This is a genomic window from Micromonospora sp. B006, assembly GCF_003408515.1.
Taxonomy (GTDB): Bacteria; Actinomycetota; Actinomycetes; order Mycobacteriales; family Micromonosporaceae; genus Micromonospora; species Micromonospora echinospora_A.
In genome coordinates, this window is record NZ_CP030865.1 from 3,918,991 (window position 1) to 4,032,868 (window position 113,878).

Genomic DNA, 113,878 nt, shown 5'->3' on the forward strand with positions numbered 1-113,878 from the left:
GACCGGCCGCGGCGAGCGTACGGGCGGGCGGGGCCACCACGCGCAGCCGGCGCGACGGCGCGGCGGACGGTGCGCCGAGCCCGGCCGAGCGGGGGATCACCCGGGTCAGCTCGTCGCCGGGCAGCCACACCTTGATCTCCTTGGGGCGGGCGGCGGCGCCTCGCCCACGGGCCGAGACGGTCACCTCGCGGCGGCGCAGCCGCCCGCGACCCGGGCCGAGCCCCTGCCAGACGCCCCGGACCACCTGAAGCGTCACGTCCGCGCCGTCCCACCGGCCGTACGGAACCAGCACGCTTCCGCGCTGCCGGGCACGGGCGGCCAGCCGGGTGGCGACCGAGCCGGCGACAGTGGCCGGCACGGCGGTGACCACCACGTCGACCCCGTCGATGAGCGCGGCGACCACAGTGGGCCACTCCGGCCCGGGATCGGGCACCAGGGCCAGCCGGTCCAGGGCGATGCCCGCCTCGGCCGCCGCGCCGGCCCCGAAGGTGGGTACGCCGACCACGGCGCACCACGAGCCGGCCCGGGACGCCTCGGCGAGCAGCGCGAGGATCAGCGAGGTGGCGCCGCTGCGCCGGGGCTGGCCGGCGCCGATCGCGACGGTGCTGCCGCGGCGCAGGCCACGGTTGGGCAGCAGCCCGGTCAGCTCGGCCCGGACGGGAAGCACCCGGTGGCCGCCGGCCGGGTCGGGCGCGCTCGCCGGCCGGACCAGCTCGGCCAGGGCGGCGGAGCCGACCACCATGCGGCCCGCCATCGGACCAACCCCCCGTCGTGTTTCGCCACGGGTCCCGCCCGTGGATGGTGCTGTGGATCGTGTGCTGTGGATCGTGTCGGTGCTGCGGCACGCGGTGCCGTTGGTGCGGCGCCCGGCCACCCGGGGTCCCGCCGGTGGTGGCCGGGCGCCACGAATCAGGCGGCTGCCGCTCCGGGCCGCGACGGCGGGGAGTCGGAGGCGCCGCGCCGCAGGGGCCGGGGCAGGCCGTCGAGCGCCGGCTGGTGCGCCAGGCCGAGCGCGGTCTCCACCACTGTCACGAACTCCTCGGCGGCGCGCAGCAGGTCGTCGGCCTCCCGGGCGGTGACCACGCGGGGGATGCCGGCCTCGGCGGCGGCCCGCTTGCTCGCGCCGGCCGCGAAGTAGACGGCCCACTCGTCCAGCTCGGGGGCGACGGTGGCGAGCAGCACCCAGACGCTGGTGATCCGGTTCCGCCGGGTGGGCGCGGGACGGGCCCGGGCGGCGAGCACGGCGGCGGCGGCGCGCAGCGCCGCCAGGTGGGCGGCGGCGTACCGGAGGCCGTCGGGACGGGTGCGGGCGGCCTCGGCCAGCCCGTCGCGGGCCACCGCGAGCAACTGGGCGGGGGTGCGGTGCGGCAGCACGTGCGCGGGCACCGTGGGCGCCTGGGCCGGACTGGTCGGCATGGGTCTCTCCTCCGCGTGTGGCCGGGGCGGGCGGTCGAGCGACGGAAACCGTCGCCCGGTCGCCCGGAGCGGTCGGTGCGGAGGAAGACGCACCTTGAGGTGGCGGGCCGGCCGGGTGTGGACGCTTCCCCACACCCACCCCCGGCCGGCGTACCGGCGGGTCCGTCGCCCGCCGCCCGGGGGTCGTGGGCGGCGGGCGACGACCTGCCTGACGGGCCCGGACTCGCGACTGTCCGAACCCGGTGCGGCCCGCGGTGCCGCACCTCCCGGAAACCGGTGCCGCGAAACACCGTCTCCGGAGCGTTCGACGGGTGCGCGACCGGCTCGAACCGGGGCCGGTCAGCCGGGGAGCTGAGCCGATGCCGTTCGGACTGGGCCGAACTTCGAACCGGAATCGAACACTCGTTCTAACTACCCTGACAGTACACCTCCCCCCCGACGAAAACGCAACGTGTGACGCGCCGGGGACACACGGGAGGACCACGGCCCCCGGCGGGGCCGTACCGGGGTGAGGGAAGAATGGGGTCATGCAGCCACACCCGAACGTGCAGGCGGTGCAGCGCGCGCTCGACGAGGCGGGCGCGCGGGTCGGATCGGGCGAGGCCAGCCTCGTCCGACTGCTGCCCGACGCGGTGCACACCGCCGCCGCCGCGGCCGAGGCGCTCGGCGTCGCCGTCGGCGCCATCGCCAACTCGCTGATCTTCGACGCGGACGGCGCGCCGCTGCTGGTGCTCACCTCCGGCGCGCACCGGGTGGACACCGCGGGGCTCGCCGCCACGCTGGGCGTGACCCGGCTGCGCCGGGCCACCCCGGAATTCGTCAAGCGGCACACCGGGCAGGTGATCGGCGGCGTCGCCCCGGTCGGCCACCCCGCGCCGCTGCGCACCGTCGTCGACACCGCCCTGACCGGGTACGACGAGGTGTGGGCCGCAGGCGGCGTACCCCGGGCGGTGTTCCCCACCACGTACGCGGAACTGCTGCGGATCACCGCCGGCGCTCCGGCCGAGGTGGCGTGAACCCCGAACTCGTCACGCTGCACGTGTGGCGTGTGCCCCGGCGGGCCGTACCCGGTGTGCTGGCCCGGATGGCCACCCACCCGGCGCGGCTGCGCCGCCTGCCCGGCGTCCGCTTCGCCAAGCTGCTCGGCACCGGGACCGGCACCGGATTCGGCCCCGGCGACGCCGACCTGACCCGGTGGGCCGCGCTCGTGGTCTGGGACTCCCCCGCCGACGCGGCCGGCTTCGACGCCTCCCCTGTCGCCCGGTCCTGGGCCCGGATCGCCCGCGCCGCGGTGCGGGTGGACCTGCGCCCGCTGACCAGCCGCGGCCGGTGGTCCGGCCGGGAGCCGTTCGGCGCGCCGTCGGGCGGACGGGTCACCGGGCCGGTGCTGGCGCTGACCCGGGCCCGGCTGCGGACCCGCCGGGCGGCCACGTTCTGGCGGGCGATCCCCCCGGTCGCCGCCGAGCTGCACACCGCGCCCGGCCTGCTCGCCCGCTTCGGCGTCGGCGAGGCGCCGCTGGGCTGGCAGGGCACGGTGAGCGTGTGGCGCGACCCGGCGGACCTGGTCGCGTTCGCGTACCGTTCCCCCGAGCACCGCGCCGCGATCACCCGCACCCCCACCGAGGGCTGGTACGCGGAGGAACTGTTCGCGCGGTTCGCGGTGGGCGACGTGGCCGGCGACCGCACGGTGCTCGGCTGGGCCGCCGAGGACGACCCGGAAACAGCGAGAGGGTACGCATGAGGCTGGTGCGGTGGACGCCGGACGACCTGGTCCGGCGGCTGGACGACGTGGTGGCCGTCTACGGCGAGGCGATGGGCTACCGGCCCGACCTGCTGGAGGCCCGCCGCGGCTACATCGCCACCCACGTACGCCGGCCCGGCTTCCGCGCCGTCGCCAGCCTGACCAGCGAGGGACACCTGGCCGGCTTCGGGTACGGCTACCGGGGCGCCACCGGGCAGTGGTGGCACGACCAGGTGCACCGGGCGCTGAACGCGCAGGCCCGGCAGCGCTGGCTGACCCACCCGTTCGAGGTGGTCGAGCTGCACGTCCGCCCGCCCGCGCAGGGGCACGGCCTGGGCGCCCGCCAGTTGCGCGCGCTGCTCGCCGTGGCCGAGGGCGACACCACGCTGCTGTCCACCCCGGAGGCCGACGAGGAGAAGTCCCGGGCCTGGCGGCTGTACCGCCGGTTCGGTTTCGTCGACGTCCTGCGGCACTTCCACTTCCCCGGCGACGAGCGGCCGTTCGGCGTGCTCGGCCGGGACCTGCCGCTGCCCCCGCCGGACGAGTCATGAAAGCCCGGTTGCCCTGGGCGCTGCTGGCCGCGCTGATCCTCGCCCAGATCTGCTACCCGCTCACCGGCGGCTCCACCCGGGCCGGGCTGACAGTGGCCACCGTGGTGCTCGGCTGGCTGCTCTCGGTCGGCCACGCGCTGCTCACCCGCGGCGCCCGTACCGCCGTCGCGCTGGTCGCGGTCGTCACCGGCGGCGGGTTCGCGGTGGAGGCGATCGGCGTGGCCACCGGCTTCCCGTTCGGCACCTACGACTACTCCGGCGAGCTGGGCCCGAAGCTGGCCGGGGTGCCGCTGATCATCCCGCTGGCCTGGACCTGGATGGCCTGGCCGGCGTGGCTCACCGCGGTCCGGCTCGTCCGCTCCCGCCTCGCCCGGATCGCGCTCTCGGCGGTGGGGCTGGCCGCCTGGGACCTGTTCCTCGACCCGCAGATGGTGGCCGAGGGCTACTGGACCTGGCGCGACGCCACCCCGGCTCTGCCCGGGCTACCCGGCATCCCGGTCAGCAACTATCTGGGCTGGCTGGGCTTCGCGGTGCTGCTGGCGGTCGCGCTGCGCCCGCTCGCCGGGCCGTCGGTGGACCGGGTCGGCGGCCGGGACGCGCCGATGTTCGCGCTCTACCTCTGGACGTACGCCTCCAGCGTGCTGGCGCACGCGGTGTTCCTGCGGCTGCCGGCGTCGGCGCTGTGGGGCGCGGCCGGGATGGCGGTGGCGGCGGTGCCGCTGGCGGTGACGCTGTGGCGGGCCCGCCGGGACCGGGCCGCCGAGCCGGAGCCGGCGCCGCGCGTCGACGCCCCGGCATGATCGCCGCCCTCGCGCTGGCCGCGGCGGTCGCCGCGCTCACCGGGCACACGCTCGTCAACGCGTACGCCTGGCTGCGCCGCCCCACCGCCGGCCCGGCCGAGGTGACCGAGCCGGTGGCGGTGCTGCTGCCGCTGCGCGACGAGGCCGAGCGGGTCAACCCGTGCCTGCGCGCGCTGCTGGCCCAGCGCGGCGTGCCGGGCCTGCGGATCGTGGTGCTCGACGACGGATCGACCGACGGCACCGCCGACGTGGTCCGCGCGGTGGCCGGCGACGATCCCCGCCTCACGCTGCTCACCGGCGTCGCCACGCCGCCCGGCTGGCTGGGCAAGCCGCACGCCTGCTGGCAGCTCGCCACCCGTACCGCCCCGGAGCCGACGGTGCTGGCCTTCGTCGACGCGGACGTGGTGCTCACCCCGTACGCGGTGGCGGCGGCGGTGACCGAGTTGCGCGCGGCCGATGCGGCGCTGCTGTCGCCGTACCCCCGGATCGTGGTGCGGACGGCGGCCGACCGGCTGGTGCAGCCGCTGCTGCAGTGGTTGTGGCTGACGTTCCTGCCGCTGCGCGCGATGGAGCGCTCGCGGCGGCCCTCCCTCGCGGCGGCGGGCGGGCAGTTCCTGGTCGTGGACCGGGCCGGCTACCTGCGGGCCGGCGGGCACGCGGCGGTGGCCGACAAAGTGCTGGAGGACATCGAGCTGGCCCGGGCGGTGAAACGAGCAGGCGGGCGGATCGCGCTCGCCGACGGGTCCCGGCTGGCGTCCTGCCGGATGTACGACACCTGGCCGCAGCTGCGCGACGGCTACACCAAGTCGCTGTGGGCGACGTTCGGGCACCCCACCGCCGCGGCGGCCGTGCTGGCGCTGCTGGTCGCGCTCTACGTCGCGCCGCCGCTGCTGGCCCTCGGCGCGTTGCTGGCCGGCGCGCCGGCGGTGGCCGCGGTGGCGTTCCTGGCCTACCTGGCCGGGGTCGCCGGGCGGGTGGTCAGCGCCCGCGCCACCGGCGGGCGGGCGTGGCCCGACGCGCTGGCACACCCCGTGTCGGTCGTGGTCCTCGGTTGGCTGACCGTCCGGTCGTACCATCTGCGGAAGCGACGCCGGCTCACCTGGCGGGGTCGCCCGGTCACCTAGGAGGGGCACGCCATGGCGCGCATCGTGGTCATCGGCGCCGGCGTGGGCGGGCTCGCCGCCGCCGCCCGGCTCGCGGTCACCGGGCACGAGGTCACCGTCCTCGAACGGGCCGGCACGGTCGGAGGCAAGCTCGGCCGGTACGCCCACCACACCCCGGAGGGGGTGTGGCACTTCGACACCGGGCCGAGCCTGTTCACCCTGCCGCAGGTCTTCCACGACCTGTTCGAGGCGACCGGCGCGAAGCTCGACGAATACCTCGACGTGGTCCCGCTGGACCCGATCGTGCGGCACGTCTTCCCCGGCGGCGGGCCCGCGCTCGACTCCTGCGCCGACCCGGACGAGTTCGCCGCCCGGATCGGCGCCGCGTTCGGCGACCGGTCCGCCGCCGACTGGCGCGGGCTGCGGCGGCGCGCCGGCCGGGTGTGGGCGGCCTCGCACCGGGACATCCTGCGCCGTACCGTCGACTCGCCCCGCGACCTGGCCGCGCTGGCCTGGCGGCTGGGCGACCTGGCCGCCATCGGCCCCGGCCGTACGCTGCGCGGGCTGGGCCGCCGTCACCTGTCCGACCCGCGGCTGCGGATGCTGCTGGACCGGTACGCCACGTACACCGGCGCCGACCCGCGCCGCGCCCCGGCCGCGCTCGTCGCCGTCCCCTACGCCGAACTGGCGTACGGCGGCTGGTACCTGCGCGGCGGGCTGGGCACGCTCGCCGACGCGCTGCTGTCCCGCTGCCTGGACCTCGGCGTGGTGGTACGCACCGACGCCACGGTCACCCGGATCGACGCCGCGGGCGGCCGGGTGCACGGGGTACGCGTGGCCGGGTCCGCCGCGCCGGTGCCGGCCGACGTGGTGGTCGCCAACGTGGACGCGCTCACCGTCTACCGGAACCTGCTGCCCGACCCGCGCCGGCTGGCCGCGCTCACCGACCGCAGCCTGGCCGGGTTCGTGCTGCTGCTGGGCGTACGCGGCGACTCCGGGCTGGCCCACCACAACGTCTTCTTCCCCCGCGACTACGACGCCGAGTTCGACGCCGTCTTCGGCGACCCGGGTCGCGGGGTGCGGGCCCGCCCGGCGCCGGACCCGACCGTGTTCGTCACCGCGGCCGACGACCCGGCGGTCCGCCCGGACGGCCACGAGGCGTGGTTCGTGCTCGTCAACGCGCCCCGGCACGGCACCGCCGCGAGCGCTGTGGACTGGCGGCGGCCCGGCCTGGCCGAGGCGTACGCGGACCGGATCCTCGACGTGCTGGCCGAACGCGGCGCCGACGTGCGCGACCGGCTGGTGTTCCGGGAGATCCGCACCCCGGCCGACCTGGACGCGGCCACCGGCGCGCCGGGCGGGGCGATCTACGGCACCGCGGGCGGGCTGCTGCGCCCGGCCAACCGGGGCCCGGTCGCCGGGCTCTGGCTGGTCGGCGGCTCCAGCCACCCCGGCGGCGGCCTGCCCATGGTGACGCTGTCCGCGGAGATCGTCGCCGAGGCGGTCGGCCCGGCCTGGTGAGGTGTAAGGAAGGGCCCCTTCTTAACGCCTCCGGTAGAGGAAGGGCCCCTTCTTAACGCGGGCAGCCCGCCGCGCGGCGGACAGCGCGGGCAGCGCGGGCGGCGCGGGCACGGACGGTCAGCCGGCGTCGACCAGGGCGCGGCGGACGGCGGAGAGCAACTGGCCGAGGCCGAACCCGGCGAGCAGCACCCAGACCGTGGTGGCCATGGTGATGGTGCCGGCGGTCAGGTCGGCGTCGATCAGGCCGGTGAGCCCGGCGACCAGCAGCCCGACCAGAGCGACGCTGACCCGGGTCGGCCGCTCGCCCACCGTCACCGCGCCGATCTCCCGCATCCCGGCCGACACCGCGCGCGCCCGCACGTACTCGTGCAGCCAGGACAGGCCACCGGCCGCCGCGACCAGCGCGCCCGGCGCGCCGAGCAGCCAGAACGCGATCAGCCAGGCCACCTCGCCGAGCCGGTCGGCGACCGAGTCGTAGACGTAGCCCAGGCGGGTGGTGCGGCCGGTGGCGACCGCCACCGCGCCGTCGACGCTGTCGGCCACCGCGGCCAGCAGCACGAACAACGCGCCCAGGAACGGCCCGTCGCCGGGCCGCTCCACGAACAGGGGTACGCAGAAGCAGAGCAGCACCCCGAACACGGTCACCGGGGTGGGACCGACGCGCAGCCGGCCCAGCACGTAGCCCACGTGGTAGGCGAAGCGCAGCCAGGCACGCACCACCGGCGCGGCGGTACGCGGATCGAAGCCGCCGTGCAGCCGCGCCCACGCCGTCGCGTACTGGTCCCAGTTCAGCTGTGTGCCCACCACGGATCAACCGTAGAAGCACGGCGCGGGTGTCGTGTGGCGGGTGGTCACACCCGTGCGGCCGCGCGCAGTCGCTGCCACACCTCGCGGGTCGCGGTGGACCGGTTGAGCGTGATGAAGTGGATCCCGGGCACGCCCTCGTCGAGGAGCTTCTCGCACATCTCGCTCGCCTGCTCGACGCCGAGGCGGCGCACCGCCTCGGGGTCGTCGGCCACCCGCTCGAACCGCTCGGCGAGCGCCGGCGGGAACGGCGCGCCGGACAGATGCACCGAGCGTTCGATGGTGCCGATCTGGGTCACCGGCATCACCCCGGCCAGGATCGGCGTGTCGCAGCCCGCGGCGGCCACCCGGTCGCGCAGCCGCAGGTAGTCGTCGGCGTCGAAGAACATCTGGGTGACGGCGAACTCCGCGCCCGCCCGGCACTTGCGGACGAAGTACGCGGTGTCGCTGGCCACGTCCGGCGACCGCGGGTGCTTGTACGGGAAGGCGGCAACCCCGACGCTGAAGTCACCGCTGTCCCGTACCAGCCGGACCAGGTCCTCGGCGTACCGGACGCCTTCGGGGTGGGCGATCCACTCGCCGCCCGGGTCGCCCGGCGGGTCGCCCCGCACGGCCAGCACGTTGCGCACCCCGACCGAGGCCAGCCGGCCGATCACGTGCCGCAGCTCGGCCACCGAGTGGTTCACGGCGGTGAGGTGCGCCATCGGCAGCAGCGTGGTCTCGGTGGCGATCCGCTCGGTCACCGCCACCGTGGTGTCGCGGGTCGAGCCGCCCGCGCCGTAGGTGATCGAGACGAACGAGGGGCGCAGCGACTCGAGCTCCCGGATGGCCTGCCAGAGCAGTTTCTCCCCGGCCTGCGTCTTCGGCGGGAAGAACTCGAAGGAGAACGTCGGGCGGCCGTCACGGATCAGCTCCCCGATGGCCGGCTGGGGATTGGGGAGGACCGAGGGAAGACCGAGCGCCACGGACCGACTGTAGCCGGGAGCGCCCGGCTTACCGAGCGTCTTCCCAGCCCGCGAACACTCCGCGGCGCGACGTCGTACCCCGGGGGTAGAAAGACCACAGCGCGGTGGGGCGGCCGACGGCCGTCCCGGGGGCCCGCGCGGGGGTCGCCACGACTGTGACGCGCCGGCGCCGGCCGGGCGTCCGCGTCGCCATCCGCGCCGTCGCCCCGGAGGTCACCATGATCCCGTCCTCGCCGCCCGGCCCGCGCCTGCTCGGGCCGCTCCTGGCCGAGCTGCGGGCCGCCCGCGGCTGGAGCCAGCAGCGGCTCGCCGCCGAACTCTGCGCCGCCTCCGGCGTGCCCACCCTGACCCGGCACGAGGTGTCCCGCTGGGAGCGCCAGCTCCGGCTCCCCGGCGACTTCTGGTCCGCCTGGCTGGCGACGGTCCTGGGCGTGCCGGGCGAGCTGCTCGCCGGGGCCGCCGCCAGCAGCCGCCGGCTCGGCGCGACGCCCGTCGCCGTCGACCCGGCCGGGTCCCGCGCCCGGCTGGCGCTGCTCACCCTGGCGCACCGCTGGGCCGCCGACCCGGGTGGCGGCACGCTGGCCGGCCCGTTCACCGGCCCGGCGACGCCGCCGGTCGCCGGCCCGGCCACCGGCGACGGGTACGGGCCGCCCGCCGCCGACGACAGCGCCGGCTCCGGTCGGCGGCACCCGGCGGACGGGGCGTCGCTGGCCACGCTGCGGCGCTGGGACGACCTGCTCGGCGGCGGCGACCTCGCCGGGCTCGGCACGCGCCGGCTGCGCCGCTCGGTCCGCGGCTACCGGCGCGCCGGGCCCGCCGGCCGGCGGCGGATGCTGCCGTCGCTGGCCGAGTCGGCGCAGCTCGCCGGGTGGCTGGCCGCCGACGCCGGCGACCTCACCGGCGGCCTGGTCGCCTACCGGCTGGCGCTGCGGGCCGCGATGGCCGCCGGGGAGCCGCCGCTGGCCGGGCACGTGCTCGGGTCGGCCAGCCACCTGCTGGCCGACGCCGGCGACCCGGCCGGCGCGCTGGCCCTGGCCCGGATCGGGTACGCGGCCAGCCGCGCCGCCGCCTCCCCCGGGCTGCAGGCGCTGCTGCTGCACCGGGTCGCGCTCGCCGCCGCGCTCGGCGGGCGGCGTCGCGCCGCCGGCCAGGCGCTGGCCGGCGCCGACCGGGCCGGGCCTCCGGAGCCCGGCCGGGAGCCGCCCTGGCTGTACTGGCTGGACGCGGCCGAGCTGGCCGCGATGACCGGGCGCACGCTCGTCGCGCTGGGTCGTCCCGCCGCGGCCGTGCCGCTGCTGACGCCCGTGGTGACTGCGCTGGGCCGCCCGCGCCGCTCAGCGGTGTACGGCGGCTGGCTGGCCCGCGGGCACCTGGGGCTCGGCGCGGAGCCCGAGGCGTGCGCGGTGGCCGGCGAGGCGCTGCTCAACGCGGTCCGCTCCGGCTCGCCCCGGGCCGTGGGCCAGCTCACCGAGTTCCGCCGCGGGCTGACCCGCCGTCCGCCCGGACCGGCGACCCGGGGGTACGCGCGGCTGCTCGCGGCGGCCCGTCCGTACCTGCCGTCGCGGCACCGATGGCGACCGTCACCGCCGGTGAGCTGCGAGGCACGCCGGGACGGTGGCACGACGGGAGCGGGCCCGAACCGCTAGCGTCGTGGCGTGACCCACGCTGCTCCTGTTTCCCCCGTCGACCGTGCCGGCCTGCGTCAGCGGATCGACAAGGCGCTCACCGAGTTCCTGGCCGGCCAGCGCGGCTGGCTGACCGCCGTCGACGACGGCCTGCTGCCCGTCGCCGAGGCGATCGAGGCGTTCGTGCTGGGCGGCGGCAAGCGGCTGCGCCCGGCCTTCGGCTACTGGGGCTACCGGGGTGCCGGCGGGGTCGACTCCGACCAGGTCGTCGCCGCCCTGGCCGCGCTGGAGTTCGTGCAGGCCAGCGCGCTGATTCACGACGACCTGATGGACCGGTCGGACACCCGGCGGGGCGAGCCTGCGGTGCACCGCAGGTTCGCCGCCCGGCACCGGGCGGCCGGCTGGGGCGGCGACGCGGACGCCTTCGGCGACTCGGCCGCGATCCTGCTGGGCGACCTGTGCCTGGTCTGGTCCGACGAGCTGCTGCACTCCTCCGGCCTGGCGCCGGCGACGGTGGCCCGGGCCCGGCCGATCTTCGACGAGATGCGCACCGAGGTGACCGTCGGGCAGTACCTGGACGTGCTGACCCAGGCGACCGCGGACACCTCGCTCGACCGGGCGGCCAAGGTGGCCCGGTACAAGTCGGCGAAGTACACGGTCGAACGGCCGCTGCTGCTGGGCGCCGCGCTGGCCGGCGCCCAGCCCGAGGTGCACGCCGCCTACTCCGCGTACGGGCTGCCGCTGGGTGAGGCGTTCCAGCTTCGCGACGACGTGCTGGGCGTGTTCGGCGACCCGGAGCTCACCGGCAAGCCGGCCGGTGACGACCTGCGCGAGGGCAAGCGGACGTACCTGGTGGCGGCGGCCCTGGAGACGCTCGACCAGGCCGGCCGGGAGGCGCTGCTGGCCGGGCTCGGCGTACCGGACCTGGACGCGGCCGGGGTGGACCGGCTGCGCGAGCTGATCACCACAAGCGGCGCGCTGGAGCGCGCCGAACAGCACATCGCCGCACTCACCGAGAGCGCGCTCGCCGCGCTCACCGCCGTCGACCTGGACACCGAGGCCCGCCAGGCGCTGGTGGACCTGGCCATAGCCGCCACCCGCCGCCCCGCCTGACGGCCCCTGCCCACGCCCACTCTCCCCCGCCACGCCCGCCTCCGAAGCGGTCGATCATGAAGTTGGCGGCACTTTTGGAGATCGACTTCGCCGCCAACTTCATGATCAACGAGGACGGGAGGGCCGGGGCCCGGGTGGGTGAAGGGTGGGGCTAGAAGCCCACGGCCTGGGCTCGGCGTTTGACCTCGCGGGCCAGGTCGCCGCCGAGCGCGACGGCCGGGGTGCCGGGAAGCGACGGGTCCTCCCGGTAGAGCCAGCGCAGCGCCTCCTCGTCGTCGTACCCGGCGTCGTCGAGCAGGTTGAGCACGCCGGGCAGGTGCTTGAGCACGGTGTGGTTGGCCACCAGGTCGGCCGGGACGCGGCGGACGCCGTCACGGCGCACCGCGAGCAGTTCGCGGTCGCGGATCATCTGGTGCACCTTGCTGATCGACAGGTCCAGGCGCTCGGCCACGTCGGGCAGCGTCAGCCAGCCGGCCGGGTCGGCCGGTCCGGCCAGGTCGGCGCCGGTCTCGGCGGGTACGGAATCGGTCACCCGACCACCCTGCCACGTGCCCGCCGGATCCGGTGCACGGCACCCCCGGACCGGCCCGCGAGCGCGCCGGGCCACCGGTGTCCCAACCCGGCGGTAGCATCCTGTTCTACGTTCACCCTTCCGACACATAGACTGCCTGCCGATGGACACACAGGTCGCCGACACGTTGCTGGGCTCGCTGATCGAGGGGCGCTACCGCATTCGCGGGCGCGTCGCCCGTGGTGGCATGGCGACCGTGTACACCGCCACCGACGAGCGCCTGGAGCGCACCGTGGCGGTCAAGATCATTCACCCGACCCAGGCGCCACAGGCCCGGGCCCGGATGGCCGGCTTCGTCGAGCGGTTCACCGACGAGGCGAAGACGATCGCCCGGCTCACCCACCCGAACGTGGTGGCGGTCTACGACCAGGGCATCCACGCCGGCCTGCCGTACCTGGTGATGGAGTACGTGCGCGGCCGCACGCTGCGTGACGTGCTCGCCGAGCGCCGCCGGCTGAATCCGGACGAGGCGCTCGCGATCACCGAGCAGGTGCTCGCCGCGCTCGCCGCCGCGCACCGGGCCGGCCTGGTGCACCGGGACGTCAAACCGGAGAACGTCCTGGTCGCCGAGGTGCCCGCCGGCGGCAGCCGCGACCTGGTCGACAGCGTGGTCAAGGTGGCCGACTTCGGGCTGGCCCGGGCCGTCGAGGCGAGCGCGGAGGACGAGAACGGCAACCAGCTCATGGCGACAGTGGCGTACGTGGCGCCGGAGCTGGTCACCCAGGGCCACGCCGACCCGCGCACCGACGTCTACTCGGCCGGCATCGTGCTGTTCGAGATGCTCACCGGCCGGGTGCCCTACGACGGCGACCGCCCGGTGGAGGTCGCCTGGCAGCACGTCGACCGGGACGTGCCTCCCCCGTCGACGCTGGTTCCGGCGCTGCCGCCGGCTGTCGACGCGCTCGTCGCCCGGGCCACCCGGCGGGACCCGGCCGCCCGTCCGGCCGACGCCGCGGCGCTGCTGACCGAGGTGCAGGCGGCCCGCGAGGAGTTGGGCAACCCGCACGCGCACACCGCCGTGCTGCGCCAGCTCAGCGACGACACGGCGGTGCTGAGCCAGCCGACGCAGGTGGTGGCCGCGCTGCAGCCGATCGAGCGCCCGGCGTGGGCCCGGCTGCCCGAGGGCGCCGCCACGCAGCGCCCGCACCGCCGCCGCGCCGCCGACCCGGAGGGGATGGGCGCCCGCTTCGCCGCCCTGCGTACCCGGATCATGGGCTCGCCGCGCGGCCGGCTGGCCGTCGCCGCGGCGGTCGTGGTGCTCGGCCTGGTCGCCGCCGTCGGCGGCTGGTGGTTCGGGGTGGGCCGCTACACGGTCGCGCCGCAGATGGTGAGCCTCACGAAGGCCGAGGCCGAGGCGCAGGCCCAGCGCGGTGGTTTCACGCTGCGCTACGCCGACCCCCGGTACGACGAGAACGTCCCGAAGGACACCGTGCTCGGCCAGGCGCCGGGCTCGGCCGCCCGGATCGTCAAGGGCGGCACGATCACGCTGACCCTGTCGCTCGGCCCGGAGCGCCTGCCGGTGCCGGACGTGGTGGGTAAGGACTTCGCGCTGGCCCAGGTCGAGCTGGAGGGTCTCAACCTGGTCGCGGCCAAGGGCAGCTCCCGCTACGACGACGCGCTGCCGGCGGGTGTCGTGCTGGCGACCGACCCGAAGGTGGGGACGGTGGTCAAGCCCGGGGCCAAGGTGACGCTGATCCTCAGCAAGGGCCGCGCCCCGGTGAGCGTGCCCGACCTGGTCGGCAAGAGCCTCACCGAGGCGCGCGCCATCCTCGCGCGGCTCGGGCTCAAGCCGGTGGAGAACGTCAAGGACTCCGACAAGCCGAAGGACGAGATCCTCGGCCAGAGTCCGGCGGACGGCACCGGCGTGGAGAAGGGCGCCCAGGTCAAGCTGGAGATCAGCAAGGGCCCGCCGCAGGTGGCCGTCCCCCGGGTGATCGACATGCCCTGCCAGCAGGCCAAGCAGACGCTGGAGAGCCAGGGCTTCCCGGTCAACGTGCAGCTCAACCCGAACGGCATCGTCCGGATCCAGAACCCGGCCGAGAACACGCCGGTGCCGCCGGGCACGACGGTCACTGTGACGTGCCTGTGAGCGCCGCGAACGGGTGCCGGCCGGTGGGGTCGCACACCCCCACCTCCGGTGGCCTGGCGCGGGCGGCCCTGCCGTACGCGGAGGCGGCCGAGTCCGAGGTGGTGCAGGTCTACGTCTCGAACTCGCGTGGCTGGGCGCTGCCGGCCGGTGACCCGGCGCAGGACGCGCTGTTCCGCGACGGCTGCGGCGAGCGTGGCCTGCCCGTGTTCATCCACGCGTCGCTGCTGGTCAACCTCGGCTCCCCCACCCCGGCGACGGTGACCCGGTCGGCGGAGACGCTCGCGCACGCGCTGAAGCGGGGCCGGGCGATCGGCGCCGAGGGCGTGGTGTTCCACGCCGGCAGCTCGGTGGACGCCGGGCACGCCGAGGCGGCCCTGCGGCAGGTCCGGGAGTCGCTGCTCCCGCTGCTCGACGAGGCCGCGGCCACCGGCGGACCGATGCTGCTGGTCGAGCCGAGCGCCGGTGGCGGCCGGTCACTGGCGTCCCGGGTCGAGCACCTCGGCCCCTACCTGGACGCGGTCGACCGGCACCCGATGCTGGGGGTCTGCTTCGACACCTGTCACGCCTGGGCGGCCGGGCACGACCTGGCCGCCGAGGGCGGCATGACCGCCACGCTCGACACGCTGGTCGCCACCGTGGGCGCCGGCCGGCTGCGGCTGGTGCACGCGAACGACTCGAAGGACCTGTGCGGCTCCACCCGGGACCGGCACGAGAACATCGGCAAGGGCACCATCGGCGAGCCGGCGTTCGCCGAGCTGATGCGCCATCCGGCGACGGCCGGCGTGCCGGTGCTGGTGGAGACCCCCACGGAGAAGCACGTCGGCCACGCCGCCGACATCGCCACCCTCAAACGCCTCCGCCCCTGACGGGTCCCCCCTCACCCCACCGCCGGCCCCGGCCGCCCCGGTGATCAAGGAGTTTGTGTCCGGTTCCGGCGCGGAACAGGACGCCAACTCCTTGATCACCGCCGGCGAAGGCGGGGCCGGTCAGGCGCGCAGGGTGGTGTTCAGGATGGTGGCGGCGCTGTCGATCTGCTCGTCGGTGACGTCCAGGTGGGTCACCAGCCGGGCGGTACGCGGGCCGAGCACCGAGATCAGCAGGCCGGCTGCCCGCGCGGCGGCGGCCAGCGCGTGCGCGTCCAGCGGGTGCTTGGTCAGGTCCAGCGGCACGATGTTGGTGCGCGCCACCGACGCGAGCACCCCGTGCGGGGCGACCGCCTCGGCCAGCCGGGCCGCCTTGGCGTGGTCCTCGGCGAGGCGCTCGACGTGGTGCGCCAGCGCGTACCGGCCGGCGGCGGCGAGGATGCCCACCTGCCGCATGCCACCGCCCATCCGCTTGCGCAGGACCCGCGCGCGGGCGATCTTCTCCGCGCTGCCCACCACCAGCGAGCCGACAGGCGCGCCGAGGCCCTTGGAGAGGCAGACCGACAGCGTGTCGAACAGCACGCCGTACTCGGCCAGCGGCACCCCGTCCGCGACGTGCGCGTGCCAGATCCGGGCGCCGTCGCAGTGCAGCGCCACCCCGTGCTCGTCGGCGACCTCGCGCAGGCGACGCAGCGTCGGCAGCGGGATCACCCCGCCGCCGCCCCGGTTGTGGGTCTGCTCCACGGCGATCGCGCGGGTGGGCACCGCGAAGTAGCCGTCGGGCCGGATCATCCCGGCGACCACGTCGGGGTCCAGCTCCGCGCCCACCGCCGGCCACGTCCGCGAGGAGATCCCACCGTACGCGGCGGCGGCCCCCACCTCGTACGTGACCACGTGCGCGTCGGCGTCGCAGAGCAACTCGTCGCCGGGCGGCACGTGCAACTGGAGCGCGAGCTGGTTGGCCATCGACCCGCTCGGGGCGAACAGCGCCGCCTCGTGGCCGAACAACGCGGCCACCTCCGCCTCCAGGGCGGCGACCGTGGGGTCCTCGCCGTAGACGTCGTCGCCCACCTCGGCGGCGGCCATCGCCTCCCGCATCCCCGGCGTCGGCCGGGTCACGGTGTCCGTCCGCAGATCGATCAGATTCCTCGCGTCAGCCACGGAGCATCTCCGCCACGAGGAACGCCAACTCCAGCGACTGCTGGGTGTTGAGCCGCGGGTCGCAGGCGGTCTCGTACCGGTCGGGCAGGTCGAGGTCCTCGATGCCCTGGGCGCCGCCGAGGCACTCGGTGACGTCCTCGCCGGTCAGCTCGACGTGCAGGCCGCCCGGGTGGGTGTCCAGGCCGCGGTGCACCTCGAAGTAGCCGAGCACCTCGTCGACGATCCGGTCGAAGTGCCGGGTCTTGTAGCCGTTCGAGGACTCGTGCGTGTTGCCGTGCATCGGGTCGCACTGCCAGACGACCTTCGCGCCGGCGGCGGTGACCTTCGCCACGATCGGCGGCAGCGCGTCGCGTACCCGGTGGTTGCCCATCCGGCTGATCAGCGTGAGCCGGCCGGGGATGTTGTCCGGGTTGAGCTTCTCGCAGAGCTCGATCGCCTCGTCCGGGGTCGTGGTGGGGCCGAGCTTGACCCCGATCGGGTTGGCGATGCGGGAGATGAAGTCGATGTGCGCGCCGTCGATCTGCCGGGTCCGCTCGCCGATCCAGAGGAAGTGCCCGGACAGGCCGTACGCCTTGTGGTCGGAGATCCGGGTCAGCGCCCGGTCGTACTCCAGCGCCAGCGCCTCGTGCGAGCAGTAGAGCGTGACGGTGCGCAGCGCCTCGTCGTCTGTCATCCCGCAGGCCCGGATGAGGGCCAGCGCCCGGTCGATCTCGCGGGCGATCGCGTCGTAGCGCTCCCCGGCCGGGGACTGCCGGACGAAGTCCTTGTTCCAGTCGTGCACGGCGTGCAGGTCGGCCAGGCCGCCGGCCAGGTACGCGCGGAGCATGTTCATGGCGGCGGCCGAGTTGGCGTACGCGCGGATCATGCGCTGCGGGTCGGCGACCCGCGCCTCCGGCGTGGCCTCCAGCGAGTTGATCATGTCGCCGCGGTAGGCGGGCAGACCCCGGGCGTCGGTCGGCAGCGACCGGGGCTTGGTGTACTGGCCGGCCACCCGGGCCACCTTGACCACCGGCAGCGACGCGCCGTACGTGAGCACGATGGCCATCTGGAGCAGCGTGCGGGCGTTGGCGAGCAGGTGGCTCTCGGTGTTGTCGACGAACGTCTCGGCGCAGTCACCGCCCTGGAGCAGGAACGCCTTGCCCTCGCAGACCAGGGCCAGCCGCTGCCGCAGCTGGTCGACCTCGTAGGGCGCGACCACCGAGGGAACCGTGTCCAGCACACGGCAGACCTCGGCGACCTGGGCCTGGTCGTCCCACGGCGGGGTCTGCGCACGCGGCAGCTCCCGCCATCGGTCGAGGCCGAGGGCTGCGTCCTCGGCGGAGTCGGCGGTCGGGCGGCTGGTCTGCAGGCCAGGGCTGCCCACGGCGGGGTGACTCAGCTGATGCCACTCATGGCGCATGGAGGAAAGCGTACGGCGACCGTCGCGATCACTCGCCGCCGAGGGGCATGGTTCCGGTCACTGGGAGGACACCGGGGAGGGCGCCATCGCCGGCGGCGCCGGCTCCGCCGGGTCGGCGGTCGGCTCGACCGCGCGCTCGCCGGGCACCTCGCCGGAGATGCACCAGTCCGCACCGTTACGGGTCACCGTGAACAGCAGCGCCCGGGTGGCCTTGCGCGAACCGGCGGCCACCGTGACGGAGGCGCTGACCTCCTGCCCGTTCGGGCCGGAGCGGACGTCGGTGATCGTCGCGTCGGGCACCGTGAAGTGGTCGGCGAAGTCGCCGTTCGGGCCGGTGGCGGCAGCGTCGAAGGCGGCGTGCATGGGCGCGCAGAGCTGGCTGCGGCCGGCGTCGGCGTCGCGGGCGGTGAGCGCGTCGAGGTACGCCTGCACGCGCTCCCGGCTCTTGGCCGCCGCCTCCTCGGCGGGCGCCCGGCCGCTGGGCGCGGTGGCGGCGCCGTCTGGGCCGGAACCGCAGGCGGCCAGCGCCGGCGTGAGCGCGAAGGCGAGCGCGAGCGCGGCGAACCGGCCTCGGTGGCTGCGATCCATCGGTCCTCCCGTCGCGTGGACTCGTCGAGCGGCGAGTGTGTCACACCCGGCCCGCGCGGCCGGGTGACTCCCCATCCTGACCCGGATCGGCGCGCGCGGCCAGGGCGGCACGCGGGCGGGGAGGGGCCGGTACGGCCCCTCCCCGCCGGGTGGGTGGTGCGTCGGCCCTCGGCTAGCCGAGACCGCCCTTGATGGCGCCGATCAGCTCACCGTTGCTGGTGTCACCGGAGAGCTCCCAGAAGAACGCGCCACCGAGGCCCTGGCTGTTGGCGTAGCTCATCTTCCCGCCGATGGTCGCCGGGGTGTCGTAGCTCCACCAGTTGCTGCCGCACTTGGCGTACGCGGTGCCGCCGACCGTGCCGGTGGCCGGGCAGCTGTTCTTGAGCACCTTGTAGTCCTCGATGCCGGCCTCGTAGGTGCCCGGCGCCGCGCCGGTGGCGCTGCCGCCGGGCGCGGCCTGGGTCACGCCGGTCCAGCCGCGTCCGTAGAAGCCGACGCCGAGCAGCAGCTTGCTGGACGGTACGCCCTTGGACTTCAGCTTCTGGATCGCCGCGTCCGACCAGAAGCCCTGCTGCGGGATGCCCGAGTACGAGTAGAGCGGCGAGTGCGGCGCGGTCGGCCCCTGGGCGTTGAAGGCGCCGAAGTAGTCGTACGTCATCGGCATCAGCCAGTTGAGGTTCGTCGCGGCGCCCGCGTAGTCGGTGGCGTCGATCTTGCCGCCGTTGCTGCCGTCGGCGGTGATCGCCGCGGTGACCAGGAAGCTGGAGCCGAACTTGCTCCGCAGCGCCGAGACCACGTTCTTGAAGGCGTTCGGGCCGCTGCTGTCGCACTGGAGGCCGCAGGCGTTCGGGTACTCCCAGTCGACGTCGATGCCGTCGAAGACGTCCGCCCAGCGCGGGTCCTTGACCAGTGAGTAGCAGGAGTCGGCGAACGCGGCCGGGTTCTGCGCCGCCTGGGTGAAGCCGCCGGACCAGGTCCAGCCGCCGAAGGACCAGAGCACCTTCAGGTTCGGGTACATCTTCTTCAGCTTGCGCAGCTGGTTGAAGCTGCCGCGCAGCGGCTGGTCCCAGGTGTCGGCCACGCCGTCGACGCTGTCCGCCGCGGTGTACGCCTTCTCGTAGTCGGCGTAGCTGTCCCCGATACTGCACCGGCCGCCGGTGGTGTTGCCGAAGGCGTACAGGATGTGGGTGAGCTTCGCGGCCGAGCCGCTGGTGTGGATGTTCTTGACGTGGTAGTTGCGGGCGTAGACGCCCCACTCGGCGAAGTAGCCGACGACCTTCTTGCCGCCGGGCGGCGGCGTGGTGGGCGGCTGCGTGGTCGGCGGGGCGGTCGTCGGCGGCGCGGTGGTGGGCGGCGCGGTCGTGGGCGGCGCCGTGGTCGGCGCGGTGGTCGTCGGCGTGCCGCCGCCGGTGCAGGAGCCGCCGTTGATCGTGCAGCTCACCGGCGCCTTGTACGCGCCGGTGCCGTTGTAGCCCCAGCTGAAGCTGGCGCCGGGGGCGAGCGTCGAGGCCCAGCTCTTGTTGACCGCCACGTAGCGGTCACCGCTGCGGGTGATGTCGGCGTCCCAGGAGCTGCTGATCGAGGTGCCGGAGGGCAGCGTGAACTCGATGCGCCAGCCGTTGACGGTGGAGCTGGTGCCGTTGGTGACTGTCACCCGGCCCTCGTGGCCGGTCCCCCAGTCCTGCACCTTGGCGAACGTGGCGGTGACGCTGCCGGCGGCCGACGCGGTGGTCATGGGCACCGCGGCGACCGCGAGCGCGACCACGGCGCCGGTGGCCCACAGGGCCCGGCGGAGCGATCTCTTCATACGGCGTCCCTCCAATAGTTAGGAAAGTTTCCAAATTGATTGCTGAGACGCTACTCACGCCGTCACCACTTCGTCAAGATGTAGATGCGTCGATTTCACGGGTGGCGCGGGACGGTCCGGGCGACGGCCCGTAGCCTCGTCACATGACCGTTTTCGACGTCCAGATCGACGCCCTCACCGGCGGACCGGCCGATCTCGGCCGCTACCGTGGCCGTGCCCTGCTCGTGGTCAATGTGGCCTCCCGCTGCGGCCTCACCCCGCAGTACGCGGGCCTTCAGGAACTCGCCGACACGTACGCCGGGCGCGGGCTCACGGTGCTCGGGGTGCCGTGCAACCAGTTCGCCGGCCAGGAGCCGGGCAGCGCCGCCGAGATCGAGGAGTTCTGCCAGGTCAACTACGGCGTGACGTTCCCGCTGACGGAGAAGGTGGACGTCAACGGGCCGGACCGGCACCCGCTCTACGCCGAGCTGGTGTCCACGCCGGACGCCGAGGGGCACACCGGCGACGTGCGCTGGAACTTCGAGAAGTTCCTCGTCGCTCCGGACGGCACGGTGGCCGCCCGGTTCGCCCCGCAGGTCACGCCCGCGGACCCCGAGCTGCGCGCGGCGATCGAGAAGGTCCTGCCGGCCTGACGAATGCGCGCCGGGACGGTGCCGGGTCCCGGCGCGCATTCCGCGCGTTCACGAACAGACATCGGCAACTCCCCGCGTACCCAGGGAAAGAATTCGCCCGCGCGAATCGAAACCGTTGTCGCAACAACACCGCCGAATCGTGGCGGCGACCCGACTGTGTCCTGTTCGGTCGCAACTCCGTCCGGCCGTACGAGTGGACCGGCCCGTCGACCCGGGCGAGCGGTACCTACGGCCACTTTCCGGAGACCGGCCTGACCTCATAACGTGGCTGACCCCGGCACATCGTCATCGATTGGTGGTCACGTGACGAGCACGGTCGACGGTCCCAGGAACGCCACAGAATCGGCAACTTTCCTCACGCATGATGCGCCACGCGAGCGACAACCGTTAATTGCGTGGCGCGGCCTACCGCGGTGAACGATTCGCCGACGGACCTGTCACCGAATTGGTCGCCGACGGCCGCCGGAGCGTGGCCCCGAAAGTCGAGTACGACCCGGAGTACGGCCCGGGTGAACGTCCTCAACGGCCAGGGGTCCGCAGCCGCCGGCCCTGGAGCAACGGCGCCGCGCAACGACAGCGGCGGCAAGCGAGAGGAGAAGAGCAGTGACGTACGACGGTAACCACGGTGTGGTGATCCAGTGCTCGTCCAGCGGACCGGTGGCGGCCGGACCAAAGGCCACTGCGGATCAGGTCGACCACATGGGCGAGGCGTCACTGCGGGAGATCTTGGAGCAGTTGCGCGCGACCCGGCAGCGGATCGAGGAGAACCGGTCTCAGTTGGTCGAACCGGAGCTGGCGCTGGAGGAGGTCGACGACATCGTGGACCTGATCCAGCAGGAGCGGCCGGACCGCAGGCGGGTCATGGTCAAGGTGGACCGGCTGGTCACCCGGCTCAGCGGGGTGGGCGGCATCGCCAGGAATGCCTGGGGCCTGAGCCAGTTGATCAACCAGTTCGCGCGCTGACCGATTCGGCGACGGCCGCGCCCCGGCCTCGTGTGGGGCCGGGGCGCGGCCGGTCGGGCCGAGGTCAGCCGGCGGCGGACCGGAAGACCGGGTAGTAGCCGCCGGACTGCCCGGCCGCCGTCGGGTGGTACGACTTGCTCAGGCTCAGAACGTTGAGCGCGTGCAGCCACTTGGTGCCGTAGCTGCACAGTTGGTGGCCGACGAAGATCGAGCGGACGTCGGCGAAGGTGAAGCCCGCCGAGACGGCGGCCGTGCGGGTGATGTCGTCGAGCAGGTTGATGCCCTCGTTGATCTTCGCCCGGGACGTGGCGCTGAGTCCGACGCAGGTGGTGCCGAGCTGGTAGAAGACCGGGTAGCCGACCACCACCACGCGGGCCGAGGGCGAGCGGGACTTGATGCCGTTGTAGACGTTGGCGAGCCGGCCGGGCATCGAGGTGCGGGCCACGTTCATGGCGGACTGCACGGCCGCCACGCACTGGGTCTCCCCCTGGAGCACGCAGGTGCTCATGATGTTGGCGAAGCCGACGTCGTTGCCGCCCACAGTCACGCTGACCAGCGTGGTGGTCGAGGAGAGCGCGGAGAGCTGGCTGTTGATGACGTCGGCGGTGGTGGCGCCGGAACAGGCGACCGATCGGTACGACGCGGGTTTGATGTTGGCGTTGTAGAGCGCCGGATAGGCGTTCGTGCTGCGTAGACAGTTACCGCTCTCGGAGGTGTAGCTGTCGGCGCCGACGCCGGAGGCGTACGAGTCGCCGAGCGCGACGTAGCGGTCGGACGGGGCCGCCTGGGCGGGGGCGGCCAGGGACAGAGTGACCCCGACCGAGGCGGCCAGGGTCAAGGCGAGGGTGGCAAGACGGGATCTCCGCACGTCGCACTCCTGGGGGCGTGAAGTGGTGGTGAGAGATAGATATCAATAAGATTACAGTGCATGGAAGATCACCGATTTACGGTTCGGTGCGCATAGCGACTACTCGCTACAAATCGCTGCCGGTCTCCCGCGGCGGGATGAAGGATTCTGCCGGGAGGGTCAGCCGCATCGCCGGGTCGGCGGCCTCCCGGAAGCCCAGGGCACGGTAGAGCGGACGGCCGGCCGCCGAGGCCCGCAGATCGACCCGGCGCACGCCCCGGTCCCGGAACCAGACCAGCAGCGCGCTCACGCAGGCCCGGCTGTGGCCGCGCCGCCGGTACGCCGGATCGGTACTGACGTTGAATACGTACCCGACCAGGCCGCTCGGATCGTCCGGCCCGCCGAGCCGCCGCTCCACGGTGCCCACCGCGCAGGCCGCAAGCGACCCGCCGTCCGGCGCGTCGACCACGAAGGCGGCCAGCCACGGGTCCGGCTCCGCCAGCCAGGTCCGCAGGTTGTCCCGGGCGATGTCCTGCCAGCGGCCCGGCGGCGTCGGCGCGCCGCTCATGCCGGCGAGCATCAGACCACGCAGCCGGACCAGCTCCTCGGCGTCGGACGGAGTCGCCGGGCGAGCGTCACCCACGGGGCGGCGTCAGACCGGGCGGCGGCCGGCGAAACCGCACTCGACCCGGTGGTACCACCTGATGTCGGTGTCCCCCTCCAGCCAGCACCAGAGCACCGCCCGGCCGTCGCGCTCACCGGGGAAGTCGAGCAGCACCGGGGCGATCCCCTTGACCGCGATGTCGTGCTGGTGGAACTCGTCCACCACGAGATGCAGGCGCGCCTCCAGGGCCTTCACCTCGGCGAGCCCGCCGAGCGCGCTGACACCGTGGTCGGCCAGGTCGACCCGCAGCTCGGCCAGGTCAGCCCGCAGCCGGATCAGTTCGTCGACGCGCGGCCGCAGCGTGGCCACCAGGTGTCGCGCCTGGGCGAGAGTGAACACCGGGCCAGTATGCGGCACGACCGGTTACACGGACGGGTCCCAGGCCGCGAGCTGGTCGAAGATGCGACTGTCGCCTTCGAACTGCAGGGAATCCAGCGGTATGCGGCCGTAGAAGAACAGGACCAGGTCACTGGCCGTGCCACGGGCGGAGACGTCGGCAGTGTCCGCGGCCTCGCCGGCAGCGGGCGTGAGGTGGGCGACCTGCGCCCCGTCGGCGGACAGCCGGAGGCGCCAGGAGCGGCCCTCGGTGGCGTGGTAGTCGACGACGGCGGGCTGGTGCGGCCAGGCGACAGTTGTCGCGCAGAGGGTGAACTGGCAGTCGTCGAAACCGTCGAGGGCGACCTCCTCCGGCAGCGGCTGCGGGGCGCCCACCGTGAGCTGGACGTCGTAGGTGTGTACCGCGATCTCGGGAACCTGGCGCCGCGCCCAGGCACCGGCGGTCTGCGGTGACGGTGAGTCGTCCCACCACGTCCAGCAACCCCGATCCGGACCGGCCGCACGCAGCGTGCTCGTCAGCCGCTCGACGGACTCGGTCCACCAGGCAAGCAGAGCTTCGCGTTCCCGGGGCGCACCCACTCCGTCCTCCCAGGCCGACTTCTCCGGCGGCCCGTCCGCAGGCCCCGCGGCGACGATCGCGGCTGTCTTGCGGCGGCCCGTGCCCACGTGTTGGACGAGATCGAACAGCGTCCGCTCCGGATGGGTCGGAACCTTCATGTCGAGGCTGGGCGCCGCGGCGACAGCGGTGCGGAAGGCGGTCGACCGTTCGTCGATGAGCCGCAGATGATCGGAGAACGTCAACGTCTTGTGCACGTCGGCTTTCTACCAGTGCACCCGGCGACCGGACAGCGGTTTTCGCAGCCGGCTGTCAGGACTGGACGCGCTCCGCCTCCTGCACGAACGTGTCGGTCCGGCGCGCGCCCATCCGGTCCAGTTCGTCCAGCACCGCGCCCACCCCGTCCGCGCCGACCAGCACCGTGACCCGCAATCGGGCGGCGAGGGGCTGGTCCTGCCAGTAGCCGCGCGGCAGCAGGCTCGCCTGCGGCGTGGTCGTCGCCACGGCGGCGTCGCTGACGATCACCGAGATCGCGCCGGCGGCAAGCAGGGCGTCGCGCAGGTCGGCGCTGTTGGCCGCCGGATCCGGTTCCAGCAGCGCGGTGACCACCCGTACCCGCTGGCCTGGTGGCACGGCCGGTTCGCCGGCCGGCGCCGCTCCGGTACGGCGGCGGGGCGCGCCCGGCGCGGTCAGGCTGGTGACCCCGCCCAGGTGGTACGCGTCGGCGCCCTGTTGCGCCTGGTCGAGGCGTTCCTGGTCGGCGAGCGGTACGCGCAGGCCGATGAGCGCCTGCACTCCGGCGGCGATCAGCCAGGTCAGGACGAAGGAGAACGCGACCACGCTCACCACGCCGACGAACTGACGCCACAGCAGGCCGCCTCCGCCGCCGAGGAACAGCCCGTCGGCGCCGAGCGGGTTGACCCCGCGGTTGCCGAACAGGCCGAGCAGGAGCGTGCCGAGCATGCCGCCGACGAAGTGCACGGCGAGCACGTCGAGCGCGTCGTCGAGGCGCAGCAGGTACTTCAGTTTCAGCGCGAAGTGGCAGACCAGGCCGGCCAGCGCGCCGATCGCGACGGCCGACGCCGCGTTGACGTACCCGGCGGTCGGGGTGACAGTCGCAAGGCCCGCCACCGCGCCGGAGACCGCGCCCACGACGGTGCTGTGTCCGTCGGTGACGCGTTCCAGCGCCAGCCAGACGAGCATCGCCGCGGCGGCGGCGAGGTGCGTGTTGAGGACGGCCTGCGCGGCGAGGCCGTTGGCCTGGAGGCCGTCGCCGCCGTTGAAGCCGAACCAGCCGAACCAGAGGATGCCCGCGCCGACGATGGTCAGCGGGATCGAGTTGGGTGGCGCGGCGGTGTGCGGCCAGTTCCGGCGGCGGCCGACGACGAGCAGGACGGCGAGGACGGCGGCGCCGGCGCTGGCGTGCACGACGAGCCCGCCGGCCCAGTCCTGGGTGCCGAACTTCGCCAGCCATCCGCCGGGGTGCCAGAGCCAGTGCGCGATCGGCGCGTAGACCACCACCGACCAGACCGCGAGGAACAGCACCCAGCCGCCGAAGCGCAGCCGGCCCGCTGTGGCGCCGGTGACGAGCGCCGGTGTGATCACCGCGAACATCATCTGGAACAGCACGAACGCCAGCGTCGGAATGGTGATCCGGCCGTCGACCACGTGCAGGTTCGGTGCGGGCGGCACCTTCAGGTCGGTGAGCCCGAACAGTTCCAGGTTGCCGAACAGCCCGCTGCCGGCGTCGTCGCCGAAGGCGATGGTGTAGCCGACGAGTACCCAGGTCAGGCTGACCACGCCCAGCGCGATCATGTTCTGTTGCAGCATCGCCAGCACGTTGCGGGTGCGGACCATGCCGCCGTAGAACGCGGCGAGCCCCGGCGTCATGAACAGGACGAGCCCGGCGCAGACAAGCACCCAGGCGGTGTCACCCGCGTTCGGAGCGGACACGGTTTCCCTCCTTCTCTCGCAGGTGGACGGAGTCGCGCACGGTGTGCAGGACGCTGTCCTTGACCCGTTCGTGGTTGGGCAGCGGCGCGAAGTGCCGGTCCGGCAGCAGCAACAGCCAGGTGGCGATGTTGAACGGCCCGGTCAGCACCGGGATGCCCAGCGGCGTGAGCATGGTGGTCAGCGCCATCTGCACGAACAGCGTCAGCGCGATGCCGAACAGCGTGTAGACGGTGACCAGCGCGCCGGGGCGGTGCGCGACAGCGCCCACCACGATCGCGGTCAGGACCGCGTTGAAGGCGAACAGCCCCTTGTCCAGGGACGCGCCGTCGGCGCCGAACCAGAGCGCCAGCAGCGTCGCGCCGACGGCGCCGATCACCGCGAACAGCGCCGACCACCGGGAGTTGATCAGCAGGGCGACGAGGATGAGCAGGCCGGTGACCCAGCTCTCGATCAGGTAGACCTGGGACACGCCCTTGAAGAACGTCGGGATGAGACCCCAGTCGAACGTGCCGCCGGTCGACGATCCCTCACCGGGGAACTTCGGGGTCAGCTTGGTGAGCACTGTGAACCTGTCGAACTGGTACGCCGCCATCAGCAGGAACCAGGTCGTGAGCACGAACGGGAACGTGTAGGCGGTCAGGTTCCAGCGTTTGAACACGGCGTTGAGGGCGAGCGTGACCACCACCGTGCCGATCGCGCCGAGCACGAGGTAGAGCCACATCAGCGGGCGCTGGTCGAGGAACGTGGGCACCGCGAGCCCGGTCAGCAGCGGGCTGAAGCCGAACAGGCCCTTGCGCCAACTGGACATGTCGACCCGCAGCGCCAGCGCGGTGGCGGTGCCCACGACCAGGCCGAGCACGCCGCCGCCGAACACCCGGGGCGTCCCGTTCTCGAACGCGCCCCAGGCGAGCGCGATCAGGATGAGCAGGCCACTGAGCGGATTGTTCTGGAGCACCACCTGCGCGGCGCCGCGCAGGCAGGCGTCGACGAACCCGACCGCCGGGTTCCGGTCGGCCAGCCGGTGCCAGCCACGTCCGATGTCGGCCATCTCGCTGTCCTCCAGGTCAACGCCAGCTGAAGACCGGCGGGAAGGTGCAGCCGGTCACCTCTTCGCGGGCGGCGACGCAGAACTCGCGTACCGCTGCGCGGACCGGTTCGGTCTCCTGCCCGAGCACCTTGAACACCAGACCGGCGTCGTTGGGCAGCCGGCTCACCGCGGTGGCCAGCGGTGTCGCCTCGTCCCACACCGGCGTCGCGGTCCGCTCGAAGACCCTTGCCGCCCGGTCCGGGTCGGTGAGCAGCACGACGTTGCCGAAGACGTGGAAGCGGTCCATCATCCCGATCCGCGACACCGGGAACCGGCCCGGCGTGATGACGAACTTCTCCACGAACAGCGGGCGTCCGTCGGGCCGTTGCGCCCGCAGCGTGGTGGAGAACAGGTCGTACGCGAAGATCTCGCCGTCGCGGTAGTACTTACGGCCGGGCTGGAGCACCTCGGCGTACAGCATTGTCGCGGTCTCCGGGAGCCGGACCACCGTGTCGGAGACGAACCGGCTGCGCCGGAACGGGATCACCGGCTCCGGCAGGAACTCCAGGTAGGCATCCTCGGCCAGGGTGAAGCTCTGGGTCTGGGTGCCGTAGTTGGCGTCCATCTCCTGGATCTTGGTGGCGGCCTGGGTGACCAGGTGCGCCTGCGCTCCAGGCCCCAGGTCGACGTCCATCCGCAGCCGGTCGCCCTGGAGCACGCCGCCGGAGGTGGTGAGGATCATGACGCAGGGCAGACCCGGCATCTCCTCGTCCCAGTACAGCGCGCGCTGCACCAGCAGCGGCGACTGCCGGAAGACGTCGCGCAGGATGGTGCGGTCCTGGTCCGCGCGCCGCTCGAACCCCAGCCGGAGGATGCCCACCTTGCCGTTCGCGGCAGCCGGCAGCTGCGCCGGCTGGTCCTGGTACGGCGCGAGTTCCCGGACGGAGTCCAGAGTGGTCATGCCAGCACTTCGGCGTCGAAGAGCGCGTTGCGGCGGACCAGGTCCACGAGGTCGTCGATGCCCTCGCCGGTCTTGCAGTTGGTGAAGACGAACGGCTTGCCGCCGCGCATCAGCTCGGCGTCGCGGGCCATCACGTCCAGGTCGGCGTCGACGTACGGGGCCAGGTCGGTCTTGTTGATCACGAGGATGTCGGACTTGGAGATGCCGGGGCCGTTCTTGCGCGGGATCTTGTCGCCGGCCGCCACGTCGATCACGTAGATGAAGTAGTCGACGAGTGCGGGGCTGAACGTGAGCGTCAGGTTGTCCCCGCCGCTCTCGATGAGCACGACGTCGCTGTCCGGGAACCGCGCCTCCATGTCCTCCACGGCGGCGAGGTTCATGCTCGGGTCCTCGCGTACGGCGGTGTGCGGGCAGGCGCCGGTCTCCACACCGACGATGCGTTCCTCCACCAGCACGCCGGTCAGCGCGCGGCGGACGTGCTTGGCGTCCTCGGTGGTGACCACGTCGTTGGTGATGACCAGGATGCGCAGGCCCTGCTCGACCAGGCGGGGCACGACGGCCTCGATGATGGCCGTCTTGCCGCTGCCCACCGGGCCGCCGACACCGATCCGACTCGCTGATTTCATCTTGGGAAAAGCCCTTCAGGTGGTGAGCGGGAGCGCTCAGCTCATGAACATCCGTACGTGTGCGTGCTGGTGCGCGCCGGCCAGCACGTCGAGGTGCGGCGCGAAGTTCTGCATGTCGTCGAGCCCGGCGGTGCGCACCTCCTCGTAGTCCTCGCCGACCCGCTCGTTGACCGCGAAGAGGATCGACTGGGTGTCGAGGTGGTCCACCCGCATCAGCCGGACCGCCGCGCCGAGCACCATGGAGGCCGCGCCGTACTGGTGGGCGGCGAACGCGTCCGCCTCGCCCACGCCGAGTTCGGCGAAGAGCACGCCGAGCGCGACCGGGTAGGTGACCGGGACTCCGCCGCCGCTCTCCGCGACGCGCTTGCGCAGCAGGGACTCCCCCACCACCCGTTCGGCGGCCTCAGCCAGCTTGCGCCCCATGCGGACGGTCATCGTCCGCGTCTCCTCATTGATCTTGCGCAGGTGTACGGCCTCGTCGGCCGCCCGGATCCGGTCGAGGTCCCCGGCGCCGACGGCGCGGTGCGCCACGAGCAGCGCGACGCCGTCACCGGTGGCGGCGGCACGGGTGACCGTCCGCACGAACTCCTGCAACGTTGTCCGGTCGTGCACCGCGCCCTGCTCGACAGCCGTCTCCAGCCCGTTGGAGAAGGAGAACGCGCCGACCGGGAAGACCGAGTCGCCGAACTGGAGCAGCTTCAGGGCCTCGGTCACCGTGGACACCCCGGCCCCTCAGTTCAGATCGGCGGGCAGGTGCGTGTGCGGGGTCGAGTCGGCCCCGCCGAACAGCCGCCGCGACTCATGCGGGGCCAGGTACGCGATGATCTCGGTGCCGGGGATGAACTCGTGGGTGAGGCCGGTGAACGCGTGTGTCCGCATCACCGAGTCCATGACCTTGCGGTCCACCGTCAGCGGGACGTACATCTTGGTGCCCTTCACGACCGCCGGCCAGTGCTGGTTGCCGATCGCGTGGCCGAGTTCGACGGCGGAGCGGATCACCATGTCCAGCGACTCGCCGTGCAGCGTGTCGAGGTGCACGACCATCACCTCGCCGAGCGCGATCCGGGCCACCACAGCGGTCGCCGTGGCGTCGTCCCAGGCGAGCACGTCGCCGTCGCGCAGCCGTACGCCGCGGGACAGGGACAGCGCCAGTTCGGTGCCGAGGCTCGTGGTCCGCCGCAGCCGGCTCTTCTGGGCGTCCCACTGGTCGAGGACCAGGTCGTCGACCTTGGCCTCCCGGAGCCGCTCGGTCCAGGCCGGCTCGTTCACGTTGCCGAGTACCGTTTCGACGAGCATGTGTTCTCCTTTCACGCGGCCCGCCGCCGGCCCGGCCGGGGCGGGCGCCGGGTCAGCTGAAGAAGTAGAGCTGGCTGAGGGGAAGGTTCTTGGCCGCCGGCACTGTCGCGTGCACGCCGTCCATCTTCACGGCGAAGGTCTCCGGGTCGACCTCGAGCTTCGGCGTACGGTCGTTGCGCACCATGTCGCGCTTGGTCAGGTTGCGGCAGCCGTAGACCGGCATGACCTGCCGTTGCAGGCCGAGCTTCTCGGCGACGCCCGCCTCGTGCGCGGCCCGGGACACGAACGTCACGCAGTTCTTGGCGACCTGGGTGCCGGTGGCGCCGAACATGGGCCGGTAGTAGACCGGCTGCGGGGTGGGCAGCGAGGCGTTCGGGTCGCCCATGATGGACCAGGCGATCATGCCCCCCTTGAGCACCATCTTCGGCTTCGTGCCGAAGAACGCGGGCTCCCAGAGGACGAGGTCGGCGAGCTTGCCCGGGCTGACCGAGCCGATGACGTGCGATACGCCCTGGGTGATCGCCGGGTTGATGGTCATCTTGGCGACGTAGCGCAGCACGCGGAAGTTGTCGTTGGCGTCGGAGTCCTCGGCCAGCTTGCCGCGGACGTTCTTCATCTGCCCGGCGAGCTGGACGGTGCGCAGCCAGGTCTCCCCCACCCGGCCCATGGCCTGCGAGTCGCTCTGCATCATCGAGATGACGCCCTCGTCGAGGAGCACGTCCTCGGCGGCGATGGTCTCGGTGCGGATCCGGCTCTCCACGAACGCGACGTCCGAGGGCACCTTCGGGTTGAAGTTGTGACAGACCATGATCATGTCGTACAGCTCGGACTGGCTGTTGATGCCGTACGGCACGGTGGGCGTGGTCGAGGCGGGCAGCACGTTCATCTGGCCGGCGACCTTGATGATGTCCGGCGCGTGCCCGCCGCCCGCGCCCTCGGTGTGGAAGGTGTGGATGGTGCGGCCCTCGAAGGCGGCGATGCTGTCCTCGATGTAGCCGCTCTCGTTGAGCGTGTCGGTGTGGATGCTGATCTGGACGTCGTACTCGTCGGCGACGGCCAGGCAGGACCGGATCACCGCGGGCGGCGCGCCCCAGTCCTCGTGGATCTTGAAGCTGGGCACTCCGGCCATGATCTGCTCGACGAGGGGCGCCCGGCCGCTGCTGTTGCCCTTGCCCAGCAGGCCGATGTTGATCGGCAGGTCCTCGAAGGCCCGCATCATGTTCTGGATGTTCCACGGGCCGGGCGTGATGGTGACGCCGTTGGTGCTGTCGGTGGGCCCGGTGCCGCCGCCCCAGAGGGTGGTGACGCCGTTGCTGAGCGCCGCCCACACCTGCTGCGGGGTGACCAGGTGGACGTGCGCGTCGATGCCGCCGGCGGTCAGGAGCAGGTGCTCACCGGAGATCGCGTCGGTGCCCGGTCCGGTCACCAGGCCCGGGGTCACCCCGTCCATGATGTTGGGGTTACCGGCCTTGCCGATCCCGGCGATCCTTCCGTCCTTGATCCCCACGTCCGCCTTGACCACGCCGAGCAGCGCGTCGACGATTGTCACGTTGGTGATCACCAGGTCCACCACGCCCTCGGCGCTGGTGGCCTGGCTGGCGCTGCCCATGCCGTCGCGCAGGGTCTTGCCGCCGCCGTACATGACCTCGTCACCGAGGACCCGCAGGTCCTTCTCGATCTCGATGTAGAGGTCGGTGTCAGCCAGCCGGATCTGGTCGCCCGTGGTCGGGCCGTACATTCCGGCATATTCCTGCCGTGAGATCTGACTCATGCGTTCTCGCTCCAGCTCTGGCGCGTCGAAGGATTGCCGGGCTACTTGTCGCCCTTGCCGCTCTTGTCCTGGCCCTTGCCCTTGCCCTTGGCCTGGTCGTTGGCCTGACCCTGGTCCTGCTGCTGCGACGTGGTCTTGAAGCCGCGCGTCTGGGCCTGGTGGAGCGCCTCGGCCCGGTCCGGCCGGTACCCGGGGATCGGCCCGTCGCCGGTCCAGCCCTGGACCAGGCCGTTGAAGCCGTACACCCGCTGGGAGCCGCCGTACGGGACGAGCTGGACGGTCTTGCGGTCGCCGGGCTCGAACCGGATCGAGGTCGTGGCCGGGATGTTCAGCCGTTTGCCGAACGCCGACGGGCGGTCGAACTCCAGGAAGCGGTTGGCCTCGAAGAAGTGGAAGTGGGAGCCGACCTGGATGGGCCGGTCACCGGTGTTGTGCACGACCACCTCGGTCACCGGCCGCCCGGCGTTGAGTTCCAGAGGTTGGTCGCTGAGCTTGTAGCCGCCGATGGGCCGAAGGTGCTTGGAGTTCGGTCCCGGGTGTTGCTTCGCCATGTCGCCCCCGCTCTGCCGGAGACCGTGGCCTCCGGTCGCTGATCTACTGGATGGGTGAGTGGACGGTGATCAGCCGTGACCCGTCGGTGAAGACCGCCTCGACCTGGAGCATCGGGATCATGTCCGCCACGCCGGGGATCACGTCGTCCGCCGTGAGCACGTGGCTGGCGTCGTTCATGACCTCCTCGACGGTCTTGCCCTCGCGCGCGCCTTCGAGCGCCGCCGCGCAGATCACCGCCACGGCCTCGGGGTGGTTGAGCTTGACCCCGCGGGACTTGCGGGCGTTGGCGACCATCGCCAACGAGTGGATCGTCAGCTTGTCGAATTCCTTCGGCGTGAGATGCACTTCGCGACCCCTTCGTCCGCACCTTTTGTACGGTTTGAGCTATTCCGTCACGGTAGGAGCGCTTCGGTCGCGCCGCAGGCTTTCAGGGAGATTTCAGGAACCGGTGCGCGCCCGCCTGCGCCGGTCGTAGTCGGCGACCCACATCTGCTGGATCTGCTCCAGCGTCCGGCCCCTGGTCTCCGGCAGATAGCGCCGGACGAACAGGAAGCCGACCACGCACAGGCCGGCGAACAGCGCGAAGACGCCCGACCGGCCGAGCGCGTCGAGCAGACTCAGGAAGAACTGCGTGATCAGGTACTCGGTGCCCCAGTGGGTGGCGGAGGCGATCGCCACGCACCGCCCGCGGATCGGACCGGGATAGATCTCGTTGATCACGGTCCACGCGGCCGGGCCGATCGACACGGCGTAGAAGGCGACGAAGAAGACCACGCCGACCAGCAGGAACAGGCCCGCTGTGGTGATCCGGCCGACGCGGTCCAGCAGGCCCACCGCGACGAGCGCGAACGCCGCGTCCACCGCGCCGATGGCCCAGGTGGTCGCGGAGAGCTGCGCCTCCGGGGTACGGAATCCGGCCGCCGCGAAGATCGAGTCGGCGTAGTAGATGATGCCGTTGATCCCGGTCGTCTGCTGGAACAGCGCCAGCCCCACGCCCAGCGCGAGCGGACGCCGCCACTGCGGCGACAGCAGCTCCCGCCAGCTCGCCTTACGGCCGTGCAGGCTCTTCTCGACCTCGTCGAGACGCTGGTCCACCCGGTGCTCGGGGACGGTCCGGCACAGCGACTGCCGGGCGCGGCGGCGGTCGCCGCGCTTGAGGTACCAGACCGCCGAGTCCGGCACCACCACGGTGACCAGGATCAGCGCCACGCCCAGCACGACAGCGGCGCCGAGCAGGTACCGCCACGACTCGCCGCCGGTGAACAACTCGTCCGCGAGGTAACCGATGAAGATCGCGAAGGTGGTCGAGAACTGGTAGACCGCGAGCAGGCCACCACGGATGCGTTCCGGCGCGGTCTCGGCCGCGAACATCGGCCCGGCGACCGAGGCGACGCCGATGCCCACGCCGAGCAGCAGCCGCGCGCCGAGCAGCGCGCCGATGGTCTGGGCCGCGGCCTGCACGATCGTGCCGACGACGTACGCCCCGGCGGCGACCCAGAGCGCGCCCCGCCGGCCGATCCGGTCGGCGAGGTGACCACCGGCGAGCGCGCCGGCCAGCGCGCCCAGCGTCACCCAGCTCGCCGCCACCTCCACCTCGAAGGTGTCCACGTCGAACGTGTGCCGGATGTCGTGCAGGGCGCCGCTGATGACGCCCTGGTTGTAGCCGAAGAACGCGCCGGAGAGCACGACGATCGACACGATCGACACGAGGTTGTGGCGGGGCGGCCGGCCGGTCGCGCGTCCGCTCGCCGCCATGTCACCCCGTCCGCCGGTGGCCGCCTCGCGAAGCGCCCTAACCCCTACATATGCGACATATAGTAGGTTCGCCGCGGCAGCCCGACAGCGAAACTTCCGGACGCTGCCGGGGCTGCTCCTGCACACGGACGGGGGACGGGTGAACCGGTCGGCGCCGTACGGCCCCGCGGACTCCTACCGCGAGTTCCGGTACCCGCTCGCGGCGCTGGTCCTCGCCGTCGTCACCGCCGGCGCGCTGGACGCCTTCGCGTTCCTGCGGTACGGCGCGTTCGTCGCCAACCAGTCCGGAAACGCCATCTTCCTCGGCATGGGACCGGCCGGCGGACACCCCACGTGGCCCGTCTCCGCGGCGTCGATCGTCGCGTTCGCCACCGCCGCCGGGCTGGTCAGCCTGCTCCGCGGCCGCACCGGGTCGACAACGGCGCCGCTGGTGGACATCGCCGTCACCGAGATCACCATGGTGGTCTGGACAGTGCTCAACCTGGCGCTCGCGTACGGCCGGGACGGCACGGCAGTACGAGTGCTGCTCGCCGCCGCCGGAGCCGCTGCCATGGGCAGCCTGACCACGGTGGCGAGCCGTACCGCGGGGATCGCGACGCCGATCACCTACCAGTCGGACACCACGACGAAGACCGGCGAGCGGGCCGCCCGCTGGCTGCTCGGCCCCACCGCCGGGCGGGGCCGGGCCCGGCGGGGCACCCTGCTCGGGCTGCTCGCCCTGGTCAGCTACAGCGTCGGCGGCGCGGTCGGCACGCTCGCCCAGCACCGGCCCCGCTGGGTGCCGCTGTGGGGGACGCTCGCCCTGGCCCTGCTGGTGCTGCTGCTCCGGCGGCACCCGGGACCGGCATCGCGTCCCGGCTGAGCGTCAGTCGGCCTGGGCGGCGAGCTCCCGGGCCCGGTCCCGGGCCGCCTCCAGCGCCGCCAGCATTGCCGCGCGTACGCCGTGGTTCTCCAGCTCGCGGATCGCCGAGATGGTGGTGCCGGCCGGCGAGGTCACCGCCTCGCGCAGCTTCACCGGGTGCTCGCCGGAGTCGCGCAACATCACCGCCGAGCCGATAGCGGTCTGCACGATCAGCTCGTGCGCCACCTGGCGCGGCAGGCCGAGCAGGATGCCGGCGTCGATCATGGCTTCGACCAGCAGGTAGAAGTAGGCGGGACCGGAGCCGGAGAGCGCGGTGACCGCGTCCTGCTGCGACTCGGGCACCCGCACGGTCGAGCCGAGCGGGGAGAACATCTCCTCGGCCAGGGCCAGGTGCTCGCCGGTGGCGTACGCGCCCGCCGAGATGGCGCTCATCGCCTGGTCGACCAGCGCCGGGGTGTTGGTCATCACCCGGACCACCGGGGTGCCCTCGGGCAGCCGGCGGTTGAAGAACGCGGTCGGCAGGCCGGCGCAGAGCGAGATGACCAGCTTGTCGGCCGGCACCTTCGGGCCGATCTCGTCCAGCAGCGCCGCGGCGTCCTGCGGCTTGACCGACACCGCGAGCACCTCGGCCTCGGTCACCGCCGTGAGGTTGTCCACCACCCGCACGCCGTAGCGGTCGGCCAGCTCCTGCGCCCGGGCGGGGCGCCGCGCGGTGGCGAGCAGCCGCTCCACCGGCCAGCCGGAGCGCAACAGCCCGGAGAGCATCAGCTCACCGATCTTGCCGGCGCCGATCACCGCGACCGTGTGCACCTCGCGTGCCATCAGCCGTACCCCTTCCCGGGTCGCGTGGGCGTGGCGTGGCGGGCCGGATCACCGGCCCGCCACGCCGTACGCCGTCGGTCAGCTGCCGAAGAAGACCTCGGCCTCGGCGTACCGCTCCAGCGGCACGGTCTTCAGCTCACGGGTGGCGTCGGCCAGCGGGACGCGGACGATGTCCGTGCTCTGCATCGCGACCATCTTGCCCCAGTCGCCCTCGTGCACCGCGTCGATGGCCTGCAGGCCGAGCCGGGTGGCGAGCACCCGGTCGAACGCGGTCGGGGTGCCGCCGCGCTGGATGTGGCCGAGCACCACGGTGCGGGCCTCCTTGCCGGTCTTGGCCTCCAGCTGCTCGGCGAGCCACTGGCCGATGCCGCCCAGGCGGACGTGGCCGAACGCGTCCAGCTCCTGGTTGTGCAGCACCATCTGGCCGTCCAGCGGCTGGGCGCCCTCGGCGACCACGACGATCGGGGCGTACTGGTGCTGGAAGCGCTTCTCGACGTAGCCGGCGACCTGCTCGACGTCGAACTGCCGCTCCGGCAGCAGGATCACGTTGGCGCCGCCGGCGAGGCCGGCGTGCAGCGCGATCCAGCCGGCGTGCCGGCCCATGACCTCGACCACGAGCGTGCGGTGGTGGCTCTCCGCGGTGGTGTGCAGCCGGTCGATCGCCTCCATCGCGATGTTCACGGCGGTGTCGAAGCCGAACGTGTAGTCGGTGGCGCCCAGGTCGTTGTCGATCGTCTTGGGCACGCCGATGACGTGGACGCCCAGCTCGTGCAGCTTCGTGGCGACGCCGAGGGTGTCCTCGCCGCCGATCGCGATCAGCGCGTCCACGCCCTGGGCGGCCAGGTTCTCCTTGATCCGCTCCACGCCGTTCTCGATCTTGAACGGGTTGGTGCGGGACGAGCCGAGGATGGTGCCGCCGCGGGGCAGGATGCCGCGCACCTCGGGGATGCCCAGGGGCTTGGTCAGGCCCTCGAGCGGGCCCTTCCAGCCGTCCCGGAAGCCCACGAACTCGTGACCGTAGGTGGCGACGCCCTTGCGGACCACCGCCCGAATCACCGCGTTGAGACCTGGGCAGTCGCCGCCGCCGGTGAGCACGCCGATACGCATGATCTGCTCATCCTCCTGGAGCATCAGGTGAAGCCCGGATAAGCCCCAGGATATGTGTCAGATCAGACCATCGGCGCCGTTGCCGGCCCGGGGCGGGCCGTCACTGCGCACTGTAGTCGCCACACGTGTACGCCGACACCGCACCCCGGGCCGTTCCGGACGACGGACGGCCCTACCCGTCAGTAGCTGACCTCGCGGTTCTCCCCCGCCTTCGGCGGCTTGCCGGTCACCGCCGCCTTGGCGAAGCCGAGCAGGTTGACCACGGTGCTGCCGGGCGAGTCCCAGTACTCCGCCGAACCGGCGTGCACCTTGATCAACGTGATCCCCGGCGTCTCCAGGCCGTCCGGGAACCACACCTTGAGCAGCGGGTTCCACAACTCCTTCGCCCGGCCGGCGTCCCACTCCTCGGTGGCGGTGCCGGCCACCGACACCCAGGCGTGGTGGCGCTGGTCGGAGAAACCGACGTTGACCTGGGGGTTGACCCGGATCTGCCGGATCTTGGCGGAGTCGGCGTACGCGAAGAACCACAGATCCCCGTCGAACTCCGCCTCCTGCAGCCCCATCGGCCGGCTGACCAGCCGCCCGTCCACGCCGGTGGTGGTGAGCAGGCAGATCCGGGCGTCCCGGATCAGCTCGGTGACCCGGCGGCGGGCGTCCGCTGCGGTGGTCGGCTCGTTGCTCATGGGCACTCCTGTCTCCGATCGGCGTGATGCCGCTGCGGTGCCCGGGGCGGAACGGGTCAAACCTCCCGCGCGGTCATCGCCCGCCACCGAGCCAGGTTGTGCCTCGCGTCGACGAGCGCGTCGTGCCGGTCGGCCTCGGCGTCCGGCAGCCGGGGACGGCCCTTGTCGTCCCAGAGCTGGCGCAGCTCCTTGGTGAACCGGGGGATCTCCCGGGGCAGAGCCGGCATCGCGCCCCAGAGCTGGGCCAGCACGACATGGTCGTACGCGGCGTACCAGGCCCACAGCTCCAGCTGCTCGCCCGGCCGGTCCCGCACCGGCTCCAGCAGGAAGTCGTACAGGTCGTCGCGGATGCGCTCGCGCGAGCGCCAGGCCCGGTCGGCCGGCGAGGGGAGCTTGTCCAGCACGTTGCGCCGCACCCAGGGCACCGCCCGGGAGTCGTCGAACTCGGTGGAGACCGCGTAGAACTCGCGGCCGTACTCGTCGACGACGCCGATCGACACCAGGTCGACGATGCGGCCGTCCTCGATGAATTCGCAGTCGTAGAAATAGCGGTAAACCATCGCCCTCATCCTCGCCCATCACCGGCACGGGCCGGTCGCCGGGGCGTCCACCGAGGTCGGCGGCGGTGCCGGCGGCGGCCGGGCATGGTCACGGAAGTGTTTCCGGGGGTGTACAGCACGCGACGAGAGCGTCATGATCTGATGTGTACCGCCGTCGGGCGCCGAACCGGTTGAGCTGCTTCGTACCGGGACTGACAGCTTCACCCGGTGTGCGAGTTGTGACTTCTGACCGGGGAGGGGTTGGGCCGTGGAGTCTCGCCTGCCGGAGCCAGGTGACGCGCTCACGGGCGTGGAGATGTTCGCCGGGCTGGAGCCGGAGGTGCGGCAGCGGGTCATCGCCGCGGCCGTGCCGCGCACCTACCGCAAGGGCCAGCTGCTCTTCGTCGAGAACGACCCCGGCGAGTCGCTGATCGTGCTGCGCCGCGGCGCGGTGGCGGTGTTCCGCACCGCGCCGACCGGTGAGCGCGCGGTGCTGTCGGTGATCCGACCCCCGGACGTGCTCGGCGAGGTGTCCCTGTTGGACGCCTCCACCCGCTCGGCGTCGGCCGAGGCGATCGAGGACTGCGCCGCGCTGGCGCTGTCCCGGCCCGCCTTCATGGAGCTGGTGCACTCCAACCCGCGCATCCTGGACGCGGTGATGCGCTCGCTCGGCCAGTTGATCCGGCGGCTCACCGAGCAGAACGCCGACCACGTCTTCCTCGACCTGCCGGGCCGGGTGGCCAAGACGCTGGTCCGGCTGGCCGGCGAGAGCCAGGCCCCGATGATCACGATCGAGCTGAACCAGAGCCAGCTCGCCGAGATGGCCGGCGGCTCGCGGCAGAGCGTCAACCAGGCCATCGGCTCCTTCGCCAGCCGCGGCTGGCTGCGTACCGAGGGACGCCGGATCGTGGTCACCGACGTGGCCGCGCTGCGCCGCCGGGCCGGCATGAACGACCGCTGACGCGACGACGGCGGGGGCCGGCGGTCGTCCCGCCGGCCCCCGCCGCGTTCGTCGTACGCCCGGTCAGTCGTTGTCGGTGTCGGCCGGCGGCGCGCTCGGGCCCGGGCCGATCTTCGACGGGTCGGTCTTCTTCGGCGGGGTCGTCGTGGTGGTCGTGGTCTCGGTCGATCCGCTGCCCGCGGGCTGCTCCACCATGCCTTTTTCCTCCAGTTCGGCGAGGGTTACGGCGTCCACGTCGACCGTGTCACCGACGGCCCACACCGTCCCCCGTGGATCGGTCCATGAGGCGGACAGCCGGACGTGCACGGCAATCTCCCTGTCGACGGGACTTCCTGCTAGGGGAGACTAGACCCGGCCGAACAGCCGTGACGTCCCGCCGACACGTCGGGTACCCGACTGCGACGGCCACGCGGGACACTGGGGACCTCACGCGTACGGAGCCGGACATCGACCTCACCTGTGGACACTGCGCCCGGACCGCCGGGCCGGACGACCGTTTCTGCGGTGGGTGCGGCCGTCCGCTGGCTGCGGCCTGCCCATCCTGCGGCCACGCCAACGACACCGGCGCCAACTTCTGCACCAACTGCGGCCAGCCGCTGCGCGACCACGCGGTCGCGGTGCAGGAGGACCGCCGCCAGGTGAGCGTGCTCTTCATCGACATCGTCGACTTCACGACATACGCCGAACGGGCCGACCCGGAGCAGGCTCGCGGCCTGCAACAGGCCTACTTCGCCACGGTGCGCCGGCTGGTGCACCAGTACGGCGGCGTGGTGGAGAAGTACATCGGCGACGCCGTCATGGCGCTGTTCGGCGCGCCGGTGGCCACCGACAACGACGCGCTGCGCTGCGTACGCGCCGGACTGGAGCTGCAACGCAGCCTGGCCCGGCAGCCGGCCGGACCGCATCCACCGCTCGGATTCCGGGTCGGCATCGCCACCGGCGAGGCCCTCGTCGACCTGGCCGCGGCGCGCGACGGCGGCCAGGCGTTCGTCACCGGCGACGTGGTGAACACCGCCAGCCGGTTGCAGGGGCTCGCCCCGGTCGGCGGCGTGGTGGTGGACGAGAGCACCTGGGCGGCCACCCGGCGCGAGATGGAGTACGACGACCAGCCGCCGGTGACGTTGCGCGGCCGGTCCACTGTGAGCCGGATCTGGCTGGCCGTACGGGCACGGCCCCGGCGCGACGGGCAGACCGCCGAGCTGACCCCGATGGTCGACCGGGACCACGAGCGGGGCCTGCTGGTCAGCGCGTTGCACCGCACGCTGACCGAGCGCACCTCGCAGCTGCTCACCGTCTTCGGCCCGGCCGGGGTCGGCAAGAGCCGGCTGCTGCGTGAGCTGGCCCGGCACGCCGCCAGCCTGCCCGGCACCCGGGTCACCTGGCTGACCGGCCAGTGCCCGCCGTTCGGCGAGAACGTCACCTACGCCGCGCTGGCCGACATCGTCCGGAGCTGGACCGGACTGACCGGCGCCGACGACCCGGCCACCATCCGGGACCGGCTGCGCGAGCGGCTGGGCCGCCTCGCCGACCCGCACGCGGTACGGCTGGCCGAGGCGCTGGGCCCGCTCGTCGGCGTCTCCGGCGAACGGCTCACCTCGGCCGAGACCGAGGCGGCGTGGCGGCGCTTCCTGCTCGCCCTGGCCGCGACCGGTCCCACGGTGCTCGTCTTCGAGGACATGCACTGGGCCGACGAGGCGATGCTGTCCTTCGTCGAGCAGCTCGGCGCGGCCGCCCGCAACGTGCCGCTGCTCGTCGTCGCGACCGCCCGGCCGGAGCTGCGCGAGCAGCACCCGGCCTGGACCGGCACGATCAGCGGGGCGATGTCCATCTCGGTGCCGCCGATGCACGACGGCGACATCGACACGCTCTACTCGCTGCTGCTCGGCCAGGCCACGCTGCCGCAGGACGCGCGGGCGCCGCTGATCGAGTTCGCCGACGGCAACCCGCTCTACGCCCAGGAGTACGCGCGGATGCTGCTCGACGGCGGGCTGGCCGAGCGGACCGCCGCGCTCGCGCTCGTCGACCCGGTCGGGGGCGCCGGGATGCCGCGCACCGTGCAGGCGGTCATCGCCAACCGGCTGGACCTGCTCGACCCGGCCGACCGCGCGGTGCTCCAGGCCGCCTCGGTGGTCGGCGTGCAGTTCTGGGCGGCGCCGGTGGCGCTGGCGCTCGGCCGTCCGGCGGAGTGGGTCGAACGGGCGCTGCACCACCTCCAGCGCCGCGACCTCGTCTACGAGCTGCCCGTCTCGACGATGCCCGGCCAGGCGGAGTACCGGTTCCGGCACGTGCTGGTCCGCGACGTCTGCTATCAGCGGCTGCCCCGGGCCGAGCGGGTCGCCCGGCACCAGCGCACCGCCGACTGGCTGGAGCAGCTCGCCGACGGCCGGCAGCACGACCGGGCCGAGGTGCTGGCCAACCACAGGTGGGCGGCGCACGAGATCGCCCGTACGGTCGGCCTGGACCAGGCCCCGCACGCCGCCGCGACCCGGTCCGCGCTGCACCGGGCCGCACGCCGGGCGTACGACCTGCACGCGCTGGAGACCGCTGCCACGCTGGTGGACCGCGCGTTGAGCGTGGAGTGCGGTCCGGACCCGGCGCTCGAGCTGTTCCAGGCCGAGCTGGCGTTCTACCGGGACCGCGACGGCTTCCTCGACGGCGGCGGGACGGCGCTGCTCACCACGCTGGCCGGCCGGCTGGCCGACGCCGGTGACCGGCCCGGCGCGGCGAAGGCGTGGCGGCTGCTGGCCACGGCGGCCTTCGCCCGGGCCGACCGCTCGGAGCTGATGCGCTGCCTCGACCAGGCGATCGGGCTGCACGCCACGCTGCCGGACAGCGAGGACAAGGTGGGCGTGCTGCTGGAGCTGGCCCGCGCGCACATGCTCGACGCGGAGACCGAGCCGGCGTGCGTGGCCGCCCGCACCGCCGCCGAGCTGGCCGAGCGGCTGGGGCTGCGCGAGGCGCGGGCGAACGCGCGCATCACGCTCGCCGTGGTCCGCTACCAGTCCGGCGCCGAGGAGGCGTACGCCGAGCTGGCCGAGGTGACCGAGGAGTGCCGGGTGGAGCGGCTGACCAGCCGCCGCCGCGCGGTGCACAACCTGGCCTGGGTGCTGCAGGAGGAGGGCGACCTGGCCGGCTCGGCCCGGCTGATCGACGAGCAGCGCTCGCTGGACCTGGCCGGCGAGCACGCGCTGACGGTGAGCTTCAGCGACCAGTGGGCCCGGTCCTACTACAGCGGGGACTGGACGGCGGCGCTGCGGATGGCCGAGGGGTCGACGCGGCGCCCGACCGACGAGTGGGACCTGCACATCGTGGCCGTGTCCGGCTGGATCCGGGCGCTCGGCGACGACCCGGCCGGCCCGGGCGGCGGCGAGGACCTGGTGGACCAGGCGCTCGTCGCGGCCCGGCGCAGCGGCTTCCAGCGCGTGCTGCGCTCCACGCTGGCGCACGCCGCGCTCTGCCGCGCCGTGCAGGGCCGCCGGGACGAGGCGGTGGCGCTGCTGACCGAGCTGGACGAGGACTGGCGCCAGACCCGGATGATCCCGTTCGCCGAGTGGGTGCCGGCGATCGGCCACGTCGCGGCGCTGCTCGGCGGCGACGCCGCGGTGCTGGTGCGCGACCTGCTGGCCCACGCGCCCCGGGTGACCCGCTGGGCGCGGGCGGCCGGGCGGTCGGCCGAGGCGGCGCTGGCCCGGGGCGACGGGGACGCCGCGCGGGCGGGCCGGCTGCTCACCGGCGCGGCCGAGGGGTACGCGGAGATGACCGACGTCACCGACCAGATGATCGCGTCCGCGCTGGCTGTCGTGCCGCTGACCGAGGCGGACCCACCGGCCGCGGCGGCGACTCTGGCCCGGGTACGCGCGTTCGCCGACCGGCACTCCGCCGCCGGGCTGCTGCGGATCGCCGGGGCGGGCTGAGGGTCAGGCCGGGAGCGGCTGCCGTGCCGCGACGCCCTTGGCCTTCTGGGCGTACGTGTCGACGTACTCGCGGCCGGACAACTCCATCAGCTCGTACATGATCTCGTCGGTGACCGCCCGCTCGACGAACCGGTCGCCGGCCATCCCGGCGTAGCGGGAGAAGTCCAGCGGCGGCCCGAAGCGGATCCGCACCCGGCCCAGGTTGGGGATGATCTGGCCGGTCGGCTGGATGGCGTCGGAGTTGAGCATGGCCATCGGGACCACCGGGGCACCGCTCTCCAGCGCCAGCCGCGCCACCCCGGTCTTGCCCCGGTAGAGCCGGCCGTCCGGCGACCGGGTGCCCTCGGGGTAGATGCCGGCGATGCCACCGGCCCGCAGCACCGAGAGCTGGGTGTCGAGGGCGGCCCGGGCGGCGCGGCCGCCGGAGCGGTCGACCGGGATGGTGCCGGAGCCGACGAAGAACATCCTGGTGAGCCAGCCCTTGAGGCCCCTACCCGTGAAGTATTCGGCTTTGGCGATGAATGTGACTTTTCGCTTGACGATCAGCGGAGTGAAGATCGAATCCGAGAAGGAGAGGTGATTGCTGGCGAGGATCACCGGCCCGGTCTCCGGCACGTGCTCCAGTCCCTCGACCTGCGGGCGGAAGATCAGCCTCAGCAACGGGCCGAGGATGACGTACTTCAGCAGCCAGTACAGCACCGGCGTCCTTCCCGTTCGGTGGCGGCGGGCGGGCCGCCGCGTGGCCCCGCAGGCGCCGGCGGCGCCCGGAGGAGTCCGGGAAGAGGGTACGAACGACGAGCGGCACGCCACAACGCACTCCCGGAACCGGGTGCCGACGTGTCACGATTCAGGGCACGGGCAGGGAACGGCGAAGGGGGTGTCCGGTGTCAGGGGGCGGGCCCCGTCGGGGACGGCGGGACAACGGGCTCGACGCGGCCGAGTACGCGGTCGCGGGCGACGTCGATCCACGCGTCGGCGAGCACCTGCAGGACGTGCTCGCCGCCGGTGGCATCGCGGCCTACCTCCAGCCCTCGGCCGACCTGAACCCGGTGACCCGCACCACCACCGTCCCGGCGCGCCCGGTCGACCGGCTCTACGTCGACAGGTCGCACCTGACCACCGCCCGGGACTACCTCACCCAGCTCGCCGACGAGGGCGGCGGCGACCAGCCGCGCGCCGACGAGCCGGACATCGAGGCCGAGTGGGCGAAGATCGTGGCCGGGTTCCACACCGCGCCGAGCGCCGGCAGCCACCCCTGGCCCGCGGCCGAGGACGTGGACGACCCGCCCGCGCCGGGCGCCGCCGCCGGCAGCCGCGCCGAGGAGCCGGCCGGCCCGACCGCCACCGACGTGCGCCGGCTGCCGTACGCGGCCGACATCTCCGGCGTCTCGCTGAGCCGGGACCGGCACGACGAGCCCTCGCTGCTGGACGGCCTGGACACGTTCGGCAACAACCTGCCCGACGAGGCGTCGGACGAGGAGCACTACACCCCGCCCCCGCCGCCCCCGCTGCCCCGCTTCTCCAAGTACGCGGTGCTCGGCGTCGCCTGCATCGTGCTCGGCTTCCTGCTGTTCCTGTCCCCCACCGTGGTGTCGCTCGTCGACCCGTCGGTGGTCACGCTGCTCGGCTTCTCCGGCATCCTGGCCGGTTTCGTGATGCTGATCTGGCGGCTGCGCCCGGGCGACCGGGACGACCACGACCCGGACGACGGCGCTGTCGTCTGACGCCGCTCCGCCCGGATGGCGGGACGCCGCTCGCCCTGGGCCCGGGCGTAACAAGCGTGTAACTTACAGTCAGTAGGAATAGGCTGAACGTCACGTCCCGCACCGGCTGTCCGGCTTGCGTCTCTTCCGGGTCGCCGGTCCCCTGCTGAGCGGAATGCCCGATGCGACAGAGCCCTCTCGTGGTGGTGGCCAACCGCCTCCCCATCGACGACAGTGTGGCGCCCGACGGCGCCTTCGAGTGGCGCCGCAGCCCCGGCGGCCTGGTGAGCGCCCTGCACCCGCTGCTGCGGCAGACGCCCGCCACCTGGGTCGGCTGGGCCGGCGGCACCGGACCCGCCCCCGCGCTGCCGGACGTGGACGGCGTCCGCATGCACACCGTGCCGCTGAGCGCCGAGGACTTCCGCGACCACTACGAGGGCTTCGCTAACGCCACCCTCTGGCCGCTCTACCACGACGCCGTCGAGCAGCCGGAGTACCACCGCCGGTGGTGGGAGGCGTACCAGCGGGTCAACCAGCGCTTCGCCGAGGCCGCGGCCGAGACGGCCGAGCCCGGCGGCCTGGTCTGGGTGCAGGACTACCACCTCCAGCTGGTGCCCGGCCTGCTCCGCGACCTGCGGCCGGACCTGCGGATCGGCTTCTTCCTGCACGTGCCGTTCCCGCCGCCGGAGCTGTTCATGCAGTTGCCGCGCCGGGCCGAGCTGCTGCGCGGCATGCTCGGCGCCGACCTGATCGGCTTCCAGCGGGCCCAGGCCGCGCACAACTTCGCCCAGCTCGCCACCAAGGTGCTCGGCCTGCCCGCGACCGACCGGCGGATCGGCGTCGACGGCCGGGTCGTGCGCATCGGCGCCTTCCCGGTCGCCATCGACACCGCCGAGATGTCCGCGCTCGCGGCGCGCCCGGAGGTCGCCGAACGGGCCCGCCGGCTCCGGCAGGACCTCGGCCAGCCGGAACAGGTGATCCTCAGCGTCGACCGGATGGACTACACGAAGGGCATCGAGCAGCGGCTCAAGGCGTACCGCGAACTGCTCGCCAGCGGCGACATCAAGGTCCGCGACACCGTGCTGGTCCAGGTGGCCGTGCCCAGCCGCGACCGGGTGGCGCAGTACCAGATCCTGCGGGACCGGGTGGAGCACCAGGTCGGGCGGATCAACGGCGAGTTCGGCCGGGTCGGCGAGCCGCCGATCCACTACCTCTCCCAGCCGTTCGACCGGGCCGAGCTGGTCGCGCTCTACCGCGTCGCGGACGTGATGGCGGTGACGCCGCTGCGCGACGGGATGAACCTGGTGGCGAAGGAGTACGTGGCGGCCCGGGTCGACGGCACCGGCGCGCTGCTGCTCAGCGAGTTCGCCGGCGCCGCCTCCGAGCTGGAGCAGGCGTACCTGGTCAACCCGCACGACCTCGACGGCCTCAAGCAGGGGCTGCTGGCCGCGCTGCGCGCCGGCCCGGAGGACGTGGCGGCCCGGATGGGCGCCATGCGCGAACACCTGGCGCGCAACGACATCCACGCCTGGGCGGCGTCCTACCTGAGCGCGCTGGAGGAGAGCGGCTCGCTCGCCGGCCGCCGCGCCGCCACCCGCTGAGCCGGCGCCCCGGCGCTCATCCCGCCGTGGACGCCGGGTCCTTGTCCAGCCAGTCCAGGATCGCGTCGATCGGCTCCCGCCAGCGGGCGTCGAGCATCAGGTCGTGTCCCATGCCGGGGAAGAGCAGCGGCGCGGAGGCGTACCGCTGGGCGGCCCGGACCAGCGCGGACGCCGGCACGACCCGGTCGTCCGGGCTGCCGAGCACCAGCACCGGCGGCCGGCCCACCGCGGGCTCCGGACCCCGGCCGGTCAGCAGCTGCCACTGCGCCCGCCGACCGGCGCGGCCCAGCCGGGCCAGGTGCCGCCGGGCGTCGGTGTCGGGCAACTCCCGGCTGAACAGCTGCCGCCGGTTGAGCCGCAGCCCGGCACCGAAGACCGCCGGCACGGTCCCGGCCGGATTGCGCCGCAACGCCGTGCCGAACGTCGACCAGCCGCCGAGCACCGGCGCCACCAGCACCGCCGCCCGCGCCGGGTAGCGGGCCAGCGCGTGCGCCACGACCCGGGCGCCGGCGCCGTGCCCCACCAGCACCGCCTGCCGCGGCAGGCTCGCCGCCACCTGCGTCACGTCATGGGTGTACGAACGCAGCGTCGCCTCCGGCGCCGGCTCGCTGCCGCCGTGCCCGCGCAGGCTCAGCGCGTACGCCGGGAAGCCGCGACCGGCGGCGTGCCCCAGCCAGTGCTCGGCGAACGCCCACGCGCCGTGGCCGAACCCGGGCACGAACAGCAGCGGCGGTTTCGCCTCCTCCCGCTCCGGCACCGCGGCGAGGACCTCGCGGCGGGCGGGCCGCTCCGGCCGGGCCCACTCCCAGGACCGGACCACCCGCATCCGCTCGGCCGTCACAGTGCCTGCCTTTCGTTCGCGACTGCGGGACTCCGCTGCGCTGCGTTCCTCGCGCTCACCGTGTGCCCTCCAGCTCGTGCAGCGCCCGCTGGAGCGCGCGCAGGTAGTCGGCGTGCCCGACCTCGAACCAGTGCCGGGTGCTGTCCTTGACCTTGGCCGAGTACCGCTCGCCGAGGCCCGCGCGGACCTTGCGGTCGAACGCGGCGGCCCGCTCCGGCCGGGTGGCGCGCAGCGTGAGCAGCCGGGCGAACAGCACGCTCTGCCAGTGCGAGATGGGGAAGATGCCGGAGTCCGGCTGCACCAGGCCGACCACGGCGAGCGTGGGATGCCCGGCGGTGAACGCGTTGAGCCACAGCCGGGGCCGCCCGGAGTCGTCCTCGTCGCCGAGCACCTGTCCCTTGAGGAACTCGAAGCGCGGCAGGTATCCGGTGGCGAAGACGACCAGCTCGGGGTCGATGCGCCGGCCGTCGGTCAGCTCCACCGCGCGGTCGTCGAACCGGGCCACGTCCGGCACCGGCGTGACCTCGCCGTGCCCGACGTAGTAGACGAGCTGGCTGTTGGCGATCGGGTGCGTCTCGTAGACGCGGTGGTCCGGCTTGGGCATGCCGAACCGGGTCAGGTCGCCGACGGTCAGCCGCAGCGTCCAGTGGTAGAGCCACTGCCGTACCCGCAGCGGCACCCGCAGCGCCAGCAGCGTGTCGTTCACCTGGTCGGCGGGGCGGCCGAGGACGTACTTCGGGGCGTACCAGTAGCCGCGCCGGGTGGAGTGCCAGCAGTGCGACGCCTGCTGGGCCGCCTCGACCGCGATGTCGCAGCCGGTGTTGCCGGCGCCCACCACCAGCACCCGCTTGCCGCGCAACTGCGCCGGGTCCTTGTAGGACGAGGCGTGCATGACCTCGCCGCGGAACTGCTCCAGCCCCTCGTAGCGGGGCAGCTTCGGCGACCAGTTGTGCCCGTTGGCGAGCACCACCGCGGCGTACCGGGAGGTGCGCTCGGGACCGTAGCCGCCGGTGCTGCGCGTGGTGACGTCCCACCGGTCCCCCCCGACCGGCTCGACCCGGACCACCTCGGTGCCGAACCAGACGTGCTGGCGCAGGTCGAAGTGGTCGGCGTACCGCTCGAAGTAGGACAGGAGCTGGCTGTGGTGCGGGTAGTCCGGCCAGTCGTCCGGCATCGGGAAGTCGGGGAACTGGGTGAACGGCCGGGACGAGATCAGGTGCGTGCTGGCGTACACCGGACTGCGGTCGTGCCGCCAGTTCCAGGCGCCGCCGACGCCTGTCTCCCGCTCGTAGCAGTCCACGCCGAAGCCGGCCTCGCGGAGGTTCTTGACGGCGGTCAGGCCGCTGGCGCCGGCGCCGATGACGCAGACCGTGTCACCCCGGTCGGAGACCGGGCGTTCGGCACGGCTCGGTACGGCCGTCTGGTCCGGATCGGGGTGGCCGAGCTCGGTGGAGGAGGACACCGCGAAATCCTGCCGAGAATGCCAGCCGTTGTCCAGCCACCGATTCCGGGGACGGTCAGGCGGTCGGCAGCAGCAGGTCGACCAGCACCGGGAAGTGGTCGCTGGCGCGGCGGGTCAGCGGCGTGTCCACCACGTCGTAGTCGACCACCGTGATCCGGGGATCGACGAAGAGCGCGTCGATGCGGCGGCGCGGGTCGGCGCAGGAGAACGTGTGCCGGTCGGCCCGGTCGGCGGCCAGCGCCGCGTCGGTGAGCCCCTCGGCGACCGTCTGCCAGGCCGGCCCGTCCGGGCCCTCGTTGAGGTCCGCGCCGGCCACCACGGGCAGCGTGGACGCGGCCAGCTCCCGCTTGAACGCCGCCGCCTGCGCCGGCCGCTCGGCCGGGTCGGTGGACAGGTGCGAGCCGGCCAGCAGCAGGTCGACGCCGCCGACCCGGCACCGCGCGTACGCGGCGCCGCGCATGTGCCGCCCCGGGGTCAGCGGATACCGCTGGCAGCTGGTTTCGGTGACCCGCACCCGCAGGGTGGTCAGCAGCACGTTGCCCAGCGACGGCAGGCCACCGGCCGCCACCACCATGCCGAACGACTCGGCGAGCGCGGCGCACTTCTGCCGCCACCGGAACCGGCGCGGTCCCTCCTGGACGATCACCACGTCCGGGGCCGCGCCCCGGACCACCTCGGCCAGCGCGGCGGTGTCGTCCCGCTGTCCGTGGACGTTGTACGACACCACCCGCAGCGGCACACCCGAGTCCGTCATGTCAGATCCGCCGGGCCAGGTCGGCGGCGCCGATCACGCCGGCGGTGTTGCCCAGCTCGGCCGGGCGCACCTCGGCGACGGGCAGGCGGCTGCGCTGGGCCAGCGCCTCGGCGAACGACCGGCGGGTCGGGCCGAGCAGCAGGTCACCGGCGTCGATCACGCCACCGCCCACCACGAGCACCTGCGGGTCGAGGATCTGCGCCATGTCGGCGAGGCTGGTGCCGAGCCAGCGGCCGACCTGGGCGAACGCCTCGGTGGAGACCGGGTCGCCGCCCTTGGCCGCGGCGGTCACCATCGGGCCGGTGATCGACTCGGCCTCGCCGTCGGCCAACTCCAGCAGCGCCGCGGCCCGGTGCGGCTCCTGGCGGGCGGCGGCGCGGGCGAAGCGGACCAGGGCGCTGCCGCTGGCGTACTGCTCGATGCAGCCCAGCCGGCCGCAGCCGCACTGGTGGCCGTCCGGCACGGTGAGCATGTGCCCCAGCTCGGCGGCGATGCCGTTGGCGCCGCGGACCAGGTCGCCGCCGAGCACGATGCCGCCGCCGACGCCGGTGCCGATGGTGAACATGACCATCGAGTCGTCGGCGTCACGGGCCGCGCCGTAACGGAACTCCGCCCACGCGGCCACGTTCCCGTCGTTCTCCACGATCACCGGAAGGCCGGTGGCGTCCCCGACGTACGTGCGCAGCGGCTCGTCCCGCCAGGCCAGGTTCGGGGCGAACAGCACGGTGGAGCGGGAGGCGTCGATCCAGCCGGCGGCGCCGATGCCGACCGCCTCGACGGCGTGACCGGCGGCCAGCTCGGTGACGACCTCGATGATGACGTCGCGGGTCTTGGCCACGTCGTCGGCGGGGGTGTCCCGTCGCGTCTGCACGAGTACCGCGCCGGCGTCGTCCACGACACCGCCGGCCACCTTCGTGCCACCGACGTCGACTCCGATGGTCAGCGTCACCGCTGCCACTCCCCTCTGCTGTGCTGCCCGGGAACCGGCCGAACCGGCCGTACGGTCCCGGGATGTCCGGTGGTCAGGCCCCGTCGCCTGGTGCGTCCGCGCCCACCTCGCCGGACGCCCGCGAGGCGGGCACCACGGGACGGCCGGCCGGTGGCCGGCTCGTCGCCGGTTCCTGCGGCCCGGCGGCGTCGGCGGCACCCGCATCGGCCGCGCCCTCCCCCCGGGTGGCGGCGGACCACACGTCCTGCTCGGGTGCCGGCTGAGAATCATGCCCGGTACGGGTCGCCTCGCGCCACACGTGGTCCCCCGATCCGCCCGGCGCGGCGCCGCCGGTGTCGGCCGGCTGCTCCGGCTCGGCCGGGGTGAACGCCCGGAGCATGCTGGCGACACCGGCCGCCAGGTCCCCGGCGCCGGTGGCGAGCCGCTCGGCGAACTCGGGACTCGGGTCCCGCAACGCGGCGATACCGCGACAGACGGGGCAGACACAGCATTCCGGGGAGCCGGTGGCGAAACCGGCGGGGCCGGACGCCCGCGGACCGGAACCGGGGTCCGAGCCGCTGTGACCGAGGACACCGGAGAGGATCCCACCGAGCGGACCCCAGGGGCCGGAGCCCGGTGTGGCGGCGGCCAGCTTCGCGGTGGCCAGCAGTGTGGCGACGAGGCGCTCGGCCTCTTCCCGGGCCGAACCCGGATCAGTGGTGCCCATGGTTCGGCTCCTCCAGCGTGACTACCGGGACGACGGTCGGTTCTCCTGCGCCGCACCGGGTGCTTCTACCCGGCGCTTGAGCTGCTTCAACGCCGTATCCATGATCATTTTCTCGGCCTTGCGGCGGAACATGCCGAGCATCGCCACGGACAGCTCCACCTCCAGGGTGTAGGTCACCGTGGTCGTCCCGTCCGGGTTACCCACCAGGTCGTACGACCCGCGCTGGGACCGCTGCATCTTCGACGGGGCGACCAGGTGCCACTCGATCCGGGAGATGTCCTCGGCGTACTCGTAGGCCAGCACGTACTCGTCGGCCAGCACGCCCGCGTCGAGCGTGAATCGGACCTGGCTGGCGTAGCCGTCCTCGTACTCCTCGATCACCTCGGCCTCGCGGACCGCCTCGGTCCACTCGGGGTAACTGGGGAAGTCGCAGATGACGGCCGCCACCCGATCCGGTGACGCGCCGATGATGATCGACTGGGTGGAGGAGTCCGCCATGGGGGGAGGCTACCCGGCCGCGTCCCGGCCGGCGCCGCTCCACCCGCCGACGGCGTCCCACCAGCCGGTCGGGCAACCTCCCTGGCCGACCCCCCGGGGTGTGCGGGTAGGTTTCGACAGAGCCGACCAGGCCGGCCCCCGCCGGTAGAGCACGAGGGAGTGCAGGTGCGCGAGTTCTCCGTCCCGCCGATCGTCACCGTCGGCGACGCGGCCAACCTGACCGACCCGGTCTGGGAAAACGCCGAAGTCGCCCCGGACACCGTGCAGTTCGTCCGTCCCGGCGCGGGGACGGCGGCGCGCGAGGAGGTGACCTGCCGGCAGTTCCGCGACGAGGTGGTCGCGGTGGCCCGCGGCCTGATCGCGGCCGGCGTCTCCCCCGGCGACCGGGTCGGCCTGATGAGCCGCACCCGCTACGAGTGGACCCTGTTCGACTACGCGATCTGGGCCGCCGGCGCGGTCACCGTGCCGATCTACGAGACCTCCAGCGCCGAGCAGGCCGCCTGGATCCTCGGCGACTCCGGCGCCGTCGCCGTGGTGGTGGAGAGCACCGCGCACGCCACCCTGGTCGCCGGTGTCCGGGACCGGCTGCCCGAGCTGCGCGAGGTCTGGCAGATCGACCTGGGCGTGGTGGACGAGCTGGTCGCCGCCGGCGAGGCGGTGGACCCGGCCGAGGTCGACACGCGCCGCTCCATGCTCAAGGCCGGCGACGTCGCCACGATCCTCTACACCAGCGGCACCACCGGCCGGCCGAAGGGCTGCGTGCTGACCCACCGCAACATCTACACCGACATCGCCAACGCGGTGCCGGTGCTGCCGAACCTGTTCCGCCCGGGCGCCTCGACGCTGCTGTTCCTGCCGCTCGCGCACGCCTTCGCCCGGCTCATCCAGGTCGGCGTGGTGCACGCCCGGGCTACCATGGCGCACTGCGCGGACACCACGAACCTGGTCGCCGAGCTGCAGGACTTCAAGCCGACGTTCGTGCTCTCCGTACCCCGGGTGTTCGAGAAGGTCTACAACGGCGCGCGGCAGAAGGCCGAGGCCGAGGGCAAGGGCAAGATCTTCGACCGGGCGGAGAAGGTCGCCATCGCGTGGAGCGAGGCGCAGGAACTGCCGGGCGGTCCGGGCCTGGCGCTGCGCGCGCAGCACACCCTCTTCGACAAGCTGGTCTACCGCAAGCTGCGGGCGGCGATGGGCGGCCGGTGCCGCGACGCCATCTCCGGCGGCGCGCCGCTGGGCGCGCGGCTCGGGCACTTCTTCCGCGGCGTCGGGGTGACCATCTGCGAGGGGTACGGCCTGACCGAGACCTCCCCGGCCGCCGCCGCCAACCTGCCCACCGGCACCCGGATCGGCACCGTCGGCCGCCCCCTGCCCGGCGTCACCATCCGCATCGACGACGACGGCGAGGTCCTCATCGCCGGCGACATCGTCTTCCAGGGCTACTGGCACAACGAGGCGGCCACCGCCGAGGCGATCAGCGCCGACGGCTGGTTCCGCACCGGCGACCTCGGGCACCTCGACGACGACGGCTACCTGAGCATCACCGGCCGCAAGAAGGAGATCATCGTGACCGCCGGCGGCAAGAACGTCGCCCCGGCGGTGCTGGAGGACCAGGTCCGGGCGCACCCGCTGATCAGCCAGTGCGTGGTGGTCGGCGACCGGCAGCCGTTCATCGCCGCGCTCGTCACCATCGACGAGGAGGCGCTGCCGAAGTGGCTGGCCGGGCAGGGCCGCCCGGAGACCACGAGCATCGCCGAGCTGCGCGAGGACGCGGCGCTGCGCGCCGAGGTCCAGGGCGCGATCGACCAGGCCAACCAGGCGGTCTCCAAGGCCGAGGCGATCAAGGTGTTCCGGATCCTGCCGCAGGACTTCACCGAGACCACCGGTGAGCTGACCCCGTCGCTGAAGGTCAAGCGGCAGGTCGTGCACAAGACGTACGCCTCGGAGATCGCGGAGATCTACCAACGCTGACTACGATCCGTCACGTGCCCGCCTCCACATCCGGCCAGCCGCAGACGCAGCCCCTCGCGGTAGCGGCCCGCGCGGTTCTCCCCGCGCTGGTCGCCGCCCTGACCCTGTTCGCCACCCGCGACCCCGCCCAGCTCTGGTGGATCGCCCTGCTGGGCGTCGCGGGGCTGCCCGCCGTGCTCGCCCCGCAGCACCGGCTGCTCACCTCGATCAGCCGGTTCGCCGAGGTGGTGGTGCTCGGGCTGGCCGCCAGCCAGGTCGCCGCCGACACCCATCTCACCGGTGTCACCGGCGGGGTGGGCGCCTCGGCGGTGCTGCCGTACCTCGCCGTGCCGGTCACCGTGACCGCGCTGAGCCGCCGGTTCCGCGAGGGCGCCGCGCTGCTCGTGGTGGCGGCGGCGACGCTCGTGGCCAGCGCCGCGTTCACCCAGGTCGACGGTGGTGCGCAGCTCGGTCAGGTCGGCTACCTGGCGGTCTGCGCCCAGTGGCTGATCCTGGCCGGTCTCGGCCTCTACACCGCCGGCACGCTCCAGCGCGTGATGCGGGTCCGCGGCGAGGGCAAACCCCAGCCGTACGCCGAGGCGACCCGGCTGCTCACCCAGCTGCGTACGGTCGCCCGGCAGCTGCCCGGCGCCACGCTGGACCCGGGCGGCATCTCCGAGCACCTGCTGGAGGAGCTGCGGGTGGTGGCGAAGACCGACCGGGGCGCGGTGCTCTCCGCCAGCGGCGGCGGCCGGCTGGTCGTGCTGGCCCAGATCGGCGCGGACCGGGTCGACTGGGAGACCACGCTCGACGCCGACTCGGCCATCGCCGACGCCTGGGCCAGCCAGCAGCCGACCGTCTCGTCCCGCTCGCAGGGCCGCTCCCGGCGCTCCGGGGAGGTCTCCGCGCTGATCGTGCCGCTGGTGGCCGGCGTGCGCACGGTCGGCCTGGTGGTGATCGAGGCGGACACCGCCGCCGCGTACCCGCCGCCGGTGGTGTCCCGGGTGACGGCCCTGACCGGCCCGGCGGCGCTGCGGCTGGAGGCGGCGCTGCTCTTCGACGAGGTGCGCTCGCTGGCCACGAACGAGGAGCGGCAGCGGCTGGCCCGGGAGATCCACGACGGGGTCGCCCAGGAACTGGTCATGGTCGGGTACGGCATCGACAACGCCCTGGCCACCGTGCACGAGGACGCGGAGGAGACCGCCGACTCGCTGCGCACGCTGCGCCAGGAGGTGACCCGGGTGATCACCGAGCTGCGGCTGAGCCTGTTCGAGCTGCGCAGCGAGGTGGACCGGCACGGCGGCCTGGCCGCCGCCATCGCCGAGTACGCCCGTACCGTCGGCGCCTCCGGCGGCCTGCGGGTGCACCTGTCGCTCGACGAGTCCACCGCCCGGCTGCCGGCCGCGACCGAGGCCGAGTTGCTGCGCATCGCGCAGGAGGCGGTGACGAACGCCCGCAAGCACGCCGGCGCCTCGAACCTCTGGGTCACGTGCGAGGTGGATCCCCCGTACACCCGAATTGAAGTGTCGGATGACGGTCACGGCATCGGTGACCAGCGCCCGGACGGGCACTATGGCCTTGCGATCATGGCGGAGAGGGCGGAACGTATCCGAGGCCGGTTGGAGATCAGGCCACGTCAACCCAGTGGGACGACAGTGGCCGTGGTGCTCGGTTCGTCGCCCCGGCGCGATAAGGTGCGCGGCAGCGCCGCAGCAGCAGAAGGGGAGTAACCCGAGGATGACCAGCAGTCCGACACCGGCCACCCGTACCAAGGTTCTCCTAGTCGACGACCACGACCTCATCCGTAAGGGTCTTCGTCACGCGTTCGAGCGTGACCGTCAGTTCGAGGTCGTGGGCGAGGCCGCCACCGCCGCGGAGGGCGTGCGCCAGGCCGGCGCGCTCCAGCCCGACGTGGTGATCATGGATCTTCGCCTGCCCGACGGCAGCGGCCTGGAGGCCACCCGCGCCCTGCGCAAGTCCAGCGCGTCGATGGGCATCGTCGTGCTGACCATGTACGCCGGCGACGACCAGCTCTTCGGCGCCCTGGAGGCCGGCGCGAGCGCGTTCGTGCCGAAGACCGCGCCGGCCGACGAGGTGGTGGCCGCCGCCCGGCACGCCGCCTCCTCCCCCAGCGCGTTCACCGCCGCCGACCTGGCCGAGGCGATGAAGCGCCGGCTGGCGCCGTCCGGCCCGCAGCTGTCCCCCCGCGAGGGCCAGGTGCTGCGGCTGCTCGCCGACGGCATGAGCGTGGCCGGCATCGCCAAGCAGCTGTTCGTCAGCGAGTCGACCGCCAAGACCCACATCTCCAAGCTCTACGAGAAGCTGGGCGCGGCCAACCGGGCCCAGGCGCTGATGACCGCGCTGCGGCTGGGCCTGCTCGAGGCCCCGGACGCGCCCAAGTTCTGAGGCACACCGCCGGAAGAGGCCCCGTCCGCCACGGACGCGGGCCTCTTCGGCGTCACGGGTGCGGCTGACCGCGCACGGTGAACGGCCGGACGCATAGCGACGACGGTCTTTGCACCACGACGGCGGAGGGGCAGAATACCCGGGGTGATCCGCGCGGCGGTGACGGCCGCGCGTCGTCGACACCCGAGGGGCAGGACATGCAGCGGCCGGACTGGGCACCCGAGACGATCGACATCGAACGCCCCAGCGTCGCCCGCATGTACGACTACTATCTCGGCGGCTCGCACAACTTCGCCGCCGACCGGGCCGCCGCGCGGGCGATGGTGGAGGCGGTGCCGGAGGCCCCGCTGATGGCCCAGGCCAACCGCGCGTTCCTGCGCCGGGCGGTGCAGTACCTCGCCGGGACCGGCGTCCGCCAGTTCCTGGACATCGGCTCCGGCATCCCCACCGTCGGCAACGTGCACGAGATCGCCCAGGGCATCGATCCGGAGTCGCGCGTGGTCTACGTCGACGTGGACCCGGTGGCGGTGGCGCACAGCCAGGAGATCCTGGCCGGCAACGAGCGCGCCACGGTGCTCCGGGAGGACCTGCGCAACCCGGAGGCGATCCTGGCCCACCCGGAGGTCACCCGGCTGCTGGACTTCACACAGCCGGTCGCGGTGATGGTCGTGGCGGTGCTGCACTTCATCCCGGACACCGACCGCCCCGAGGAGATCCTGCGGACGCTGCGCGCGGCGCTGGCGCCCGGCAGCCACCTGGTGCTCTCCCAGGCCAGCGAGGACGGCCGCGCCGGCACCGGCGAACGGGCCGAGGCGGAGCGGGTCTACCGGCGCACCGACAGCCAGCTCTGGATCCGCAGCCGGGCCGAGCTGACCGCGCTCTTCGACGGCTTCGAGCTGGTCGACCCGGGCGTCGTATGGGTGCCGCAGTGGCGGCCGGACTCCCCCGACCAGGCCGAGAACGCCGAGCGGGCGGTCTTCATGGGCGGCGTCGGGCGGCTCGGTGGGTGACGACGCGACCCGCTGCCGGCCCGGCGTGTTCGCCCGGGCCTGGGCGAAGGCCGTCTCCGGGACCAGCTACCTGCCGATGACGCAGACGCAGCTGGAGGAGATGCTGCAGCGGCTCACCGAACGGCTGGCCCAGGCGCTGCGGGCCGAGCCGTTCGACATGCGGATCGGCCAGCAGGTCGGCGCGGAACTGGTGCAGGCGCACATCGCCTCCGCCGAAGGGCTGGGCCGCACCGTCGAGGTGATCCAGCTGCGCCTGGTCCGCGACCTCGACCTGGTCGTCGACGACGTCGAGGACCGGATGGCGCGGTTGCTCGCCACCGTCGCCACCGGCTACGCCCGCGCGCTGCGCGACCGCACGCTCGACGAGCAGGAGTCCATCCGCCGCGCCGCCATGATCGCCCGGGCGCACGCGGAACGGGCGCTGCGCGACAGCGAGGCCCGGTTCCGGCACCAGGCCACCCACGACCCGCTCACCGGCCTGCCCAACCGCACGCTGTTCACCGAGCGGCTGGCCGCCGCGATCACCAGGGGCGCCGACCGGGTCGGCGTCTGCTTCCTCGACCTGGACCGGTTCAAGGTCGTCAACGACTCCCTCGGCCACCAGGTCGGCGACTCGTTGCTGGTGGCGGTGGCGCAGCGGCTGCACGAGGCGCTCGGCGAGCATCTGGTGGCCCGGCTCGGTGGCGACGAGTTCGTGATCCTGATCGAGCGCACGACCGGCACCGACGACGCGGCGAAGGTCGCCGAGGCGGCGCTCGCAGCGGTTCGCGAGCCGGCGCTCGTCGACGGCCACGAACTGACCGTCTCGGCGAGCATCGGCATCGTGGAGCGCCCGGTCGCGGGCACCTCCCCGATGGAGCTGATGCGCGCGGCCGACAGCACGCTGCACTGGGCCAAGGCCGCGGGCGGGGCCCGCTGGTCGCTGTTCGACGCCGACCGCAACCGCCGCGACCTGGCCCGGTACGCGCTGTCCGCGGCGATCCCGGCCGCGCTGGACCGGGGCGAGTTCTACCTCGACTACCAGCCGCTGACGTCCCTGCGCGACGGGCGGGTGCTCGGCATGGAGGCGCTGGTGCGCTGGCGCCACCCCGAGCTGGGTGTGCTGCGGCCGGACAGCTTCATCCCGCTGGCCGAGGAGACCGGGCTGATCGTCCCGCTCGGCAGCTGGGTGCTGGCCGAGGCGTGCCGCGAGGCGGGCACCTGGCCGGCGGTCGACGGCGACGCGCCGTTCGTCAGCGTCAACCTGGCCGTACGCCAGCTGCACCGGGCCGACCTGGTGCCCGAGGTACGCGGCGTGCTCGGCCGCACCGGCCTGCCGCCGCGCCGGCTGCAACTGGAGATCACCGAGAGCACCATGATGAGCACAGTGGTCGAGCCGGTACGGGCGCTGCGGGTGCTCGGTGACCTGGGCGTCCGGGTCGCCATCGACGACTTCGGCACCGGCTACTCCAACCTCGCGTACCTGCGGGACCTGCCGGTCGACGAGCTGAAGGTGGCCGGCGAGTTCGTCACCGGCCTGCGCGCGCCGGACAGCGGCACCGACGAGCGGATCCTCGCCTCGCTCGTCTCGCTGGCGCACGCGCTGGACCTGACCGTCACCGCCGAGGGCGTGGAGACGGCCGACCAGGCGGACCGGCTGCGCGCGATCGGCTGCGACGCCGGGCAGGGCTGGCACTTCGGCCGCCCCGGCCCGGCCGCGCCGCACCTGGGCCGGGTGCCCGTGCACGTCGAAGCCGTCTCCTGAGGCGGACCGGCCGCCGTGCCGGAGCCGCTGTCCGGGGCGGCGGTCAGCCGGCCAGCAGCGCGGCCATCCGCTGCGCCTGCGTCTCCCAGCGCCACTCCCGCTCCACCCAGGCCCGGCCGGCCGCGCCGAACTGCCGGGCCAGGTCCCGGTCGGCGAGCAGCGTGGCCACCCGGTCGGCGAGCTGGGCCACGTCCCGGCCGGAAACCACGAACCCGGTCTCGCCGTCGCGGACCGCGTCCGGCGCGCCCCCGGAGTCGCCGGCCACCACCGGCAGCCCGGTGGCACCCGCCTCCAGGTAGACGATCCCGAGGCCCTCCACGTCCAGGCCGCGGTTACGGGTGCGGCAGGGCATCGCGTAGACGTCACCGGCCGCGTAGTGGGCGGGCAGCGCGTCCGACGGCACGGAGCCGGTGAACACCACGTCGTGTTCCAGCCCGGCCTGCCGGGCCAGCTTCTCCAGCGTCGAGCGGTACGGCCCGCCGCCGACCACCAGCAGCGCGGCGCCGGGCACCCGGCGGCGGATCTCGGGCAGCGCGCGGATCAGCATGTCCTGGCCCTTGCGGGGCACCAGCCGCGACACGCACACCACCACCGGCCGGTCGGCCAGCCCGAGCCGCTTGCGGACCTCCGTGCCGTCGACGTCCGGGTGGTAGGTCTCCACGTCCACGCCGGGCGCGAGCCGGCGCAGCTCGGTCAGCCCGTCCAGCACGCGTGCCAGCCGCGTCCGGGTGTACTCGCCGAGGTAGGTGGTCACGTCCACGCCCCGGCCGATGCGGCGCAGCGCCGAGCGGGCGCCGGGCAGCGCCGCCCAGCCGACCTCGTGCCCGTGGGTCAGCGCCACCGCCCGGCGGATCCCGGCCCGCCGCCGCAGGCCCGTCGCGAGCAGCCCCAGCGGGGCCGCCGCGCCGAACCAGACCGTGTCGCAGTCGTACGCGCGGGCCAGCCGCGCCGCCCGCCGGGCGATCAGCGGCGTGGGCAGCAACACCCGGGTACGTTCCCGGACCACCTCGAACGGCTGGTCGGCGTCGAACTTCTCCGCCCCGCGCCAGCTCGACGCGTAGACCACCACCGAGCCGGGCGGCTGGCGTACCGCGAGGTTGTGCACGAACGACTGGATGCCGCCGGGGCGCGGCGGGAAGTCGTTGGTGATCAGCAAGGTGCGGCTCATCGGCCGGACTCCCTGGCGTAGGCGCGGGCGGCGGCCATCCGCTCCACGGTGGACGGGTGGGTCGCCGACCAGAGGTGCTCCCAGCGCGGCGGGTCGGGGTCGGCCAGGTTGACCCCGGCCAGCCGGCGCTGCATCGCCTCGAACGTCACGGGGTCGCCGGTGAGCGCCAGCGCGTGGGCGTCGGCGCGGGCCTCGATCCGCCGGGAGACGAGCGCCTGCACCGGTGTGGTGAGCAGGCCGGCCACCGTGACCAGCGCGATCAGCAGCGGGAACGCCCGCGGCTGGGCGATCGAGTCGACGCCGGCGAGCCGCAGCAGCGGTGTCCAGGAGCCGATCAGGTAGAGCGCCACCACCGCGGCGGCGGCGCCGAGCGCGCCGAGCAGCGTGCCGGTCCACACGTCGCGGTCCTTGGCGTGCCCCAGCTCGTGGGCGACGACGCTCGTCACCTCCGCCGGCTCCGCCTCGCGCAGCAGCGTGTCGTAGACCACCACCCGCCGCGTCGGCCCGAGCCCGGAGACGTACGCGTTCACCGCCCTGGTCCGCCGGGACGCGTCGGCGACGAGCACGTCACGCACCGGTACGCCGTCCCGGGCCGCCATCGCGGTCAGCTCGCTGCGCAGCGGGCCCGGCTCCATCGGGGTGAACCGGTTGAACACCGGCTCGACGAGCACCGGCAGCACGAACGACAGCACCACCACCAGGGCCGCCGCGCCGGCCGCGCCGAACGCCCACCACCAGCGCGGGGCCAGCCGGATCACCGTGTAGAAGCCGAGCAGCACCAGCGCGCCGATCACCGCGCTCACCGCGTACGACTTGAGCAGGTCGACCGTCCAGCCGCCCCAGCTCTGGGTGCTCAGCCCGTAGCGGACCAGCACTGTGCGCCGCCAGGCCGCGAAGGGCAGGGTGAGCAGGTCGGCGAGGAACATGACGGCCAGCCCGCCGAGCACTGCCTGCGCGATCCAGTGCCCGCCGAAGGGCCGGCCGGCCAGTTCGACCAGGCGCCCGCCCAGCGGGGTGAGGCCGAGCAGCAGCGCCACCACCAGCCCGACCGCCAGCGCCGACCAGCCCGCCGGGCGCAGCGCGCCGTGAAACGCACGGCCCCGGGTCACCTGCTCGGCCGGTAGCTCCCGCAGCGCCGCGAGCTGGTCGGCTCGCGGCGCGGGCGGCCGGCTCCACGGCACCAGCAGCACCACCGCCACGAGCACCGCCACCGCCAGGCCGGCCAGGGTCAGCAGGGCCCACCCGCGCGGGGTCACCGCTCCACCTCGCCGTCGTGCCCGGTCCGCGTCATGCCGCTCCCCTCCCGCCGTGACCGCTCATCCTATTGCCCGGCCACGCGAGCGGGACCGCCGTGCCCGCCACGCGGTCCCGACCGCCCGGCCCCGCCCCGCCCCACCCCGCCCGGTCCCGCCCCGCCCTGCGCGCGCCGATCTTGGAGTTGTGGCACCTCACAAGGCTCACCAAAGCGGCATCCAGGGCGCCACTACTCCAAGATCGATGGCCCTTGCCCGGGGGCCGGGGACGAGAAGGAGGGTCAGGTGTCACCACCCGGGGCGGCGCTCCAGCGGCAGGCGGAAGCCGGCGGGCGGCGTCAGGCAACCCGGCGACGACGGCCGGGGCGGCGGGGCATCGGCGCCGGCGCCTCGGCACGCGCCGACGGCAGCACGTCCACCTCGAACCCGGCCCGCGCGAACACCTCGATCGCCCGGTGCTCGGCCGGGCCGAGGTCGGCCGGGTCGGAGTCGAACAAGGCGGTCACCAGGCAGCCGGAGCAGCCAGCGCCACGGTTGCCGCAGGTGTCGCAGTCGATGAGCATCAACGCCTCCTGACGGGTCGCCGGTGGCGCTCGGGGAAGAAACCACCACCGTCGGTCACCAGAACGCTAACGCCCGGGTACGACAGAACCGGACAACGAGGCAGCACCCGCCGCGAACCCCAACCAGTACGCCGAAGTGGCGCGATCAGCACGCCCCCGACCCCGCCACTCCCCCGATCTGGAGTCGATCAAGCAGGGATGGCGGTGCGGTCAGGACGGGGACGGCGGTGCGGTCAGGAGCGGGCCAGGCGCCGCAGCAGCGAGTCGGCGCCCAGCGGGTACGCGCCGTGCCGGCGTACCCCGTCGGCGACCTCGCGGTCGGAGGAGACCACCACCACCGGCCGCCCGGCCGGCTCGGCGCGGACCAGCCGGCGGATCAGCTCGTCCGCGGTCTCGCCCTTGCGGGAGAACAGCACCCGCACGCCGCGCGGCGCGGGCGGCAGCCCGTGGATCCGCTCGGCGCCGTCGAAGACCACGGTGACCTCGTCCCCGGTCTGCGCGGCGATCCCGCCCAGCCCGGTGATCAGCCGCTTGCGCTGCTGCTCCAGCGACATCTCGCCGAAGCCGCGCTTGGTGACGTTGTAGCCGTCCACCACCAGGTGCGCCCGGGGCAGCGCGAGGAGCTGGTCGAGGCGGGCCGGGTCGTCGGTGTCGCGGGCCCGGGTCGCCGGGCCGGCCGCCGCGCCGCCCGGCTGGTCGGCGAACGCGTCGGCGACGAAGTCGGCGGGCAGCTTGTCCACCGGGTCGAGCGCCAGCTCGCGGCGCAGCCCGACGGCCGCCTGGCCGATCGTCTCCAGCAGCAGCCACAGCCGGGCGTCGTCGACCGAACGAGCCTCCTTGGCGCTGGCCCGGGCCACGCCGGCGGCGGCCTCCGCCTCGGCCAGCCGGGCCCGGGCGCGGCGCAGCTCGGCGTCCGCGTCGGCCGCCGCGCGGGCCGCCCGGCCGCGCTCGGTGGCGAGCAGTTCGGTGGCCTTGCGCTCGCGGCCCTGGGTCTCCCGCAGGGTACGGGCCAGCTGGCGCGCCTCCTCGCGGAGCTGACCCAGCTCCTCCCGGACCCGGGCCAGCTCGTCGCGCAGCTTCTCCGCCTCCACCCGGGCCACCGCCCGGTCGTGCTCGGCACGGGCGGCCCGCTGCTCGGCCTCGCGTACCAGTTCGGCCACGACCGCGCTGTCGGCCTCGGCGCGTACCGCCTCGCCGCTGGCCTCGATCAGTTCCCGCCAGCCGCGCGGCCGGGCCAGGTAGGCCAGGGCGGCCACCTCGACCGGGTCGGCGGCGGCCGGGGCGGTGCCCTCCACCACCGCCGCGCCGAGGTCGCCGGCGTCGGCCAGCACCCGGGCGGTGATCCGCTGCCGGAACAGCGGGTCGGCGGTGAGCTGGGCGGCGATCACGGGCGCGCCGAGGCGGGCGCGGCGGTTCGGGGCGAACTTGGCTACCCGCCGCAGCGGCACCGGCACCTCGTCGGCGGGCAGGCCAGGCAGCACGGCGGCGGTGAGCGTCACGATCCGCTGCCGGACCGGCTCGGGCAGGGTGGGCTCGGGCTCGACCGGGATCGGCGCGTCCTCACCGGCACCGGGCACGCCGACCGCCGGCTCCTCCGCGGAGGAGTGGTCGTCGTGCGGCTCGGTGAGGGGCATGAGGCAAGTCTCCCACCCCGAACGGGCCCACCGCCCGGTGAGTGAGCCGATCTCTCATCGTACCCCCGTGGTATCTCCTGGGGCCGCAGTGACGCGAGTGTCGGACCGTGCCGCTAGCGTCCCGCGGGTGACACGAGCGGAGTACGTCCAGGAGTCGCTGGCCGGCCTGGACACTGCGGCGGGCAGCGCCGTGGACCCGGCGCTGCCGCTCTACGCGACCACCTTCGTGGTGGTCGACCTGGAGACCACGGGCGGCGCGCCCGACGGCGGCGGGATCACCGAGATCGGCGCGGTGAAGGTGCGCGGCGGCGAGGAGCTGGGCGTGCTCGCCACGCTGGTCAACCCGGGCGTGCCGATCCCGCCGTTCATCACCGTGCTGACCGGCATCACGCAGGCCATGCTGCTGCCCGCCCCGCCGATCGAGCAGGTGCTGCCGAGCTTCCTGGAGTTCATCAGCGACGCCGTGCTGGTCGCCCACAACGCGCCGTACGACGTGGGGTTCCTCAAGGCCGCCTGCGCGAAGCACGGCTACCGCTGGCCCAACCCCCGGGTGCTGGACACGGCCGCGCTGGCCCGGCGGGTGCTCACCCGCGACGAGGTGCCCAACCGCAAGCTGGGCACGCTGGCCGCCTACTTCCGCACCGCGACCCAGCCCACCCACCGGGCGCTGGACGACGCCAAGGCCACCGTCGACGTGCTGCACGGGCTGATCGGGCGGCTCGGCGGGCACCGGGTCGACACCGTCGGCGACGCGATCGAGTTCGCCCGCGCGGTCACCCCCACCCAGCGCCGCAAGCGGCACCTCGCCGACGGGCTGCCCAAGGTGCCGGGCGTCTACATCTTCCGGGCCGCCGACGACCGGCCGCTCTACGTCGGCACCTCCGGCGACGTCGCCACCCGGGTACGCAGCTACTTCACCGCAGCGGAGAAGCGGGCCCGGATCTCCGAGATGCTCGCCGCCGCCGAGCGCGTGGAGGCGATCGAGTGCGCCCACTCGCTGGAGGCGGAGGTCCGCGAGCTGCGGCTGATCGCGGCGCACGCGCCGCCGTACAACCGCCGGTCGAAGTATCCGGAGCGCCAGGTGTGGCTGAAGCTCACCGACGAGGCGTACCCCCGGTTGTCGATCGTGCGCGACATCGCGCCGACCGACACGGCCTACCTGGGGCCGTTCCGGTCCCGGCAGGCGGCCGAGCTGGCCGCCGCCGGTTTCCACGACGCGGTGCCGCTGCGCCAGTGCACCCACCGGCTGTCCCGGCGCACGACCATGCCGGCCTGCGCGCTGGCCGAGCTGGGTCGCTGCCCGGCGCCCTGCGAGCACCGGATCACCCCCGAGGAGTACGACGACGCAGCGGCGACCCCGTTCCGCACCGCCACCAGCGACGACCCCGGTGTGGTGGTGGACGCGCTGCTCGACCGCATCGAGGTGCTGTCGGCCGCCCAGCGCTACGAGGAGGCGGCTGTGGTACGCGGCCGACTCGTGGCGGTGCTGCGCGCGGCGGTCCGGATGCAGCGGCTGGCCGCGCTGACCGGCATCGCCGAGCTGGCCGCCGCCCGCCCGGCGGCCCGGGGCGGCTGGGAGCTGGCGCTGGTCCGGCACGGCCGGCTGGCGGGGGCCGGGGTGTCCCCGCCGGGTGTCCACCCGCGACCGACGATCGCCGCGATCCGGGCCACCGCCGAGACGGTCCTGCCGGGGCACGGGCCGGTGCCGTCCGCGACCGCCGAGGAGACCGAACGGATCCTGTCCTGGTTGGAGCGACCGGAGACCCGCCTGGTCGAGGCGAGCGCCGGATGGGCCTCGCCGGTGGCCGGGGCGGGGCGTTTCCGTGACCTGCTGGCGAAGGCGGAGAGCGGCGGATCGCACAAAGTCTCGACCGAACGCTCATGACCAACTGACCGATCGGACTACCTCGGCTCCCTTAGTCTGTTAAAGGAGTGCAGACCTGCCCGATTCGCGGGCTCTGCTCCCGGCCGCCGGTTCCCGGCGGCCGAGGGCCGGGGTGAGGAGGTGTCCCAGGTGGACGTCGACGCCGGACACGGCGCCGCCCTGGGTGGCGCGCTTCCAGCCCAGGGCGAACTACCGCTCACCCGCCGCCTGCGTTCCCTGCTCACCTGGCCGACCGCCGACGGCGACCCGGTCACCACACTGGTCCGCGCCCACCGGGGCATCCACGCGAGCGCCGACTCCTCGGTGCTGCGCCGCGCCTACACGATCGCCGAGAACATGCACCGCGGTCAGTTCCGCAAGAGCGGCGAGCCGTACATCACCCACCCGCTGGCGGTGGCGCAGATCTGCGCCGACCTCGGCATGGACACCATCACGCTGGTCGCCGCGCTGCTGCACGACACGGTGGAGGACACCCGCTACACGCTCCAGGCGCTCCAGGAGGACTTCGGCCGCGAGGTCGCCCACCTGGTCGACGGCGTGACGAAGTTCGACAAGGCGTTCTACGGCAAGGCCGCCGAGGCGGAGACCGTCCGCAAGATGATCGTGGCAGCCGGCAAGGACGTCCGGGTGCTGGTGATCAAGCTGGCCGACCGGCTGCACAACATGCGCACGCTCGGGGTCCGCTCGGCCGCCTCCCGGGAGCGGATCGCCCGCAAGACCCAGGAGGTCCTGGTCCCGCTCTGCGACCGGCTCGGCATCCAGACGCTCAAACGCGAACTGGACGACGTGGTCCTGCTGCACCTGCGGCCGGAGGAGCACGCCCGGCTCGCCCGCTTCGTGCACGACCGGCCCGGCTGGGACGCCTACCTCGCCGACGTGGTGGCCCGCACCCGGGTGGCGCTGCGCCGCAACCGGGTGGACGCCGACGTCTCCCCCCGTCCCCGCCACCTCTACTCGATCTGGAAGGACACCGTCGCCGGCGGTCACGCGGCTCCGTACGACCTGCCGCGTATCGCGATCGTGGTGGACGGTCCGGCGACCGACTGTTACGCCGCGCTGGGGGCCGTGCACGGGCTCTGGCGGCCGGTGCCGGGCCGGTTCAAGGACTTCATCGCCTCCCCGAAGAACAACCTCTACCGTTCCCTGCACACGAGCGTCTGCGGCCCGCAGGACCGCACTGTCGAGGTGCTGATCCGCACCAACGAGATGCACCGCTCCGCGGAGTACGGCGTGGCCGCCCACTACCGCTTCCCCCGGGCCGCGGGCCGGGGGGTCGACCGGGCGGACGAGCTGGCCTGGCTGCGCCGGGTGCTCGACTGGGAGCAGGAGACCGTCGACCCGACCCAGTTCATGGAGTCGCTGCGCTGCGACCTGTCGGAGGCGCAGATCCAGGTCGTCGCCGACGGGCGGCAGGTGGTGCTGCCGGCCGGGGCCACCCCGGTCGACCTGGCGTACGAGCTGGGCACCGAGCGCGGTGACCACTGCCTGGCGGCCCGGATCAACGGTCGGCTCGCCCCACTCTCCTCCGAACTGGAGGAGGGCGACGTGGTGGAGATCTACACCGAGCGCGACACGGAGAGCGGCTTCGAGGCCGACGCGGCCCCGCGCGGGCCGCGCCGGGAGTGGCTGGGCTTCGTCAAGTCCCCGCACGCCCAGATGCAGATCAACCGCTGGTTCGCCGAGCACACCGAGCCGGGCATCTCGATCGCCGACAAGGTACGCCTCGGCCGGGCCTCCATCGGCCTGGCGCTGCGCAAGCACAGCCGGGGACTGGCCAGCGACCTGCCGCTGCTGCGGCTGTCCGAGGAACTGGGCTACCCCGACCTGGAGACGATGCTGGTGGCGGTCTTCGACCGCGTTGTCGAGCCGGACACCGTGGTCGAGCAGTTGATCGACCTGGTCGACCACCGGCAGTAGGCGAAGCCGGTTCGCCCGCGTCCGCTCCGGGGCCACTAGCCTGGACGACATGATCCCCCGCGCGCGTGCCACTGGACGGGCCATCGGCTACCAGATCTTCTACCGGCTTCCGGTCCCGCTGCGGCGGCGGCTGGTGCGGCTGGTGGTGCCGAAGTACGTCGTCGGCGCGGTCACGCTGGTCCGGGACGCGGAGGCCACCGGCGCGGGCCGGATCCTGCTGCTGCGCCAGCCGCCCGGCTACAGCTGGACGCTGCCCGCCGGGCTGCTGCAACGCGGCGAGGCGCCGGTGGTCGGCGCCGCCCGGGAGCTGTACGAGGAGTCCGGCGTCCGCCTGTCCCCGGACGCGCTGCGCCCGGCGGTGCCGAACGCGGTGGTGCACGCCAAGGGCTGGGTGGACGTGGTCTTCGAGGCGGACGTGCCGGCGTCGCGCACCGAGCTGAAGGTGGACGGGGCCGAGGTCTTCGAGGCCGCCTTCCACCCGCTGGACGACCTGCCCCGGCTCAGTCGCGCCACCGCCAACCTGCTGGGCTACTACGGCATCGGCCCGCGCGCCGGCGAGGTCCCGCCGGCCGTGCCACCGGCCGCGTGAACACCCCGGTCCCCGGCGCGCCCGGCCCGGCGGCCCGCGGCGCGGTGACCCCCGGTCCGGCAGCAGGCGGCGCGGTGGCGGGGGTCGAGGTGTGCGCGGTGGTGCTGGCCGCCGGCGAGGGCACCCGGCTGCGCCCGCTCACCGAGCGGGTGCCGAAGGCGCTCTGCCCGGTCGGCAACGTCCCGCTGCTGGACCGGGCGCTGGCCCGGCTGGCCGGGCTCGGCCTGACCGGCCCGGAGCAGGTCGCGGTGAACGCCTGCTACCTGGGTGACCAGGTGGTCGCGCGGGTGGGCGACCGGGCCCACCTGTCGGTCGAGCCGGACGCCCCGCTGGGCACCGCCGGTGGTGTGGGCCGGCTGCGCGACTGGATCGCCGGCCGGGGCGTGCTGGTCGGCAACGCCGACGCGTACCTGGCCGATCCGCTGGCCCCGCCCGGGCCGGACATCGCCGCGCTGCTGGACGGCTGGGACGGGCACGGCGTACGCCTGCTCGGCCGGCCCGCCGACGACCCGGACGCCCCCGGGACCTTCGACGGCCACGAGTTCGTGGGTTTCTCGCTGCTGCCGTGGCGGCTGGTCCGCGACCTGCCGGCCACGTTCGGCGACCTGGTCCGGGCGGTGTGGCGGCCGGCGGAGGCGGCCGGCGCGCTCACCGTGGTGCCCTACCGGGGCACGTTCTACGACACCGGCACCCCGGCCGACTACCTGGACGCCAACCTGCACGCCGCCGGCCCGGACGGGCTGGTGGACGCGTCCGCAGCCGTGACCGGCCGGGTCACGGCCTCGGTGGTGGGCGCGGGCGCGCGCGTGCACGGCGACGCCGACCGGTCCGTGGTGTGGCCGGGCGCGCGCGTCGCGGCCGGGGAACGCCTCCACCGGGTGATCCGGGCCGGGGACGACCTGACCGTCCCGGCGGCGCGCTGAGGGCCGCTGGCTCTAGCATGGGCCTCGTCGCCGACGAACGGAGAACCGTCCCGTGATCACCGCGATCGTGCTGATCGACTGCGCCACCGACTCCATCCCCGAGGTGGCCGAGACCCTGGCCAACCTGCCCGGCGTCAGCGAGGTCTACTCGGTGGCCGGGCACGTCGACCTGATCGCCATGGTCCGCGTCCGGGAGTTCGAGCAGATCGCGCAGGTCATCGCCGGCAGCATCTCGAAGGTGCCGGGCGTGCTGAACACCGAGTCGCACATCGCCTTCCGCGCCTACTCCCAGCACGACCTGGAGGAGGCGTTCGCGATCGGGCTCGCGAGCGCCGACTGACACGAGCCGGTGACCGGCCCGCCCTCGTGGGCGGACCGGTCACCGTCGACCGTGCGGTACGTCAGCTCTGGCTGGGCACCGGGGTTTCCGTGGTGCCCGGAGCGGGCTCCTCGGTCTCGGTGCCACCCGGAGCCGGCGACTCGGTGCCACCCGGGGACGTGGTGCCGCCCGGGCTGGGCGTGCCGCTGGCACTGGTCTGCGGAACCGGGACACCCAGCGTCTGGGCCAGGGCCACCAGCGCGTCGTAGTGCGCCTGCAGGACCGGCAGGGCGTCCTGCGCGATCTGCACCACCGACTGCTCCGAGCCCTGCGAGATCTCGGTCTGGGTGGCCTGGATGGCCTGGACGTGGCCGGCGAGCTGCGCGGTCACCCAGGCCTTGTCGAACTCGGCCCCGTTGAGGTTGTTCAACTTGTCGAGGACCTTCTGCTGGTCGGCGGTCGGGTCCGCCGGCAGCTGCACGTTGAGCTGCTGGGCGGTCGACTGCACCGTCTGGTCCAGCTGGGTGTGGTCCGTGACGAACATCTTGCCCAGGTCCTTGACCTGCTGGTTCTGGCCCTTCTGCTCGGCCAGGTTACCGGCGGTGATCTCGAACAGGTTGACCTGGTGCACCGCCTGCAGGTACTGCGTGTCCTGCGTCGACGGCTGCGCCGCGGCCTGCGCCGCGGCGGCGGGCGCCAGCCCCACGACCACCAGCGCGGCCATCAGGCCCAGGCGTTTGATTCCCAGCATTCTTCCTCCCCCATGAGACGTCGGACCGCACGGATACCCGGCTGACCGGGGTTATTCCTGCGATTCCACCCGTCCGTGTCGGGGGGCGGCGGGGACCGGTGCACCGCCCGCCGGGCGCCCGGCGGGCACAACCGGACGACAGGCGCGTAAACGGCAGTGGCGCCCGCCGGATGATCCGGCGGGCGCCACTGTCAGTCGTACCGGGAAGGTCAGCGACGGCTCTCGCCGCTGCCGATCTCCTCCCGCTCCGGCCGGTCCTCGACCGGCGGGTGCCCCGGCGAGACCGGCGCCTCGGCCGGCTTCTCGATCGGGTAGAAGAAGCCCCGGATCGCCGGGCCGAGGGCACCGAGCCGGTTCATCTTCTTCGGCACCACCCAGCCGACGTAGTCCAGCGCCGGCGGGTGACCGTCGTGCCCCTCGGCCGAGGTGAGCGGCTGGTGGACCTCGACGAACCGGCCGTCGGGCAGCCGCTTGATGATGCCGGTCTCCACGCCGTGGGCCAGCACCTCCCGGTCGTGCTGCTGCAGGCCCAGGCAGATCCGGTACGTGATGTAGTACGCGATCGGCGGCAGGATCAGCAGGCCGATCCGGCCGGCCCAGGTCATCGCGTTCAGGCTGATGTGGAACTTGTCGGCGATGACGTCGTTGGCGCCGGAGAGCGTCAGCACGATGTAGAAGGCCAGCGCCATGGCGCCCACGGCGGTCCGGGCCGGAACGTCCCGGGGCCGCTGGAGCAGGTTGTGGTGCTTGTAGTCCTTGAGGCGGCGCGCCTCCAGGAACGGGTACATCGTCGACAGGCCCACCAGGATTCCGGGTAGGACCACAGTCGGCCAGAACAACGGTGGGATGACGTACCCGTTGCCGATCGGGATGTGGATCTCCCAGCCCGGCATGAGTCGGGTCGAGCCGTCGAGGAACATGACGTACCAGTCGGGCTGGCTGGCCGCGGAGACCACCCACGCCTCGTACGGGCCGAACAGCCAGATCGGGTTGATCTGGAACATGCCGCCCAGCAGCGCGATCACGCCGAAGACGACCATGAAGAAGCCGCCCTGCTTGAGCGCGTAGCGCGGGAACATCCGCTCGCCGACCACGTTGTCGTTGGTCCGGCCGGGGCCGGGCCACTGGGTGTGCTTCTGCTTGAACACCAGGCCGAGGTGCACGCTGATCAGCGCGACCAGCAGGCCCGGGACGAGCAGCACGTGGGCGATGAAGAAGCGGCTGATGATGATCGTGCCGGGGAACTCCCCGCCGAAGATCGACGAGCTGACCCAGGAACCGATCACCGGGATCGACAGGATGATCGCGGAGGCGATCCGCAGACCGGTGCCGGACAGGCCGTCGTCCGGCAGCGAGTAACCGGTGAAGCCGGCCAGGAAGCCGACCCAGAACAGCAGCGAGCCGATGATCCAGTTGGTCTCACGCGGCTTGCGGAACGCGCCGGTGAAGAACACCCGCAGCATGTGCACCACGATCGCGGCCATGAACAGCAGGGCCGCCCAGTGGTGCATCTGCCGCATGATCAGGCCACCTCGGACATCGAACGAGATGTCCAGGCTGGAGGCGTACGCGGCCGACATCGGGGTACCCCGCAGCGGCGCGTAGCTGCCGTTGTAGATGACCTCGGTCATCGTCGGCTCGAAGAAGAACGTCAGGAAGACGCCGGTCAGCAGCAGGACGATGAACGAGAAGAGCGCGATCTCGCCCAGCAGGAACGACCAGTGGTCGGGGAAGACCTTGTTCAGCAGCTTGCGCAGGGGCGTGGCCACCTGGAAGCGGTCGTCCACCGCCCGCGCGCTCTTGGCCGGCAGCGCGGCGGCATCAAACTTTCGGCGCTTCATGGCCGCTCCCAGAAGTCGGGACCGATGGTCTCGGTGTAGTCGGACTTCGCCACGAAGAAGCCCTCCTCGTCCACCTCGATCGGCAGCTGCGGCAGCGGCCGGTTCGCCGGGCCGAAGATCGGCTTGGCGTTGTCGGTGATGAGGAACTGGGACTGGTGGCAGGGGCAGAGCAGGCGGTTGGTCTGCTGCTCGTAGAGGCTGGCCGGGCAGCCGGCGTGCGTACAGATCTTGGAGTACGCGACGTAGTTGCCCCACATGTAGTCGCCGTGGCCCTTGCGCTCGTTCGCGGCGCGCGACTTCTGCGCGTCGTCCTCCCGCAGGTGGATGAGCAGGGTGGGCGAGTCGGCGTGCTTGTTGCTGACGCCGCCGTCGATACCCGGGAACACGGTGAGCTGGCCACCGACGCTGACGTCGGCGGGGCGGATCGGACGGCCGTCCTCACGGATCAGCCGGATCTTCTTGCCGCCCTCGCCCGGCTGGAAGCCGGTGGTGAACATCTGGTTGTTCTTGTGCGGCTGCTCGATGAGGCCACCGATCAGCGGCGCGGCGGCCACCGCGCCCACCGGCGCCAGGCCGGCGAGCAGCGAGATGCCGAGCAGCGGCCGGCGGCGTACGCCCATCTCGTCGGCCAGGTAGAGCATGGTCTCACCGGTGATCTTGCGGCTCTCCGGGTTGTCGACCTGGTCGTGCCGGTCCTGGATCGACACCTCCTTGGGCAGCAGCTTCTTGCCCCAGGTCAGGATGCCGAAACCGATGCCGAGCAGCGCCAGGCCCAGCGTCACGCCGAGCAGCGGCGTGTAGAGCTTGTCGCCGCCGCGACCCGGCTCCCACTGCCACGGCCACCAGATGTAGACCACCAGGAAGGCGGTCGCGAAGACGCCGGTCAGCAGGAACATCAGGGCGACGGTACGGGTCAGCCGGCGCTCGGCCTTGCTGCCCGGGACCACCTGCGGCTCGTAGTGGACGATCTCGATGTCGTCCCGCCGGGCGCCCTCCTGAACGACCTCGAACCGGGAGAGCCGGGGGTCGTTCACGTCGAGCGGCTCCGGGCCACGCTGGGCCTGGTGCTCGGTGTGGGTGCTCATGCCGTCACCTCGCTACGGGTGACGCCGGGGGTCGGCGCCACAGCACTGGAACCATTGATCCGTCCGGTCACGACTTGCCCGCAATCCACAGGCTCGCGAAGACCAGCGCGACGATGCCGACCAGGAAGATCGCGATGCCCTCGGTCGACGGGCCGTACCGGCCCAGGTTGAAACCGCCCGGGTCGCCGTCGTGCTTCAGCGTCTCCTGGATGTAGGCGATGATGTCCGCCTTCTCCTCGGGCGTGATCTGGTTGTCACCGAACACCGGCATGTTCTGCGGGCCGCTCAGCATCGCGGCGTAGATCTGCCGGTCGCTGGCCGGCGCGAGGCTCGGCGCGTACTTGCCGGAGGACAGCGCGCCGCCGCCACCGCCGAAGGCGTGGCACTGCGAGCAGTTGATCCGGAACAGCTCGCCACCGGTGGCCAGGTTGGCGCCCTCACGCAGGTCGCCGTTGGGCACCTCCGGACCGCCACCGAGCTCCTGGATGTACTGCCCGAGCTGGCGCACCTGCTCGTCGGTGAACTGCGGCGGCTTGCGCATGGCCTGGGCCTCCTGCCGGGCCATCGGCATGCGACCGCTGCTCACCTGGAACTCCACCGAGGCGGACCCGACGCCGATCAGGCTCGGACCACGGCCCTCGACGCCCTGGGCATTGCGACCGTGACAGGTCACACAGCTCACGTCGAACAGCGCCTTACCCTCGTTGCCTGCGGCGGTCAACGGCGGGTTGTCCTGCGCCTGCACGCCGGGGGCGAAGACGGTGTAGGCACCGCCGGCCAGCATCAGCGCGGCGAACAGCCGGACCGCGGCGCCCAGCCGGCGGCGGCCCCTGCTGCGCGCTACGGGCCGCCCGCGCAGCCGCGCGAGCAGACCGCGTCGGCGGTCGTTGTCAGAAGTCATGACCTGTGTCCTTAACCGGTTGGACCTTGTCTCAGGGGACGGAGCAGCGGCGCGGTTCGTGACGCGCCAAGATCACTGGAGCCAGTAGATCATGGCGTAGAGCGCGATCCACACGACGTCCACGAAGTGCCAGTAGTAGGACACGACGATCGCCGAGGTCGCCTGGGCTGGGGTGAACCGACCCATGGTGGTGCGGATCATGAAGATGATGAAGGCGACCAGACCGCCGGTCACGTGCAGACCGTGGAATCCGGTGGTGAGGTAGAACATCGACCCGTAGCCGTCTTCGTTGATCTTCACGCCCTCGTGCACCAGGGTCCGGTACTCGTTCAGCTGACCGAGTACGAAGATCAGACCCATGATGAACGTGATCGTGAACCACCGGCGCAGGGCGTGGACGTCGCCGCGCTCGGCCGCGAACACGCCGATCTGACAGGTGATCGAGGAGAGCACCAGGATCACCGTGAACGTGGTCGCGTACGGGATGTTCAGCACCTCGGTGTGCTTCTCCCACTGCTCCGGCGCAGCCGCGCGGATGGAGAAGTACATCGCGAACAGCGCCGCGAAGAACATGAGTTCGCTGGAGAGCCACACGATCGTCCCGACGCTGACCATGTTGGGTCGGGTCAGGGAGTGGATCCGGCTCTTGTCAATGGCTGGGGCCGCAGTCACGCGGTCATTATTGCCCCTGACCGGGACCGACGATCAGCGGGGTGCCAAACCCGCCCCCTCCGTGGCCCGATCGTGGTGGTCCGCTTCGCCTGACCTACCCTGAAAAGCGTGTTGCACGTCGATCAGATCCTCGCCGTCACCTCGGCCGTTCCGGCGACGCTGGCGGCGGGAGGCGAGAGCACCCCGCCGCCGTTCACCGTGGCCCGGGTGTTCACCGAGACCCGGCTGGACAGCTGGCTCACGCTGGGCATCGTGCTGGCCGCCGGTCTCTACCTCTACGGGGTGCACCGGCTGCGGCTGCGCGGCGACCGCTGGCCGGTCATCCGTACCGTGTCGTTCCTCGGCCCCGGCCTCGGCGGCATCGCGCTGGTCACGCTCACCGGGCTCGGCGCGTACGACACCGCCCTGCTCTCGGTGCACATGGTCCAGCACATGGTGCTGTCGATGATCGCGCCGATCTTCCTGGCGCTCGGCGCGCCGGTCACGCTGGCGCTGCGCACGCTGCCGGTACGCCCGCGCAAGCGCCTGCTCGCGATCGTGCACAGCCGGATCGCGCGGATCTACAGCTTCCCGCTCGTGGCGTTCACCATCTTCGTGGTGAACCCGTTCGCGCTCTACTTCACCGACCTCTACGAGTTCACCCTGCGTCACGAGTGGGCGCACGAGCTGGTCCACGCGCACTTCATCGCCACCGGCTGCGTCTTCTTCTGGCCGCTGCTCGGCCTCGACCCGCTGCCCGGACGCTGGCCGTACCCGGCGCGCGCGCTGCTCATGCTGCTCTCGGTGCCGTTCCACACCGTGCTCGGGCTCACCATCATGCAGAGCACCACGCTGTTCGGCGGCGACTGGTACCCGTCGCTCAACCTGTCCTGGTCCGACCCCTGGAACGACCAGGTGGTGGCCGGGGGCGTCCTCTGGGCCGGCGGTGAGTTCGTCAGCGTCACCATGCTCGCCGTCCTGGTCGTCCAGTGGGTCAGACAGTCCGAGCGCGAGGCCCGCCGGCTCGACCGCGAACTGGACCGCCAGGAGGCCCGCGAGCGCGCCGCGGAAGCCAGCGCCTGAGGCCCCTGCAGGGGTACGCCCCGAGCCCGCCCGGGCGGGGCGACAGGCCGAACGTGACGCCCGCTACGATCAGCGGGCAGCTACGAGGTGGGAGCCACGTCACGATGAGCGATCGTCTTTGCACCGTCCTGCTCTACAGCGACGACCCGAAGGTCCGCGACCGGATGCGGCTGGCCGTGGGCACCCGCCCGGCGCCCGGCATCGAGATCGAGTTCGTCGAGGCCGACGAGTACGCCGCCTGCGTCCGGCTGGTCGACGACTACGAGATCGACCTGCTGCTGCTCGACGGCGAGGCGAGCCCGGGCGGCGGCATCGGCATCGCCCGCCAGATCAAGGACGACCGGGACGACGCGCCGCCGACCTGCGTGGTGCTGGCCCGCGCCGCCGACCGCTGGCTGGCCGCGTACGCCGAGGTCGACGCCACGCTGACCCACCCGCTGGACCCGGTGATCGCCGGCAGCACCGTCGCGGAGCTGCTGCGCCGCACCCCCGCCGCCGCCTGATCCCCCGGCCTTCGCGCGCCACGGCGACGCGGCCGTGGCGCGCCCCAACCGCTTTCCTCACGCCGCTCGGGAGGCCCGTCATGGGCGAACGGACCTGGCCGCTTCTGCTCAACGCGCTGCTGCGCGGCGAGGAGCTCTCCACCGCCGACACCGCGTGGGCGATGGGCGAGATCATGGCCGGCTCGGCCACCCCGGCGCAGATCGCCGGGTTCGCCGTGGCGCTGCGCACCAAGGGCGAGACGCCCGCCGAGCTGGGCGGCCTGGTCGAGGCCATGCTGACCCGCGCGGTGCCGGTGCGGCTGCCCGACGAGGTACGCGAGACCGCGCTGGACGTGGTCGGCACCGGCGGTGACCTCGCGCACACGGTGAACATCTCCACCATGGCGGCGCTCGTGGTCGCCGGGGCCGGCGTCCGCGTGGTCAAGCACGGCAACCGGGCCGCTTCCTCCTCGTGCGGCACGGCGGACGTGCTGGAGGAACTCGGCATACCGCTGGACCTGGCGCCCGAGCAGGTCGCCCGCTGCGTCACCGAGGCCGGCATCGGCTTCTGCTTCGCCGCCCGCTTCCACCCCGGCATGCGCCACACCGGCCCGGTCCGGCGCGAGATCGGCGTACCCACCGCCTTCAACTTCCTCGGCCCGCTGACCAACCCGGCGCGGCCCCGCGCGGGCGCGGTGGGCTGCTTCGACAAGCGGATGGCCCCGGTGATGGCGGCCGTGTTCGCGGCCCGCGGCGACTCCGCGATCGTGGTACGCGGCGAGGACGGCCTGGACGAGTTCAGCACCGGCGCGCCCACCCGGGTCTGGGTGGCGCAGCAGGGCACCGTCACGGAGGCGCTGCTGGACGCGGCGGAACTCGGGGTGCCCCGGGCCACCCTGGCCGACCTGCGCGGCGGAGACGCGGCCTACAACGCCGACGTGGTCCGCCGCCTGCTGGCCGGCGAGACCGGCCCGGTGCGGGACGCGGTGCTGGTCAACGCCGCTGTCGCGCTGTCCACCCAGGGCCCGCTCGACGGCGATCTGCACGAGGCGCTGCGGGCCAACCTGGACCGCGCCGCCGAGGCCGTCGACTCGGGCGCCGCCGCTGCCGCGCTGGACCGCTGGCTGGCGGTCGCGCGCGACGTCTGACGCGGGCCTGACGCGGGTGTTGTCGTACCCGCGTGCCAAACTACACGGGAGTTATTTTCCGTTTTCGGTCTTTGGTCGACCGGCCGGCGCCCCACCGCCCCGGCCGGTGCCCGGAGCGAGAGGAGCCCCCGTGTCTGACCGCGAGCTGCACTGCGACACCTGCGAGGACGTCGTGCTGTTCGAGGCGCCGCCCTGCGGCGACGGGCACGGCGTCGACTGCCCGGAGTTGATCTGCACCGGCTGCGGTGCGGCAGTGGTGATCGCCACGTTCACCTTCCGCCCGACGCGCCTGTCCGGCCGGCGCCCTCGCCGCCCGTCCCACCCCCAGGCCGCCTGACCTCCGCTCCCCTCCCCTCCCGCCCTTCCCGCGCCGCACCGCGCCTCTTCCCGCGCCGCGTCGTTCCCGCGCGCACCGCGCCGTTCCTGCGCCGGGCCATTCCTGCGCTACGCCTTCTCCTGTGCCGCGCGCCTTCCGCGCCGTGCACCTTCTGCACTTTCCGCGCACCGCGCCGCACCCCTGCTGCACCCTCTCCGCGCACCCGCGCCTGTCCGCACCGCTTGCTTACGCCGCTGGGCGCGGCCGCCCACCCTTCCCGCCCCCGCCACGCCCGACAGTCCAACCGCCCGCCGCTCGTGATCAAGGAGTTTGTGTCCCCCACGGTTGTCCAGGCGGACACAAACTCCTTGATCGCCTCCCAGTGGCCGGCAGGGGGGCGGGCGTTCCCCCGTCCGAAGCGGTGATCAAGGGGTTTGTGTCACCGGCGGTGCGCGAAATTGCCCCAAAATCCTTGATCAACGGGGCAGGGCGGGTGCCGGGAGCACGGCAGGCGTTGGGCCTTGGGCGTGAGTGTCGGCGGTGACCCCGTGACGGCACCGCGCCATGGGAGACGGACTGCGGTTTCGCCCACCAGGCCAAGCCGCGCGACGAGATCTTGGAAGGAAACGGCGCTCATGGCCCGCCAGAAGGGCCCCAATCTTCCAAGATCTCCGACAGCGCCCCGCCCCGAGAGGGATAAGTCAGACAGAAGGCCCCTCACCCCGGCTTGATCGGCTCCACTTCCCCGAAGTGGCGGCATCATCACCCTTGATCAACACCATTTCCCCGAAGTGGTGCCATCAGAGGCTCCGCGACACCACCACTTCGGCGAGCTGGTGTTGATCTCGCCGGGCGGCAGCGCGCCGGAGGCTGAGCGGAACAGCGCCAGGCCGACCGCACGGGCGGTGATCATGAGGTTGGCGGGGACAAAAAGGACCGCCCGTGCCGTCAACTTCATGATCAACGCGCGCAGCACACAGCGCGGGGGTAGGCGGGAGGAGGGAAAGCGGCAGGCCCGCTACCCCGGGAGGGGGTGCGGGCCTGCGGTGGCGCTTCGGGTCAGTGCTCGGCGGTGCGGCGGGTGCCGGAGTAGTACTCGAAGAGCAGCCCGCAGGTGGCGAAGACCACCGCCACCATGCCCAGTCCCAGCAGCCAGAACTGCCAGAACACCAGACCGAGACCGGCGATCGCGGCGGCCAGCGCCAGACCGAACGGCCAGTAGCTGCCCGGGCTGAAGAAACCGACCTCACCGGCGCCGTCGGCGATCTCGCCGTCCGGCCGGTCCTCCGGGCGCAGGTCGATACGGCGGGAGACGAACCAGAAGAAGCCGCCGCACATGGCGCAGAGCAGGAAGGAGAGCAGCAGCGCCACGGTGCCGATCCACTCGATGCGGCCGTCGCTGTCGGCGTACGTCCAGGCGCCGTAGAGGATGGCCGCGCCGAGGAGGAACGTGGCGATGGTGAGGAAGATCTTCCACTCGGTCTTCATGCCGGACCTCTCAGCTTCCCGCGCCGGCCTGGGCGTCGGACGGGTTGAAGTTGTTCACGTCGCGCCGGGTGTCGAACGGCTTCGTCTCGGTGGCGTACTCGGGCTCACCGATCGCGCCGAGCGCCTCCTGGGTCGACTTGCCGGCCTTCTTGGCCGCCAGGAACTGGTCGTACTTTTCCGGCGAGACGACCCGCAGCTCGAAGTTCATGAAGGCGTGGTAGCTGCCGCACAGCTCGGCGCAGCGGCCGACGAACGCGCCCTCCTGGTCGATGCTGGAGACCTCGAACGTGTTGCGCACGTTGCCCGGCATGACGTCGCGCTTGAACAGCAGCTCCGGCACCCAGAACGAGTGGATGACGTCGCGGCTGGTCTCCTCGAACCGGATCGAGCGGCCGCTGGGCAGCACCAGCACCGGGATGACCTCGCTGGTGCCCAGCACCGAGGCGACGGTGTTGGCGTCGCGGCCCTCGCCGTCGCGGTAGTTGAACTGCCAGTTCCACTTGAACGCCACGACCTCGACGGTGACGTCCGGGTTCTTCGACTCCTTGATCACGTCGGTCTGCACGACCGCCGTGTAGTAGAAGAGCACGGAGACCACGAGGATCGGCGCGATGGTGTAGAGGAACTCCATCGGCAGGTTGTAGCGGGTCTGCACCGGCAGCTCGTTGCCGCGCTTGCGGTAGCGGACCACGCACCAGAAGATCAGGCCCCAGACGAACACACCGACGGCCAGCGCCGCGATGCAGGAGGCGATCCACAGGTCGTACATGCGCTGCGACTCGGGCGTGATGCCGCCCTGCGGCCAGCCGAACCCGCCGAACGCCTTGCCGACGTCACAGCCGGTGAGCGAGACCAGCAGCGCCGCCGCGCCGAGACCGAGCCCGGCGATTCGACCAGCGCCACGCCGCCGGCGTCCACCGGCTTCCGGGGAAGCGCTGTCCCGTACGGCCGAGCGCCGTACCTCCGAACTCCTTGCGACCACCTGGTCCTGCCTCCCTAGCGCGCCGCGGCGGTTGTTCTCCCTGACACCGACGGCAAAGGCGTCACCGACGGTCGCAGATTACTCGACCATGACCGGCCAGGCCGTCTTGGGGTCGCCGTCCACCCCCATCGGGGGGATCTTGGGCGTAACCGGGCGATAGCGTGGAACGTCATGAGCGCCTCCCCGGTCTACCTGGACGCCGCCACCGCGGCCCCGCTGCATCCGGTCGCGCGGCAGGCGATGCTGGCCGCCCTGGACGACGGCTGGGCCGACCCGGCCCGGCTCTACTCGGCGGCCCGCCGGGCCCGCCAGCTTCTCGACGCCGCGCGGGAGGCCGCCGCGCAGACGCTCGGCGTCCGCGCCGACGAGCTGTCCTTCACCCCCAGCGGTACGGCGGCAGCGCACGCCGCCGTACTCGGTGCCCTGGCCGGGCGGCGGCGGGCCGGGGCGACGCTGGTGCACTCGGCGATCGAGCACTCGGCGGTGCTGCACGCCGCGCAGCGGCACACCGCCGCCGGCGGCGCGGCGGTGTCCGTACCGGTGAACCGGTCGGGCCGGGTGGACCTGGACGCCTGGGCGTCGGCGGTGGCCGCGCCCGGCGTGGCCCTGGCCGCGCTGATCGGGGCCAGTCACGAGGTGGGCACGGTGCAGCCGGTGCCCGCCGCTGCCGAGTTGTGCGCCGAGGCGGGCGTGCCGCTGTACGTGGACGCGGCGCAGCTCGTCGGCCGGGCGCCGCTGCCGGCGGGCTGGTCGGTGCTGAGCGCCAGCGCGCACAAGTGGGGCGGGCCGCCCGGCGTCGGGCTGCTGGTGGTGCGCAAGGGCGCCCGCTGGGAGTCGCCGTACCCGGCCGACGAGCGGGAGTCGGGGCGTACCCCCGGGGTGGTGAACCTGCCGGCGGTGGTGGCGGCGGCGGCGAGCCTGCGCGCGGCGGCGGCCGACGCGGCGGCCGAGGCGGGGCGGCTGGGTCCGCTGGTGGACCGGATCCGGGCGCGGGTGGCGGCCGAGGTGCCGGACGTGGAGGTGGTCGGCGACCCGGTGGACCGGTTGCCGCACCTGGTGACGTTCTCCTGCCTGTACGTCGACGGCGAGGCGCTGCTGCACGCGCTGGACCGGCGCGGGTTCGCGGTGTCGTCCGGCTCGTCGTGCACGTCATCCACGGTGCGCCCGTCGCACGTGCTGGAGGCGATGGGGGTGCTGTCGCACGGCAACGTACGGGTGTCGCTGCACCGGGAGACCACCGAGGCGGACGTCGAGCGGTTCCTGACCGAGCTGCCCGGGATCGTCGCCGGCCTGCGGGCGGAGGCGGGGGTGACGGACCTGTGAGCGAGCCGGACGAGGTGCTGGACTGCCGGGGGCAGCGCTGTCCCCTGCCGGTGATCAATCTCGCCCGGCTGGTGCCGGGGCTGCCGGCGGGCGCGGTGGTGCGGGTGCTGGCCGACGACCCGGCGGCGGCGGTGGACATCCCGGCGTGGTGCCGGATGCGCGGGCACGAGTTCCTCGCCGCGCACGAGGGCCCCGCCTACGACGTCCGGGTGTAAGGAAGGGCCCCTTGTTAACGCCTCCGGTAGAGGAAGGGGCCCTTCTTAACACCCAACGTTCAGCTCAGGTAGGCGAGGATGCCCGGCAGCGGGTCGGCCGCCACGGCGGTGTCGACCACCAGACGCGGGCCGATCAGCGGCTCGTACTCGGCGCGGCGGCGCAGCGTCAGCTCCCAGGTGCCGTCCTCGGGCGGGCGCGCGTCGACCCGGCGCCGGTGCTCCTCCTCGTCGCCGCAGTGCACCTCGATCACCCGCAGCGGCACACCGGCCCGTTCAGCTACGTCGTGCCAGAGGCCCCGGGCGCTGGCGACCGGGTTCACCGCGTCGACCACCACGCTGAGCCCCAGGCCGAGCTGCACCTCGGCCAGCCCGGCGACCGCGCCGTACGCGGCCATGCCCGGCACGTCGCCGGTGAGGCCGTAGCGGTGCAGGGCCCGCTCGACCGGGTCGACCGGCAGGACCGGGGCGCGCAGGGCGACGCCGACGCGGGCGGCCAGGGTGGTCTTGCCCACGCCGGGCAGCCCGGCGAAGGCGACGAGAACCGGGCCGCCGGAGCCGGGGCGGACCGCCTCCGGGTCCACCCCGCCCCCCGGGACGGCCGCGCCGGTCACAGCAGGTGCGGCCGGACGTCCTCGGCGGCCGCGTCACCGTACGACTCGGCGAGTCGCTTCACGAACAGGTCGCGGCGGACCTCGTACTCCTGGCCGCCGAAGTTCTCCAGCACGAGCGTGGCGAGCAGGCAGCCGACCTGGGCGGCGCGCTCCAGGCCGACGCCCCAGTCGAGCGCGGCGAAGAACCCGGCCCGGAAGCCGTCGCCGACGCCGGTCGGGTCGACCGCCTGGATCTCCCGGGCGATCGGCACCCGGATCGTGCCGATCTCCCGGCCGACGATCTCCACACCCTGCTTGCCCAGCGTGGTGACCCGCACCTTGACCCGGTCGAGCAGCTGCTCGTCGGTCAGTCCGGCCTTGCTCTGCAGCAGCGACTTCTCGTACTCGTTGGTCATCAGGTAGTCGGCGCCCTCGACCAGGCCGAGCACGTCCTCGCCGTCCATCCGGGCGAGCTGCTGGGACGGGTCGGCGACGAAGGCGTAGCCGCGGTCCCGGCACTCGCCGGAGTGGCGGATCATCGCGGCCGGGTCGTTGGCGCTGACCAGCACCAGGTCGAGGCCGCCGAGGCGCTGCGCCACCGGGTGCAGCTCGATGTTGCGGGCCTCGCTCATCGCTCCGGCGTAGAAGGAGGCGATCTGGCACATGTCGGTGTCGGTGGTGCAGACGAAGCGCGCGGTGTGCGCCACCTCGCTGACGTGCACCGAGTCGCAGTCGACGCCGTGGCGCTCCAGCCAGGAACGGTAGTCGGCGAAGTCGGCGCCGACCGCGCCGAGCAGCACCGGGCGCAGCCCGAGCTGGGCCATGCCGAAGGCGATGTTGGCGGCGGTGCCGCCGCGCCGCAGGACCAGCTCGTCGACGAGGAAGGAGAGCGAGACCTTGTCGAGCTGGTCGGCGATGAGCTGGTCGGCGAACCGGCCGGGGAAGCTCATCAGGTGGTCGGTCGCGATCGAGCCGGTTACGGCGATCTTCATGTCAACCCTCGTGGTCGGGAGCACGGCGCGGTCAGCCTACCGGCCCCCGGACCGGCCGGACGGCGGTCGGTCACCAACCGGTCGATCAGCGCACACCCGGACGTCACGCACGGGGTACGACGAAGCGGCGGGCCGCCCCACTCGGGGACGGCCCGCCGTTTTCGGTCGGTGCGTCGCTCAGCTGAAGGAGTCGCCGCAGGCGCAGGAGTTGCCCGCGTTCGGGTTGTCGATGGTGAAGCCCTGGGCGTCGATCCGGTCGGCGAAGTCGATGGTGGCGCCGGTCAGGTAGGGGGCGCTCATCCGGTCGACGACGACCTCGACACCGTCGAAGTCGGTGACGATGTCACCGTCGAGCGAACGCTCGTCGAAGAACAGCTGGTACCGCAGGCCGGAACAGCCACCCGGCTGCACGGCGACCCGGAGCCGCAGGTCGTCGCGGCCCTCCTGCTCGATCAGGGCCTTGACCTTCTGCGCCGCGACGTCGGTGAGGACGACGGTGCTGGGGGCCTTGGCCTCGGTCGACTCGGTCTGCGCTGGCGTGGTCACGTGGAAGTCTCCCTGCGCGGTATAGGTCCGGACGTCCTGGCCAACGCCGCACGTCCGCCAGTGATTCCCGGTGTGGTCCGTCTTTCGATCGTACGCCGCCGTCGGCGTCACCACCCGGCGGCGTGACCAGCGGAACCGGTCAGCGGCTCCACTGCCCGGCCAGCCGCGCGCCGAGCGCGCGCAGCCCTTCGGCCGGGCGCGTCATCGCCGCGTCCACTCCCCCGTGCTCCTCGCCGCCGAAGTGCTCCACCAGGCTGTACGCGTCGGTCACGCCCGCCGCGGCCGCCTCCCGCCGTCCGGTGCTCACCCGTCCCGCCAGCACCACGCATGGCACGCCCCGGTCCCGGGCGGCTCCGGCCACGCCCGCGACCACCTTGCCGCGCAGCGACTGGTGGTCGAACGAGCCCTCGCCGGTGATCACCAGGTCGGCGGCGTCGAGCGCGGCATCCAGCCGCACCGCGCGGGTGACCAGCCCGATGCCGGATTCGCACCGGCCGCCCAGCGCCAGCACTGCCGCGCCGAGGCCGCCGGCCGCGCCGCCGCCGGGCAGCGTGCCCAGCCCGGGCGGGCAGCCCGGCAGCCGCTCGGTCAGCACCTCCGCCCAACGCTGCAACGCGGCGTCCAGCAGCAGCACGTCGGCCCGGTCGGCGCCCTTCTGCGGGCCGAAGACGCTGCTCGCGCCGTGCAGCCCGAGCAGCGGGTTGTCCACGTCGGTGGCGGCGACGAGCGTCGCGCCGCGCAGCCGGGGCTCGCCGTCGAGCGCGGCCACCGCGGTCAGCGCCGCGCCGCCGTACGGCAGGGCCCGCCCGGCGTCGTCGAGCGGCGTGACACCCAGCGGTACGAGCATCCCGGCGCCGCCGTCGTTGGTGGCCGAGCCGCCCAGCCCCACCACCACTGTGCGCGCGCCCGCCTCGACCGCGGCGGTGACCAGCAGCCCCAGCCCGTACGAGGTGGTGGCCTTCGGGTCGCGTTCGGCGTCGGCGAGCAGGTGCAGGCCGCATGCCTGGGCGCTCTCCAGGTACGCCGTGCCGTCGTCGGTGAGCAGGATCTCACCGGTGGCCGGACGGCCCAGCGGGTCGACGGTGGGCACCGGCAGCCGGCGTCCGCCGAGCGCCTCGGCGAGCACCTCGACGAACCCCGGTCCGCCGTCGGCCAGTGGCCGGACCAGCAGTTCGTCGCCGGGGGCGACGTCCCGCCAGCCCTCGGCCACCGCGGCGGCCACCTCGGGGGCCGACAGCGTGCCGGCGAACTTGTCCGGGCAGAGCAGCACGCGCATGCGCAGCAGTGTGGCAGGCCACATCCGAGGCGGCTGCGGCGCGGGCGCGCTGTGGGACCATGGGGGCGTGACTTCGACCTGGGTTGAGCCGTCCAACACCGCCACGGCGCTGCTGCTCCTCGGCCGCGGCAGCGACCCCGCCACCGAACGTGGCGTGGAGTGTCCGGGTGATCTCCCCGCGCCGAGCGACCCCGATCTGGTGGCGCGCGCCGCCGCCGCGAAGGCCGCGCTCGGCACGAAGGTGTTCGTGCTGGGGCACCACTACCAGCGCGACGAGGTGATCCAGTTCGCCGACGTGACGGGCGACTCGTTCAAGCTGGCCCGGGAGGCGGCGGCCCGGCCGGACGCGGAGTACATCGTCTTCTGCGGCGTGCACTTCATGGCCGAGAGCGCGGACATCCTCACCTCGGCCGCGCAGAAGGTGATCCTGCCCGACCTCGCGGCCGGCTGCTCGATGGCCGACATGGCGGTGCTGTCGCAGGTCGAGGCCGCGTGGGACACGCTCACCGACCTGGGCGTCGCGGCCGACACCGTTCCGGTGACGTACATGAACTCCTCGGCCGACATCAAGGGCTTCGTCGGCCGCAACGGCGGCGTGGTCTGCACCTCGTCCAACGCCAAGCGCGCGCTGGACTGGGCGTTCGAGCAGGGCAGCAAGGTGCTGTTCCTGCCCGACCAGCACCTGGGCCGCAACACCGCGGTGCTGGAGATGGGCTTCTCGCTCGACGACTGCGTGCTCTACGACCCGCACAAGCCCAACGGCGGGCTGACCGCCGAGCAGCTGCGGGACGCGAAGATGATCCTGTGGCGCGGTCACTGCTCGGTGCACGGCCGCTTCACGCTCGACAGCGTCAACGACGTACGCGAGCGGGTGCCGGGCGTGAACGTGCTGGTGCACCCGGAGTGCCGGCACGAGGTGGTGAACGCCGCCGACCTGGTGGGCTCGACCGAGTTCATCATCAGGACGATCGAGGCGGCGCCGGCCGGCTCGGCGTGGGCGGTCGGCACGGAGCTGAACCTGGTCCGCCGGCTCGCGCTGGCCCACCCGGACAAGCAGATCATGTTCCTCGACCGGGCGGTCTGCTACTGCTCGACGATGAACCGGATCGACCTGCCGCACCTGGTGTGGGCACTGGAGGAGCTGGTCGCCGGCCGCGTGGTCAACCAGATCACAGTCGATCCGGAGACCGCCCGACACGCCCGGTCGGCGCTGGACCAGATGCTCGCGCTTCCGGGAGCCTGATCACCCTCGGTCACCCCACTGGCACACAAACGCACCGGACACCCCGGTTCGTGCCCTCGCTGGCGATGTGACCGATTCCATTTTCGTCACGGAGGGCTATGCTGCCGGGGCGATGACACACGCGGCCCGTTTTCCCATGGCCGCGTTCCGGGTAGCGATGAACGTCGTGCACCCATCACTAGACACAGCAGTACCCAACGCGCTGGAGGTTGCGTTGACCGACGACGTCCTGGTCGTACACGGAGGCACTCCGCTTGAAGGGCGGATCCGCGTGCGCGGCGCGAAGAACCTGGTGTCCAAGGCGATGGTGGCCGCCCTGCTCGGCGACACACCCAGCCGGCTGTTCGACGTGCCCCGTATCCGTGACGTCGAGGTGGTCCGCGGTCTGCTCGGCCTGCACGGCGTCAAGGTCAGCGACGGCGACGAGGAGGGCGAGCTGGTCTTCGACCCCTCGAACGTCGAGAGCGCCAGCACCGACCAGATCAACGTGCACGCCGGTTCCAGCCGGATTCCGATCCTGTTCTGCGGCCCGCTGCTGCACCGGCTCGGCCACGCGTTCATCCCCGACCTGGGCGGCTGCCACATCGGCCCGCGGCCGATCGACTTCCACCTCCAGGCGCTGCGCGAGTTCGGCGCGACGGTCGACAAGACGCCGGAGGGCCTGCACCTGTCCGCGCCCAACGGGCTGCACGGCACGAAGTTCGCGCTGCCGTACCCGAGCGTGGGCGCCACCGAGCAGGTGCTGCTCACCGCGGTGATGGCCGAGGGCGTCACCGAGCTGCGCAACGCGGCGGTCGAGCCGGAGATCATCGACCTCATCTGCGTGCTGCAGAAGATGGGCGCGATCATCAAGGTGCACACCGACCGGGTGATCGAGATCCAGGGCGTCAAGAAGCTGCACGGCTACACCCACCGGCCGATCCCGGACCGGATCGAGGCGGCCAGCTGGGCGGCGGCGGCGCTGGCGACCCGCGGGCACGTCGAGGTGCTTGGTGCCCAGCAGGCCGACATGATGACCTTCCTGAACATCTTCCGCTCGGTCGGCGGCGAGTACGAGGTCACCGACCTGCGCCCGCCGCGTGGCGGCAGCCCCGGCCAGGAGGGCGGCATCCGCTTCTGGCACCCGGGCGGCGAGCTGAACGCGGTGGCGCTGGAGACCGACGTACACCCGGGTTTCATGACCGACTGGCAGCAGCCGCTGGTGGTCGCGCTCACCCAGGCCCGCGGCCTGTCGATCGTCCACGAGACGGTCTACGAGCAGCGGCTCGGCTACACCGAGGCGCTGAACACGATGGGCGCCAACATCCAGGTCTACCGGGACTGCCTGGGCGGCACCCCGTGCCGCTTCGGCCGGCGCAACTTCAAGCACTCCGCGGTGATCGCCGGGCCGAGCAAGCTGCACGCGGCCGACCTGGTCATCCCGGACCTGCGGGCCGGGTTCAGCCACCTCATCGCGGCGCTCGCCGCCGAGGGCACCTCCCGGGTGTACGGCGTGGACCTGATCAACCGCGGCTACGAGGACTTCGAGGCCAAGCTGGCCGACCTCGGCGCGCACGTCGAACGTCCCTGACCGTCCCGTTCACTCGACCGTCCGCGCCCGGTGCACCCGTGATGTGCACCGGGCGCGGCCGGTTGGCTACCCTTGCCGCGTGCCGTCGCTGTTTCGCCGCAAGTCCGCCGACCTCGTCGAGGAGTCCGTCACCACTGTGACGACCGACGAGGAGTCCTCCGCCGCCCGTCCCCGGGGCTACACGCCCAGCAAGAAGGAACTCGGGCAGGTCACGCCGAAGCGTCCGGTCGCCGGCCGTCGGCCGACCGCGCCGGCCAAGCCGCTGACCAAGGAGGAGGCCCGCGCGCAGCGCCGCGCCGCCCGCGCCGAGGCCGCCGCCGAGTTCCGTCGCGAGGGCGGCCCGCGTGACCGGGGCCCCGAGCGGCTGCTGGCCCGCAACGTGGTCGACTCCCGGCGTACGGTCGGCACCTGGTTCTTCGGCGGCGCGCTGATCGTGCTGGTCGGCTCCAACCAGGCCATGCCGCCGATCGTGCGGCTGCTGTCGAACCTGCTGTGGGGCGCGCTGGCGCTCGGCGTGCTGATCGACTCGGTGCTGATCTCCCGGAAGATCAAGCGGCTGATCCGCGAGCGCTTCCCGAAGAGCACCGAGAAGCTCGGCTCGATCTACTTCTACGCGATCATGCGGTCGATCACGTTCCGCCGGATGCGCGCCCCCGCGCCCCGGGTGAACATCGGCGACAAGGTCTGACCGGACGTACCCGGAACCGGCCCCTTCCCGCTCCGGCGGTGAGGGGCCGTTCTCGTGCGGGAATCGGCCGACGTCCTGCGGGGAGCGGCCGCGCTCAGGCCACGCCGAGCAGGCGCAGGAGCGCGGTGGTGGCCGCCGCCCCTACCACTACCAGCACGAACGGCGCCCGGCGCCAGGCGAGCACCAGGCCGACCAGCACACCGGCGGGCCGGGCGTACCCGGCGAAGCCACCGGCCTCGGTCAGCGCCGCGGTGGCGGCGAGCGCGGCCAGCAGCGTGGCGGCGCCGACCGGCAGCAGGTGCCGGGCCCATTCGGGCAGGTCCAGCCGGTCCCGCAGCAGCACTCCGGCGACGCGGAAGCCGTAGGTGCCGGCGGCCAGGGCGAGGATCACGGCGATCAGCACGAGCCCTCCCCCGCCCGCACACTCTGACCGTTCCCCGCCTCGTCGGCGGTCCAGGGCGGCGCGGTGGGTGAGCGGCGGCGGGCCAGCATCGGCAGGGCCAGCGCGGCGAGCGCGAGCAGCACCGGCAGCCCGGCCGGCAGCAGCGGTGTCGCCAGCACGGCCAGTCCGGCGCCGAGGAGCGCCACCCGGCGCGTCTCCCGGTCACGCAGGCTGGGCAGCAGCAGGGCGGCCAGCCCGGCCGGGAAGGCGGCGTCGAGTCCCAGGGCGGCCGGGTCGCCGGCCGCGCCCCCGGCGAGCACGCCGAGCGCGGTGCCGGTGTTCCAGGCCAGGAAGAGCAGCACCCCGGCGAGCCAGAACGCCCGGCGCCGCCCCGGTCCGGCCGGGCGGGCCAGCGCGAACGCGGTCGCCTCGTCGGTCATCAGGTGGCTGCCGAGCAGCCGCTGCCAGCGCCGGGAGCCGAGCGCGCCGCCGAGGGCCAGGCCGAACGGCAGGTGCCGGGCGTTGAGGAGCAGTCCGGCGAGGACCGCCGCGAGCGGGCTGCCGGCCACGACGAGGCCCACTGCCATGAACTGGGCGCCACCGGCGTAGACGATCGCCGACATGGCCAGTGCGGCCCACGCGGGCAGGCCGGCGGCCACCGCCACGGCGCCGAACGACGCGCCCACGGCGAGCATCGCCGCGCCGATGGCCGCGACGTCGCGGAGCACCCGGGCGTCGCCCGTTCGGTATGCCGTACGCATGTCCATTATCCTGAACGCGAGAACGCTTGTTCGTCAAACCGAACAAACCGACCGTTGGAGCGAACACATGGCGATCGACCCCGCTCCCCCACTCGCCACCATCGCGGCAGCGCTGCGCCGCGAGCGCGAACGAGCCGGCCTGTCGCTGACCGAGCTGGCCCGCCGCGCCGGCATCGCCAAGTCCACGCTGTCCCAACTGGAGTCGGGCGCCGGAAACCCCAGCGTGGAGACGCTCTGGGCGCTCGGCGTGGCGCTGGACGTGCCGTTCAGCCGCCTGGTCGAACCGCCGGTCGCCGCCGTCCGGGTGGTACGGGCCGGTGAGGGCCCCCGGATCCGCTCCGAGCACGCCGACTTCTCCGCCACCCTGCTCGCCGCCGGGTCACCGCACGTCCGGCGGGACGTCTACGTGATGGAGCTGGAACCCGGGGCGGTACGCCTCGCCGAGGCGCACACCCCGCGCAGCGTCGAACACGTCGTCGTGGCCGCCGGCCGCATGCGCGTCGGCCCCGAGACCGACCCGGTCGAGCTGGGACCCGGTGACTACGCCACGTTCCCCGGTGACACCCCGCACCGGTACGAGGCGCTGGCCCCCGGCACGTTCGCCGTACTCGTCATGGAGCACCCGTGACCGCGGCCGGTGCCCGGTAGAGCCGGGCCACGACCTCCTCGATGTCGGGCTCCACGATCGAGATGTCCCGCAGCGTGGCCACGCCGGCCAGCCCGGACACCACCTCGGCTACCGTCGCCTGTTCCAGCGCGAAGACCAGCCGCCGCCCGTCCGCCTCCACCCGCTGCACCGGCGCGCCGGGCAGCACCGGCGGCTCGGGCAGCGCCGCGTCCAGCTCGGCGACCACCATCCGGCGCGAGCCGTACCGGCGGTGCAGCTCGGCGATCGACCCGTCGTGCACCACCCGCCCGTGGTCGATCACCACGAGCCGCCGGCACAGCCGCTCGATGTCGGCCAGGTCGTGGGTGGTGAGCACGAGCGTGGTGTCGCCGGCCCGGCCCAGCTCGGCCAGGAAACCGCGCACCGCCTGCTTGCTCACCACGTCCAGACCGATGGTCGGCTCGTCCAGGAACAGCACCTCCGGGCCGTGCAGCAGCGCCGCGGTCAGCTCGCCACGCATCCGCTGACCCAGCGAGAGCTGCCGGACCGGGGTGTCCAGGAACCCGTCCAGGTCGAGCAGTCCCCGGCAGCGGGCCAGCCGGGCCGCGTGCGCGCCGGCCGGCACCCGGTAGACGTGCCGCAGCAGGTCGAACGAGTCCCGCAGCGGCAGGTCCCACCACAGCTGCGAGCGCTGCCCGAACACCACACCGATGCGCAACGCCAGGCGCGTCCGGTCGGCCACCGGCCGCAGCCCGCACACCCGGGCCCGGCCCGCCGACGGGGTCAGCACGCCGGTGAGCATCTTCAGGGTGGTCGACTTCCCGGCGCCGTTCGGGCCGATGTAGCCGAGCATCTCGCCGCGCTCCACCCGCAGGTCGACCCCGTCGACAGCGGTCACCGTCCGCTTCTCGCGGCGCAACCGCCCGGCCCGGACCCGGACCGTGAACTCCTTGCGCAGCCCGTCCATCTCGATGACGCTCATGACCCCGTACTCCGGTAGTGGCGGACCCCGACGCGCCAGGCCAGGGCGGCCGACGACGCCGCGACCACCGCGACGCCCGGCGCGGCCCAGCCCGCCCAGGGCGGCAGGCCGAGCGGGTCGGCGCGGCCCAGCAACGCCAGCGCCGGGTGGTAGCTGACAAAGGCGAACCCCATCCCGTACGCGAACAGCGCGCGGAACCAGCCGCCGTACACGGTGACCGGGTACGAGGTGAAGTCGCGCCCGCCGTAGGTGACCGAGTTGGCCAGTTCGCCGGAGTCGACCCAGTAGAACGACACGGTGGCGGTCAGCACGAAGACCGAGGCGAAGAAGACCACGGCGGCCAGCGGCGCGACGACTGCCAGCGCCACCCGGCCCGGTGTCCAGTCGATCCCCGCCGAGCCGAGCGCGAACAGCAGCACGGCCAGCCCGAACACGGCCCGGGACAGCTTGCGCAACGGCAGGTCCATCAGCAGCAACTGCGGCAGCGCGCCGAGCGGACCGACCAGCACGGCGTCGAGCAGGCCGGTGCGCACGTACCGGGGAAGCCGTTCGATGTTGCCGACCAGCAGGTCGGCGGTGGCGAAGCCGCACGACGACAGGCCGACCACGACGAGCGTCTCGCGCAGCGTGAAGCCCCCCAGCTCCCGCGTCACGCCGAAGATCACCAGGACGGTGACCACGTCGAACACCGTCGCGCCCACGTTGCCGACCAGGTCCACCACGAACGAGGTGCGGTACGCCGCCTGCGAGCGCGCCTGCGCGCCGAGCAGCGCTCGGTACGCCCGCAGCGCGCCGCCGCCCTCAGCCACCCTGCACCACCAGCCGGCGCTCGGCGCGGCGCTGGACCAGCCGGCACAGCGCCAGCAGCACCACCACCCAGCCGGCCTGCATCCCGACCAGGGCGAGACCGGTGGACATCGGCTCCCGCTCCACGAGCACGTCCAGCGGCACCTGGAGGATGCTCGGGAACGGGGTGGCGTACCGCAGCACCGCCTCCAGCGGACCCGGCAGGAACCCGAGCGGGAAGTAGAGCCCGGCCAGCACGCCCGAGCCGAGCGTCCACAGGATCATCGGGCCCCGGACGTCCTGCAACCAGTACGCGGTGGCGTTGACCAGATAGCGGCAGCCGAAGCAGACCACCACCGCGAGCAGCGCGGAGAGCAGGAACAGCGGCACCGTGGCCCAGTGCCGGGGCACGTACATGGCGAAGAAGAACGGCCCGATCACCAGCGGCGGCACCAGCCGGGCCAGCGCCGCGAACCCGGCCCGGCCCAGGTCGGTGGCGAGGTAACTGGTCACCGGATGCACCGGCCGCAGCAGGTCGGCGGCCACCTCGCCGGTGCGGATCCGGTCGGCCAGATCGGTCCAGCCCCAGATGGCGATCACCGCCAGCAGCCCCTGACCGGCCCAGACGAACGTCGCGAGCTGCGCCCGGTCGTACCCGGCCACGGTGCCTGCCGCGCCGGTCGCGGCGAGGAAGATGTAGCAGCGCAGAAAGCCGAACACGGTGTTGGTGCACAACCCCGCCACGGCGGCCTGACGGTAGGTCGCGTGCCGCCGGAACCCGGCCGCCGCGATCGCGCCGAATGTCCGAAACCATGGGGTAACGTGTGCGCCGGTGGGTGGTGCCACAGTGGCGGTGACCGAGCCCACGCCGTTACCCTCCTTCCGCAGCCACGACGTGCTGGACCGGGCGACTGTACCGGCACGTCCGGCGCCCCAGCGCGAGAATTTCCAATGAGGTGACACCGCCGTGAGCGAGCGACGCGAGCCGGCCCCGGGGCCGTCCCGCGCGAGCGGCGGGAGGGGTTGCCGATGAGTGGCTGGGGCAGCTGGCGCGAGCCGGCCGAACCGGCCTGGGCCGCCGAGCCCACCCACGAATGGCAGCCGCAGTTCCCCGGGCAGCGCTACCCCGGTGACATCGGCATCGAGAACCTGACGCCGCGCCGCCGCGCCGTGGTCGGCCGCGCCGAGGTACGCCCGGTCAGCCCCGCGCCCGACGCCGACCCGTACCCGGTCAGCCCGGCCGGCGGGCACCCGGTCAGTCCGGCCGGGTTCCATCCGGTCAGTCCGGCGCCCGACGCCGATCCGTATCCGGTCAGCCCCGCGGGCGCGCACCCGATCAGTCCCGCCGGGTTCCATCCGGTCAGCCCCGCCGGGTTCCATCCGGTCAGCCCCGCGTCCGGCGACGCGTACCCGGTCAGTCCCGCCGGTCCCCGGCCGGGCCGTGCGGCGCACGGCGGGAGCGGGCACCCGGTCCGCCCGGCGGGCCCCCGCGACGCGCACCCGGTCAGCCCGGCGGGTCCGCACGGCCCGCACCCCGCCGGTCCGGCGGGTCCACGCGACGCGCATCCGATCGGCCCGGCCGGGCCCCGCCGGGCCGATCCGGTGAGTCCCGCGGGTCCGCGCGACGCGTACCCCGTCAGCCCGGCCGGCCCACGCGACGCGTACCCGACCAGTCCCGCCGGCCCAGGCAGCACGTACCCGACCGGTCCAGGCGGCGCGTACCCCGTCAGCCCGGCCGGCCCACGCGGCTCGCACCCGGCCGGTCCACACGGCACGTACCCGAACGGTCCCGCCGGTCCGCGCGGGGCCGAGCCGGCGGGGGCCGGCGGTGCACGCGGCCCGGCCGGTCCGGCCGCCTCCCGCGGGGCGTACCCGGTCGGGCCCGCGGGTCACGGCGGCCAGCGCCCCGCCGGCAGCCCTCCGGACGATCGTCGCGGGCACCCCACGGACGGGCGGCGGCCCTGGCCGGAGGATCGGCACCCCGGCCCGCCCACGCCGCCCGAGCAGCGGCTCGACCAACGCTGGGTACGTCCCGACGACGCACCGCGCCGGCCGTCCCAGCCCGGCTGGATGCCGGAGCCGAACGAGTTCCCGCACCATGCCGAGCGCCGGGCCGACCGCCCGCACCAGGCCGACGGACGCCGCGCCCCGGTCGAGGGCCCGCCTGCCGCGTCGGAACAGCGGTGGGGCCCGGCGTCCGACGCGCGGCGGGACCACTACCCCGCCGGGCGCCGCGAGTCCACGCCCGACGGACGCCGTGACCGCTCCCCGGACGAGCGCCGGGAGCCGCCGTTCGACGGGCGGCGTGACCACGGCGGCGGGCGTCCGGCCGATCGGCGCGACGACGCCGTGTCGCCGCTGGAGCGGGGCGCGGCCGGGTGGGGCCAGCCGGGCCGGGACGGTTGGCGCGGCACCGACGGTGACGGCTGGCGTGACCCGAGCAGGCGTCCCCCGGCGGAGCGGCGTGAGCCGGTGGACGGCCGCGCCCCGGCAGATCACCGCTCGCCGACGGACGGCCGTGCGCCGACGGACGGTCGCCCCTTCGCGGATGGCCGTGCGCCGGGCCGGGAGGCCGCCGCGTACCCGGAGACCCAGCGCCGCGCGCCCGAAACCGAGCCCGACCGGTACGGCGCACCGCGTCCCGCCGCCGACCAGCGGTGGCAGGGTCAGCGCCCGCCGGCTGACCGGTCCCGCCCGCACCAGGGCGAGTGGCCGATCATCGAGCCGAGGTCCCGTCCCGAGCCGGACACGCGCCGGCCGGACGAACGGCAGCGCCCGCAGGAGGAACGGCCGGCGCCGCAGCGGTACCCGATGCCGCCGTCCGACGCCGCCCGCCCCGACGCACGCCACCCGGAGCAGGGCAGTTCCGTCCGCCCAGGCTCGCGGGACACCCGGCCGACCGGTCCGGGCATTCAGTCCGACCTCGCCGGTCACCGCGACGAGACGCGCTCCCAGCCCTCCGCCACCCGGCCGCCCACCGCCATGCCCCGTCCCGAGCCCGGCCGGTCGCAGCCCGACGCTGCCGCCCGCCCCGAGGCCCCTGCCCCGCAGTGGCCGATGCGGCCGGACGCCCCCCGGCCCGGATCGCCCGACCGGAGTCCCGCGCAGCCGGACGACCGCCGGTCGTCGCAGGATGCACGCAGGCCGGCCCTGCCGGACGAGCGCAGGTCGACACCGCCGGCGCAGTGGCCGGTACGGCCGGCCGGTCACCCGCCGCCCCGAGTCGCCGACGGCCGGGAGACGAAACCTGTCGAACCGGCCGCACACACCCGCCCCGACGACCGTCCCCGGGTCGCCCCGGGACGCCCTGATCCGGTTCCGCCGTCGGCCGCGCCCGGCCGTTCCGGGGAAGGCCCGGCCACACCTCGGACCGGCGACACCCCGCGTCCGGTATCTCCTGAACGGCAGGCCGGCGTGCCCGCCGCGGGCACTCCCGCTTCCGGCGCGGTCACCCCCGCCGCGTCGCCTTCCGACGCGCCCATTCCCCGTACGCCCGCTTCGGACGCACCCGCATCCGGAGCGCCCGCGTCCGGCGCGTCCACTACCAGCGCACCCGCGTCCGGCGCACCCACATCCAGCGCGTCCACGTCGGGAGCGTCCACTTTCGGCGCGTCCGCTGCCGGAGCACAGGGCCCGGGTGGCGCGGGAGCAACGGGCCGGAGCGAGGGGGCGGCTCGGCCCACGCCGCCGCAGGACCGGACCGGCGAGCGTTCCGGCTCGCCTTCTGCCGACCGGGTGAATCCGGCCCAGGCTGCGACGGCTCGCCCGGCACCACCCGCTTACCCGGGCTCCGTGCCCGCACAGCAGACCGTCGACAGGCCGGCCGTACCCACGCCGGCCAGACCGGCCGAGCAGCGACCCGAGGCCAGGCCCGCCGACTCGGTGGAGCACTCCGCCCCGATCGCGCCCCGCCCCGCCGCCGAGCCCGTCGCCACCGGCGAGCCCGACGCCGGACCGGACGCCGGAGCCACGCCGGGTGCGGATGCCGGTCGTCGCGAGTCCGAGCTGAGCGCTCCGTCCACGTCGGCCACTGAGACCAACCGACCCGACGCCGCCGTCAGCCCCCAGCCCACGCCCGGTACGGGGCGGACGGCAACCGGCCCGGCCATCGACCGCACCGACGAGCCGTCGGAGCGATCCGAGCACCCCCATGCGGGAACGACGACTCCGTCTTCCCCGGCCACGGATTCCGGCCCCGAGGCATGGTTCCGCCCCAGCCAGCCCACCACCACCCCCGCCGCCGCCGAGGCCCCGAAACCGCCGGAGATCTTGGAAGATTCCGGCCCCCCTGGGGGCCATTTCGTACCAAGATCTTCAGCGGACCGGGCTGAGCCGGCGACGCCGCGCCCAGGGGCGGCCGCGGGAGACGCCGCCGCAATGCCGGGCCGTGCCTCCGCGGTGGGTGCGGGCGGGGTGGGCACCACACCGACGCTGCCCGGGACGGGCGTCACCACAAAATCCGACGCCGCAACCAGCAACGACACCCCGGCCGCCACCAGCACCAGCACCAGCACCAGCACCAGCACCAGCACCAGCACCAGCACCAGCGAATCCACAAGCACCGCCGACGTGCCAGCCGGTGACACACCGGCGGAGCGAGGAACGACCACCGACCCGGCGACCGGGCGCTTGGACACGTCGGCCGGGCCCGCCTCCGGCGGCGAGAACGCGGGCAATCGCATGTCCGCCGACACCGGAAGCAACGGGCCGGTCACCGACGCCGAACCGCCGGTCACTGTGGCGGCGGCACCCGGCGCGACCGCGCCAACATCGGATTCCGCGCCGACCGGCGCCACTCCCTTCGTCGACGCCGCAGCCGTGCAGGGCGCAGCGGCATCAGACGCCATCGGTGGGGAACCGACGGCAACCGACGACCCGCAAGGGTCCGCTCACATCGAGGGCAGGGCCGCCGCGCCCGAGCCGGTCGGCACCCTGCTCAACAGCGACCGCACCGACCTCCCAGCCGCGGAAACGGAGCCCGTCGGCACCCGCGCCGCCGCCGAGCGCAGCGGCATCACAACCTCGCAGCCGGAACCCGCCGACACCGAGGCCGGCAGTGATCACACCGCGCCGCCGGAGCCCGCCGACACCGACGACGCCACCGACCACACAGCGCCGCAACAGGAGCCCGCCGAAACGCCTTCCGCCGGGCCTGGCGACGACTACGGCAACGAGACCACGCCGACCGACGCGACCGGTGACCCGGACCCCGCACCCGCCGAACCCGCGACCGACGGCGAGCCCGCAGCCCACACCGACGCCGCAGCCGTCGATCCGGAGCACGACCACGAGCCCACACCACCCGAGCCGGCCGACACGGCGACCGGTCAGACCGACAACGCGACGACTCCCCGTACACAAGAACCGGACGCCGAAGCGGACGCCGAGCCGGCGACACCGCCGCCCCCGGCGGACCCGGAGCAGGCCCTCGCCGCGGTCGGCTGGCGGCTGGATCCGCGTACGCTGCGCGAGGAAGCGCCCGATCCGGCGCAGCTGCGGCTGATCCGGGACGGCCTGACCGGCAAGCTCGACACCACACTGGACAATCGTGGCCGGGCCCGGCTGCTGAGCCTGCGGGCGGTGGCGTCGCGGATCCTCGGCGACCTGGACGACGCGCTCGGGGACGCGCGGCTGGCCGTCACGTACGCGGAATCGACAGGTGAGCTGCGGCGTACCGCGCTGGCCCGCGCCCGTCTGGCCGAGGCGCTGCGGTGGCGGGGTGACCACGCGGAGGCCGACCGGCTCTTCGCCGAGGCGAACTCGCCGGAGCTGCCGGACCCTCTGCGCGCGCTGCTGCACGAGCACGCCGGGCGGAGCTGCTACGACCAGGGCCGGCTGACCGAGGCGTGCCTGCACTTCGAGCGGGCGCTGGACCTGCGTCACGGCGAGGACGCGCCGATGAACGCGCGCGTCGAGGTGGCGCTGGACGCGGTCGCGGAGCGGGCCGCCGCCGACGGTTTCGGTCCCGCCCCGCGCCGGACCGAGGAGGTGCTCGGCGCCCCGCGTCTCCCGGTGGCGACGTTCGACGAGGAGCAGCAGCTCTGGGGGTACGCGAACGCCGACGGCGAGATGGTGATCACGCACCGGTACGCCGAGGCGCAGCCGTTCCACGAGGGGCTGGCCTGGGTACGCCGTCCGGAGGCGTCGCGCTGGGCGCTGATCGACACGTCCGGCGTGGCGCTGATCGAGGCGAACAACGGCTACCGGGCGGTGGGTGCCTTCTCCGAAGGGCTGTCCTGGGTGTCGATGGACGGCAAGGGCCGCTGGATGGCCGTCGACCGGATGAACATCGTGCGGATCCCGCCCGGGTACGAGGAGGTCAGGCCGTTCCGCAGCGGCCTGGCTGCGGTACGGCAGAACGGCGGCTGGGGCGCGGTGGACCTCACCGGCGAGGTGGTGGTGCCGACCCGGTACCACGGTCTCGGTACGCCGCTGGCCGACGGACGGAAGGTGGACGGGTTCACCGCCGACGGCCTGGCAGTGGTCGAGCTGGCCGGTCGCCGGGGCGTGGTGGACCGGGGCGGCCGGGTGGTGGTCACGCCGGCGTACCCGACCGTGGTGGTGCATCCGGTGGCGTTCCTGGTCGCCACGGAGTCGGGCCGGTGGGGCGCGCTGGACCGGCGCGGCGAGCCGCTCATCGACCCGGTGCACCCCGGCCACGCGGCGGTGGTCGCGGAGATCGACGGGCTGCTCGCCGACGCCAGCCCGGTGCTCTGACCCGCACCTCACGCCGACGGCGGGGGGCCCAGCAGTTCGATGCCGTTGCGGGCGGCGGCGTGCCCGAGCGCGGCCGGGTCGATCGGGGCGGGGTCGGGCAGCCGGCGTTCGGGCGCCGGTACGCCCGCCTCGGCGGCGAACCGCTCGAACCCGGCCGGGGTGGTGATCTGCAGCGCGCGCAACGGCTCGTCCGGGCCGACCACGAAGGTGTGCGCGAGCCCGACCGGCAGCAGGACGAAGTCACCGGGCCCGGCGGTGAGCGTGTCGCCGTCGCAGAGGAACCGGGCGGTGCCGGAGAGCAGGTAGAACATCTCGTCCTCGACCTGGTGGCGGTGCAGCGGCGGGGCGAAGCCGGGCGGGTTCACGAACTCGGCGACGGTGAGCCGGTCCCGGGTGTGCCGGCCGCCGGCCTTCAGGGTGCACAGGTTGCCGAGGAACCAGTACGCCTCGCCGTCGTGGGGCCCGAGCAGGTAGGGGCGGATGGACATGGCGGCCTCCCGATTTCGATGAACGAAGCAATATTCGATAGTCAGCAGTCTGCTGAATACGTTGTTAGTATCGCGAGGTCATGGCTGGAGTCAAGGACGGCAAGGCGACCCGCCCCTACCGCTCGACGGTGCGCGAGGAGAACGCGCGGCGTACCCGTCAGGCGGTCGTGCGCGCGGCGACCCACCTGTTCGTCACCCACGGCTACGCGGCGACGTCGCTGGCCGACGTGGCGGCTGCGGCCGGCGTCGCCCGGCCCACCGTGTTCGCCGCGTTCGGCTCCAAGGCCGCGCTGCTGCACCAAGTGCTCGACGAGGCGCTCGCCGGTGACGACGAGCCGGTGCCGGTGGCGCGTCGCCCGTGGTTCCAGCCGGTCTGGGAGGCGACCGACCAGGGTGCGGTGCTCGACGCGTACGCCGGGGTCTGCTCGTTGATCGGGCACCGCGCAGCCGGCGCGTTCGAGGCGGTGCGTCGCGCGGCGGACGAGGCGCCCGAGGTGGCCGAGCTGTGGGAGACGCTGCTGCGCAACCGTCGCGCGGGCGCCACCATGGTGGTCGACCACCTGCTCACCCTGGACGGTCCGCTACGGGCGGGCGCGGGCACCGGACGCGCGGTCGACACGCTGTGGTTCTACAACGACCCGGCGCACTACGCGGCGTTGGTGCAGCGGTGCGGGTGGACGGAGGAGAGCTTCCGGGAGTGGCTCGGCGCCCGGATGCGGGACGCGCTGCTGCCGGGGTGAGCCGCACGGCGGGGACGACCGGCCAGGGCTAGGGTCGGGGCCATGGAATTCCGTCACCTGGGCCGCTCCGGCCTGATGGTCAGCGAGATCTCGTACGGCAACTGGATCACCCACGGCTCGCAGGTCGAGGAGGACGCCGCGCTCGCGTGCGTCCGCGCCGCCCTCGACAGCGGCATCACCACGTTCGACACCGCCGACGTGTACGCCGGCACCCGGGCCGAGTCGGTGCTCGGGCGGGCGCTCAAGGGTGAGCGCCGCGAAGGGCTGGAGATCTTCACCAAGGTCTACTGGCCGACCGGGCCGGGCCGCAACGACCGGGGCCTGTCCCGCAAGCACATCATGGAGTCGATCGACGGCTCGCTGCGTCGCCTGCAGACCGACCACGTCGACCTCTACCAGGCCCACCGCTACGACTACAGCACTCCGCTGGAGGAGACGATGGAGGCCTTCGCCGACGTCGTGCGCTCCGGCAAGGCGCACTACATCGGCGTCTCCGAGTGGAAGGCGTCGCAGCTGCGCGAGGCGCACGCGCTCGCCCGCGAGCTGCGCATCCCGCTGATCTCCAACCAGCCGCAGTACTCGATGCTGTGGCGGGTCATCGAGACCGAGGTGATCCCGGCCAGCGAGGAGCTGGGCATCGGTCAGATCGTCTGGTCGCCGATGGCGCAGGGCGTGCTGTCCGGCAAGTACCTGCCGGGCCAGCCGCCGCCCGCCGGCTCCCGCGCCACCGACGAGAAGTCCGGCGCGAACTTCATCGCGCGGTTCCTGAACGACGACGTGCTCACCCGGGTGCAGCGGCTCAAGCCGCTGGCCGAGCAGGCCGGGCTGACCATGCCGCAGCTCGCCGTCGCGTGGGTGCTGCAGAACCCGAACGTCGCCTCGGCGATCGTCGGCGCGTCCCGGCCAGAGCAGGTGCACGACAACGTGAAGGCGGCGGGCGTGAAGCTCGACGCCGACCTGCTCAAGGCGATCGACGAGATCGTCGAGCCGGTCACCGAGCGGGACCCGGCGAAGACCGAGAGCCCGGCGCAGCGTCCGTGAGGCCCCTCCCCGGGCCGGCACGACCGCCGGCCCGGGGACGCGGTGTCTCTCAGCCCTGCCAGAAGCGGATCAGGGCGAACCCGATCTGGTACAGCTCCCGCGGCAGCCCGAGCGCGTCGCCGACGGCGAAGACCGCGCCGAAGAACGCCCTGTTGATCTGCGGGCTCCACAGCAGCGCGAACAGCAGGATGAAGCCGTACGGGGCGAACAGGTCGTACATCCGCCGGTAGGCGGGGCTCAGCCAGGGCTGGAGCATGTTTCCGCCGTCCAGGCCCGGCACCGGCAGCAGGTTGAGCACGCTGGCGGTGAGCTGGAGGAACGCGAGCAGCCCGACCCCGGCCCAGAACTCCAGCGGCCCGCCCAGCTCGGGGCCCCACGCCACTGCCGCCACCAGCACCAGCGTGAACAGCACGTTGGTGGCCGGCCCGGCCAGGCTGACGAGCGTGTGCCGCAGCCGGCCCGGGATGGCGTGCCGGTCCACCCAGACCGCGCCGCCGGGCAGGCCGATGCCGCCGAGCAGCACCACGACCACCGGCAGCACGATCGACAGCAGCGGGCTGGTGTACTTCAGCGGGTTGAGCGTCAGGTAGCCCCGGTGGGCGATGTCCCGGTCACCGGCCCGGTACGCGACCACGGCGTGGGCGTACTCGTGCAGGCAGAGTGAGACCAGCCAGCCGGAGACCACGAAGAGGAACACGTCGAACCGGACGTTGCCGTACCGGTTCCAGGCCATCACCCCGCTGGCGACGAAGAGCGCGACCAGGGCCAGGAAGATGGGGCTCGGCCGGAACGCCGCCCGGGGCACGCCGAGGACCAGCGGCTCGCCCGGGCGGTCGTAGCCGGTCATTCGGCCGGGGGTTGCAGGCTCATCCGGTAGTCCACCCGGTCGTCCTCGACCAGCACGACTGTGGTGACGCCGGATGCCGCGAGCTCCCGCCAGGTCTGGCCGATCCACGACTCGGCGTCCGCCTGGCTCGTGAACGACTCACCCGGTCCGTCGACCGCGTCGCCGTTCGTGCCCTCGTACCGCCAGCTCCACGCCATGCCGCGTCTCCCCTCGCCGCCGTCGTCCCGCAGGACGCCAAACCTCCGCAAGCCTAGTCGCCCGCCCACGACGCTTCACCCCTCGACCGGCGCGGGCCGACGCGCGGGTGCCCGCAAGGTTCGGCCGTCACCAGCGGGGTATCCACGCCGGGACGTCGCCAGCGAGGGAGGACACCATGCGGCCGTTGCGGGAGATGGACACCGAGGAGGTACGGGCGATGGCGGTACGCGGCGGCATCGAGGCGGCCCACGAGATGGACCGGGAGGAGCTGCTCGACGCGCTCCTCGCCCGCCCCGGCGAGGGAGCCTGGCAGGAGGATCCGAAGCCGGTTGACGTGAATCCCAACGACTATCGCTTCGAGGCCCCCGAGCGCCGACCGCGATGAGCCACCTCTCACTGCCCCACCCGGGCGGCGGCATCTAAGGTACGGGGCATGTCCGTTGACGGGTGGCACACCCTCCTGGTGCTCGGCGGTATCCGCTCCGGCAAGTCCGAGATCGCCGAGTCGCTGGTCGCCGACGCGCCCACGGTCCGGTACGTGGCGACCGCCCCGGCCGGGGACCCGGAGGACACCGAGTGGGCGACCCGCCTCGCGGCGCACCGCGCCCGTCGGCCGGGGAGCTGGACCACCGAGGAGACCGCTGCGGACCCGGGCCGGCTCGCCGAGGTGATCACCACCGCCGGGCCCAACGAGACGCTGATCGTGGACGACCTGGGCGGCTGGGTGACGGTGCTGCTCGACCCGGCCCACCAGCCCGCCGACGACACCGCCACCATCGCCGAGCTGGCCGCGGCGGTCCGGTCCAGCGAGGCCCGGCTGGTGCTGGTCAGCCCGGAGGTGGGCCTGTCCCTGGTGCCCACCACGCCGCTGGGCCGCGCGTTCACCGACGCGCTGGGCGCGACGAACCGCGCGGTAGCCGACGCCTGCGACGCGGTCGCGCTCGTGGTGGCCGGCCAGGCCGCGTGGCTCAAGCCGGCCGCGCCCGCGCACGCGGCGCACACCGTGCCGCCCGCCGGCACGTCGCCCGAGGCGGAGCCGAGCCGCGCCGCGACGCCCGGGACCGATCCAGGCGCCGTCGCGGGGCTCGGGGCAGCCGGGGCGACCGAGGCCGTGCCCGCCGAGACCACGTCCGGCCGGGCCGCACCGGCCGACTTCGGCGCCGGGGACGTGACGCTGCCCGAGGTGCTCACCCCGGCCGCCGCCCCGGTGCCCGGCCCGGCCACGCCGGAAGCGCCCGGTACCGGTGACTGGGCCGCCCCCACCATGGCGCTGCCGATGATCGCCACCGGTCTGGTGATCCAGCCGGGCATGGAACTGCCGATGCCCGACGACTACACCGGTCCGCAGGCTGTCGACCGGCTCGCCACGCTCGACGTGCCCGGCGCCGGTCTCGGCGTCCTGGAGCAGGTGGTCGGCTTCGCCGCCGCCACCCAGGGCACCTCGATCCCGCGTCCGTGGGACGCCGTGCGGGTGCTGCTGATCCACGGCGACCACGCCGGCGGCGCCTCGGCCGGCGCGCGGCCCGGCGAGTCCGCCCGCCGCGCCCGGCAGGCCCGCGCCGGCCGGGGCGCGCTGGCCCGGCTCGCCGCCGAGAACCGAGCCGATCTCCAGATCGTCGAGGCGCCCACGTCCGCGCCGATCGAGGACGGCCCGGCCCTGCCCGCCGACGAGGTCGAGGCGGCGCTGCGCTACGGCTGGCGGCTCGCCGAGCAGGCCGCCGACGCGGGGGTACGGCTGCTGGTGCTGGCCGCCTGCGGGGCCGGTGCCGAGGCGGCCGCCGCGGCGGTGCTCGCGGCCACCGCGGGCGCGGAGCCGCCCACGGTGCTCGGCCGGGTGGTCACCGAGCAGGGCGAGATCGACGACGCCGCCTGGATGGTCCGCTGCGCGGCGGTACGCGACGCGCTGCACCGCACCCGCCGCTCCCCCCGCGAGGCCAAGGACATCCTGGCCGAGCTGGGCGGCGGCGACATCGCGCTGGCCACCGGCGTGCTGCTCGGCGCCACCGCGCGGCGGCTGCCGGTGCTGCTGGACGGTCCGGTCGGCACCGCCGCCGCGATGGTCAGCCGCGACCTGGCCGGCCAGGCCCGGCACTGGTGCCTGCTGCCCGACCACGGCGGCCGCCCGGGTGTGCGCCTGGCCGCCGACGTGCTCGGCCTGACGCCGCTGGTGGACCTGCGGCTCGACCTGGGCGAGGGGGCGACCGCGCTGGCCGCGCTGCCGCTGCTGCGCTCCGCGCTGACGCTCGCCGCCACGCTGCCGGTGCACCCGTCACTCGGCGGCGACGACAGCGACAACGCAGACCGCGACGGCACCGGCGGCGGCGACAGCGGCAACAGCGACCGCACCGGTTACGGCACCGAACCGGACGAGCCGGACTTCGCCGAGCCGGAGCCGGCCGGGCCGGGCCCGACCACGATCGGGTCCGACGAGCCGGTCTCCCCCGGCCGACGTGCCGACTGAGGCGCGGCTCGCCGACGGCATCCGGCTGGCGCTCACCACGTTCACCACCGCCCCGGTACGCGCCGGCCGGGTCGACCGGGCCGCCGCCGGCACCGCGATGGCGCTCGCCCCGCTGGTCGGCGCGCTGCTCGGCGCCGTACTCGGCGCGGTGCTGCTGCTCACCGGCGCGCTCGCGCCCCCGCTCGTCGCCGCGGTGGTCACGGTCGGGCTGGGCGCGCTGCTCACCCGCGGGCTGCACCTGGACGGGCTGGCCGACACCGTGGACGCGCTCGGCTCGTACCGGCGTGGTCCGGCCGCGCTGGAGATCATGAAGCAGCCGGACGTCGGCCCGTTCGGGGTGGTCGCGCTCGTGGTCGTACTCCTGCTCCAGAGCGCGGTGCTCGCGGAGCTGGCCGGGCGGGACGCGCTCGCCGCGTTCGCCGCCGTGGTCGCGGCGAGCGCGGCCGGGCGGCTCGCCGTCGGCCTGGCCTGCCGGCGCGGCGTGCCGGCGGCCCGGCCCGAGGGCCTGGGCGCGCTCGTGGCCGGCACGGTCGGGTGGGGCGCGCTGGCGCTCGGCGCGGTCGCCGTCGCGCTGGCGGCCGTGCCCGCCGTCCCGGACCGTCCGTGGCAGGGGCCGCTCGCCGTGCTCGGCGCGCTCGCCGTCACGGCCGGGCTGCTCCGGCACCTGGTACGCCGCTTCGGCGGCATCACCGGCGACGTGCTCGGGGCGCTCGTGGAGATCGTCACCACGCTGTCCTACCTGGGACTGGTGCTGACCGGCTGAGCGCCACCGGTCCGGGCGGGTAGCGTTCGGGGCGAGTGCACCGGCGCGGTCGAGGGGGACGGCATGCTCATCACGGACGACTTCCTGCCGGTACCGGTGCCCGAGTCGCTCGACGCGACCTATCTGGTGCCGATCACCGGCCTGCCCAAGGTGAGCCCGAAGACCGCCGTCGAAGGGCTGGCCGGCCGGCTCGCCGAGCCGGTGCACGGGCTGGCCAAGCAGATGCTCGACAGTCCGCTGATGACCGTGGACACCCGGACCGTGGACGAGTTCCCCGAGCTGCCGCCGGACCTGCTCACCGCGTTCGGCGCCACCGAGGAGCAGCTGGCCCGGCTGGCCGCCGCCACCCACCTGGTGGTGGTGCAGGCCGAGTACCGGCCGGGCTGGCCGCCCGCGCACGAGTGGGCCGCCCGCGCGGTGGCCGCGGCGGTCGCCGAGACGGTCGGCGGGGACGTGGTGGACGTCTTCGGGCTCCAGTTCCTCGACCCGGCGGCGGCGCTGCGCTCGCTGCCGGACGACAACGGCCGGATCCGGCTCGTCGACTGGGTCCTGGTGCCCTACTCCTCGGACTCCGACGGGCTCTGGTTCACCACCAAGGGGCTGCGCCGGTTCGGGCTGCTGGAGTTGCAGGCCCAGGGCGTGCCGGACCACCTGACCCGGGCCTGGGGCGCGGTGATGACCGGCGCGGCCCGGCGGCTGCTGCGGGACTGGACCGACGGCCTGTCCGGCGAGGAGGTGCCGGCGTTCGTGCAGCTGCCGGTGCTGGCCACGGTGACCGGGCACGACATCGCCGTCGCGTACGGCAATCCGGAGCAGCACGGCGCGACCGCGCCGGTGCTGCTGCGGCTGGAGCTGGACCCGGCCACCGACCCGGACGCCGACTCGTTCCTGAGTCTGAACCCGCCGCCCGGCCATCCGGGGCCGCCCGGCCGCTACTTCGCCGCCGCGTGCGCGACGCTGTTCAACGGCATCCAGCCGGACGTGCGCTACACCCGCACCGGTGACGCGATGAGCCGCGCGGTGGAGACGGCCCGCGCCGCGCTCGGCGACATCCGGGCCCGCTTCCTGGCCGGGCGGCTGCCCGAGGAGAGCCAGCTCGTGGTCAAGTACGGGCTGCCCGGCGACGACGGCCCCGAGTACGTCTGGGCCGGGGTGACCTCGTGGGACACGCCGGAACGGATCGTCGCGGCCAGCGCCAGCGACGCCAACACCGACCCGAGCGTGCGGATCGGCTCGCCCGTGGTGGTGGAGGCGTCGGACGTGGTCGACTGGGCGGTGCTGGACGGCACCGGCGTGCTGGAGGGCGGCTGGACGCAGGCAGTCCTCGACGCCGGGGAGCGCGGCGAGGACTGAGCCGCGCGGCTCAGCGCACCGAGGGCTGGACGAACGGCGGCCTGGTCAGGCGCATCCGGGCACGACGGCCGCGGATGTCCACCTCCAGCTCCTCGCCGTCGGGCAGCTTCGGGTCGGTGTCGACCAGCGCCAGCGCGATGCCGTGCTTGAGCGTCGGGCTGAACGTGCCGCTGGTGACGGTGCCGACCTGCTTGTCGCCCGCGTACACGGCCATGCCGGGGCGCGGGATGGCCCGGTCGACGGCGGTGAGGCCGCGCAGCGTACGGGCCGGGCCGGCGGCCTTCTCGGCGCGCAGCGCGTCGCGGCCCCAGAACGCCGGCTTGTCCCAGCCCACCGCCCAGCCGGAGCGGCCCTGCACCGGGGTGATCTCCGGGGAGAGGTCCTGCCCGTGCAGCGGGTACCCCATCTCGGTGCGCAGCGTGTCCCGGGCGGCCAGGCCGCAGGCGCGCACGTCGTCGGCCGCCGCGAAGATCGCGTCCCAGACGGCGACCGCGTGCTCGGACGCCACGACCAGCTCGTAGCCCAGCTCGCCGGTGTAGCCGGTGCGGCACACGGTCAGCTCCACCCCGGCCAGCATGGCGGTGGAGAAGCTCATGTAGTCGTGCCCGGTGGGCAGGCCGAGCGCGCCGAGCAGGTCCGCCGAGCGCGGGCCCTGGACCGCGAGCACCGCGTACGCCTCGTGCTCGTCGGTGACGGTGACGCCCTCGGGGGCGGCGGCGCGCAGCCGCCGGGCGACCTCGGCGGTGTTCGCGGCGTTGGGCACCAGGAAGACGTGGTCGTCGGCGTGCAGGTAGGCGATGATGTCGTCCACCACGCCGCCGGTGGCGTCGTCGCAGCAGAGCGTGTACTGCGCCTGGCCGGGGGCGATCCGGCCGAGGTCGTTGGTGAGGCAGGCGTTGACGAAGTCCGCCGCGCCGGGCCCGGTGACCCGGATCTTGCCCAGGTGCGAGACGTCGAACACGCCGACGCCCTCGCGGACGGCCGTGTGCTCCTTGAGCACGCCGCCACCGGCGTACTCCAGCGGCATCTGCCAGCCGCCGAAGGGGGCGAACTTCGCGCCGAGCGCGGTGTGCCGCTCGTGCAGCGGGGAACGGCGCAGCCGGGTCTCGGCGGCGTCGGAGGTCACCTCGGTCATGGGTGGCAACTTACCGGCCGCGACGACTGTGGTTAGCATCGGCGGGATCCCGTCGGCGCGCATCGGCGGGACAGCCACGCCTCCCGGCGGGTAGGTTTCCGCCGGAGAGACCTTCATCGCCGGTACGCGACGACGCGACCGGCCCGGCCCGCCCGGAGTAGCTTTCGTGACATCGCCCCGTACCACCCTCAGCCTGGTCGACACCGACCCCGCCGAACTCGCCGTCGACGCGATCGTGATCGGCGTGCACAGCCAGACCACCGAGCCGGGCAGCGGCGCACCCGCCCACGCCCTGCTGCTGGCCAGCGGCGCGGAGAGCATCGCCGCCGCGTTCGACGGAAAGCTGACCGAGACGCTGGCTCTGCTCGGCGCGACAGGTGGCCCGGGCGAGGTGATCAAGCTGGCCACGCTGGGCACGGTGACCGCGCCGCTGGTCGTCGCCGTCGGGCTCGGCCCGGAGCCCTCGGGCGCCGCCCCGGCTCCGGAGTCGCTGCGCCGGGCCGCCGGCGCGGCCGTACGGGCACTGGCCGGCGCCCCGCGCGTCGCCCTCGCCCTGCCGCTGCCCGACGACGCCGACGCCCCGGCCGCGCTGCGCGCGGTCGCCGAGGGCGCGCTGCTGGGCGGCTACCGGTTCGCCGGCTACAAGACCAAGCCGCAGCCGGCCCGGCGCGAGCCGGTGGCCGAGGTGCTGGTGGCGGTGCCGGACGCGGCCGACGCGACCGCGCAGGCCGAGGTCGCCCGGGCGCAGGCGGTGGCCGGCGCGGTGCGGACCAGCCGGGACTGGGTGAACACCGCGCCGAACGAGCTGCGTCCCCCGGCGTTCGCCGACGTCGTCTCCACCGCCGCCCGCGAGGCCGGGCTGGAGGTCGAGGTGCTGGACGAGGCGGCGCTCAAGGCCGGCGGCTACGGCGGCATCCTCGCCGTCGGCCAGGGCTCCGAGGCCCCGCCCCGGCTGGTGAAGATCACCTACACGCCGGAGGGCGGCGGCAACGGCAAGCGGGTCGCGCTGGTCGGCAAGGGCATCACGTTCGACACCGGCGGCATCTCGATCAAGCCGGCCCAGGGCATGTGGGAGATGAAGTCGGACATGGCCGGCGCGGCGGCGGTCGGCGCGGCCATGCTGGCGGTCGCGGCGCTCAAGCCGTCGGTCACCGTCACCGGCTACCTGCCGATGGCGGAGAACATGCCGTCGGGCACCAGCTACCGGCCGGGCGACGTGATCAGCATGTTCAACGGCAAGAAGGTGGAGGTGCTCAACACCGACGCCGAGGGCCGGATGGTGCTGGCCGACGCGATGGCGCGGGCCTGCGCGGACGGCGCGGACTACCTGTTCGAGACCTCGACGCTGACCGGTGGGCAGGTGATCGCGCTGGGCAAGCGGATCGCCGGTGTGATGGGCACCCCCGAGCTGTGCGAGCGGGTGCGGGTGGCCGGTGACGAGACCGGCGAGCCGGCCTGGCCGATGCCGCTGCCGGACGACGTGCGCAAGGGCATGGAGTCGGACGTCGCGGACATCTCGCAGGTCAACGCCGGGATGGACCGGGCCGGGCACATGCTCCAGGGCGGCGTGTTCCTGCGCGAGTTCGTCACCGACGACGTGGCGTGGGCGCACATCGACATCGCCGGTCCGGGCTACCACTCGGGTGAGGCGACCGGCTACTGGACCAAGGGCGGCACCGGCGTGCCGGTGCGTACGCTGCTGCACCTCGTCGAGGACGTCGCCACCAACGGCTGACGTGTAAGGAAGGGCCCCTTCTTAACGCCTGGCGTTGTAGAAGGGGCCCTTTTTAACACCTGGGTTCAGGTAGCTCAGAACAGCTCGGGACGGCGCTTGCGGCGCTCGTTGTAGTCGCGCATGCGCTGCGGATAGCCCATCAGCCGCACGTCGTAGATCGGAATGGCGATCCGGTGCGCCCAGCGCCGGGCCTCGTCCGGCCCGCCCACACGCCGCCGGGTCCACTCGCCGTCGTCGGCGATCAGCATGATCGTGGTCTCGGTGACCGTCGTACGGGGTTCGATGTACGCCTCGACGCCCTTACGGGTCCGGACGAAGTTCTCCAAGTGGTCCAGATCGGCGCGGTCGGCGGCACGGTCGCGGCTCGCCGGGGCGGCCCGCTTTCGTCGTCGGAACAACCCCACCGAATCCACTCCTCCCCCAGCGCCGTCATCGTGGACGGTGCCAAGGGTACGTGTCACCGACGTGTCGTTGGGCACCTCGGTACGCGCCCGGTCCGTGGTGGTGACAAGATGACCGAGGTGGGGTGTGCCTGTTACTCCGCCGTAACCCCCGATGCAGTGACGCGACCTGGGAGTTGGATGTGAGCGAGCCGAACGACACGACCTTCGACATCGTCATCCTCGGAGGTGGTAGCGGCGGCTTCGCGGCGGCGCTGCGTGCCGCCCAGCTGGACCTCTCCGTCGCCCTCATCGAGAAGAGCAAGCTGGGCGGGACCTGCCTGCACAACGGGTGCATCCCGACCAAGGCGCTGCTGCACGCCGCCGAGATCGCCGACCAGACCCGCGAGTCCGAGCAGTTCGGCGTGAAGGCCGAGCTGGTGGGCATCGACATGAAGGCGGTCAACTCGTACAAGGACGGCGTGATCTCCCGCCTGTACAAGGGCCTGCAGGGCCTGGTGGGCAGCAGCAAGAAGATCACCTTCGTGGCGGGCGCCGGCAAGCTGGTCGGCAAGAACGTCGTCGAGGTCGACGGCAAGCGCTACACCGGCCGTAACGTCGTGCTGGCCTCCGGCTCGTACGCGAAGAGCCTGCCCGGCCTGGACGTCGACGGCGAGCGGATCATCACCAGCGACCACGCCCTGACCCTGGACCGGGTGCCGTCGTCGGCGATCGTGCTCGGCGGTGGCGTGATCGGCGTCGAGTTCGCGAGCGTCTGGAAGTCCTTCGGCGTGGACGTGACCATCGTCGAGGCGCTGCCCCGCCTGGTCGCCGCCGAGGACGAGGAGTCGTCGAAGGCCCTGGAGCGGGCGTTCCGCAAGCGGAAGATCAACTTCAAGGTCGGCAAGCCGTTCGAGAAGGTCGAGAAGACCGACAAGGGCGTGAAGCTGACCATTCAGGGCGGCGACACGGTCGAGGCCGAGCTGCTGCTGGTCGCCGTGGGCCGTGGCCCGAACACCGCCGGCCTCGGCTACGAGGAGCAGGGCGTCAAGATGGACCGCGGCTACGTGCTGACCGACGAGCGGCTGCGCACCAGCGTGCCGAACGTCTACGCGGTCGGCGACATCGTGCCCGGCCTGCAGCTCGCGCACCGCGGCTTCCAGCAGGGCATCTTCGTCGCCGAGGAGATCGCCGGAAAGAGCCCGGCCGTGATCGACGAGGCCGGCATCCCGCGCGTGACCTACTGCGACCCGGAGCTGGCCTCGGTCGGCCTGACCGAGGCGAAGGCCAAGGAGCAGTACGGCGCCGACAAGATCAAGACGTACAACTACAACCTGGGCGGCAACGGCAAGAGCCAGATCCTCAAGACCGCGGGCCACGTGAAGCTGGTCCGGGTGGACGACGGCCCGGTGGTCGGCGTGCACATGGTCGGCGCCCGGGTCGGTGAGCTGATCGGCGAGGCGCAGCTCATCTACAACTGGGAGGCGTACCCGGCCGAGGTGGCGCAGCTCGTGCACGCCCACCCGACGCAGAACGAGGCTCTGGGCGAGGCGCACCTGGCCCTGGCCGGCAAGCCGCTGCACGCGCACGCCTGACACGACAACCGCGGCGTCCGGCGACGGGCGAGAATCCCACCAGGGAATGAAGGAGTCTGGAGAACATGCCGGTATCGGTCACCATGCCCCGGCTCGGCGAGAGCGTCACCGAGGGCACCGTCACGCGCTGGCTCAAGCAGGAGGGTGACACCGTCGAGGTCGACGAGCCCCTGCTCGAGGTGTCGACCGACAAGGTCGACACCGAGATCCCGTCCCCCGCGGCGGGCGTGCTGAGCCGGATCGTGGTCGGCGAGGACGAGACCGCCGAGGTCGGCAGCGAGCTGGCGGTCATCGCCGGCGAGGGCGAGGACGCGGGCGCGGCTCCCACCGAGGAGGCCGAGCCGGCCACCGAGCCGACGGCCGCCGCCGAGGGCACCGGCCCCGAGCCGGAGCAGGCCGAGGAGGCCGCCGCCGAGCCGGGCGCCGAGGCCGAGCAGCCGGCCGTCGAGGAGCCGGCCCAGCCCGCCGCGTCGTCGGGCGAGGGTACGCCGGTGACCATGCCGGCCCTGGGCGAGAGCGTCACCGAGGGCACCGTCACCCGCTGGCTCAAGCAGGTCGGCGAGACCGTCGAGGTGGACGAGCCGCTGCTGGAGGTCTCCACCGACAAGGTCGACACCGAGATCCCGTCGCCGGTCGCCGGCACGCTGCAGGAGATCAAGGTCGCCGAGGACGAGACCGCCGACGTCGGCGCCGTGCTGGCGATCGTCGGGGTAGCCGGCGCCGCGCCCGCGAAGGCGGAGCCGAAGCCCGAGCCCAAGGCCGAGGCGAAGCCCGAGCCCAAGCCGGAGCCGGAGCCGAAGGTCGAGGAGCCCACGCCGGGCGCGGCCTACAACGAGCCGGCCGCCGAGGCGGAGCAGGCCGCGCAGCCGGCCAAGGCCGAGGCGGCGGCGCAGCCGTCCGCTCCGGCCGCCGCGCAGCGCCCGAGCGTTCCGGCCGAGTTCGGCGAGGACTCCGCCGGGTACGTGACGCCGCTGGTGCGCAAGCTCGCCGCCGAGCACGGCGTGGACCTGGGCTCGGTCAAGGGCACCGGTGTGGGTGGCCGCATCCGCAAGCAGGACGTGCTGGAGGCGGCCGAGAAGGCGAAGGCCGCCAAGCCCGCGCCGGCCGCCGCTCCGGCCGCCAAGGCGGAGGCGCCGGCGCAGCCGGCCGCCAAGCCGCAGCCGAGCGCCAAGCGGGGTACGACCGAGAAGCTGCCGCGTATCCGGGCCACCATCGCCAAGCGGATGCAGCAGTCGCTGCACGAGACGGCCCAGCTGACCACAGTGGTCGAGGTGGACGTCACCCGGGTCGCCAAGCTGCGGGCGCGGGCGAAGGAGTCGTTCCAGGCCAAGCACGGCGTGAAGCTGTCGTTCCTGCCGTTCTTCGCGCTCGCGGCGATCGAGGCGCTCCAGACGTACCCGATCGTCCAGGCCAGCATGGACCTGGAGGGCGGGACGATCACCTACCCGGCCGCGGAACACCTGGGTATCGCCGTGGACACCGAGCGCGGGCTGCTCGTGCCGGTCATCCACAACGCCGGTGACCTGAACATGGGCGGCATCGCCAAGCGGATCGCCGACCTGGCCGAGCGCACCCGGGCCAACAAGATCACCCCGGACGAGATGGCCGGGGCGACCTTCACGGTGACCAACACCGGCAGCCGGGGCGCGCTGTTCGACACCCCGATCGTGCCGTCGCCGCAGTCGGCGATGCTCGGTACGGGCGCCGTGGTGAAGCGCCCGGTCGTGGTGAACGACCCGGAGCTGGGCGAGGTAGTCGCGATCCGGTCGATGGTCTACCTGGCCATGTCGTACGACCACCGCCTGATCGACGGCGCCGACGCGGCCCGCTTCCTCACCGCGGTGAAGGAGCGGCTGGAGGCCGGCAACTTCGAGGCCGAGCTGGGTCTGTAGATCCGAGACGGCGAGGGGGCGCGCGGCGACATGCCGCGCGCCCCCTTCGTCGTTTGCGGCCTCAGCCCTTCAGGTGCTCCTCGGAGACCGTCCAGAGCTGCTCGGCGGCCTCCGGGTCCCGGGCGTACGGGGCCCAGCCGGTCCGCGTGCCGGGCTCGTTCGGTCCGGCCTCCTGGCAGTCCTCGAAGTACCGGCCGCCGACGCCGTCGAGCAGCGGTGAGGTGGCGACCAGCACCGAGGTAGCCGCGCCCTGCTCGGGGGTCTTGAAGGCGGCCGCGTTGCCGCTGCGCATCCGTGCCAGCTCCTCCTCGCTGATGTAGCGCTGCAGGTTGGTCCGGATCGCGCCGGGCATCAGCGCGTTGGTGTAGATGCCGTCGTCGGCCCAGCGCCGGGTCGCCTCGACCGCGAAGAGCACGTTCGCGGTCTTGGACTGCCCGTACGCCAGCCACGGGTCGTACGGCCGCTGCCGGAAGTGGATGTCGGAGAACACCACCGGTGAGCGCAGGTGGGCGCCCGAACTGACCGAGACGACACGCGCGCCCCCGGCCGCGGCGAGCGCCGGGCGCAGTCCGGTGGCCAGCGCGAAGTGCCCGAGGTGGTTGGTCGCGAACTGCATCTCCCAGCCCTGCTCGGTGCGCATCTCCGGGGAGGCCATGATGCCGGCGTTGTTGACGAGCATGTGCAGCGGGCCGTCCCAGTTCCGGACGAACGCGGCCACCGACGCGAGATCGTCCAGGTCGAGCGGGGCGACCAGGATCCCGTCGTTGCCGGTGGCGGCGGTGATGTCGGCGGCGGCGCGCTGACCGGCCTCGGTGTTGCGGACCGCGAGGGTGACGTCCGCTCCGGCGGAGGCGAGCGCGCGGGCGGTCTCCACGCCGATCCCGGAGGCGCCGCCGGTGACGACGGCCCGCCGGCCGGTCAGGTCCAGGTCGCGGACCACCTCCAGGGCGGTGGTCTCGGAGTCGAACGGGGTCGTGACTGGTGTCGGGGTTGTCATGGTCCATCCTTGTCGACGGCGACGCGGACCG

The 113,878-nt window shown here is 73.6% G+C and carries 109 protein-coding genes and 1 pseudogene (1 of these 110 cut by a window edge); 47 read left to right on the forward strand and 63 right to left on the reverse strand.

Translation table 11 applies throughout. The features are described from left to right. Together MicB006_RS17360 and MicB006_RS17365 are read right to left on the reverse strand one after the other, a co-directional pair. On the reverse strand, nt 1-754 hold the 5' portion of the coding sequence (locus MicB006_RS17360; protein WP_116507485.1) for a hypothetical protein. 8 nt of this gene lie to the left of the window's left edge; 754 of the gene's 762 nt are visible here — the first part of the coding sequence; it begins with the start codon at nt 752-754; the stop codon falls past the left edge of the window. Between the two features lie 155 nt (nt 755-909). Next, nucleotides 910-1,416 (reverse strand): SAV_6107 family HEPN domain-containing protein, encoded by a 507-nt coding sequence (locus MicB006_RS17365; RefSeq protein ID WP_116507487.1) that lies wholly within the window; start codon nt 1,414-1,416, stop codon nt 910-912. A 527-nt stretch (nt 1,417-1,943) separates the two neighbouring features. On the opposite strand from MicB006_RS17365, the gene MicB006_RS17370 reads away from it, so the two are divergent. Genes MicB006_RS17370 through MicB006_RS17395 form a run of 6 tightly spaced genes read left to right on the forward strand, consistent with a single transcriptional unit; the run spans nt 1,944 to nt 7,132 of the window. Then, nucleotides 1,944-2,432 (forward strand): YbaK/EbsC family protein, encoded by a 489-nt coding sequence (locus MicB006_RS17370; RefSeq protein ID WP_116507489.1) that lies wholly within the window; start codon nt 1,944-1,946, stop codon nt 2,430-2,432. Further along, nucleotides 2,429-3,157 carry a monooxygenase gene (locus MicB006_RS17375; RefSeq protein ID WP_116507491.1) on the forward strand — a complete coding sequence of 243 codons (729 nt, stop codon included), beginning with the start codon at nt 2,429-2,431 and terminating at the stop codon, nt 3,155-3,157. The genes MicB006_RS17370 and MicB006_RS17375 overlap by 4 nt, the downstream gene beginning before the upstream one ends. Further along, a complete protein-coding gene (locus tag MicB006_RS17380) occupies nt 3,154-3,708 on the forward strand; it encodes a GNAT family N-acetyltransferase (protein WP_116507493.1) in 555 nt (184 codons plus the stop codon). Before MicB006_RS17375 ends, MicB006_RS17380 begins: the two co-directional genes overlap by 4 nt. After that, nucleotides 3,705-4,508 (forward strand): carotenoid biosynthesis protein, encoded by an 804-nt coding sequence (locus tag MicB006_RS17385; protein ID WP_116507495.1) that lies wholly within the window; start codon nt 3,705-3,707, stop codon nt 4,506-4,508. The genes MicB006_RS17380 and MicB006_RS17385 overlap by 4 nt, the downstream gene beginning before the upstream one ends. Continuing rightward, nucleotides 4,505-5,632 carry a glycosyltransferase family 2 protein gene (locus MicB006_RS17390; RefSeq protein ID WP_116511507.1) on the forward strand — a complete coding sequence of 376 codons (1,128 nt, stop codon included), beginning with the start codon at nt 4,505-4,507 and terminating at the stop codon, nt 5,630-5,632. Before MicB006_RS17385 ends, MicB006_RS17390 begins: the two co-directional genes overlap by 4 nt. A 12-nt stretch (nt 5,633-5,644) precedes the next feature. Next, complete coding sequence (locus MicB006_RS17395; protein ID WP_116507497.1) at nt 5,645-7,132, forward strand: NAD(P)/FAD-dependent oxidoreductase; 1,488 nt, start codon at nt 5,645-5,647, stop codon at nt 7,130-7,132. Nucleotides 7,133-7,249: 117 nt separating this feature from the next. On the opposite strand, the gene MicB006_RS17400 is transcribed toward MicB006_RS17395, so the two are convergent. Next, on the reverse strand, nt 7,250-7,939 hold the full coding sequence (locus tag MicB006_RS17400; RefSeq protein ID WP_073831031.1) for a CDP-alcohol phosphatidyltransferase family protein: 690 nt from the start codon (nt 7,937-7,939) through the stop codon (nt 7,250-7,252). Nucleotides 7,940-7,983: 44 nt separating this feature from the next. Further along, on the reverse strand, nt 7,984-8,901 hold the full coding sequence (metF, locus tag MicB006_RS17405; RefSeq protein ID WP_116507499.1) for a methylenetetrahydrofolate reductase [NAD(P)H]: 918 nt from the start codon (nt 8,899-8,901) through the stop codon (nt 7,984-7,986). Nucleotides 8,902-9,056: 155 nt separating this feature from the next. Between metF and MicB006_RS17410 the strand changes: the two genes are divergently transcribed. Next, nucleotides 9,057-10,547 (forward strand): helix-turn-helix transcriptional regulator, encoded by a 1,491-nt coding sequence (locus tag MicB006_RS17410; protein WP_225980398.1) that lies wholly within the window; start codon nt 9,057-9,059, stop codon nt 10,545-10,547. Between the two features lie 9 nt (nt 10,548-10,556). Then, nucleotides 10,557-11,639 (forward strand): polyprenyl synthetase family protein, encoded by a 1,083-nt coding sequence (locus MicB006_RS17415; protein WP_116507501.1) that lies wholly within the window; start codon nt 10,557-10,559, stop codon nt 11,637-11,639. 151 nt (nt 11,640-11,790) lie between these two features. Here the strand turns inward: MicB006_RS17415 and MicB006_RS17420 are convergent, their stop codons facing one another. Beyond that, nucleotides 11,791-12,171, reverse strand: coding sequence for an Rv2175c family DNA-binding protein (locus tag MicB006_RS17420; RefSeq protein WP_116507503.1), 381 nt, complete (start codon nt 12,169-12,171; stop codon nt 11,791-11,793). A 142-nt stretch (nt 12,172-12,313) separates the two neighbouring features. On the opposite strand from MicB006_RS17420, the gene pknB reads away from it, so the two are divergent. Next, nucleotides 12,314-14,299, forward strand: a complete 1,986-nt coding sequence (gene pknB, locus MicB006_RS17425) for a Stk1 family PASTA domain-containing Ser/Thr kinase (RefSeq protein ID WP_116507505.1) — start codon at nt 12,314-12,316, stop codon at nt 14,297-14,299. A 23-nt stretch (nt 14,300-14,322) separates the two neighbouring features. Beyond that, nucleotides 14,323-15,165, forward strand: coding sequence for a deoxyribonuclease IV (locus MicB006_RS17430; RefSeq protein ID WP_116511511.1), 843 nt, complete (start codon nt 14,323-14,325; stop codon nt 15,163-15,165). Nucleotides 15,166-15,285: 120 nt separating this feature from the next. Here MicB006_RS17430 and MicB006_RS17435 read toward each other — a convergent pair whose 3' ends face one another. The 4 genes from MicB006_RS17435 to MicB006_RS17450 form a co-directional block, all read right to left on the reverse strand. Beyond that, nucleotides 15,286-16,305, reverse strand: a complete 1,020-nt coding sequence (locus tag MicB006_RS17435; RefSeq protein ID WP_116511513.1) for a low specificity L-threonine aldolase — start codon at nt 16,303-16,305, stop codon at nt 15,286-15,288. Between the two features lie 10 nt (nt 16,306-16,315). Beyond that, nucleotides 16,316-17,722: a class II 3-deoxy-7-phosphoheptulonate synthase gene (locus MicB006_RS17440; protein ID WP_116507507.1), complete on the reverse strand. Its 1,407-nt coding sequence runs from the start codon at nt 17,720-17,722 to the stop codon at nt 16,316-16,318. Nucleotides 17,723-17,779: 57 nt separating this feature from the next. Then, nucleotides 17,780-18,310, reverse strand: a complete 531-nt coding sequence (locus MicB006_RS17445; protein ID WP_116507509.1) for a hypothetical protein — start codon at nt 18,308-18,310, stop codon at nt 17,780-17,782. Between the two features lie 172 nt (nt 18,311-18,482). Beyond that, on the reverse strand, nt 18,483-20,117 hold the full coding sequence (locus MicB006_RS17450) for a glycosyl hydrolase family 18 protein (protein WP_116507511.1): 1,635 nt from the start codon (nt 20,115-20,117) through the stop codon (nt 18,483-18,485). Nucleotides 20,118-20,260: 143 nt separating this feature from the next. Between MicB006_RS17450 and MicB006_RS17455 the strand changes: the two genes are divergently transcribed. Next, the gene (locus tag MicB006_RS17455; RefSeq protein WP_116507513.1) at nt 20,261-20,749 is read left to right on the forward strand and encodes a glutathione peroxidase; all 489 of its coding nucleotides are present in this window, start codon (nt 20,261-20,263) and stop codon (nt 20,747-20,749) included. A 603-nt stretch (nt 20,750-21,352) separates the two neighbouring features. Next, the gene (locus MicB006_RS17460) at nt 21,353-21,712 is read left to right on the forward strand and encodes a hypothetical protein (protein WP_116507515.1); all 360 of its coding nucleotides are present in this window, start codon (nt 21,353-21,355) and stop codon (nt 21,710-21,712) included. A 64-nt stretch (nt 21,713-21,776) separates the two neighbouring features. Here the strand turns inward: MicB006_RS17460 and MicB006_RS17465 are convergent, their stop codons facing one another. From MicB006_RS17465 to MicB006_RS17530, 14 genes and pseudogenes are all read right to left on the reverse strand, one after another. Then, a complete protein-coding gene (locus tag MicB006_RS17465) occupies nt 21,777-22,580 on the reverse strand; it encodes an SGNH/GDSL hydrolase family protein (protein ID WP_116507516.1) in 804 nt (267 codons plus the stop codon). 106 nt (nt 22,581-22,686) lie between these two features. After that, on the reverse strand, nt 22,687-23,202 hold the full coding sequence (locus tag MicB006_RS17470; RefSeq protein ID WP_116507518.1) for a GNAT family N-acetyltransferase: 516 nt from the start codon (nt 23,200-23,202) through the stop codon (nt 22,687-22,689). 9 nt (nt 23,203-23,211) lie between these two features. Next, nucleotides 23,212-23,562: a DUF2203 domain-containing protein gene (locus MicB006_RS17475; protein ID WP_036342567.1), complete on the reverse strand. Its 351-nt coding sequence runs from the start codon at nt 23,560-23,562 to the stop codon at nt 23,212-23,214. A gap of 24 nt (nt 23,563-23,586) precedes the next feature. Further along, nucleotides 23,587-24,372 carry a maleylpyruvate isomerase family mycothiol-dependent enzyme gene (locus tag MicB006_RS17480; RefSeq protein ID WP_116507519.1) on the reverse strand — a complete coding sequence of 262 codons (786 nt, stop codon included), beginning with the start codon at nt 24,370-24,372 and terminating at the stop codon, nt 23,587-23,589. Nucleotides 24,373-24,427: 55 nt separating this feature from the next. Next, nucleotides 24,428-26,068 carry an ammonium transporter gene (locus MicB006_RS17485; protein WP_116507521.1) on the reverse strand — a complete coding sequence of 547 codons (1,641 nt, stop codon included), beginning with the start codon at nt 26,066-26,068 and terminating at the stop codon, nt 24,428-24,430. Next, nucleotides 26,046-27,116, reverse strand: coding sequence for an urea transporter (gene yut, locus MicB006_RS17490; protein WP_116507523.1), 1,071 nt, complete (start codon nt 27,114-27,116; stop codon nt 26,046-26,048). Before yut ends, MicB006_RS17485 begins: the two co-directional genes overlap by 23 nt. A 16-nt stretch (nt 27,117-27,132) precedes the next feature. Then, the gene (locus MicB006_RS17495; RefSeq protein ID WP_116507525.1) at nt 27,133-28,056 is read right to left on the reverse strand and encodes an urease accessory protein UreD; all 924 of its coding nucleotides are present in this window, start codon (nt 28,054-28,056) and stop codon (nt 27,133-27,135) included. Next, a complete protein-coding gene (ureG, locus tag MicB006_RS17500; protein WP_013287653.1) occupies nt 28,053-28,682 on the reverse strand; it encodes an urease accessory protein UreG in 630 nt (209 codons plus the stop codon). The genes MicB006_RS17495 and ureG overlap by 4 nt, the downstream gene beginning before the upstream one ends. Nucleotides 28,683-28,718: 36 nt before the next feature. After that, nucleotides 28,719-29,396, reverse strand: a complete 678-nt coding sequence (locus tag MicB006_RS17505; protein ID WP_225980399.1) for an urease accessory protein UreF — start codon at nt 29,394-29,396, stop codon at nt 28,719-28,721. 18 nt (nt 29,397-29,414) lie between these two features. Beyond that, the gene (gene ureE / locus MicB006_RS17510; RefSeq protein ID WP_073831525.1) at nt 29,415-29,978 is read right to left on the reverse strand and encodes an urease accessory protein UreE; all 564 of its coding nucleotides are present in this window, start codon (nt 29,976-29,978) and stop codon (nt 29,415-29,417) included. A 52-nt stretch (nt 29,979-30,030) separates the two neighbouring features. After that, nucleotides 30,031-31,749, reverse strand: a complete 1,719-nt coding sequence (locus tag MicB006_RS17515) for an urease subunit alpha (protein ID WP_116507529.1) — start codon at nt 31,747-31,749, stop codon at nt 30,031-30,033. A 215-nt stretch (nt 31,750-31,964) separates the two neighbouring features. Next, nucleotides 31,965-32,300: pseudogene (locus tag MicB006_RS17520) on the reverse strand (urease subunit beta); the annotation flags it as partial. A 43-nt stretch (nt 32,301-32,343) separates the two neighbouring features. After that, nucleotides 32,344-32,646, reverse strand: coding sequence for an urease subunit gamma (locus MicB006_RS17525; RefSeq protein WP_116507533.1), 303 nt, complete (start codon nt 32,644-32,646; stop codon nt 32,344-32,346). Between the two features lie 93 nt (nt 32,647-32,739). Then, entirely contained in the window at nt 32,740-34,056 is a 1,317-nt protein-coding gene (locus tag MicB006_RS17530) for an MFS transporter (RefSeq protein ID WP_116507535.1), read from the reverse strand. A 139-nt stretch (nt 34,057-34,195) separates the two neighbouring features. Here MicB006_RS17530 and MicB006_RS17535 point away from each other — a divergent pair, with 139 nt between their 5' ends. Beyond that, nucleotides 34,196-34,918: a YoaK family protein gene (locus MicB006_RS17535; protein ID WP_225980400.1), complete on the forward strand. Its 723-nt coding sequence runs from the start codon at nt 34,196-34,198 to the stop codon at nt 34,916-34,918. Nucleotides 34,919-34,921: 3 nt separating this feature from the next. Here the strand turns inward: MicB006_RS17535 and proC are convergent, their stop codons facing one another. The 4 genes from proC to MicB006_RS17555 all read right to left on the reverse strand — a co-directional run bounded on the left by proC (nt 34,922) and on the right by MicB006_RS17555 (nt 38,090). Continuing rightward, nucleotides 34,922-35,740 carry a pyrroline-5-carboxylate reductase gene (proC, locus tag MicB006_RS17540; RefSeq protein ID WP_116507537.1) on the reverse strand — a complete coding sequence of 273 codons (819 nt, stop codon included), beginning with the start codon at nt 35,738-35,740 and terminating at the stop codon, nt 34,922-34,924. A gap of 78 nt (nt 35,741-35,818) precedes the next feature. Further along, on the reverse strand, nt 35,819-36,847 hold the full coding sequence (locus tag MicB006_RS17545) for a 6-phosphofructokinase (RefSeq protein ID WP_073831551.1): 1,029 nt from the start codon (nt 36,845-36,847) through the stop codon (nt 35,819-35,821). A gap of 179 nt (nt 36,848-37,026) precedes the next feature. Next, on the reverse strand, nt 37,027-37,530 hold the full coding sequence (locus tag MicB006_RS17550) for a pyridoxamine 5'-phosphate oxidase family protein (protein ID WP_116507539.1): 504 nt from the start codon (nt 37,528-37,530) through the stop codon (nt 37,027-37,029). 56 nt (nt 37,531-37,586) lie between these two features. Then, nucleotides 37,587-38,090: a polyadenylate-specific 3'-exoribonuclease AS gene (locus tag MicB006_RS17555; RefSeq protein WP_116507541.1), complete on the reverse strand. Its 504-nt coding sequence runs from the start codon at nt 38,088-38,090 to the stop codon at nt 37,587-37,589. 247 nt (nt 38,091-38,337) lie between these two features. Between MicB006_RS17555 and MicB006_RS17560 the strand changes: the two genes are divergently transcribed. Then, a complete protein-coding gene (locus MicB006_RS17560) occupies nt 38,338-39,030 on the forward strand; it encodes a Crp/Fnr family transcriptional regulator (protein WP_013287664.1) in 693 nt (230 codons plus the stop codon). 63 nt (nt 39,031-39,093) lie between these two features. Here the strand turns inward: MicB006_RS17560 and MicB006_RS17565 are convergent, their stop codons facing one another. Then, nucleotides 39,094-39,336 carry a hypothetical protein gene (locus tag MicB006_RS17565; protein WP_116507543.1) on the reverse strand — a complete coding sequence of 81 codons (243 nt, stop codon included), beginning with the start codon at nt 39,334-39,336 and terminating at the stop codon, nt 39,094-39,096. A gap of 59 nt (nt 39,337-39,395) precedes the next feature. Between MicB006_RS17565 and MicB006_RS17570 the strand changes: the two genes are divergently transcribed. Then, the gene (locus MicB006_RS17570) at nt 39,396-42,944 is read left to right on the forward strand and encodes an adenylate/guanylate cyclase domain-containing protein (protein ID WP_225980401.1); all 3,549 of its coding nucleotides are present in this window, start codon (nt 39,396-39,398) and stop codon (nt 42,942-42,944) included. 3 nt (nt 42,945-42,947) lie between these two features. Here the strand turns inward: MicB006_RS17570 and MicB006_RS17575 are convergent, their stop codons facing one another. After that, a complete protein-coding gene (locus tag MicB006_RS17575; protein ID WP_116507545.1) occupies nt 42,948-43,643 on the reverse strand; it encodes a 1-acyl-sn-glycerol-3-phosphate acyltransferase in 696 nt (231 codons plus the stop codon). Between the two features lie 185 nt (nt 43,644-43,828). On the opposite strand from MicB006_RS17575, the gene MicB006_RS17580 reads away from it, so the two are divergent. Together MicB006_RS17580 and MicB006_RS17585 are read left to right on the forward strand one after the other, a co-directional pair. After that, the gene (locus MicB006_RS17580; protein WP_116507547.1) at nt 43,829-44,668 is read left to right on the forward strand and encodes a DUF308 domain-containing protein; all 840 of its coding nucleotides are present in this window, start codon (nt 43,829-43,831) and stop codon (nt 44,666-44,668) included. Nucleotides 44,669-44,829: 161 nt separating this feature from the next. Next, nucleotides 44,830-46,248 carry a trehalose-6-phosphate synthase gene (locus MicB006_RS17585; protein WP_116507549.1) on the forward strand — a complete coding sequence of 473 codons (1,419 nt, stop codon included), beginning with the start codon at nt 44,830-44,832 and terminating at the stop codon, nt 46,246-46,248. 16 nt (nt 46,249-46,264) lie between these two features. On the opposite strand, the gene MicB006_RS17590 is transcribed toward MicB006_RS17585, so the two are convergent. From MicB006_RS17590 to MicB006_RS17615, 6 genes are all read right to left on the reverse strand, one after another. After that, nucleotides 46,265-47,074 carry an alpha/beta hydrolase gene (locus MicB006_RS17590; protein ID WP_116511534.1) on the reverse strand — a complete coding sequence of 270 codons (810 nt, stop codon included), beginning with the start codon at nt 47,072-47,074 and terminating at the stop codon, nt 46,265-46,267. A 70-nt stretch (nt 47,075-47,144) separates the two neighbouring features. After that, entirely contained in the window at nt 47,145-48,551 is a 1,407-nt protein-coding gene (locus MicB006_RS17595; RefSeq protein WP_116507550.1) for an NAD(P)/FAD-dependent oxidoreductase, read from the reverse strand. A 55-nt stretch (nt 48,552-48,606) separates the two neighbouring features. After that, complete coding sequence (locus tag MicB006_RS17600) at nt 48,607-49,305, reverse strand: endonuclease/exonuclease/phosphatase family protein (protein ID WP_116507552.1); 699 nt, start codon at nt 49,303-49,305, stop codon at nt 48,607-48,609. Between the two features lies 1 nt (nt 49,306). Beyond that, complete coding sequence (locus tag MicB006_RS17605; protein WP_192900091.1) at nt 49,307-50,263, reverse strand: ROK family glucokinase; 957 nt, start codon at nt 50,261-50,263, stop codon at nt 49,307-49,309. 64 nt (nt 50,264-50,327) lie between these two features. Continuing rightward, the gene (locus tag MicB006_RS17610; RefSeq protein WP_116507556.1) at nt 50,328-50,960 is read right to left on the reverse strand and encodes a hypothetical protein; all 633 of its coding nucleotides are present in this window, start codon (nt 50,958-50,960) and stop codon (nt 50,328-50,330) included. 21 nt (nt 50,961-50,981) lie between these two features. Further along, nucleotides 50,982-51,458 carry an SRPBCC family protein gene (locus MicB006_RS17615; RefSeq protein WP_116507558.1) on the reverse strand — a complete coding sequence of 159 codons (477 nt, stop codon included), beginning with the start codon at nt 51,456-51,458 and terminating at the stop codon, nt 50,982-50,984. A gap of 165 nt (nt 51,459-51,623) precedes the next feature. Here MicB006_RS17615 and MicB006_RS17620 point away from each other — a divergent pair, with 165 nt between their 5' ends. The 5 genes from MicB006_RS17620 to MicB006_RS17640 all read left to right on the forward strand — a co-directional run bounded on the left by MicB006_RS17620 (nt 51,624) and on the right by MicB006_RS17640 (nt 58,565). Further along, nucleotides 51,624-53,426, forward strand: coding sequence for a long-chain fatty acid--CoA ligase (locus tag MicB006_RS17620; RefSeq protein ID WP_116511537.1), 1,803 nt, complete (start codon nt 51,624-51,626; stop codon nt 53,424-53,426). Nucleotides 53,427-53,440: 14 nt separating this feature from the next. Further along, nucleotides 53,441-55,135 (forward strand): GAF domain-containing sensor histidine kinase, encoded by a 1,695-nt coding sequence (locus MicB006_RS17625; protein ID WP_116507560.1) that lies wholly within the window; start codon nt 53,441-53,443, stop codon nt 55,133-55,135. A 7-nt stretch (nt 55,136-55,142) separates the two neighbouring features. Next, nucleotides 55,143-55,811, forward strand: coding sequence for a response regulator transcription factor (locus tag MicB006_RS17630; protein ID WP_013287678.1), 669 nt, complete (start codon nt 55,143-55,145; stop codon nt 55,809-55,811). 197 nt (nt 55,812-56,008) lie between these two features. After that, a complete protein-coding gene (locus MicB006_RS17635) occupies nt 56,009-56,821 on the forward strand; it encodes an SAM-dependent methyltransferase (RefSeq protein WP_116507562.1) in 813 nt (270 codons plus the stop codon). Next, a complete protein-coding gene (locus MicB006_RS17640; RefSeq protein WP_116507564.1) occupies nt 56,814-58,565 on the forward strand; it encodes a bifunctional diguanylate cyclase/phosphodiesterase in 1,752 nt (583 codons plus the stop codon). Before MicB006_RS17635 ends, MicB006_RS17640 begins: the two co-directional genes overlap by 8 nt. Before the next feature lie 43 nt (nt 58,566-58,608). Here MicB006_RS17640 and MicB006_RS17645 read toward each other — a convergent pair whose 3' ends face one another. From MicB006_RS17645 to MicB006_RS17660, 4 genes are all read right to left on the reverse strand, one after another. Beyond that, nucleotides 58,609-59,733 (reverse strand): glycosyltransferase family 4 protein, encoded by a 1,125-nt coding sequence (locus MicB006_RS17645; protein WP_116507566.1) that lies wholly within the window; start codon nt 59,731-59,733, stop codon nt 58,609-58,611. Further along, nucleotides 59,730-60,989 carry a M48 family metallopeptidase gene (locus tag MicB006_RS17650; RefSeq protein ID WP_116507568.1) on the reverse strand — a complete coding sequence of 420 codons (1,260 nt, stop codon included), beginning with the start codon at nt 60,987-60,989 and terminating at the stop codon, nt 59,730-59,732. Before MicB006_RS17650 ends, MicB006_RS17645 begins: the two co-directional genes overlap by 4 nt. Nucleotides 60,990-61,324: 335 nt before the next feature. Continuing rightward, nucleotides 61,325-61,549, reverse strand: coding sequence for a hypothetical protein (locus MicB006_RS17655; RefSeq protein ID WP_116507570.1), 225 nt, complete (start codon nt 61,547-61,549; stop codon nt 61,325-61,327). Nucleotides 61,550-61,782: 233 nt separating this feature from the next. Then, nucleotides 61,783-63,183, reverse strand: coding sequence for an NYN domain-containing protein (locus MicB006_RS17660; RefSeq protein WP_116507571.1), 1,401 nt, complete (start codon nt 63,181-63,183; stop codon nt 61,783-61,785). A gap of 127 nt (nt 63,184-63,310) precedes the next feature. Here MicB006_RS17660 and MicB006_RS17665 point away from each other — a divergent pair, with 127 nt between their 5' ends. From MicB006_RS17665 to MicB006_RS17685, 5 genes are all read left to right on the forward strand, one after another. Next, complete coding sequence (locus MicB006_RS17665; RefSeq protein WP_116507573.1) at nt 63,311-65,068, forward strand: DEDD exonuclease domain-containing protein; 1,758 nt, start codon at nt 63,311-63,313, stop codon at nt 65,066-65,068. A 129-nt stretch (nt 65,069-65,197) separates the two neighbouring features. Further along, entirely contained in the window at nt 65,198-66,985 is a 1,788-nt protein-coding gene (locus MicB006_RS17670) for a bifunctional (p)ppGpp synthetase/guanosine-3',5'-bis(diphosphate) 3'-pyrophosphohydrolase (protein ID WP_116507581.1), read from the forward strand. A 49-nt stretch (nt 66,986-67,034) separates the two neighbouring features. Continuing rightward, nucleotides 67,035-67,574, forward strand: coding sequence for an NUDIX domain-containing protein (locus tag MicB006_RS17675; RefSeq protein ID WP_116507583.1), 540 nt, complete (start codon nt 67,035-67,037; stop codon nt 67,572-67,574). 74 nt (nt 67,575-67,648) lie between these two features. Further along, a complete protein-coding gene (locus MicB006_RS17680; RefSeq protein ID WP_116511540.1) occupies nt 67,649-68,497 on the forward strand; it encodes a sugar phosphate nucleotidyltransferase in 849 nt (282 codons plus the stop codon). Between the two features lie 52 nt (nt 68,498-68,549). Next, on the forward strand, nt 68,550-68,837 hold the full coding sequence (locus tag MicB006_RS17685; protein WP_043329379.1) for an Lrp/AsnC family transcriptional regulator: 288 nt from the start codon (nt 68,550-68,552) through the stop codon (nt 68,835-68,837). 61 nt (nt 68,838-68,898) lie between these two features. Here MicB006_RS17685 and MicB006_RS17690 read toward each other — a convergent pair whose 3' ends face one another. The 5 genes from MicB006_RS17690 to MicB006_RS17710 all read right to left on the reverse strand — a co-directional run bounded on the left by MicB006_RS17690 (nt 68,899) and on the right by MicB006_RS17710 (nt 74,066). Further along, nucleotides 68,899-69,567, reverse strand: a complete 669-nt coding sequence (locus MicB006_RS17690; protein ID WP_073831499.1) for a DUF4142 domain-containing protein — start codon at nt 69,565-69,567, stop codon at nt 68,899-68,901. Nucleotides 69,568-69,776: 209 nt separating this feature from the next. Then, nucleotides 69,777-71,408 carry a cytochrome b N-terminal domain-containing protein gene (locus tag MicB006_RS17695; protein WP_116507585.1) on the reverse strand — a complete coding sequence of 544 codons (1,632 nt, stop codon included), beginning with the start codon at nt 71,406-71,408 and terminating at the stop codon, nt 69,777-69,779. After that, on the reverse strand, nt 71,405-72,493 hold the full coding sequence (locus MicB006_RS17700) for a ubiquinol-cytochrome c reductase iron-sulfur subunit (RefSeq protein ID WP_073831497.1): 1,089 nt from the start codon (nt 72,491-72,493) through the stop codon (nt 71,405-71,407). Before MicB006_RS17700 ends, MicB006_RS17695 begins: the two co-directional genes overlap by 4 nt. Before the next feature lie 67 nt (nt 72,494-72,560). Continuing rightward, a complete protein-coding gene (locus tag MicB006_RS17705) occupies nt 72,561-73,394 on the reverse strand; it encodes a cytochrome c (RefSeq protein ID WP_116507587.1) in 834 nt (277 codons plus the stop codon). Between the two features lie 72 nt (nt 73,395-73,466). Continuing rightward, entirely contained in the window at nt 73,467-74,066 is a 600-nt protein-coding gene (locus tag MicB006_RS17710; RefSeq protein WP_043329376.1) for a heme-copper oxidase subunit III, read from the reverse strand. Nucleotides 74,067-74,174: 108 nt separating this feature from the next. On the opposite strand from MicB006_RS17710, the gene MicB006_RS17715 reads away from it, so the two are divergent. The 4 genes from MicB006_RS17715 (at nt 74,175) to MicB006_RS17730 (ending at nt 77,095) form a co-directional block, all read left to right on the forward strand. Next, entirely contained in the window at nt 74,175-75,128 is a 954-nt protein-coding gene (locus MicB006_RS17715; RefSeq protein ID WP_116507589.1) for a cytochrome c oxidase assembly protein, read from the forward strand. Between the two features lie 104 nt (nt 75,129-75,232). Then, the gene (locus MicB006_RS17720; protein ID WP_116507591.1) at nt 75,233-75,631 is read left to right on the forward strand and encodes a hypothetical protein; all 399 of its coding nucleotides are present in this window, start codon (nt 75,233-75,235) and stop codon (nt 75,629-75,631) included. 80 nt (nt 75,632-75,711) lie between these two features. Beyond that, on the forward strand, nt 75,712-76,758 hold the full coding sequence (trpD, locus tag MicB006_RS17725; RefSeq protein WP_116507593.1) for an anthranilate phosphoribosyltransferase: 1,047 nt from the start codon (nt 75,712-75,714) through the stop codon (nt 76,756-76,758). 130 nt (nt 76,759-76,888) lie between these two features. Then, entirely contained in the window at nt 76,889-77,095 is a 207-nt protein-coding gene (locus MicB006_RS17730) for a hypothetical protein (protein ID WP_073831492.1), read from the forward strand. 751 nt (nt 77,096-77,846) lie between these two features. Here the strand turns inward: MicB006_RS17730 and MicB006_RS31665 are convergent. The 3 genes from MicB006_RS31665 to coxB all read right to left on the reverse strand — a co-directional run bounded on the left by MicB006_RS31665 (nt 77,847) and on the right by coxB (nt 79,544). Then, entirely contained in the window at nt 77,847-78,050 is a 204-nt protein-coding gene (locus MicB006_RS31665; protein WP_152037850.1) for a hypothetical protein, read from the reverse strand. Between the two features lie 83 nt (nt 78,051-78,133). Next, nucleotides 78,134-78,562 (reverse strand): cytochrome c oxidase subunit 4, encoded by a 429-nt coding sequence (locus tag MicB006_RS17735; RefSeq protein ID WP_073831491.1) that lies wholly within the window; start codon nt 78,560-78,562, stop codon nt 78,134-78,136. A gap of 10 nt (nt 78,563-78,572) precedes the next feature. Next, the gene (coxB, locus tag MicB006_RS17740) at nt 78,573-79,544 is read right to left on the reverse strand and encodes a cytochrome c oxidase subunit II (RefSeq protein WP_116507595.1); all 972 of its coding nucleotides are present in this window, start codon (nt 79,542-79,544) and stop codon (nt 78,573-78,575) included. 171 nt (nt 79,545-79,715) lie between these two features. Between coxB and MicB006_RS17745 the strand changes: the two genes are divergently transcribed. Together MicB006_RS17745 and MicB006_RS17750 are read left to right on the forward strand one after the other, a co-directional pair. Then, complete coding sequence (locus MicB006_RS17745) at nt 79,716-80,867, forward strand: cysteine desulfurase family protein (protein WP_116507597.1); 1,152 nt, start codon at nt 79,716-79,718, stop codon at nt 80,865-80,867. Next, complete coding sequence (locus tag MicB006_RS17750) at nt 80,864-81,082, forward strand: sulfurtransferase TusA family protein (protein WP_073831489.1); 219 nt, start codon at nt 80,864-80,866, stop codon at nt 81,080-81,082. Before MicB006_RS17745 ends, MicB006_RS17750 begins: the two co-directional genes overlap by 4 nt. A gap of 59 nt (nt 81,083-81,141) precedes the next feature. Here the strand turns inward: MicB006_RS17750 and MicB006_RS17755 are convergent, their stop codons facing one another. The 4 genes from MicB006_RS17755 to MicB006_RS17770 form a co-directional block, all read right to left on the reverse strand. Next, nucleotides 81,142-81,693: an ATP-binding protein gene (locus tag MicB006_RS17755; RefSeq protein ID WP_030500132.1), complete on the reverse strand. Its 552-nt coding sequence runs from the start codon at nt 81,691-81,693 to the stop codon at nt 81,142-81,144. Then, nucleotides 81,690-82,664, reverse strand: coding sequence for a carbohydrate kinase family protein (locus tag MicB006_RS17760; protein ID WP_116507599.1), 975 nt, complete (start codon nt 82,662-82,664; stop codon nt 81,690-81,692). The genes MicB006_RS17755 and MicB006_RS17760 overlap by 4 nt, the downstream gene beginning before the upstream one ends. A 177-nt stretch (nt 82,665-82,841) precedes the next feature. After that, the gene (gene erpA, locus MicB006_RS17765; protein ID WP_043329360.1) at nt 82,842-83,210 is read right to left on the reverse strand and encodes an iron-sulfur cluster insertion protein ErpA; all 369 of its coding nucleotides are present in this window, start codon (nt 83,208-83,210) and stop codon (nt 82,842-82,844) included. Between the two features lie 139 nt (nt 83,211-83,349). Next, nucleotides 83,350-84,510 carry a glycerate kinase gene (locus tag MicB006_RS17770; RefSeq protein ID WP_192900092.1) on the reverse strand — a complete coding sequence of 387 codons (1,161 nt, stop codon included), beginning with the start codon at nt 84,508-84,510 and terminating at the stop codon, nt 83,350-83,352. A gap of 43 nt (nt 84,511-84,553) precedes the next feature. Here MicB006_RS17770 and nadA point away from each other — a divergent pair, with 43 nt between their 5' ends. The 3 genes from nadA to MicB006_RS17785 all read left to right on the forward strand — a co-directional run bounded on the left by nadA (nt 84,554) and on the right by MicB006_RS17785 (nt 87,987). Continuing rightward, on the forward strand, nt 84,554-85,729 hold the full coding sequence (gene nadA / locus MicB006_RS17775; RefSeq protein ID WP_116507603.1) for a quinolinate synthase NadA: 1,176 nt from the start codon (nt 84,554-84,556) through the stop codon (nt 85,727-85,729). 214 nt (nt 85,730-85,943) lie between these two features. After that, on the forward strand, nt 85,944-87,299 hold the full coding sequence (murA, locus tag MicB006_RS17780) for a UDP-N-acetylglucosamine 1-carboxyvinyltransferase (protein WP_030500128.1): 1,356 nt from the start codon (nt 85,944-85,946) through the stop codon (nt 87,297-87,299). Nucleotides 87,300-87,378: 79 nt separating this feature from the next. After that, a complete protein-coding gene (locus tag MicB006_RS17785) occupies nt 87,379-87,987 on the forward strand; it encodes a DUF3043 domain-containing protein (RefSeq protein ID WP_073831484.1) in 609 nt (202 codons plus the stop codon). Nucleotides 87,988-88,081: 94 nt separating this feature from the next. Here the strand turns inward: MicB006_RS17785 and MicB006_RS17790 are convergent, their stop codons facing one another. After that, the gene (locus tag MicB006_RS17790) at nt 88,082-88,390 is read right to left on the reverse strand and encodes an AzlD domain-containing protein (protein ID WP_116507604.1); all 309 of its coding nucleotides are present in this window, start codon (nt 88,388-88,390) and stop codon (nt 88,082-88,084) included. After that, nucleotides 88,384-89,130 carry an AzlC family ABC transporter permease gene (locus MicB006_RS17795; RefSeq protein WP_116511543.1) on the reverse strand — a complete coding sequence of 249 codons (747 nt, stop codon included), beginning with the start codon at nt 89,128-89,130 and terminating at the stop codon, nt 88,384-88,386. The genes MicB006_RS17790 and MicB006_RS17795 overlap by 7 nt, the downstream gene beginning before the upstream one ends. Nucleotides 89,131-89,197: 67 nt before the next feature. Between MicB006_RS17795 and MicB006_RS17800 the strand changes: the two genes are divergently transcribed. Further along, on the forward strand, nt 89,198-89,758 hold the full coding sequence (locus tag MicB006_RS17800; RefSeq protein ID WP_116507606.1) for a helix-turn-helix domain-containing protein: 561 nt from the start codon (nt 89,198-89,200) through the stop codon (nt 89,756-89,758). Here the strand turns inward: MicB006_RS17800 and MicB006_RS17805 are convergent. The 4 genes from MicB006_RS17805 to MicB006_RS31670 form a co-directional block, all read right to left on the reverse strand. Further along, the gene (locus MicB006_RS17805; protein ID WP_116507608.1) at nt 89,742-90,719 is read right to left on the reverse strand and encodes an ATP-binding cassette domain-containing protein; all 978 of its coding nucleotides are present in this window, start codon (nt 90,717-90,719) and stop codon (nt 89,742-89,744) included. The two genes, MicB006_RS17800 and MicB006_RS17805, sit on opposite strands and share 17 nt — an antisense overlap. Then, on the reverse strand, nt 90,716-91,528 hold the full coding sequence (locus tag MicB006_RS17810) for an ABC transporter permease (protein WP_116507610.1): 813 nt from the start codon (nt 91,526-91,528) through the stop codon (nt 90,716-90,718). The genes MicB006_RS17805 and MicB006_RS17810 overlap by 4 nt, the downstream gene beginning before the upstream one ends. Beyond that, the gene (locus MicB006_RS17815) at nt 91,521-92,372 is read right to left on the reverse strand and encodes an ABC-2 family transporter protein (RefSeq protein WP_116511545.1); all 852 of its coding nucleotides are present in this window, start codon (nt 92,370-92,372) and stop codon (nt 91,521-91,523) included. Before MicB006_RS17815 ends, MicB006_RS17810 begins: the two co-directional genes overlap by 8 nt. Before the next feature lie 2,912 nt (nt 92,373-95,284). Further along, complete coding sequence (locus MicB006_RS31670) at nt 95,285-96,220, reverse strand: hypothetical protein (RefSeq protein ID WP_152037851.1); 936 nt, start codon at nt 96,218-96,220, stop codon at nt 95,285-95,287. Here MicB006_RS31670 and MicB006_RS17825 point away from each other — a divergent pair. Then, entirely contained in the window at nt 96,186-98,222 is a 2,037-nt protein-coding gene (locus tag MicB006_RS17825; RefSeq protein WP_225980404.1) for a WG repeat-containing protein, read from the forward strand. The genes MicB006_RS31670 and MicB006_RS17825 overlap by 35 nt on opposite strands. Before the next feature lie 8 nt (nt 98,223-98,230). Here MicB006_RS17825 and MicB006_RS17830 read toward each other — a convergent pair whose 3' ends face one another. Further along, complete coding sequence (locus MicB006_RS17830; RefSeq protein ID WP_073831478.1) at nt 98,231-98,710, reverse strand: cupin domain-containing protein; 480 nt, start codon at nt 98,708-98,710, stop codon at nt 98,231-98,233. Nucleotides 98,711-98,790: 80 nt separating this feature from the next. Between MicB006_RS17830 and MicB006_RS17835 the strand changes: the two genes are divergently transcribed. Together MicB006_RS17835 and MicB006_RS17840 are read left to right on the forward strand one after the other, a co-directional pair. Continuing rightward, nucleotides 98,791-99,450, forward strand: a complete 660-nt coding sequence (locus MicB006_RS17835) for a TetR/AcrR family transcriptional regulator (protein WP_116507614.1) — start codon at nt 98,791-98,793, stop codon at nt 99,448-99,450. A 42-nt stretch (nt 99,451-99,492) separates the two neighbouring features. Further along, nucleotides 99,493-100,491 carry an aldo/keto reductase family protein gene (locus MicB006_RS17840; protein ID WP_116507616.1) on the forward strand — a complete coding sequence of 333 codons (999 nt, stop codon included), beginning with the start codon at nt 99,493-99,495 and terminating at the stop codon, nt 100,489-100,491. 49 nt (nt 100,492-100,540) lie between these two features. On the opposite strand, the gene MicB006_RS17845 is transcribed toward MicB006_RS17840, so the two are convergent. Both MicB006_RS17845 and MicB006_RS17850 read right to left on the reverse strand, forming a co-directional pair. Next, nucleotides 100,541-101,338, reverse strand: coding sequence for a site-2 protease family protein (locus MicB006_RS17845; protein ID WP_073831475.1), 798 nt, complete (start codon nt 101,336-101,338; stop codon nt 100,541-100,543). After that, entirely contained in the window at nt 101,335-101,535 is a 201-nt protein-coding gene (locus MicB006_RS17850; RefSeq protein WP_073831474.1) for a hypothetical protein, read from the reverse strand. Before MicB006_RS17850 ends, MicB006_RS17845 begins: the two co-directional genes overlap by 4 nt. 176 nt (nt 101,536-101,711) lie before the next feature. On the opposite strand from MicB006_RS17850, the gene MicB006_RS17855 reads away from it, so the two are divergent. From MicB006_RS17855 to MicB006_RS17870, 4 genes are all read left to right on the forward strand, one after another. Next, nucleotides 101,712-101,921 carry a hypothetical protein gene (locus tag MicB006_RS17855; RefSeq protein WP_030500114.1) on the forward strand — a complete coding sequence of 70 codons (210 nt, stop codon included), beginning with the start codon at nt 101,712-101,714 and terminating at the stop codon, nt 101,919-101,921. A gap of 48 nt (nt 101,922-101,969) precedes the next feature. After that, nucleotides 101,970-103,997, forward strand: coding sequence for a bifunctional adenosylcobinamide kinase/adenosylcobinamide-phosphate guanylyltransferase (locus tag MicB006_RS17860; protein WP_116507618.1), 2,028 nt, complete (start codon nt 101,970-101,972; stop codon nt 103,995-103,997). Then, complete coding sequence (cobS, locus tag MicB006_RS17865; RefSeq protein WP_116507620.1) at nt 103,987-104,760, forward strand: adenosylcobinamide-GDP ribazoletransferase; 774 nt, start codon at nt 103,987-103,989, stop codon at nt 104,758-104,760. The genes MicB006_RS17860 and cobS overlap by 11 nt, the downstream gene beginning before the upstream one ends. A gap of 63 nt (nt 104,761-104,823) precedes the next feature. Then, entirely contained in the window at nt 104,824-106,113 is a 1,290-nt protein-coding gene (locus tag MicB006_RS17870; RefSeq protein WP_116507622.1) for a DUF2314 domain-containing protein, read from the forward strand. 10 nt (nt 106,114-106,123) lie between these two features. Here MicB006_RS17870 and gcvT read toward each other — a convergent pair whose 3' ends face one another. Then, nucleotides 106,124-107,248, reverse strand: a complete 1,125-nt coding sequence (gene gcvT, locus MicB006_RS17875; protein ID WP_192900093.1) for a glycine cleavage system aminomethyltransferase GcvT — start codon at nt 107,246-107,248, stop codon at nt 106,124-106,126. 166 nt (nt 107,249-107,414) lie between these two features. On the opposite strand from gcvT, the gene MicB006_RS17880 reads away from it, so the two are divergent. Next, nucleotides 107,415-108,983, forward strand: coding sequence for a leucyl aminopeptidase (locus tag MicB006_RS17880; RefSeq protein WP_116507623.1), 1,569 nt, complete (start codon nt 107,415-107,417; stop codon nt 108,981-108,983). Between the two features lie 74 nt (nt 108,984-109,057). On the opposite strand, the gene MicB006_RS17885 is transcribed toward MicB006_RS17880, so the two are convergent. Then, nucleotides 109,058-109,387 (reverse strand): hypothetical protein, encoded by a 330-nt coding sequence (locus tag MicB006_RS17885; protein WP_013287729.1) that lies wholly within the window; start codon nt 109,385-109,387, stop codon nt 109,058-109,060. A gap of 179 nt (nt 109,388-109,566) precedes the next feature. Between MicB006_RS17885 and lpdA the strand changes: the two genes are divergently transcribed. Together lpdA and sucB are read left to right on the forward strand one after the other, a co-directional pair. Further along, entirely contained in the window at nt 109,567-110,958 is a 1,392-nt protein-coding gene (gene lpdA / locus MicB006_RS17890) for a dihydrolipoyl dehydrogenase (protein ID WP_116507625.1), read from the forward strand. Between the two features lie 65 nt (nt 110,959-111,023). Next, on the forward strand, nt 111,024-112,850 hold the full coding sequence (gene sucB / locus MicB006_RS17895; protein WP_116507627.1) for a 2-oxoglutarate dehydrogenase, E2 component, dihydrolipoamide succinyltransferase: 1,827 nt from the start codon (nt 111,024-111,026) through the stop codon (nt 112,848-112,850). A gap of 61 nt (nt 112,851-112,911) precedes the next feature. On the opposite strand, the gene MicB006_RS17900 is transcribed toward sucB, so the two are convergent. Continuing rightward, on the reverse strand, nt 112,912-113,847 hold the full coding sequence (locus MicB006_RS17900) for an SDR family NAD(P)-dependent oxidoreductase (RefSeq protein ID WP_116507629.1): 936 nt from the start codon (nt 113,845-113,847) through the stop codon (nt 112,912-112,914). Between the last annotated feature and the right edge of the window lie 31 nt (nt 113,848-113,878).

Bases quoted from the DNA above. Each gene is read 5' to 3' on its own strand.
- MicB006_RS17365 (WP_116507487.1), bottom strand. From the start codon at position 1,416: ATGCCGACCAGTCCGGCCCAGGCGCCCACGGTGCCCGCGCACGTGCTG.
- MicB006_RS17370 (WP_116507489.1), top strand. From the start codon at position 1,944: ATGCAGCCACACCCGAACGTGCAGGCGGTGCAGCGCGCGCTCGACGAG.
- MicB006_RS17380 (WP_116507493.1), top strand. From the start codon at position 3,154: ATGAGGCTGGTGCGGTGGACGCCGGACGACCTGGTCCGGCGGCTGGAC.
- MicB006_RS17385 (WP_116507495.1), top strand. From the start codon at position 3,705: ATGAAAGCCCGGTTGCCCTGGGCGCTGCTGGCCGCGCTGATCCTCGCC.
- MicB006_RS17390 (WP_116511507.1), top strand. From the start codon at position 4,505: ATGATCGCCGCCCTCGCGCTGGCCGCGGCGGTCGCCGCGCTCACCGGG.
- MicB006_RS17395 (WP_116507497.1), top strand. From the start codon at position 5,645: ATGGCGCGCATCGTGGTCATCGGCGCCGGCGTGGGCGGGCTCGCCGCC.
- pknB (WP_116507505.1), top strand. From the start codon at position 12,314: ATGGACACACAGGTCGCCGACACGTTGCTGGGCTCGCTGATCGAGGGG.
- MicB006_RS17440 (WP_116507507.1), bottom strand. From the start codon at position 17,722: ATGCGCCATGAGTGGCATCAGCTGAGTCACCCCGCCGTGGGCAGCCCT.
- MicB006_RS17445 (WP_116507509.1), bottom strand. From the start codon at position 18,310: ATGGATCGCAGCCACCGAGGCCGGTTCGCCGCGCTCGCGCTCGCCTTC.
- MicB006_RS17450 (WP_116507511.1), bottom strand. From the start codon at position 20,117: ATGAAGAGATCGCTCCGCCGGGCCCTGTGGGCCACCGGCGCCGTGGTC.
- MicB006_RS17455 (WP_116507513.1), top strand. From the start codon at position 20,261: ATGACCGTTTTCGACGTCCAGATCGACGCCCTCACCGGCGGACCGGCC.
- yut (WP_116507523.1), bottom strand. From the start codon at position 27,116: ATGGCCGACATCGGACGTGGCTGGCACCGGCTGGCCGACCGGAACCCG.
- MicB006_RS17495 (WP_116507525.1), bottom strand. From the start codon at position 28,056: ATGACCACTCTGGACTCCGTCCGGGAACTCGCGCCGTACCAGGACCAG.
- ureG (WP_013287653.1), bottom strand. From the start codon at position 28,682: ATGAAATCAGCGAGTCGGATCGGTGTCGGCGGCCCGGTGGGCAGCGGC.
- ureE (WP_073831525.1), bottom strand. From the start codon at position 29,978: ATGCTCGTCGAAACGGTACTCGGCAACGTGAACGAGCCGGCCTGGACC.
- MicB006_RS17515 (WP_116507529.1), bottom strand. From the start codon at position 31,749: ATGAGTCAGATCTCACGGCAGGAATATGCCGGAATGTACGGCCCGACC.
- MicB006_RS17530 (WP_116507535.1), bottom strand. From the start codon at position 34,056: ATGGCGGCGAGCGGACGCGCGACCGGCCGGCCGCCCCGCCACAACCTC.
- proC (WP_116507537.1), bottom strand. From the start codon at position 35,740: ATGGCACGCGAGGTGCACACGGTCGCGGTGATCGGCGCCGGCAAGATC.
- MicB006_RS17545 (WP_073831551.1), bottom strand. From the start codon at position 36,847: ATGCGTATCGGCGTGCTCACCGGCGGCGGCGACTGCCCAGGTCTCAAC.
- MicB006_RS17550 (WP_116507539.1), bottom strand. From the start codon at position 37,530: ATGAGCAACGAGCCGACCACCGCAGCGGACGCCCGCCGCCGGGTCACC.
- MicB006_RS17555 (WP_116507541.1), bottom strand. From the start codon at position 38,090: ATGGTTTACCGCTATTTCTACGACTGCGAATTCATCGAGGACGGCCGC.
- MicB006_RS17585 (WP_116507549.1), top strand. From the start codon at position 44,830: ATGCGACAGAGCCCTCTCGTGGTGGTGGCCAACCGCCTCCCCATCGAC.
- MicB006_RS17590 (WP_116511534.1), bottom strand. From the start codon at position 47,074: ATGCGGGTGGTCCGGTCCTGGGAGTGGGCCCGGCCGGAGCGGCCCGCC.
- MicB006_RS17600 (WP_116507552.1), bottom strand. From the start codon at position 49,305: ATGACGGACTCGGGTGTGCCGCTGCGGGTGGTGTCGTACAACGTCCAC.
- MicB006_RS17610 (WP_116507556.1), bottom strand. From the start codon at position 50,960: ATGGGCACCACTGATCCGGGTTCGGCCCGGGAAGAGGCCGAGCGCCTC.
- MicB006_RS17615 (WP_116507558.1), bottom strand. From the start codon at position 51,458: ATGGCGGACTCCTCCACCCAGTCGATCATCATCGGCGCGTCACCGGAT.
- MicB006_RS17630 (WP_013287678.1), top strand. From the start codon at position 55,143: ATGACCAGCAGTCCGACACCGGCCACCCGTACCAAGGTTCTCCTAGTC.
- MicB006_RS17635 (WP_116507562.1), top strand. From the start codon at position 56,009: ATGCAGCGGCCGGACTGGGCACCCGAGACGATCGACATCGAACGCCCC.
- MicB006_RS17645 (WP_116507566.1), bottom strand. From the start codon at position 59,733: ATGAGCCGCACCTTGCTGATCACCAACGACTTCCCGCCGCGCCCCGGC.
- MicB006_RS17655 (WP_116507570.1), bottom strand. From the start codon at position 61,549: ATGCTCATCGACTGCGACACCTGCGGCAACCGTGGCGCTGGCTGCTCC.
- MicB006_RS17660 (WP_116507571.1), bottom strand. From the start codon at position 63,183: ATGCCCCTCACCGAGCCGCACGACGACCACTCCTCCGCGGAGGAGCCG.
- MicB006_RS17675 (WP_116507583.1), top strand. From the start codon at position 67,035: ATGATCCCCCGCGCGCGTGCCACTGGACGGGCCATCGGCTACCAGATC.
- MicB006_RS17690 (WP_073831499.1), bottom strand. From the start codon at position 69,567: ATGCTGGGAATCAAACGCCTGGGCCTGATGGCCGCGCTGGTGGTCGTG.
- MicB006_RS17695 (WP_116507585.1), bottom strand. From the start codon at position 71,408: ATGAAGCGCCGAAAGTTTGATGCCGCCGCGCTGCCGGCCAAGAGCGCG.
- MicB006_RS17700 (WP_073831497.1), bottom strand. From the start codon at position 72,493: ATGAGCACCCACACCGAGCACCAGGCCCAGCGTGGCCCGGAGCCGCTC.
- MicB006_RS17705 (WP_116507587.1), bottom strand. From the start codon at position 73,394: ATGACTTCTGACAACGACCGCCGACGCGGTCTGCTCGCGCGGCTGCGC.
- MicB006_RS17720 (WP_116507591.1), top strand. From the start codon at position 75,233: ATGAGCGATCGTCTTTGCACCGTCCTGCTCTACAGCGACGACCCGAAG.
- trpD (WP_116507593.1), top strand. From the start codon at position 75,712: ATGGGCGAACGGACCTGGCCGCTTCTGCTCAACGCGCTGCTGCGCGGC.
- MicB006_RS17735 (WP_073831491.1), bottom strand. From the start codon at position 78,562: ATGAAGACCGAGTGGAAGATCTTCCTCACCATCGCCACGTTCCTCCTC.
- MicB006_RS17745 (WP_116507597.1), top strand. From the start codon at position 79,716: ATGAGCGCCTCCCCGGTCTACCTGGACGCCGCCACCGCGGCCCCGCTG.
- MicB006_RS17760 (WP_116507599.1), bottom strand. From the start codon at position 82,664: ATGAAGATCGCCGTAACCGGCTCGATCGCGACCGACCACCTGATGAGC.
- MicB006_RS17770 (WP_192900092.1), bottom strand. From the start codon at position 84,510: ATGTGGCCTGCCACACTGCTGCGCATGCGCGTGCTGCTCTGCCCGGAC.
- MicB006_RS17795 (WP_116511543.1), bottom strand. From the start codon at position 89,130: ATGCGTACGGCATACCGAACGGGCGACGCCCGGGTGCTCCGCGACGTC.
- MicB006_RS17800 (WP_116507606.1), top strand. From the start codon at position 89,198: ATGGCGATCGACCCCGCTCCCCCACTCGCCACCATCGCGGCAGCGCTG.
- MicB006_RS17805 (WP_116507608.1), bottom strand. From the start codon at position 90,719: ATGAGCGTCATCGAGATGGACGGGCTGCGCAAGGAGTTCACGGTCCGG.
- MicB006_RS17825 (WP_225980404.1), top strand. From the start codon at position 96,186: ATGTCCGCCGACACCGGAAGCAACGGGCCGGTCACCGACGCCGAACCG.
- MicB006_RS17830 (WP_073831478.1), bottom strand. From the start codon at position 98,710: ATGTCCATCCGCCCCTACCTGCTCGGGCCCCACGACGGCGAGGCGTAC.
- MicB006_RS17835 (WP_116507614.1), top strand. From the start codon at position 98,791: ATGGCTGGAGTCAAGGACGGCAAGGCGACCCGCCCCTACCGCTCGACG.
- MicB006_RS17840 (WP_116507616.1), top strand. From the start codon at position 99,493: ATGGAATTCCGTCACCTGGGCCGCTCCGGCCTGATGGTCAGCGAGATC.
- MicB006_RS17845 (WP_073831475.1), bottom strand. From the start codon at position 101,338: ATGACCGGCTACGACCGCCCGGGCGAGCCGCTGGTCCTCGGCGTGCCC.
- MicB006_RS17850 (WP_073831474.1), bottom strand. From the start codon at position 101,535: ATGGCGTGGAGCTGGCGGTACGAGGGCACGAACGGCGACGCGGTCGAC.
- MicB006_RS17855 (WP_030500114.1), top strand. From the start codon at position 101,712: ATGCGGCCGTTGCGGGAGATGGACACCGAGGAGGTACGGGCGATGGCG.
- MicB006_RS17860 (WP_116507618.1), top strand. From the start codon at position 101,970: ATGTCCGTTGACGGGTGGCACACCCTCCTGGTGCTCGGCGGTATCCGC.
- MicB006_RS17870 (WP_116507622.1), top strand. From the start codon at position 104,824: ATGCTCATCACGGACGACTTCCTGCCGGTACCGGTGCCCGAGTCGCTC.
- gcvT (WP_192900093.1), bottom strand. From the start codon at position 107,248: ATGACCGAGGTGACCTCCGACGCCGCCGAGACCCGGCTGCGCCGTTCC.
- sucB (WP_116507627.1), top strand. From the start codon at position 111,024: ATGCCGGTATCGGTCACCATGCCCCGGCTCGGCGAGAGCGTCACCGAG.
- MicB006_RS17900 (WP_116507629.1), bottom strand. From the start codon at position 113,847: ATGACAACCCCGACACCAGTCACGACCCCGTTCGACTCCGAGACCACC.